Here is a 108,460-nt window from a genome sequence, read left to right as displayed (position 1 = left end):
GGACCGGCCACTGCTGCATTCTGATCAGGGATGGCATTACCAGCATCCCGCCTATCGTGCCCTGTTGGCAGGACAGGCGCTGACCCAGAGCATGTCACGCAAGGGCAACTGCCTGGACAATGCCGCGATGGAGAGTTTCTTCGGCACCCTGAAGGCCGAGTACTTCCATTTGCACCGATTCGACACCATTGGGCAGTTGCAGCAGGGCCTCGACCAGTACATCCATTACTACAACCACGAACGCATCAAGGTGAAGCTAAAAGGCCTGAGCCCCGTACAGTACAGGACTCAGGCCTTGAGCGCCGGCTAAATGAACCGTCCAACTATTGGGGGTCAGTTCATGATGTCGAGGGTTCTTTCGTTATATGCCGCGTAAGCGATCTACCCACTGCATTTCGTGACAACTGGTGTACCGGAATAAGCGGAATCGCCGCATTGAATCTGCTAAGGTAGCGCGCTTTACGGGTTAGGCTTCGAGACAACGTCAAATGCGAGTGAGTGACTGGAAAATGTGGCAACCGGCTACCGCCTGGAATTGCCCGAAGATATTGTGGTGGGCGGGTAGTGGTAGCTTGTTGGTATATGCGGCGTTTCTCGTGCTGTGGCCTGCCGTGGGTAGCCCGGCGGAGACCGTCATGGCGTTGTTGGGGCTCGTGTCGTTGCTGGTCTGGGGCGGTGGCCTGCGCAAAAGCGCCGCGTTGTGGTTGTTATGGGCAATAATTGCCGTGCAGGTTTTGACCTGGACGCTAGGTTACTTTCATCACCCACAGTGGGTCGCGGATAACCCACAGGTCGATCGCCTGGCCAAGCTATTCATCTTCATTGCCGTGGCGTGGTGGTTGGGTGGTAGCACACGCAACACGCTAGTTGTCTGGTCGCTGGGGCTGCTGGCTTTTTTTGTGGCCTTGTTCGTGCAAGGTGGTGGGCTGGCTGAATGGCAGCTTGGGTTCCAAGGCTACCGAGTCGATTTTGGCATCCGCAATGCTCAGCACGCAGCGATGTTTTTCGCGACTGGTTTGCTGGGATTGGTGGCCTTCGTATATCGCTGTGTGTATTCCAGCGCTGATCGACTGGTCGTTTGGCGGTTAGCGATATGGCTGCTGGCCTTGGCGTTTTGTATCGCGGGTTTGCTCGTTACGCAGACCCGCGCAATCTGGCTGGCCTTGGCCATCGCCTTGCCGTTGGTGGCGGTGATTTGGATGCGTTTTGCGCTTCGCAGGCATGGCGTAGCCCGGGTGCGCCGTCGCATGCTGATGGGAGGGGCGCTGCTGGCCGTTATGGTAGTGGCCGTTAGCGGTCTGTTTCACGATACCGTAGGCCGGCGTCTGGAGATGCAACAGCCCATTATCGAGAAGGTCTTGCAGGGGCAATTTACCGAAATGCCCAATACCGGTGCGGGTGTTCGTATTCAAACCTGGTATGCGGCGACACAGTGGATAGCCGAGAGGCCCATCGTGGGCTGGGGGGCCAAGGGACGTAGCCTGGCTATCGACCAGACTGAGTGGTTACCCGCTCAGGTCAAGAGAGACTTCGGCCATTTACATAACTTCTTCCTGGAAATCTGGGTAGCCTACGGCTTACTAGGCCTAGCCGTAATTGGAGCCTTGGCTATTTGGGTTGGCCGTGCCACCTGGCTGGCCTGGCGAGGCGGTGTATTACCGGGTGACATGGCACTGTTCGCGACCGGTTTCTTTGTTTACTGGGCTATCGTTAACCAATTCGAGTCGTACAATTCGTTCTGGACGGGTGTTTATGTGCACAATCTCGTGCTCGGTGGGTTGGTGACGCATTACTGGCGCTGGACGTTGGAGCAAGACAGCCGTGCCTCGGCAGCATAAGATGAATGGGATCGCTTTCAGAGCGAGCCTAATTTTTATCGGTTGGTGATTGACCGGCACTCAATGAGCAAAGGCGGCATAGCCGCGACGGGAAAGCCGATTTGCGCACCTTGGTAGTGGTGAGAAGCCTGAAAATGGGCGGTATGGAGCGGGTCGCGGTCAACCTGGCCGATGCCTTCGCCGAAGCGGGGCACGAGAGCCATCTGATGGTGTATCGCAAGCGCGAGCAAGGGCTGGCTCCAGAGCATCCCGGCGTCAAGGTGCACGTGTTCCCGTTGCGATGGTGGCAGCGGTTGAGCGGCATTGGGTTGGTGTTCGAGCTGTTGTCGCGTTTGCTGCTGAACCCGCTGGTGCGTCGTTCGCATTTCGTCTGGACCGGGTGGCTGGGCGGTTATTTGCTACGAGCCTGGCTGTGGCGTTTTGAACGCCAGTATGGGCGCCTGGATCGTATTGTCTTTCGTGGCGTGGGCACCTTCGAGATGGTCTGGAGTTATCGCGACGACAGGGCGCGCTTCGTCCTCGAGAATACCTTGCCTACCAAGCACCGTTCCTGGGAACACAAGCTGTTTGCGAAATGCCTGTACCCGGGCAAGCACCTTGTCGCCGTTTCCCAGGGCGTGGCCGAGACGGTGCGAGAAGGGCAAGCGCGCTGGGGATTTGAGCCGGCTTCATTGTCGGTGATCGTCAACCCGTGCCCGGTAACACGGATTCGCCAGCGTATGCAGGAAACCGAGCCGGAGCTACCAGGCGAGCCGTATATCGTCAATGTGGCCCGCCTGGTACCACAGAAGGACCATGCCTTGCTATTGCGTGCCTACGCGGCGGCCAGCCCACGAGAGCCGTTGGTGATCGTGGGTGACGGGCCACTTCGTGAGTCACTAGAGCAGCAGGCGGCTGAGTTGGGCGTTGCCGAAAAGGTGCGCTTCGTCGGTCATCGAGACAACCCGTACCCATGGATGCATCATGCCCGGCTTTTCGTGCTGAGTTCGCGTGTCGAGGGAATGGGGATCGTACTCACGGAAGCTCTGGCCTGTGGCACGCCGGTGGTTTCGGTCGACTGCCCGGGAGGCATCCGTGAAGTGCTCAAGGGAGAGCTCGAAAGCGCGATTGCGGTACATTCTGATGAAGGCCTTGCCGAAAAAATCCAGCAAGCACTGACTGGACCCAAACCCAGCGTAAACGATGCCTGGTTGCAGGACTTTTTGCCTAAGAAGGTGGTCGAGCGTTTTCTAGAATAGCCTATCACTTGTGACCTTTCATACGCTTCATGAACTTCGCCCACTGTCGATTGACTTTTAACCGCCCCAGCGGCGGGCAGTGCGCTGCCAGCTTGATAAAATCTCGGTCGCCGATACCGTCGATGATATAAAGATGCGGCGGGCATGGGCCACTGCTATCGCAAACGATATTGCTCTCGCGCAAATCGCTGGTAAAAATCCGATTGCGTAACAGGTAGTCATGCAGGTTGCGCAGCGAAGGGGCCAGCGTCTTTAAATCGAGCGCACCGCTTTCCACATGCTGTTTCAGGCTCTTGAGCGGTTGTTGGTTGTCATCCTGAATCAGATCGAACACCAATCCTTCGCCCTTGTCGGTCGTTACCCAGCCATGGCAGCGGGGAAGGTGCGACCAGTCGATGCGCCTTCTTTCCAGCTTCTTGAAATAGTCATGCTCCCTGGCATTCTGCTGTTTGTTGTTCTCTAGGTTGTGGGTCACCTTTACGCAGAGTTCGGGATTCTGCGGGTGACGGTAGCAATAGCGTTCGGTACCTCGGCCAATCAGCAGGCTGTCGTTCAGGTAAAGCATGTTTTTGTGGTCCGTGACTTAATCGACGTGCAATGAGCGGAACGAGGCCTTGAGCTTTTCGTACTGGTGCCGGTGCGAGTAGCCGGATGCCAGATCCGCGAGTTGGTTGCCCAGTGCTTCGCGGTCTTTCACTAGCAGTGCTTCGATTCGCGCGACCCAGGCGTCGTTGTCGGCGTCCAGTACCAGGTGCGGGAAGGGGTCTCGAATCAGCTCGGAAGCGCCTGTCCAGACTGAAACCACAACGGGGGTTGCGCATGCCATCGCTTCAAGCACAACGCAGCCGAATTCTTCGATATGGGCGGGTAATACAAAGATATCGAGAGCACCGTATAGCCGTTCGACATCGGGCACGGTCGTACGCCAAATAAAACGCTCGCCAATGCCGAGTGTTTCGGCTTGGCGCTGGTAGGGCGAGACGTCATCCTTACCGACGATTAGAAAACGGCAGCGTTTCGGCAAGCGCGCGTCGAGTAGCGCCGCTATCTCGAGAAATGCCGCGACGTTGCGCTTTTTGAAGTTGCCGGAGGTGACCAGGCCTATCAGGTACTCGCCTTCGCCGACGCCCAATGAGTCCCGCATCGCTTGGCGATCATGGCGGGCGTTAGCGGGGTTGAACTGCTCGGGGTCGTAGCCGGGGTAGCTGATTTCCAGCTTGTCTTCGCTGATGCCATAACGGGTCTTGAAGTCATCAGCCATCATTTGCGAGTTCACCGCTACGCGCTTGAATCGGCCTTGGCTCAGCACATGATCGTGTATGGCGGCGACTTCATGCTTTCGTGGCAGTTCTCGGCCATGAATGCGCTGGCTGGCGAGATGCACACAATTATGCATGTAAATGACATCACTGCTTTCTGCATCGCCATGGCTAACTAGCAAATCAGGGTGGTGGCGCTTGCACCAAGCTTGAACGCGGCGGTTGAACCAGAAGCGCCGAAAGGCGCCCTTGAAGGGCCATCTCGGCATTCGAGCTAGCGTTGCGCCCTGGGCTTCGATCAACTGGTTGTTGCCTTTTTCAGCTAGCACGACCACTCGGTATCCTACTTCGGTTAGTAGGGCCATTTGGTGAACGGCAATGCGCGAAGCGCCGGTGTTTTTCTCCACCTGGCGAATGGCAATGGCGGCCAGAGGCGGCTGGTTGTGCTGTGTCGCGTTTTGCATCGTCTCTGTTCGTTGGCTCTTAACGCGCCTGGCTCTGCGCCCGGCTGGGTGCATAGGCTACCTTCTTGGGGTGCTTAAGAATAGACTTGAAGACCATTACCAGCGCGCTGCTCTTCGGCACTGCCGGTCGATATACTGACGCTGTTGTTGCAGCCGTCTCCAGCCCCGTTCGCTCAGTCCGGCGTCGGTGAGTGCCTGTTGTAGGCATCGTGAGTCGATGAGCTCGGCTAGTCTGGCGGCCAGTCGCGCGATTTGGCGTTTGACGAAGGGGTAGCTGAACCCGCATTCATCGGCGAATGCTTGCCAATCGCGAGGCAATAACTGCTGCGAATTGAATTGCCCGCCAATCGAAAAGGCGAGACCCGGATGATAGCCCAGCACGACGGTACCCACGAGATCGTAAGCCGGAGTCATTTGCCAGTTGCCTTTGTCGTCTTGTAGCAAGGACAAGTTCTTGGCATGCCCATCGCTATTGCCGACCAGTACATTGAATATCTGCCATAGCAGCAGTTGCAGGACGGATTTCGCTGCCGGTCGGCAGGCTTGCCTTACCATTTGTACGCACTGTGCGAAGGTCGGGCCATTCGGTATTTGGTACTTGTGGGTACGAGCAAGCCCCATGGCCTGGCATAGATCTTCTTGATGAAGCCGCTGTAGTTTCGCGGTATCAATGCCGCTTCGATCATAGCGCTCGACGAGGAGATAGGCATGGCGACCGGCGTAGCGCATCTCGGTGCGCGCGCAAGGCAGGCCGGCGAGGTTGGCTAGCGTGTTCAAATATAACTCGTTGAGAATGACGGCTTCCCGGCCTTCCACGGCGAACTTCAAGATATGGGATGACGCAGCGGCCCCGTGTGGCAGGTACAGTTCGCCGGACTTGACCAGTACTGGAATCTTGTCTTGCGCCCCCGCCAGCGAAAGGCGTGGGCGTGTCGACGGGTCGTCGCCGGCCATCAGCGCGTATCGCTCGCGAAACGCAGCCCATTGGGTCAGCTTATCTTGTGGCAGCGGCTGGTACTCACCTTCTTGAGCGGGTAACTGCCCCTGCGGAAGAATGACCAGAGCACCGGCACAGTCGCCACCAATCGCTTCGAGCAGGGAAAAGTCGTCGTCCACGATACCCAACCGTTTGATCAGCGCGGCCCGGGCTTGCTCCTCGGGAAGCAGGTTACCGAACCAGCGATGCGCCCGTTGGTCCTCGGGGGGCCAATGTTTCCTGTCGAGTGGAAGGCTGTTGGAAATGGCGGATCCTGTCGCTATCCAGGCGTCGTCATACTCGAAGCCCATCAGTCGTTCATCACCACCTTGCCAGAGAGTGCCCACCAGGCGGGTGCCATGCCATACGTTAAGCGTTTCGAGTCGACTCACCTTGCGTCTCCCTCGGGAGGGAGGGCAACGAGTTCGATACCCAAGGTATCGAGCACCTGCATGATGCGCACGAAACTGCAGGTCTCGCGGCCGTTTTCCAGTTCGCTGAGGAAACGTATGCTGAGGCCACACAGGCCGGCCAGGGTTTCCAGTGTCAGGCCCTGGCTTTTACGTGTTTCACGAATCAACTGGCCGATTACCTTCGCATCGCTGATTCGAGTAGCTCCCGGCTCTTCGTGCTCTTTCACTATAAAATCTCTAAATTTTCCCTGTAGGGAAATATAGCATGCTTCGAGACTACAAATAATGGATTTTTCCCGATTGGGATAATCATGCGGTTACGGCGCTTTACGTCTTAAAAAAGCCCGATAGGGAAAATTCTGAGTGAAGAAGGAAGGCAAAAGAGCGGCGAATATATAGTCCGCCGCTCTTTTTGGTTATTGAATCTAGCAGGCCGGGATAGCTATGCCGCAGCTTGGCTCATAAGACTGTCATACGGAATCTTTAGCCCATCGTGCAGCCGCTTGATCATTCGCAAGCTGAGCTTGCGCTTGCGGCTAAGCACTTCTGAAACGCGCCCGCTCGAACCGATATAGGCTTCGAGGTCACGCTGAGTAAGCCCCTGCTGCTCCATTCGAAATTTGATAGCCTCGATAGGATCAGACGGACCAATTGGGTAATGCTCGTCTTCGTAGCGCTCGATCAGGATTGATAGTACTTCCATTTCGTCGGCCTCGGGAGAGCCGTCCTCTGCAGCCCAGAGTTCTTCCATGCGCGCGAAAGCCCGATCAAGATCAGTGTCGTTATGGATAGGCCGAATATTCATATGGTCTCCGCATCAACTTGGTCATATTGGGCGTGAGTGCCGACGAAGCGTACCCAGGCGATTTGCTGGGTATATCGAATCGACACGATGACTCGATACTTGTTGCCTGCGATGTTGAACACGGCGCGTCCACCCTTGAGGATGCTGGCTGTGCCTATCTCGGCTTTCAGCGCCTGCGGCGTTGCCCATGACGCTTTGCACATCATGCTATGCCACTCAGTGAGAGGGGTGATTGCATCGTCGTAGCCCAGCTCCCAGAACTCTCTCAGTGTACGCTTGGCAATGACCCGCATTCCATTCTCCCATTTTGGGAGGATTTTAGCCATCACTAAGCATGACGTCAAGAGATTAGAATTATTTGAATAACCACGGTTCCTTGGGCACGTCGGCAGCGATTATTCTTGTCAGCCTGTCTGTAGTACGCAACGTCGTAACCCTCTATTACGGAAACTATCGAGCTCATGGCTGACCTGTTCTGGTACGAGTATGTATTGATAGGCTTGATCTTCGCCTGGAGCGGCTTCGTCAGGACCAGCCTCGGCTTTGGCGGCGCGGTGCTCGCGCTGCCTTTCCTCTTGCTGGTCCTGAACGAACCCTTGGTGTTCCTGCCTTTGATCGCCGTTCATCTGTTGATCTTCTCAAGTTGGATTGCCTGGCAGGGCCACCTCAAGGCCAAGGCAGCCGGTGGCGATGAGTACCGGAGCAAGAGCAACATCGATTGGCGCTACCTGCTCAAGGCGCTGAAGATCATGATCGTCCCCAAGCTGATCGGGGTGGTGGGGCTGCTCACCCTGCCGGCAAATATCATGACGACGATCATCTTCGTGATCGTTCTCGTCTACGCGATCGGCTATGCCCTGAACAGGCCGTTTCACAGCAAGAACAAGTACCTGGACGCGGTGCTGCTGGCGCTCGGTGGCTACGTTAGCGGCACCTCGCTGATCGGGGCGCCGTTGATCGTGACGGTGTTTGCTTCTCATGTGGCCAAATATCAACTGCGCGATACGCTGTTTGCGCTGTGGTTCATCCTGGTGTGTATCAAGATGGTGTCGTTTCTCATCGCGGGGGTGGATCTACAGCTGATTCATCATCTGTGGCTGCTACCGTGCGCCTTGGTGGGTCATTTGATCGGCGAGCGCGTTCACCGCTACATGCTCTCGGCGGATAGCCAGGTGTTCTTTCGTGCGTTGGGCATCGTGCTGATCGTGGTTAGCGTATTGGGGCTAGTTGGCCCGTTAGGGTAGGGTGGGCAACGTATAACTCCATATCGATGAAAGAATCAGAGCAGGTCGGTATTCGTCAATTTCCTTTCTTAGTGGGTTCAATTTGTTTTCCATCCTCCGCCAACAAGCGGCCAAGTAGGGCTGGTTGGCGGGGTAGCACGCCGACCCTCAGGCCCAGCGGTCGGAAGACACGATTCATGGTAGCCAAGGAGGCGTTGCCGGTATCGCGTTCGATATCCGAAAGCGTGCGGCGGCTGATACCAACCAGATCGGCATAGTCTCCTTGAGATAGACTCAGCACCTCGCGGCGCAGGGTGCGTAGCAATTGCCCCTCGGTCAGGTTGCCTTGAATCAGTTGACGCAACAGCGCCATTAGCGCGGTCTCGCGTTCGTCGGCGGTGAGTGTTCTCGGCTTCATAGTAGCCCCCAACGCTCGAGTTTGGCGTCCAGGGCTGTCAGGCCGAGGACTGGCTTGGCGAGAAGCCGCGTTGGGGCGCCTCGCTCGATGAGTCTCTCATGCAGGCCGTATAGTTGCTGGCCCAGCATCTTCAGTTCGCTTATGATTTTGTCGGGCGGCGCCAGGTCACCTAATGCTTCGGCGATATCAAGCCAGTCGAATTCACCGCCTTGTTCCAGCGGGATACCCCATTGGGTGGTGCGAGTGATGCCCTCGGGGTCAGCTTTCATCGGGGCAAAGTCATAGATCGGCGCATGCCAAATCCCTTCTGGACGCTTCAACAATGCTGCATTACGGCCGTGATTATCGGAGTTGCCGAAAGCGACATTAAGCAAATCGCGTTTGACCCATTCAATCACGAAACGCTCGAGATCGAATGCCTCGCCCAACTCGACAACGCGATGCTGGTGGCTCAGCAACGAAGCCAGATGACGTATTACTTCAAGGTGTTTCAGGTGCGCCCCTGGCGGGGCATTGAGCAGGGCATAAACCGATTCGAGACCGAACCGGCACAGGCCACCGGCGCGCATCTCGACATCGAATCGTGGCAACCATAAAGAGGGGTAGTGTTCTCCTTCGATCAGCTCAAGGCCGCGAGTGGAGATGGTGTCGATACCGAGATCATTCAGCTCTCGGTAATAATGATACTCAGCGCGCAGAATGTCGCAGTCGTCTAGTCTGCGTTGCCCACGAGGGAATTTAACCAGGAAATGGTCGTCTGGATTAGTGGGGTCGTCCTGCCAGGTGTCGATCCATACATGGTCTTCTGGTGTGCGACGCACAAGCAATTTTGGGGCCTCGCCACCGGCTCCTGTCGCCCCGCCGCTCGCCGCGCCCATTTGCTGGGCGTATTCCAGAAAGTCAGTATTCCGCTCGACGACGTCACTCATAGGGAAGCGCCGCTCGCGGAGTCCTGAACCTACGGATGGTGTTGGCAAAGACTCACGAATGCGCAGGTTGCCGACCGGCGCGATGGTGCCCTGTCGAAGAAGTTCGGCATCTTGTCGAGAGGCTGACAAATTCTGAAGACCAAGCTGATTGACCCAGTAGCGGCGGCTGGCGCCAGCGGGCATGATGTCATCGATAAAGCCGAACCAACGTTCGCCATGGTGTTTCGTCATTAACTCGACGGGTAGCGTCAGGCTGCACGCATGCTCGTCATCCCTGAACATCCATCCAAGAGCATAATCCTGCTGGTAACCCAATCTGGCGGGCCCGTGAGTACCCTTGTCTGGGTTCGGGATTTCTAGCGTCGCGGCATCTTGCCACTGGTGTTGATGATAGACCTGAATGGTAAGCTGCATGCTGGCACTCATTGAGCAGTAAAATGCTCATATCTTAGCAGTCGTTCACAAATATGAGTAGTAAGGTGCTCAAAACAAACATGGAAACTATTTTCTGAGCAACATATAACTCATATTCGGCTTGGCATGTCTCGATAACGGCTGTTCGCGCCTGAACTCGTTCTAAGCGGGGCTGCCTCTTGTAGGCTCAATCAAGTGTCTTATCGCATCCGCCGCTAGCAGGTGTACGGCATAAACCTTGCCGTTTCAGTCACCTTTGGTGCGAAAATTGCGCGTTGCAGCCGTCATTTGCTGCGCCAAGTGCTGTGCTATGGAAGCATGGACGGTAGAATCAGGCTTTGGCGCTGCCAAACGGCAGACGCCCTATAACTAGAAACTATGCAGCAGGGAATGACCAATGAGCCGTCAACGTGTCAACCGTGGCCGACAAACGCGCGGTCTAGAAAACGTAATCTACGAAGATAGCCAGATCGAGCAGTATTTGCTCTTGCTGATTTACTCGAAACGCCATACCACGGCGGAGAGCCTGTTTGCGGAGTTGCGAAGAATGATGCCGGCCGTGGACCCCGTGCAGGTCAATCGTGTTGCGCATCGCTTCGCCAGTGAATTGAAGGCCGCCGGGCTGGCGCTTGCCGATGATTGATTCGGCTCGAAAAGGTTTGCATTCATCCTGGCCGGCCTAGCACTCCCACTCAGTTGCACGATCGTTGCAATGCCTCGTGTCTCGCGCGGCAGAGCTGGCCCGTTGGCTCTCCCTGCAGTGGCTAACCTCCTGAGAGAGAGCCGTCGGGAGTACCCATGAGGACCCCATGGTATAGTCAGTGGCTACGATTATGCCGAGACGAAATGGATCAGAATGAGCGAGCCGAACAAGCAAGATAGCAAGTCGTCGCTGTATAACCAGTCCATCGAAAAGGGTTTTACGGTACTGGGATTGTTCAATGCTTCGCGTAGCGAATTGAGTCTTTCCGAGATTTCGCGTCTGGCGGGCTGGAACATGGGCTCGGCTCAGCGGATCACGTATACGCTTGAAAAACTGGGATACCTTTACAAGAACCCGGTGAACCGCAAGTATCGAATCGCCATCCATTCATTGTCGCTGGGCTATAGCTATCTGGAATCAAACTTGCTGATCGATTGCGCCAACCCGCTGCTGTCGGAGCTTAGCAACCATTGCGAGGAGTCGGTTTCACTCACCGAGCCGTGTGGCTTGGAAATGGTCTACGTGGCTCGCTTTCCCAGCCGCCGTTATATTCCCATCCATATGCCGATAGGTAGCCGAGTACCCATGTACTGCACGGCGGCGGGGCGGGCGTATTTATCGGTGCTGCCGTTGGAGGAGCTCGAACGCTATTTCGAATGCTCGGACCTGAAGGCCCACACGCCACGTACCCTGACCGACTCTGCGGCACTGGTATCGTTGATCGAAGACTTCAAACGCACCGGGCTTTCCTATAACGACGAGGAGTATTACCTCGGCGATATCAATATTGGTGCGCCGGTACTCAATAGCCAGGGACGGGCGGTGGCGGCCATCCATGTGACGGCGCCCAGCAGCCGCTGGACGCTGGACGATGCCATGGCCAAGCTAGGGCCGCCGTTGATCGAGTGCGCGCGCGCAGTGACCAAGGCGGCGCGCACCCTGGCTTAAATGTGCAGCCGATCGCGCAGGCGATAGTAATTCACCACCGTGCCGACGTAGACTTTTTGCAGAAAATGCAGGGGAATCGGCCGAATGGGCGACAGGCTGAAGGGCAGTTGCCAATCGTTATCTTCGCTACCAAGTCGTTCACCCAGCAGCTTGCCCAGATGCGTTGCCATGCCAACGCCGCGACCGTTGTAACCCAGCGCGATGGTTAGCCCCGGTGCCGGTTGATGCACATGCGGCATGGCATCGCGTGTCAATGCCACGCGACCGTGCCAGCGGTACTCGATATCGACGTCGGCTAATGCCGGATAGACTTGAGCGATGGCGCGGCGCAAGTGCGTGAAATCGTTTGGCCCTTGCGGATCGTGGAAGGGGCCGCGTCCTCCCATCAGTAAGCGGCCCTGTGAGTCGCGGCGGTAGTAGAGAAGCAACTTGCGGGCGTCGGAGACGACCTGGTTGCCGGGTATGACACTGGCGCCTTCGGCGTCGCTGAGCGGTCGAGTGGCGATCTGGAAGCTGTTGGCGGCGATGACCGATTGGCGCAGCCTGGGCCATAGATCGCCGGAATAGCCATTGGTACACACAAGCACCTGATCGGCGATGACTTCCCCACCGGTCGCTAGCTTGAGCTTCCAGCCGTCCGGTTGGCGCTGAAGTTGCTCTACCGGGGAATATTCGCACAGGCGCGCGCCGGCATGGTCGGCCGCCTTGGCAAGCCCACGGCAGTAGCTTAGCGGGTTGAGGCCACCGGCACGCGGATCGATCCAACCGCCGATATAGGCGCTGCTGCCCAGCTGTTCGCTGACCTCTTGGCGATCCAACAAGGTGACCGGGACGCCGTGCTCCTGCCATTGGCGGGCACGGCCTTGCGTGACACGCAAGGAAGCGCCATCGAGCGCCGGTTGAATCCAGCCATGGCGAGTGGCGTCGCACTCGATGCCCAGCCGCTCGATCAGCTCGAAAACGACGTCGGCGTTGCGTCCCGTGGTGTCGATGAGTGCCTGGCCACGCTCCCGACCATAACGTTTGATCAACGTGTCAGGGTCGTGCTTCAGGCCGGGGATGACTTGCCCACCGTTACGTCCCGAGGCGCCCCAGCCGATGCTCTGGGCTTCGAGCAGCGTGACCTCGACACCTCGCTCAGCCAGATGCAACGCGGCACTAAGCCCGGTAAAGCCACCACCGACGATGGCGACTCGAGTCCGCTGCGCGCCACGCAGGACGGGATACTCTCGGCCAGCAACGGCGCTGGCGGCCCATAGGGAAGCGGGCATCGGCGTGGGCTCTAGCTTCGCATTCATGAGTGCTTCTCTCGGTAGTTGGAAGACACGGCTAATGGTTGAGGACGCGGCGCAGGAAGTCCTGGGTGCGCTCGTGGTGTGGCTGGCTGAGAACCTGCTTGGCCGGGCCTTCCTCGACGATCGTGCCGCCGTGCAGGAAGCACACGCGATCGGCGACCTCGCGGGCGAAGCTCATCTCGTGGGTGACGACCACCATGGTCATGCCTTCCTCGGCGAGGGTGCGCATCACCGTGAGCACGTCGCCAACCAGCTCGGGGTCCAGCGCCGAGGTGGGCTCGTCGAACAGCATGGCGTCGGGGCGCATGGCCAAGGCTCGAGCGATGGCGACACGCTGTTGCTGGCCGCCGGAAAGCTGATTGGGATAAGCGTCGTACTTGTCGTTGAGGCCGACCTTGTCGAGCAATTCTTCGGCCATCGCCCTGGCTTGTTGGCGGGGCTCGTGTTTGACGTAGACCGGGCCTTCCATGACGTTCTCGATGACGCTGCGATGAGGAAACAGGTTGAAGCGCTGGAATACCATACCGACTCGGGTGCGTAGGGCATGGATATCCGCCTGTTGGGTGTCGACCCGCGCATCGTTGATCAGAATGTCACCGTGGTCATAGGTTTCCAGGCCATTGATACAGCGCAGTACCGTCGACTTTCCCGAGCCCGAGGGGCCGATCAGGCAAACCACCTCGCCGCTGGCGACATCGAGGCTGACACCGCGTAGCACCGCGACATCGCCGAAGCTCTTGTGGATGTTGTTGATGGCGATCATTTGTCGCGCCTCCTGTTGCCTTGGCCAAAGTGTTTTTCCAGGCGGTTGACGCCGAAGATCAACGGCAAGCTGAGTGCCAGGTAGAGCAGTGCCACCAGGGTATAGACCGTCATGTTCTCGAAGGTGGATGCGGCCAGCAGTTGGCCGGCGCGCGTCATCTCCGCGACGGTGATCGTCGATACCAGCGAGGAGTCCTTGAGCATCATCACCGTGGTGTTGCCATAGGGCGGCAGCGTGATGCGTATGGCCTGCGGCAGGATGACCCGGCGCATGATCAGAGGGCCTTTCATGCCGATGGATTTCGCGGCTTCGATCTGGCCGGGGTCGATAGCCTGGATACCGGCGCGGAAGTTCTCTGCCTGATAGGCGCTGTAAGCGATACCCAGTCCAATGATGCCGGCCTGGAAAGCGGTGAGCTGGATCCCCATGCCCGGCAGCACGAAGTAGATATAAAAGAGTTGTACGATAATCGGCAGGCCGCGGATCACATTGATAAAAACACTGGCCGGCACTGACAACAGCTGGGTTGGCGAGACTTTCATGATCGCCAGCACTAAGCCAAGTAGTGTGCTGAGAAGAAGCGAGCCGACGGTCACTTCTATGGTAACGATCGCTGCCTTGAGCAGTATCGGCAGAAACGAGAAGACATCTGCGAGTATCATCAGGGTCTCCTGCACGCATGACTATGCCTGCAAATGGGCAAGGCTTGGGAGTGCCCGCCAGCCATCGGGCATGACCCGGAGGCTGGCGGATACAAGAGGCTTACTTCGTGGGATATTTCAGGAAGTGGCTATTTCAAGCCCCACTCGGTGAAGATGGCATCGACCTTACCCTGCTCCTTGAGGCGTGTGAGCGAGGCGTTCAGATCGGCGAGTAGTTCGCTGTTGCCCTTTTTCACCGCGAATCCGACCTGGCCAACCATTTCCGGCTGGTAATCCTCGGCGAGTTTCAACTCGGGAAAGCGATCCTGGCTGAATTGGTAGGCGATGATGGGTTCGTCGCCGATGCCGGCGGTTATCCGCCCGAGCGAGATGTCATGCATCATGTCGGCCAGCGTGTTGTAGCTGCGTACTTCGGCAAAAATGCCCAGACTATTGAGATGCTCGATGTAGGTCGTGCCTACCTGAGCGCCGATGACCTCGCCGGCGAGATCGTCGAGGGTCGTGTAGTGGGTCCCGTTGTCACCCTGGACGACCAGTCCTTCGGCGTAAGGGAAAATATCGTGACTGAAATCCACCACTTCCGCGCGCTCGGGTGTCTTCAACATGGCCGCGGAAATCACATCGATCTTGCCGGTGCGCAATGATGGGATCAACGAACTGAACTGCGACTGCTGGATGGCGATATCGTAACCGGCATCTTCGCCGACGGCCTTGATGAGATCGACCATGGCGCCGGTTATTTCATTGGTTTCGACATCCAGAAAAGTAAAAGGGATGCCGCTCGGTGTACTTCCCACGGTCAGCGTCTGCTCGGCGGCTCCGGCGGTCGAGGGCGTAAGACTGCTTGCGCAACCGATAGCCAATGAGGCTGCCAGCAACCAGTGCCGAGCGGGGGAAAGGGCGAGAGCCATGCGTTGGACCATGGATGGTGTTGTTTTCATGGAATCCTCGATTGCATCGAAAGTGAGATTGTTATGTTTGGTGGCAAAATCTAGCCTAGACGAATAAAAATTATCGGTAAAGAATAAATATTTATCGATATTCGATAAATAATACGAAAGGTATTGGAGTGAGACGATGATGGAAGGCTGGCTCCGAGTTTTGGGCAGGGAAGCTATAAGGGATTATTTCACCAGTTCAAGAAGGGACTTGAACGCAGGGTGATGGCTATCGCGCATCCATTCGAAGATGACCATTTCCGTGGTTACCAGCCTTGCACCGGTGGCACCGGCGCGGTCGATGGCGGCCTTCAAATCATGTGGATGTCGTGAGCCAATGGCATCGGTGACCAGCCACACGCGGTAGTCGCGCTCGAGCAAGCCGAGCACGGTCTGCATGACGCAGACATGCGCCTCGCAGCCGGCGACGATCAATTCGTCTCGCTGAGGGGCCAGGCTATCGATAAACGCCGCTTCGGTGCTGGCATCGAAATGGCTTTTCGCAATGGTGGTATCGCAAAGCTCCTGGAGTTGACTGACCGTGTGACCGAGGCTGGCGGGGCTCTGCTCGGTTGCGACGATAGGGACATCGAGCAGCTTCGCGGCCCTGGCGAGAATCGCGGCGCGGCTGGCCACGGCCTGTCCATCGTGGATCGCCGGCATGAGCCGGGTTTGTAGATCGACCAGGATCAACGTCGAGGCGGTAACGTCGCAGAGTGCATTCATGTCGGTACCCGTTCCAGTAAGCCCCGTGATGCGTGCCGAATGGCTCGCGTCCGTTCTGTCATGCCAATAGTGTCGGTCACGATACCTCGCAGGGCGCGTTAGTAGGCGAGCCACGATTGTCGATCATTCCGGGCGCAATGGAAAACCGACGACCCATCTGATGCGCTCATTTTTATACCGTTATCTTGATTTTGCCAGCATGGTCACATCTCAAACTCGTTCGACCATCAAAGTCAGCATTCATGTCCTGACGATGTCTTGAGAAGTGTCTTTACTTTTCGGGGGGCGTCTCCTAGCTTTTTTAAGGGTTTACCTGCTCGAACGGCAGGTTTTTCAAGCCGTGCATGATTTATTGCGAGTTAGTCATATGAACATGAAAACAGATGAGCTAGATAAACTCGTCAGATTCAGAAGGGACGTTCATCAAAGTCCCGAGCTCGGCTTTGAAGAGCATGAAACCTCCCGGAAAGTGCGTGAATATCTGGATTCCCTCGGAGTCGAATACGTCAGTGGCCTGGGCAAGACCGGCATCGTCGCCAAGATAGTCGGCACAGGCGCACAAAGTGATGCCAGCGTAGGGTTACGCGCCGATATGGATGCCTTGCCCCTCGAAGAGAAGAGTGGTGTCGAATACGCTTCCACCAATAGCGGCTGTATGCACGCCTGCGGCCACGATGGGCATACCACGATGCTGTTAGGGGCCGTCGAGCACCTGCAGGCCAACAACGATTTCTCCGGAAGCGTCTATTGCGTTTTCCAGCCCGCGGAAGAGGGCGTTGGTGGCGGAAAAGCCATGGTCGACGATGGCCTGTTCGACAGGTTTTCGATTCGGGAGATTTACGGGCTGCATAATTGGCCAGCGTTGCCGGTCGGCAGGTTCGGCTTGATTGCCGGGCCGATCATGGCGGGCGGTGACCGAGTCGACATCACCATTCATGGCAAGGGTGGGCATGGTGGACTCAATCCGCATGGCTGTGTCGACCCGATCCGCATCGCGGCGGAGTTGATCCACAAGGCGCACACCATCGTTTCCCGCGAGGTCGATCCGCTGAGCCCCGCGGTGCTGAGCATTTGTGCGATTCACAGCGGCGACTTGAGCGGCTTCGCGGTCATACCCAACACGGCGCAGCTTTGCGGCACGATCCGTGCGCTGAGCGACGAGGCGCGCGAGACCGTTCGCTCAGGGCTGAAGCGGCTCTGCGAAAGCCTGGAGCACTATTACGGTGCGAAAATCGAGCTGTCGATCGAGGATAAGTTCGATGTCACCTTCAACGAGGCCGGCGCCACGCAAACCGCCAAAGACGTCATTACGCAGTGCTTTGGTGAGCGGGCGCTGGAACGGGACTACAAGCCCAGCATGGGCGGCGAGGATTTCGCCTATATGCTGGCGGTATGCCCCGGGGCCTATATCCATGTGGGCTCCGGTGATGACGATCACCCCTATGGTTTGCACAACCCTCAATACGATTTCAATGACAAGGTCATTCCCTATGGCGTGGAGTTGTTGTCGAAACTGGCCCGGGAGTCGCTCGATAAACAGAACGCAAAGGGATAGCCCAGACGTCTAAATAGTCAGCAATCGGTTTGGTTATAACAAAAGGGAGGCGCCGGCATGTCTAGCAGAGAGAAGAAAATCACCAAGCCTTACATCATCTTTTTGGTACTGCTTTTTCTGTCGATGATTTTTCCGGTATATGGCATTGCCAATCGGGTTTTCCCCCTCGTCCTGGGCTTGCCTTTTGGTCTGTTCTGGATCGTGCTGATGGAGACGATCGCCTTCCTGGTGCTTTGTGGCTTCTATCGTTATGAATATGGCAGCAAAAACAAGGAGGACCGGTCATGAGCGATTGGGTCTTCGCCTTGTTTGCGATGCTGGTGTACCTGGCATTCGCTTTCGTGCTGGGGTTATTGGCCGGTCGCAAACGTTCGTTCTGGTCGGTGTCGGAATACGCGGTAGCCGACCGCGGCCTGGGCCTGATCGTGATCTGGTTCATGATGGGCGGCACGGTATTCAGCGCGTTTTCATTTCTTGGTGGTCCGGGGATGGCGTTTTCCCAAGGTGCGGCAGCGTTCTTCGTACCTGCCTATGTGGCGTTGGGCATACTTCCCTGGTATTTGATGGGCCCTAAGGTCGGTCGCATCGGCGCGCGCAAGAACTTCTTTACCATGGGCGATTTCCTGGGCGACCGGTACCAATCCAAATCGCTGACGGTGATCGTCGGAGTGATCTCGGTGCTCGCCTTCATTCAGTACCTGACGTTGCAAATCAAGGGTATGGCCTTCATTTTCAGCATTCTCACCGATGGGGTGATTCCTTACTGGCTGGGCGCGTTGCTGGCCTACGGTATCGTAATCGCATACGTGGCCACGTCGGGGGTGCGCGGTGCCGCCTGGAGCGACGTGTTGCAGGGCGCGCTGATGCTGATCGTGGCCTGGACGGTAGGTTACTACCTCGTCTATGCGCTTCAGGGCGGTCCGAGCGAGATGTTCCGGTCGATCAACGAGGCCCAGCCCGGCTTTCTGACAATCGGTCACGAAGGCTCGATGATGTCGCCGATGGCCTATTCGACGGTCATCTTGATATCGGGGCTGGGGTTCATGATGTGGCCGCACCTGTTCACCAAGTCCTATACCACCACCGAAAAGCGCATCAAGCTCACCACCTTGGCGTTCCCAATCTTCGGTGTATTCATGGTGCCGGTGTTGTTCATCGGCTTCTCGGCGATCGGCGTGGTCTCGCCGGATGCTATCGACAGCCCGGATCAGATACTGCCGCATTTGATCACCAATGAGTTAGGCGCTAATGGCTGGGTTTATGGCTTGATCGGTGCGGGCGCGCTGGCGGCGGCGATGTCGTCGTCCGATGCTATCACCCATGGTGGCTCGGTTTCGCTGGGCCGGGACGTGGTATTGCCGCTAAAGCCGGATATGACCGAGCGCACCCAGGTATGGATCATGCGCCTGGGAGTCATCGCCATCGGTGCCGCGGCCTATTGGCTGGCGATTTTCGGCGCGGCGGGCATCATCGCGCTACTCGTGGGGGCCTATGGTTCGATCGCGCAGTTCGTGCCTTCGGTATATGGCGCGCTGATCTGGCGACGCGCGACCAAGAGCGGCGCCATCGCGGGGCTGATCGTGGGTATCGCGGTCAATTATTACTACCAGATCATCGCCGATTCCACGCCGCTGGAAATGAATGCGGGCTTCGTCGGCCTGCTGTGCAATATCGTGGTATTCGTGGTGGTCAGTCTGATGACACCCCAAGTTCCTCGTGCCTTAGCCGACGAGTATAAGAATGCCTGAGTGAGGCATGGTCAAAGCGCATCGAGTGCATCGATAAAAGCGCTCAGCGCTTCACCTTGATGGCCGATCACCACGAGTGCCTGGGTCTTTCCGGCGGTGGTGGCAACGCGTGTTGCCCGGCCGCCGGCAAACTGCACGAGATAGCGGGTGCGTGCGGTATCGTTGGCTGTGACCGTGCCCTTGGCGCGGACCAGTTCAGTCGCGGTTGATGCCAAGAGCGCATCGAGCGCGGCGACATCGATAGGTCGGGGCAGCGTCACGCTTCTTGAGGCCAGCGGGCCGCTGGCCGTGCGATTCATGGCGGGCATGGGAGGGGGTGGCTCGCCTGGGCTTTCTTCGAAATTCTCCTCGAAAATCAACGTCGCCTGGGGATTGATGGCGATAATCTCCCGCGTTATCAGGTCTCGCTGCGCGGCACTCAGCCAATTCAGCCGATTGATACGCAGCCGCGTCACCTCGCGAATCTGCGCGATGAAAATATCGTCGATGGCCGGGTCACGATAGTGACGCTCGAAGGCGCTGGCATCGATCAGCGATTCGGCGACATTTAGCGCGTAGCCCTGGGCGGCATCGAAAAGCTGCATCAGCGGACGTGGCCGGGCGATGCCGCTGGCCTCGAAGACCAGCTGCTCGGGGCGTTGCTCCCAGCGCTTGATATCGCGCAACTGCGCGGAGAAATTACCCGCGATACCGCAGCAGGCGCAGCCGTTGTTGAGCCGCAAGATGCTGTCTTCGCGTGACTCGATCAGCTCGGCATCGATATTGATGCTGCCGAAATCGTTGACCAGAAACAGCGCATTTTTCAATGCACCGTCACCGATCATCCGATTGATGCGGGTGGTCTTGCCGCTACCGAGAAATCCGCACAGCAGGGTGGTGGGAATCGCCATCGCTGTATCGTTCATCGCTACGTCAGCCATCGCTCGTTGGGCGCCCGGAAAGCAAGGTGTCGTGCACGCGAATATCCTTGAGTGGCGTATCGCTTGTCAGTGGGTCCTCGCCGAGTACCGTGACGTCCGCCCACTTTCCGGGCTCCAGGCTGCCGACACGATCGTCCAGGCGCAACGTGTAGGCGGCGCCCAGGGTAATCGCTTCAAGGGCGCGAGCGCGGCTGATTTTTTCGGCGTCACCGAGGACGACACCGCTCGCGGTCTGCCGGGTCGTGGCGCACCAGGCGGTGAACAGTGGCGACAACGGTGTGACCGGTGCATCGCAGTGAATGCCGAAGGGAATGCCCAGGCGTGCGGCACTGGCGGCGGGTTCGAGTCGCTGGCAACGATCGAAGCCCAGCGTCTTGGCAAGGTGAATGTCGCCCCAGTAATGGATGTGGTTGGCGAAGATATTCAGGCAGGCGCCGAGCCGTGCCACGCGCTTGAGCTGATCCTGGCGAATCAATTGCACGTGCTGCAGGGTGTGGCGATGATCCGGCCGGGGCCACATCGCCAATGCCTCGTCGAGGGCGTCGAGAATGATCGCCACGGCTTCGTCGCCATTGGTATGTACATGCAATTGCAGCCCGGCTTGATGATAGTGCTGGACCATGTCATGGAAGGTTTGCGGCGGGGCGTTCCAGACACCGTTCTCCGGGCCGCTAAGATACCCCGGCCACTGCAGCCGCGCGGTGAAGTTCTGAATCGCGCCATCGGTAACCAGCTTGACCAGGCCGAAGTGCAGGCGTTCGTGGTTGTAGCGCATGGCATCGATAACGCGTTCGCTGCCGGCCTGCGGGTCCCAGGCCAGCGCATTCAGCGCGGGTACCAGGCGCACCGGGAAATCATCGTGCGCGGTCGCGCCGCGCAGCGCCTCGAGGGCGGCGTCGCTCATCGGGTTGAGCAGGTCGGTGATGGTGGTAATGCCTTCGCGCCGGGCGGCCTGGGCATAGCGCTGCAGTGCTCGCTCGCTGGAAGCACCGTCGAAGATGTCGAAGCCCAGCGCATCGAACACCAGATGCATGGCGGGCAGTTCCTGCAATTCGCCATTGGGCTGGCCATCGCCGTCGCGCACGATGCCGTCGAGCGTCTTGTCATTCAATTGGGCCAGGCGGATCACCGCGCTATTGACGGTCATGCCATGCAGGCTGGCGTGTATGACGACGATGGGGCGGTCTTCGCTGAGCGCATCCAGCAGGCGCCTGTCGATACGTTCGCCCTCGAAATACACCGGATCGAACCCCCAGGCGATGAGCGGGCTATCCTGTGGGCCTTCACCGACGTATTCGCCGATGCGCTGGCTGACCGCTTCGGTGCTCCTGAGTCCTTGCCAGTGCCGGCCATCGGGGTCGCGCTTGTCGAAATAGCCGAGATAAAGGTGATCCCAGATCGAGCCTTCCAGCGCATGGCTATGGCCTTCGACGAAACCGGGCACGAGTATCTTGTCGGCGTAACGAGCGTCGATGCGAACCTCGCCGAAGCGCTGTATTTCCTCCAGCGGCCCCACGCCGAGCACTCGCCCATCGCGCACGGCAACGCACTGCCCGCTGGGCTGCGAGGGGTTCATGGTATGAATGGTTCTGGCGGTGTAGGCGGTAATACCCATAAAAATCCTCCCTGAAACCGACGACCCGGCTAGCGTGCGGGGAAACCTGTAAATTCCGCACGGGTTCATTGGCAAGAATAGGCGACTTGCAGCGCCTTTTCGTGGCTTTGCCAACCTGGTGCAAGGGTAGGATGGTCCTTGTCTTGACGCTGACCGCCCGAAGCCGGGCGAGGACCTTCATGAACGCTTCCACATTGATCGGTATCGTTGCCAGCGTGTTGCTGCTGGCGTGTGTCTTGCTGCTTAGCGCGGATACACCGACGACCTTCATCAACCTGCCGGGCTTGGCAATCGTTGTCGCCGGCACCCTGGCGGCAACCTTCATCAGCTATCCACTACGCGAGGTCGTGCGCGTGGTGCGCCTGGTCGGCGTTGTCTTCCGGCGTGAAGACAGCTATGTCGAGGAGGATGTTCGCGAGCTGGTCGCCATGGCACGGCTGTGGTTCAAGGCGGATATTCGCGCGGTGGAAAAGGCCCTGGCGCAAACGCGCAATTCCTTCCTGCGCACCGGCGTGCAATTGGTCATCGATAACACCCGCGAATCGGAAATCATCGATCTGCTGCGTTGGCGCATTGCCCGGCTCAAGGCATGCGAGCTGGCAGAGGCGCAGATCTTTCGCACCATGGCCGCTTATGCACCGGCCTTCGGTATGCTGGGTACCCTGGTAGGGCTAGTCAATATGCTGGAAAACATGCGGGGCGGTGACCTTGCCACCATCGGCCCGGCCATGGCGATTGCGCTGCTCTCCACGTTTTACGGCATCCTGATTTCCAATCTGGTCTGCAAGCCGATTGCGGTGAAACTCGAACGGCGCACCGAACAGCGACTGATCGCCATGAACATGGTGCTCGAAGGTGTTGCGTTGATCGCCAAACGGCGCTTGCCTTCGTTCGTCGAAGAAACGCTGAATTCATTCATTGCCAACTATCACGACGAGATTCGCGACCCGGTGAGGCGCGGCGCCGAGGAAGAGAGTGCTCCCGTCAATGCTTGAGCCAATTCGCCGTGACACGTCTAGCCACGATCAGTTGCTGACCCTGCATTCACAGGATCGTGGCAGTGACGACTGGATGATCAGTTACATGGATATCATGACCCTGCTGGTGGCGCTGTTCGTGCTGCTGCTGAGTCTGGGCAATCCGATTGGGCTGGTACGCGACGCGCTGGCGACGGCGGGGTCGGTCACGCCATCGCAACCGGTGGCCAGGGTGTCCGCCGAAGCCGTGGCGGTGGCTCGGCGTATCGGCCAGCCGGCGATCATCCTTCCCGAGGCGCTGAGAGCGGCGATGGGCGTGGCGTCATCTCATAAACCCCGTAGCCCCCGGCTGAGCGAGAGTGCTCTGGCGGCGGCGCGCCATGTCGGACAAAGCCTTCGCGTCATGCCGCAAGCCGTGATGGCGGCACGGCAAGTGGCGCCATCGCCGCGCATTCACGAACAGGCCATGGCGGCAGTAGTCAAGATCGCCAGCTTGCCCATGATCAGCGATGCCGCCCAGGCCGCTGCCATCCAGATCGCCGGCGAGTGGCGCGTGCGAGACGACGTCAAGGCATTACCGATGATCGATGGCGTCGAGGTGTCGCGCGTCAAGGGTGGTATCAATCTGCGCATTCAGGATCATCTGCTGTTCGACTCCGGCGAGGCGGCGCTGACCGGGGCGGGGCAGAAAGTGACCCAGCGTCTGGTGAAAATCCTGCGAAGCTATCCAGGCACGATTTCCGTCGAGGGGCATACCGATAGCGTGCCCATCGACACCCCTCGCTTCCCTTCCAACTGGGAGCTTTCCAGCGGTCGCGCCACGGCGATCCTGCGCTATCTTATCGACGCGGGCATCGACGCCTCTCGGCTACGCGCCGTCGGCTATGCCGATACACGACCATTAAAAAGCAATGACAGTGCAAAAGGGCGCTCGGCCAATCGCCGTGTTGAAGTCATCATCCATGATTCGGGGGCGGCGTAGTCGGTTCACAACTCCAGTTCCAGCCCATCGTGCGCCAACGACACATTAGGCGGAAGCGGCAATGGCGCGCTCATGGCTTCGGCATCGACCGCGTGACTCAGGTGGGTTAGCCAGGCCTGCCCGGGGTTGAGACGTTCGATGATCTCCAGTGCCATGCTCAGGTTGTTGTGGTTGCGCGGCTCGAGGTGGCTGGCCGGATGAGTGGCATCGAGCACGATGACATCCGGCCGCCACTGGCGCAGAAAGCGCTCGGTTTCGGTGGGCAAGCCCAGGGTGTCGGTCAGGTAGGCGAGCTTCGCGTTGAATCCGCTAATGCAGTAGCCCAACGTGGGCTTGCTGTGATTGAGCGGTACCGGAATCGCCTCGATGCCTTCGAGTAATAGGGGGCGAAATGGCTTGAGCCCTGGCTGAAAGGCCAGAATGCCGGGATTTTTGTGCAGATCGGCGCAGCCATGGGCGTCCTTGGGGCCATGCACGGGGATCGGCTCGCCGCTTCCCCAGCGAAGATGAAACAACCCCTGAACGTGATCGGCATGGTAGTGGGTGAGCAGCACCGCCGCCGGGCGCTCACGCTCGCAGCTCTCGGCGAGATCCATGCGCCCGGCATCGAGCAGGTAGCGCACGCCGTCAAGTCGAATTTCCGCGCCACATGGGCCGCGCCGGTGGCAGCTCAGCACGCGCGCACGCTGGCAGGCCGGGCAATCGCAGCCGAAGCGGGGCACCTGCGCGCTATCGCCGGTGCCGACGAAGCGAAACTTCATGAGGCGCACTGCATGGCGATCAGCGCTTGCAGGGCTGTCACGGCGTGGTGAAGCTCACCGCTGTTGTCGATGTGTGCGACATCATCGAGCTCAACTTCCATGCGTCGATGACGCGCCAGGCGTTGGTCGATTTCCTGCGGCGTTTCGCGACCGCGCTGGATCAACCGTTCGCGCAATATCGCCGGCTCGGCGGTAACCAGCACCGGCAGCAGGCGCGCGCCGAAACGCTGACGCGCTCGCTCGAGCGCACGCCGGCTGCCGTTGACCACCACTGTTTGCCCGCGATCCAGCCAGGCCTGGGCCTCGATGCCGATCGCGTAATCGAGGCCGTGAGCCTGCCAGTCGAGGCAGAACAGCCCGAGCTGGCGTCGCCGTGCGAACTCTTCTGGCGTAAGGCTCACGCAGTTCTCGCCGTGACCGCTGGGGCGGGTGATATAGCGATGCGCTACCAGCCAATCGGGCCGGCACTGGCGGACGGCGCCGAGCAGGCTGTCCTTGCCCACGCCGCTGGCGCCCATCAGATAGACCAATCGTCCTCTTTCAGCACCCGGTTCCGTGCGCATGATCAATGCACCTGCCGGCCGGCGGACCATACCCGCTGTACGATCGGGTGGGCGTGCAGATGCTCGTCGACCATGCGTACCCGCAGCAGGTCGGCACGCAATCCCGTTGCCAGGCGCCCGCGATCGGCGAGGCCCACGGCCTCGGCGGGGTGGCGCGAAGCCATTGCCACGGCTTGGGGGAGTGAAGAGTGTAACGAGTAGCCGGCGTCCATCCGCGCAACCTTGAACGCCGCGTCGAGCAGCGCGGCGGGGTAGTAATCCGACGAGAGAATATCCAGCACGCCTGCTTCGACTAATTCGGCGGCGGCGATATTGCCGGAGTGAGAGCCACCGCGCACCACGTTGGGCGCGCCCATCATCACTGCCATGCCGGCGCGATGCGAGGCTTCGGCGGCTTCGCGAGTGGTGGGAAACTCGGCGACGCGGGTGCCGTATTCATGGCTCTCGGCGACGTGCGCCAGGGTGGCGTCGTCGTGGCTGGCCAGCGCCAGACCGCGAGTGCTGCATTCCGCGGCAATCGCACGGCGATGTTCGGCGCTATAGCGCGTGCTGTTGGCCAGTTGGCTTTCGATAAAGGCTTCCAGCGCACTATCGTCCAGCCCGTACTTGCCTTGATAGTAGACACGGTAGGCATCGAGGCTGGCGAACTGGCGCTGGCCGGGGGCGTGATCCATCAGCGAAACCAGCCCAAGCAGCGGCGTGTCGGCCAACTCGCGGAAACGCCTCAAGGTATCCGGGTGGCAGACCTCGCAGCGCAGGTGCAGGCGGTGATCGACCCGCGCCAGGCCGTCGTCGACGATCGCCGAGAGCGCTTGGCACATCTCATCGAGCGCGCCATGGCGCATGCTTTGCTCGTCGACATCGCCGATCGCCACGGCGTCGAATACCGTGGTGATGCCACTGGCGGCCATCTGCGCGTCATGGGCCAGAGCCGCCTGGCGGCTGGGCCAGGCGACCTTGGGGCGCGGCTGAAAGTATTTCTCCATGTTGTCGGTATGCAGCTCGACCAACCCCGGCAGCAGGTAATCGTTAGCGCAGTCGATGGCGGCGGGGTGGCGGCTCGGCGCGGTGTCGATGTCACCGATCAAGCCGTCGCGAATCACCAGGCTGCCGGTGATCACCTCATCGTCGAGTACCAGCCGGGCATTGCTGAGAATCTGTTCGTTCATGAGTGCGCCTCCGGGCTGAAGGTGGTCTTGGCTATCAGGTGGTCGTCGAGCGGTAGCAGGCGATCCGCCACGCGTTCACGCACGTCCGCGTCGTGGAAGATACCGAGTAGGGCGGCGCCGCGTGCCTTGGCCTCGCTGATCAGTTCGATCACTACGGCGCGATTGGTGGCATCCAGCGAGGCGGTGGGCTCATCGAGCAGCAAGATCGGATGCTCGGCGATAAAGCCCCGGGCGATATTGACGCGCTGTTGCTCGCCGCCCGAGAAGGTGCCGGGCGGAAGCCGCCACAACCGCTGGGGCAGGTTGAGCCGGGCGAGCAGGGTTTCGGCGCGTGCCCGGGCTTCGGCGGCGTCGGTACCGCGTGCCAGCAGTGGCTCCATCACCACCTCGCAGGCCGAGACTCTCGGCACCACACGCAAGAACTGGCTGACATAGCCGATCACCTCGCGACGCAGCGGGTGCCAGGCATGTACCGGCAAGTCGCTCAGCTCCAACGCGCCATCATGAAAGTTGAGCGTGATGCTGCCGCCGCTAACCCGGTAGTTGCCGTAAAGCATCTTGAGCAGGGTGCTCTTGCCGATACCGCTGCGCCCGGCCAGCACCAGGCACTCGCCGGCATGCAGCTCGAGCGAAAGACTCTGCATGACCTCGAGGGCTACACCGCCCTGACCATGCAGCACAAAGCTCTTGTGCAGGTTTTTGACGTTCACTAATGCGTTCATTGTTTGCCCTCCTGCTTCGCTCATGGCGTCAGCACCGACGACACCAGCAACTGGGTATAGGCGTGTTGCGGATCGTCGAGAATTTGATCGGTCAGGCCGGCTTCCACCACCTGGCCACGGCGCATCACCAGCAGGCGATGCGAGAGCAGGCGAGCGACGGCGAGATCGTGGGTGACCAGCACCACCGACAGGCCCAGTTGGCGCACCAGGGTGCGAATCATGTCGAGCAGGCGCGCCTGCACCGAAACGTCCAGCCCGCCGGTGGGCTCGTCCATGAATACCAGCCGAGGGCGGGTGACCAGGGTGCGGGCGATCTGCAGGCGTTGCTGCATGCCGCCCGAGAAGGTCAGCGGCGCGTCGTCGATGCGCCCGGCGTCGAGTTCGACCTGGGTCATCCAGTCCTGGCCGGCGGCGCGCAGGTTGCCGTAGTGCCGCTCGCCCAGCGCCATTAGCCGCTCGCCGACGTTGGCGCCGGCGGAAACGCCCATGCGCAGGCCGTCGCGCGGGTTCTGGTGAACCAGCCCCCATTCCAGGCGCAGCAACGCGCGGCGCCGTGCTTCGCTGATCGCATAGAGATCGAGCTCACCGTCATTGGTGTGATAAATGACCCGGCCGGCATCCGGTGTTTCCAGCCCGGCGAGCACACGCAGCAGCGTCGATTTGCCGGAGCCGGATTCACCGACGATGCCCAGCACCTCGCCGGCATGCAGGCGAAAGTCAATGCTTTCGCAACCCTTGCCGGGACCGTAGAGGCGGCTGATGTCCTGCACATCGAGCAGTGCGGATCGATCCAATACGGGCTTGGCCAGCGCAGGCCCCGCTAGTTCAGAGCGCTTCATGCCACCTCCCCACGCCGCGTCAGGCAGTAGTCGGTATCCGAGCAGATGAATAGGCGATTGCCGGCATCGTCGGTGATCACTTCATCGAGAAAGCTGTGATCGCTGCCGCACAGTGCGCAGTGTTCGTCCCACTGCTGAATTTCGAAGGGGTGATCCTCGAAATCCAGACTCTCCACCCGGGTGTAGGGCGGGATGGCGTAGAGGCGCTTTTCGCGGCCGGCGCCGAATAGCATCAGCGCGGCACTCATGTCGAGCTTGGGATTGTCGAACTTAGGGATAGGCGAAGGATCCATGACATAGCGCCCGTCGACCTTGACCGGGTAGGCGTAGGTGGTGGCGATATGCCCATAGCGGGCGATGTCTTCGTAGAGCTTTACGTGCATCACGCCGTACTCTTCCAGCGCGTGCATCAGCCGGGTTTCCTGTTCGCTGGGCTCTATAAAACGCAGTGGCTCGGGGATCGGCACCTGGAAGACCAGGATCTGGTCGTGCTCCAGCGGCGTTTCGGGGATCCGGTGGCGAGTCTGAATGACGTCCGCCGCTGCCGTCGCGGTGGTGGTCTCGACCCCGGCGACGCGCTCGAAGAAGGCGCGAATGCTTACCGCGTTGGTGGTGTCGTCGGCGCCCTGATCGATCACCTTGAGCACGTCGTCGCCGCCCAGGATACTGGCGGTAAGCTGCATGCCGCCGGTGCCCCAGCCGTAGGGCATCGGCATCTCACGGCCACCGAAGGGCACCTGATAACCGGGAATCGCCACCGCCTTGAGCAGCGCGCGGCGAATCATGCGTTTGGTCTGTTCGTCGAGATAGGCGAAGTTATAGCCGTTCATACCGCATCCTCCATTGCTGCATCGCCGCTTCCTCGAGCGTTGCCGTGCGCCTTGCGCAGCCGTCGCAGTAGCTCGAGTTCCGACTGAAAGTCGACGTAGTGCGGCAGCTTCAGGTGCGAGACGAAGCCCGAGGCCTCGACGCTGTCGGCGTGAGCGAGCACGAATTCGGCCTGCTGCGCGGGGCCGCTGATCGGCTCGCCCAATTCCTCGGCGCGCAGGGCGCGATCGACCAGCGCCATGGCCAGGGTCTTGCGCTCGTTATGGCCGAACGCTAGCCCATAGCCCCGGGTGAATTGCGGCGCGACTTCGCGTGAGCCGCCGAACTGATTGATCATCTGGCACTCGCTGAGCGCGATCTCGCCGATACAGATCGTCTCGTCCCACTCCTTGACATGAATCTCGACGTCGACATGGCCGAGGCGAATCTCGCCGGCGAAAGGGTGGTTGCGCCCGTAGCCGCGCTGGGTGGAGTAACCCAGGGCTAGTAAATAACCCTCGTCGCCACGCGCGAGCATTTGCAGGCGGGCGGCGCGATCGACCGGGTAATCGGGCGGGTCGCGGGTAATATCGGCTGGCTCGCTGCCGTCGTCGTGCTCGCGCTCGATCAGGCCCTCGGCGTTGAGCAGATCGAGAATCTGCGGACAACGTGCCAGCGCCGCGTCGGCGCGTGCCGGTTCCGGCGTCTCGCCTTCGGCCAGTTGCATGAAATCCAGCAGGCGATGGGTGTAGTCGTAGGTCGGGCCGAGAACCTGCCCGCCGGGTATGTCCTTGTAGGCGGCGCTGATGCGCCGCTCGATACGCATGGTACCGGTGTCGAGTGGCTCGCTCACCGCCAGGCGCGGCAGGGTGGTGCGATAGGCGCGCAGCAGAAACACCGCCTCGACGAGATCACCGCTAGCCTGCTTGAGCGCCAAGGCAGCGAGTTCGGGATCGTAGAGCGAGGCCTCGGACATCACCCGGTCCACCGCCAGGCGCAGTTGGCCGCCGATCTGCTCGACGGATAACTCGGCCTGTTCGCGCTCGCCGCGCCGGCGGTCGGCGAGCAGTCGATGGGCGTTGGCGATGGCCTGCTCGCCGCCTTTTACTGCGACATACATGCGCGGTCCTCCTGCTGTCGATTGACGATACGGGTACTGCGCGGGATGGCGGCGAGCCGCGTGCCGCAGGCCAGAATCGCGTCGAGCCCACACGGAAAGCGGCTGCGGTTGACGCTGAGCCGGCTCATCAATGCGTGTGCGTTGCCGACGCCCAAGCAGCGCTGGGTTTCGATGCCGGGGCCGCTGAACTGCCAGGGGCCGTCGTCGCTCAAATACTCCACGGCGACCAGCAGCGTGGTGCCACGATCCGGGTAGCTGTCGTTGCCGATGGCGAAGTCGATCTCGCGAGCCAGGGTATCGGGCGTGACGAGGGCGAAATCCGCCAGGGTGGCGTCTTGGGTCAGCCGGCAACCGGTATGGAAGTGCAGCGCGTCGCGCAGCTCGGGGGAGTCGAGTGCCGGGTCGATCCACAGCTGGGTGTCGAGATCGCACAGCGTCAGCAGCGCACCCCACAGCGCGGGGCCGATCGAGGCATCGCGTGGTGGGCAAGGCGCGCACAGTTCATGTAGCGTGCCGGGCTCTGACATCGCCTGGAGAATCTGGCGAAACAGCCGTTGGCTGTCGTGAACGGGGTCGGTCAGGGCGGGCCAGAGCATGCTCATTCCCCTCTTACCAGGGTGAAGAAATCAACGCGAGTGGCGGCCACCTCGCGCGAGTTCTGTTGCTCGCGAGCCTGTCGCTCGCTATACAGCGAGGCGATCAGTTCGTCGATGCGCTCTCGAAAGCGTTCGTGCTGGGCGCAGGCATCGATCATTGCAATCAGCTCGGCATGGCGGTGATCGCGGCCACTCACCCAGCCATGCCCCAGCAAACCAGAGCCAACGGTGCCGTCATCCAAGACCACGCTGGCACGAGTCAGGGTCATTTCGCCGAGGTTGAAGGCGTTGCCGGTGCCTCCCATGCGACCGCGCACCATGGCCATGCCGGTTTGCGGGCCGCGCACGCAGCGGTGGTTTTCGCGTATATCGAGCGAGGCCCAGCCGGCTTCGAGCCGCTCGCGGGGGGTTAACGCCAGCACGCGCTGGCGGTGAGGTCGGGTCATGGGGCGTCCTCGTTGGAATGGAAATCGACGTGATAGGCTAGGCGGTCGGTGCGCGCGCGGCCGACCGAGATTTCCACCAGCGAGCCCGCGGCATCGACGTTATCGCTGGTGAGTTGCAGCAGTGGGGCGTTCAGCGGGCATTGCAGCAATCGGGTGTCGTCGCGGTTGGCGCTACCCGCTTCGATGCGCACGCGGCGTCGATACAGGCGCAGGCCGTAATGCTGGTTGAGCAGGGCGCGAGTCGAGCCGCCGCGATAGCGATCCAGCCAGCCAGGCACGCGGTGCTCGTCGAACCAGTGACGCAACAGCAGCACCGGGGCATCGTCGACATGGCGCAGGGTGTCGACGCACAGCAACGGCTCGCCGGGACGACGTCCGAAACGCTGGGCGATAGCCTCGGGCGGCTCACGCAGGCCTTGTTCGAGACAACGCGCCTGCGCGGCGATGCCAAGCTCTGCCAGATTTTGCGTGACTTTGCTGCTGGCGGTGACGGCGTAATCGAGCCGGCGGTCGACGACCAGGGTGCCGCGTCCTTGGTGACGCGTGACCATGCCAGCCGCGACCAATTCGTCCAGCGCGCGCCGTATGGTGTGGCGGTTGACGCCGAAGCGCTTGGCCAGCAGCGCCTCGGCGGGTAGCAATTCGCCGGGCCGGTAATCGGCACGAACCTCGCGGGCCAGGGTGTCGGCCAGGGCCAAGTAGCGTGGTGAGCGAGTGAGTTGTCTAGACATCTTTGCTCCCGAAAAAACCAAGCACTTCAGATGAAGCGCTTGCGCACGAACTGCGAAGCCATGTCGAGCAACGTCACCGCGACGATGATCACCAGCATGATCGTGGCGGTCTCGGCGTACTGGAATCCGCGCATGGTCACCCACAACGAGACGCCGATGCCGCCGGCGCCAACCATGCCGAGCACGGTGGCCGAGCGGATGTTCGACTCGAAGCGGTACAGGCTCACCGAGATCCACAGCGGCAGCACCTGGGGTATCAAGCCGAACACGATTTCCTCGATACGCCCGGCGCCGGTGACACGAATGCCTTCCATTGGCCCGGCCTCGGTGGCTTCCACCGCTTCCGAAAACAGCTTGGCCAACACCCCCGTGGTATGGATAAACAGCGCCATGGTGCCGGCGAAGGGGCCGAGCCCGACGGCGACCACGAACAGCATGGCGAAGACCAGCTCGTTGATGGCGCGGCAGGCGTCCATCAAGCGGCGTATCGGCTGATAGATCCACCAGGGCACCAGGTTCTCGGAACTGAGCAGGCCGCAAGGGATGGCAAAGACGACCGCCAGCAGCGTGCCCCAGATGGCGATCTGGATGGTCACCAGCATCTGGTCGATGTAATGCGCGATGTTGCCGAAATTCGGCGGTACGAAATCGCCGGCCAGAACCAGCATGTTGTCGGCATTTTCGATCAGCAGACCGGGCCGCATGCCGGTGCCTTGCCAGGCCCAGCTCAGCACCCCAAGGGCCACGGCCCAACCGGCCAGCGTGCGCCAATGGCGTTTGCCGTGCTTGTCGATCCCTGCCGTGGTCATCGAAGGCGTCTGCGTATTCATGGCGTCTCCAGACACAGGGCCGGGTGGCCCTGTGCGTTATGCAGGTTGAGAGCGTCAGTGGGATGCATCACTGGGTGACCATCGCCGTGGTGTTATCGGCGTTGTCGGCGGATCGAGCCTGAGCGGCTTCGTAAGCTTCGAGGCGCTTGTCGAGACTGGCGAGCTTGACGTCCAATTCCTCGAGCTTTTGTTGCTTGTCGGCGGTGGCAAGCGTCGCGTCGTTGGCAATCTGGGCACGCTGCTTGAAGAGCTCGAGCTGGCGAATCGGCAGCAACTGATCGTCGGTCGAGGCTTGGAAACCGTCCCATTGCAGCGCGGCGAGAATTTCCTGCTCGTCGGCGTCATCGCCGTAAGCCATGAAGAACTCACGCATCTCGGCCTTGATGCCCTCGGGCAGATTCTCGCGCCATACCAACGGGTCGGAAGGAATCAATGGCGACTTCCAGATCACCCGCAACTGTTCGGCCTTGTCAGGATGGGTCTGCTCCAGGCGCGCCATGCTCTCGGTATTGAAGGTGGCGACATCGACCATCTTGTTGGCGATCGAGAGGGCGTTGGTCTCGTGATTGGAATTCAGCGTACGCGCGAAGGCCTCGGTCGGGTCGATGCCGCGCTTGGCGAAGATGTAATAACCCGGCACCAGGTAGCCGGAGGTGGAGTTCGGGTCGCCGTTGCCGAACGTCAGTTCGCCGGCATCCTTCAGCATTTCGTCGACGCTCTGGTAGGGGCTGTCCTGGTGGACGATCATCAGGCTCCAGTAACCGGGCTGGCCGCCTTCGGCCACGGTCTGGGCGAAGATCTCGCCACCGGCGCGATCGACCGCTTCCATGGCCGATTTGTTGCCGTACCAGGCCAGGTCGATCTTGTCGAAGCGCATCGCCTGGATCACTGCCGCGTAATCGGTAGCGTAGAACGGCTTGACCTCGACACCCAACTGCTCGGACATGTCGGCGAGGAACGGCTCCCACATCGGCGCCTGGTTGGAACTCGATTCGGTGGAAATGATGCCGAAATTGAGCGTATTGATCTGTTCCTCGGCGATGACAGACTGGCTGCCCAGCAGGCTCAGGCCGGTAATCAGCGGCAATGTCAGGCGGCGTAAGTTGCGTGCGTTCATGGGTCTCGCTCCTTGGTACGATGGTGATGGATTAAGGGCGACTAGCCGGCTACGCGCAGTGCCGTTGGGGCGCTGGCCGGGAAGCGACTTTCGTGGGGCTTGTCGAGTTCAGCGTTGGCGTAGAGATAGGCGAGGCGGATGTCGGTCAACTGATCGATGGGGCCATCGAAGTACACCTGGCCATGTTTCAGGGCAATGGCGCGCTGACAATAATCGCGGGCGTAATCGACCTGATGCAGCGAGACGACGATGGTGCGGCCGTCTTCTTCATTGATACGTTGCAGGGTGTCCATGACCTCGCGGGCGCTGCGTGGGTCGAGTGAAGCGATGGGTTCATCGGCGAGGATGATATCGGCGTCCTGCATCAGCACGCGGGCGATGGCGACGCGCTGCATCTGCCCGCCCGACAGGGTATTGGCGCGCTGATGGGCGAGTTCTTCCAACCCCACGCGCTTTAGCGAGCGCAGCGCCATCTCGTGTTCTTCGGGCGTGAAGCGACCGATCAAGGCTCGCCAACGTGGCATGCAGCCCAAGCGGCCGATCAGCACGTTGGTCATCACGCTGAGCCGGCCGACCAGATTGAACTGCTGGAAGATGTAGCCGGTGCGGCACCGTTGCGCACGCGAGCCACGCGCCAACCGGCCGCGCCGTTGAATGCAACGATCCATGACGGTGACGCGGCTATCGCTATGGCGATTGGCCTTGGTGAGACCCACCAGATGACGCAACAGCGTGGATTTACCCGACCCCGATGGGCCGACCAGCGCAACCCGTTCGCCGGCGCGTATTTCGAAGCCGACGTCTTGCAGCACCGGGCTATGGCCGAAGGTCTTGCTGAGATGTTCTACCGCGATGGTGGTGAGCGACATAACGCCTCCTTTATCGATAGGCGCTAGTCTCGCGGTGTCAGGTTAACGTTAGTTGTCTAGACAATGGCAGTTGGATGAAATTTTCGCCGGATTGCGATGCACTGGGCAGTGCATCGTTTGAGAAGAGGCATTAAAATCAATGGGTTAGACTTTCGTGTCATGCCGGTGACATGCGATTGTCATGAGATCAGAACTGCCGCCGGGCTTATTCATGCACGTTCGAGACGTTGAACCTGAGATGAGCAAATAGCCCGGCGAGCAGTGATTTATCGAGCGTTACTGATCGCGGGAATAGACGCGTTCACCGTTAATCCAGGTTTCCAATACCTGGGTTTGCCAGAGGTCGTCCGGGTCTGTGCGAATGATATCGGTATCCACCAGAACGAAGTCGGCCCACTGGCCGGGCATCAGCCCACCCAAGCTGTCTTCCTGGTGCGCCGCGTAGGCCGCATCGAGCGTGAAGGCGCGCAGCGCTTCGGTGGCGGTGAGTTTCTGGCCGGGTCGCCAACCGCCCTCGGGTTGGCCATCGCGATCCTCTCGCGTCACGGCGGCATGTATTCCATAGAAGGGATTGGCCGGCTCGACCGGAAAATCGGAGCCCGCGGCGATGCGACTGCCGGTATCCATGAAGAAGCGCCAGGCATAAGCGCCGGCAAGACGTTCCTGACCGAGGCGGTCGCCGGCCATGTTCTTGTCGCTGGTGGCATGGGTGGGCTGCATCGAGGGAATGATGCCAAGCTCTGAGAAGCGTGGGATGTCATCGACGTTGACGACCTGGGCATGTTCGACACGATGGCGTAGCTTACGACTCTGCGGATTTTTCTCGACGTTCTTTGCGTAAATGTCCAACGCGATGCGATTGGCGCGATCGCCGATCGCATGCATGTTGGCCTGAAAGCCATGCTGGCTGGCCTTGTCGACAAGCGCCTGTAGCGCTTGCTTGTCTTGAAGCACCAGACCGCTGTAGCCGGGGCGATCGTTATAGGGTTCGAGCAGGGCCGCGCCCCGGCTGCCCAGGGCACCATCCACATAGATCTTGACGCTGCGAATGTCGAGCCAGTCTTCGGGGTCGTCCTGGGGACCTTTCTGGAGCAGTTCGTCGAGCTTCGGGTCGTCGACCGAAATCATCGGATAGAGCCTGATGCCCAGTTGATCCGCTTCGGCGCGCGAACGATAAAGCGCGAGTTCGCGTGCGCTCGCGCCGGCATCGTGCACGCTGGTGATGCCGACTTCCTGCAGGTGGGCGATGGCGGTATCGAACGCTTTGGCCATTTCCGCGTCGCTGCGCTCGGGAATATGCTGAGTAATCAGGCGCTCAGCGTTATCGATGAACACACCGGTCGGCTCTCCCGACCCATCGCGAATGATCTTTCCCCCCTCGGGAGCCTGGGTATCGGCGTCGATGCCCGCCAGTTCCATGGCCTTGCTGTTGACCCATATCGCATGGCCATCCACGCGGCTGAGGATGACCGGGCGATCGGCTATCACTGCGTCCAGCGCCTCGGCGGTGGGAAATTTCTGCCCTTCCCATAACACCTGGTTCCAGCCTCTGCCACGAATCCATTCGAGGTCGGGGTTTTGCGCGGCAAACTCGGCAACCTTCTGGGCACTCTGGTCAGCCGACTCGATATTGCGCAGATCCACTTCCAGCAGGCTGTAGCCAAGGCCCATCAAATGGCCGTGTGCATCGATGAGGCCGGGTAGCAGTGTCTTGCCATCGGCATCGATAACGGTTTTGGCATTGGGATAATCCGAGGCCAATGCCTGATCGCCCCGGGCGATGACCTTGCCATCCTCGAATACCAGGGTAGAAAAGGTCACGAGTTGGCGATGGGTATCGAACCCGTAGCCGTTGGCGTCGCGGATTATGGTGGTGTCGGCGTGGGTGCTCATGCTGGCGCTGGCAATGGATATACAAAGCAGGGCTTTCTTGAACATGGGTGTCCTTTCCTTGTCGTTATTTCAAGACGTGCGGGCAACGCTCGCCACCATTGCGGTGGTTAATATTAGCGTTCGCTTTAGCGTAGCAGCCGACCTTGGCGCCAGCTAGAGCAATATTTATGAAATGTGTGGTGAGGTTTGGTGCTCGTTTTGCGGATATCAAAGCCAAATAGGAAGGCGGGATGATAAGGGTGAAATTCAGGGACGGAAGATGGCGATCTCCAAGCCATCGATATGACGATAATGACGATCGTTGGCGGTGATTATTACTAGGACGAGTGTCTTGACTGCCGCAAAAAGCGAACCTGGTCATCGACCGAACTCTGATGGTCTTGCCATAAACCGAAAGCGGAGTTGCGTTTCCCCGCATGGTTGAGAATGACCTTTTCGCCTCGGCCAATGGCCGACATAAGCGATCGCATACGCGAATGGCGGGTTTTGTTCATAATTTTCATGGCGGGGCTCCCACGAGATGTTTCAAAGTTACTCGTGGGAGCGAGCAGTAACAAGTAATCCTAGATCGCCTTCTTGCGCAGCCACGCGGCGATGGCTTCGCCGGCGATCACCAGCACGATGATGGCGATCAGCACGGTGGCGACGGTGCGCCAGTCGAGCGTGTTGATGGCGCCTTGCAGGATGACACCGATACCGCCGGCGCCGACCAGCCCGAGCACCGTGGATTCGCGAAGGTTGATATCCCAGCGCAACACGCTGACGGCGAAGAAGGTCGGAATCACCTGCGGCACGATGGCGTACAGCACCACCTTGGCATGCGAGGCACCGGTGGCCTCCAGCGCCTCGACCGGGCGTTGGTCGATTTCCTCGATGGCTTCGCCGATCAGCTTGCCGAGAAAGCCCAGCGAGCGAAACATGATGGCGATGATGCCCGCCAGCACGCCGGGCCCGAAGATGGCTACGAACAGCAGCGCCCAGATCAGCGTATTCACCGAGCGGCTGGAGACTAGGATGAAGCGACCGAGCCACAGCGTGGCGCGGTTGGGCGTGGTGTTCTGGGCGGCAATGTAGGCGATCGGCAATGACACGACCACCGCGATGAACGTCGCGATGGTGGCAATGTTTAGGGTCTCGATGAGTGCCCAGACGATCTTGTCCAGACTCGAGAAATCGGGCGGTACCATGCGGCTGAACAGATCGCCGATCTGGGCGGGGGCGTCCCAGACCCAAGGCCAGATGATGTCGATGGTGGAAAGCGACCAGCTTACCGCCAGCACGACGGTGGCCGTGATGGCCAGACGAGTCCAGCGTTGGCGGCTGGTATAACGCGACCAGGCGCGATCGGCAACGGTTGGTTTCACCAGATATTCCTCCGAATACGGCCACTGATGGCTTCGACGACCAGAATGACCGCGATGATCACCAGAGTGATGGCCAGCGCGAAGGCGTAATCGTAGCGACCGAAGGCGTTCATCAGCGTCGCGCCGATGCCACCTGCGCCGACGATGCCGACCACCGCCGAGGCGCGTAGATTGCTGTCCAGTTGATACATGGCGAGTCCGATCTGACGTGGCATGATCTGCGGCAATACGGCGAACTGCAGCACCGCGACATAGCGCGTGCCGCTACTGCGCAACGCTTCCACCTGCCCCCAGTCGATCTCCTCGATGCGTTCGGCGAGCATCTTGGCGACGAAGCCGATGGAGTAGATGGTCAGCGTGAGAACACCCGCGATTGGGCCGAAACCGACGGCCTTGACGAACAGGATCGCCACGATCACCGGGTGGAAGCTGCGCGCGGTAATGATCAAACCGCGACCGAGCAGATAAATCGGCTTGGCAGCGATATTGCGCGCCGCCATGAAGGCGATGGGTACACTTAGCGCGAGTCCCAGCAGCGTCGCGAGAATCGCGATCTTGAAGCTCTCCAGCAGCCCCTCGATCAACAGTTCGCTACGTTCGAAACTGGGCGGAAACGCACCGGAGAAGATGCGCTGGGCGCGTGACATGCCTTCCTGAATGCGTGCCCAGTCGAAGGGCAGGGTATATAGCGCCCAGACGGCATAGACGACGCAGCCGATCAGTATTCCCCAACGCAGTAACGGGTTGGTGATAAACGGTGGCTTGCGCCAGTGGCGAGAGGAGGGGGTGGCGGTGCTCATTGGGTCACCGCACGCGTGAAGGCGGCGCCGGTATCCTCGCGCTCGTCTGACGGGGTGCCGCTGTAGACGGCGTCCATGGCGTCGTCGTCCAGATCGCTGGGCTTACCGTCGAAGATCAGCCGGCCAAAGCGCATGCCGACGATGCGGCGCGTGAATTCCTTGGCTTCGGCGACATTGTGGATGTTGATCAGCACCGGCAGCTTGAGCTCGTCTGCCAGGTTCTGCAGCAATTCCATGATCTGCCGCGAGCTGACCGGGTCCAGCGACGCGGTGGGCTCGTCGGCGAGCAGAATTTCGGGATTTTGCATCAAGGCTCGTACCACGCCGACACGCTGGCGCTCGCCGCCCGAGAGTTCGTCGGCGCGCTTGTTGGCATACTTGGCGATGCCCACGCGCTCCATCAAGTGGAAGGCGCGCTCGATATCTTCGGCGGGGTAGCGGCGCAGCGCGGCACGCCAGTAAGGAATGTAGCCCAGCCGACCGCACTGCACGTTCTCCATGACCGTGAGTCGGTCCACCAGGTTGAAGCCCTGGAAAATCATGCCGATACGACGCCGCGATTTACGCAGCTCGTCGCGCTTGAGGGTCGTGAGTTCCTGGCCGTTCAGTTCGATACTGCCCGAGGTTGGCTCGACCAAACGGTTGATGCAGCGTAGCAGGGTACTCTTGCCGGCTCCCGAGGCACCGATGATCGATACCAGCGATTCGTCCGGAACCTCGAGATTGAGATCCTTGAGCACCGGCTCGCCGTTGCCGTATCGCTTGATCAGATGGGTTATGCGCAACATGGAAGATCTATCTCCTCGGGCATTGCCGCCCTTGCCGACGATTTATAGGGTCGCCGGCAGGGCGGGACAGGGCGTCTATTCGATGTTTTCTTTGGTGTAGGTGACGCCGTTGGCCTCTTGTATGTCACGAATGACTTCCCAATCTTCCTTATAGGTGATCGGGACGAACTGCGTGACCCCGGAGAACTCCTCGCCCAACGCGGTGCCTTCCAGCTCGAAGGTCATGAACGCCTCTTCGATTTTCTCTTGTAGCTCGGGCGCCAGATTGTGAGCGTAGGTGTAGGACGTGGTCGGAAAGGACTTCGACTCGTAGACGATCTTGAGCTTGCTGGGATCGATGACATCGCGATCGATCATGCGATCGACGACTTCCGAGGCGACCGGTGCGGCATCGTAATCGCCGGCGGCCACGCCGAGGATCGATTGGTCATGCGAGCCGGAATAGACGACCTCATAATCTTCGCCCGGCACGATTCCCTCCTTCGGGAACAGCGCGCGCGGCGCCTGGTTGCCGGAGTTGGAGGTCGGCGAGGTATGCGCCACGCGCTTGCCCTTCAAGTCCTTGATGCTGTCGATGCCGCTGTCCTTGCGCGTATAGAGCTGGAGCTTGTAGCCGAACTCGCCGTCGCCCGTGCCCATGATGGCGAAGGGCACCGCGCCGGCCAGGTTGACAGCGAACGGCGTGGGGCCAGTCGAGAAGCCGGCGATGTGCAGACGCCCGCTGCGCATGGCTTCGATCTGTGCGGCATTCGACTGTACGGCGAAGAAACGCACGTCCTTACCCGTGACCTCTTCCACGTGTTCGATGAACGGCGCCCAGATATCCGCGTAGATCGAAGGGTCGGTGACGGGGGTATAGGCGAACACCAGGGTGTCCGGATTGACCACCTTGTCCGGATCGGTCGGTGTATCGGCAACGAGATCGCCATTCTTGTCGCAGTAGCCCTTGGCCAGGTCGCCGTTGTCGGTACATTCGGCGGCATTGGCGGTGGCCAGCGGCAATAGCGTGGCGGCGAGTAGGGTGCCCAGCGTGAGTCGCAGAGGGCGATTGAACAGACGCTCGTTAGAAACCTGCATGGTAGTGGCTCCTTCCATTCCCCTGGCTGTGTTTGTTTTCGAATTGGGGTGGATACTTATTGAGATTAAGCATTAAAGTTGGTTTTCACAACAGTTTTGGGTCAAAATGTTGCCAACGGAAAGCAATAATGTTGTTAAAGCAACATTTCACACCCTGATGTCCATCGTGCCGAGGCTGCAATGCCATGACTCGACGACCGCGCAAGGACGAACGACGCGCCCACATCCTGGAGGCGCTGCGCTATACGCCGCATCTGCGCATCGCGTCGCTCGCCGAGCGCTTTGGCGTGACCACCGAAACCGTGCGTCGCGATCTCGATGCCTTGAGCACGATGGGCTTGGTGGATCGAGCGCATGGTGGCGCCGTGGCGCGGCCGATGGGCGTGCAGCCGTCGATATCCGAGCGCGAGCAATCGACGGTCAACGAGCGACGACGTATCGCGGCGGCGGCGGCAGGGCTGGTCTCGCCGGGTCAGGTAATCATGATCGATGCCGGCTCGACGACCACGCAGTTGGCCTGGCAGTTGAGTGCCAATGGCGATGCGCTGACGGCAATTACCAATAGCTACCCGGTTGCCGCGGCACTCGCGCCTTCCATGATGCGTATCATCGTCTGTCCCGGCGAATTCAACGGACACGAAGGTGGCGTGTTCGGTCAGGACACCACGGAATTTCTCAAGCGCTTTCATGCCAATATCGCCTTTATCGGCGCCAGCGGGCTCTCCGCGGGGGGTATTACCGACGTCAATCGCGAAGCGGCGTGGGTCAAGCGGACGATGATCGAACGCTGCGAAACCACCTATTTATTGGTCGATCACACCAAGTTCAGCGTGCATGTCCTCGAAGTCGTGGCATCGCTGGATAGCCTGGATGGACTGATCACCGACAGACCGCCCCCCGCGCCGTTGGAGCACGTCCTGAAGAAGGCGGGCGTCACCGTGCATATCGCACCAGAGACTCAAGCAGCGGATTACGACCTGCTGCTGGGCGCCAATGACAACGCGCCGCTGCGCGAGGAGAAAACATGAGTCGTTTCGCCGATGCCGATCCTCGGCTATTGGGTCATGTCGATATCGTGCTCACCGATGTCGACGATACGCTGACACGCCATGGCAAGCTTTCACCGTCCACGCTGGATGCCATGGCTCGGCTGATGGATGCCGGTATCCGCGTGATTCCGGTGACTGGCGGCTGCGCCGGCTGGTGCGACCATATCGTGCGCGCCTGGCCGGTGACCGCGATCATCGGCGAGAGTGGCGCGTTTCGCTTCAGGATGTCGTCCAAGGGGAGTCTCGAGCAGCGCTTCGTGCGCCCGTTGGCCGAGTTACGAGACGAACAACAAGCGCTTTTGCGAATCGCCGCGCAGGCTCTGCAACGAGTGCCGGCGGCAAGCCTGGCTGCCGATCAACCCTACCGATTGGCGGATGTCGCCGTCGATCACGCCCAGGATGTCGGCCCATTGGCAGGGGAGCAGGTGGCATCGATTATTGAGGTGTTTCGTACTTCCGGCGCCCACGCTCGGGCCAGCTCGATCCACGTCAACGCCTGGTTCGGCGATCACGACAAGGCGACCATGGCCGCGCGGTTGCTCAGCGAGGATCTTGAATTGTCGGCCTCGGCCCAGGCGCAACGCGTGTTGTTCATTGGCGATGCCCCCAACGATGAGTCGCTGTTCCGCGCCTACCCACTGAGTGTCGGCGTCGCCAATATCAAGCCGCATCTGGAAACCTTGGCACACGGCCCGCGCTGGCTGTGCGATGCCAGTCATGGCGAAGGCTTTAGCGAGATGGCGAATCGGCTATTGGCGGTGCGTCAGGAAGTGATGCTGCCGTGAATTATTAATGCATTGAGAAGGCATTCCGAATACGAGCGGGCAAGTTGCAATCGGTAGGAAATGATTTATGATTGCAAATACTAATCAGTATTGTTTGTGATCATATTCCAAAAACTAAACCTACCAGGTTACTTCCATGCCGGTCTCTCGCTTTTCCTTGCGGCCAATCGCCGTCGTTATTGCCGCGTCCGCCGCCGCAACGCTCTCCTTGACTGCCCACAGCGACTCCACCGCCGATCAGACCTCCAAGCAGGCAGTGACGCAGGCCGCAGTCGTGAAAAATTATACCGATCTGGCATTCGCGACTTTCCAGGATGCGTTGACTGCCGCCAAGGCACTTGATGCGGCGACCGATGCGCTGATAAAGGCGCCTTCCGAGGAAACGCTGAAGGCGGCGAAGCAAGCCTGGTTGGCGGCCCGTGTGCCGTACATGCAGACCGAGGTTCTGCGCTTCGGTAATGCCATCGTCGATAACTGGGAAGGGCAGTTGAACGCCTGGCCGCTGGACGAGGGGCTGATCGATTACGTCGATACCGGCGATTATCACTATGCGCTCGGCAATGCCGGCGCAAAGGCCAACATCATCGCTAGCCAGACGATCAATATCGGTGGCGAGAGCATCGATGTCAGCACGCTAACGCCCGAGTTGCTAGCCAGCCTGAACGAAATCGGCGGCTCCGAGGCCAACGTGGCGACGGGCTACCACGCCATCGAGTTTCTGCTCTGGGGCCAGGACCTGCACGGCTTCGAGCCGGGCGCCGGCGAGCGTCCGGTGACCGATTACGCCCAGAACGACAACTGCACTCACGGCAACTGCGAGCGTCGCGCCACCTACCTGGACGCCGCGACCGATCTGCTGGTCAACGATCTGGAATGGATGGTTGCACAATGGTCGCCCGACGACGCCGACAACTATCGCGCCGAGCTGTTGGCCATGCAGCCCTCGGCAGTCATCAAGAAAATGCTGTTCGGCATGGGCTCGCTGTCACTGGGTGAGCTGGCCGGCGAGCGCATGAAGGTCGCACTCGAAGCCAACTCCTTCGAGGACGAGCACGACTGCTTTAGCGACAATACCCACAATTCGCACTTCTATGATGCCAAGGGGATTCAGAATGTTTATCTGGGTACTTATACCCGGATAAATGGCTCCACCGTCGAAGGCCCCTCGCTGGCGGGTCTGGTTGCCGAGGCCAATCCCGAACTGGATGCCACTTTGACGGCTCAGCTCGAGACGACCATGAATGCAGTGGGCGTAATGAAAAAGAAAGCCGAGGCCGAAACCAAGCCGGTGACCTTTGACATGCTGATCGCCCCAGGCAACGCCGAGGGCGCGAAAGTCGTCAGCGATAGCATTGTCGCGCTTGTCCAGCAGACCGGCTCCATCGAGAAGGTCGCGCGTGAGCTGGGTATCGAATCGATGCAGCCTGACGATGCGGGGCATGCGTTCTGATTGATAGTGGGATCCAAGACGAGCCGGCATTTTCAGGAATTCCCTGAAAATGCCGGCTCGTCGCATTTATCGGTACCGAGGTACCCGTGATTTCATGAAAAGCGTATTTTTTACCCATTTTGTACTGCTTGCGCTGGGCTTGGGCGTGGCGAGCTTTTCAAGCGCCACTCTTGCTCAAGCGTCGTCCGAACCTGCTCAAATATCGCCCGAATCTGCTCGAGCGCCTCTTCCCATCCAGACCACTGCCATGACCGGTGGCGAGGGCTCGGTTGCTCAATTCGATCACAACGCCTATTCCGAGCCGTTGGGTAACATGGAGATGATGAAGCGTCTCGACTTCAGTGTCGGCAACAGCTTCTTTCGCAATCCCTGGGTCGAGGCGCCTTCCAGTACCGCCGCGCGCGATGGCCTGGGACCACTATTCAATACCAATTCCTGCCAGGGCTGTCATATCAAGGATGGTCGCGGTCATCCACCGAGCGCCGATGGCAGAGCCATTTCGTTGTTTCTGCGCCTGGCGATACCGGCGGACTCCAAGCAAGACGCCGAGCTTCTGAAGCGCCATGGATTCGTGCCCGCGCCGGTGTATGGCAGCCAGCTCCAGACGGCGGCGATACCCGGCATGCAGCCGGAGGCCGATCTGGATGTGGACTATCGCAAGCGCAGCGTGATGCTTGGCGACGGTAGCCAGGTCGAGCTGCGCGAGCCGATTTACACTATCGGCAACCCGAATTACGGCCCCTTGCCGGACGAACTGATGATCTCGCCACGCGTCGCGCCGCCAATGATCGGCCTCGGCCTGCTCCAGGCGATACCCGAGGCCGTAATTATGGCCGGCGCGGATCCCGCCGATAGTGATACCGACGGCATTTCGGGGCGCCCCAATCGGGTATGGGATCGCGCCGCGGAAAAGACCGTGTTGGGACGCTTCGGCTGGAAAGCCTCGGAGCCTAGTATCCGACAGCAGAGCATGGGCGCATTCGCCGGAGACATGGGCTTGACGTCCAGTCTCACCCCGACCACGGACTGCACGGCGAGCCAGGGCTGCGATGGCTTTGCCAATGGCGGAGCGCCCGAGGTCAGCGACAAGATCGCCGATTTCATTACGTTTTACGCCAGTAGCCTGGCCGTTCCCCAGCGCCGCAATCTCGATGACCCCGCCGTGATGGCTGGTGCCAAGTCGTTCAACGCCATCGGTTGCGCGGCCTGCCACACGCCAAGTCATACCACGGCTGCCGTTCCCGGACGTCCGGCACTCGGTAACCAGGTCATCTGGCCGTATACCGATCTATTGCTGCACGACATGGGGCCGGGTCTCGCCGATGGCCGCCCAGAGTTTCTCGCCGATGGCCGTGAGTGGCGCACCCCGCCATTGTGGGGCATCGGCCTGGCCCAGCGGGTCAACTCGCTGGCGGGGTTCCTGCACGATGGCCGCGCACGCACCCTCGAGGAAGCCATCCTCTGGCATGGTGGCGAGGCACGGGCCACACGCGAGCGCTACAAGGCGCTCGACAAAACCGCCAGGGAGGCGCTGATCCGTTTCCTTAACTCACTTTGAACGGAACCTATCGCATGATCAGGCCGGCTATTTTCAGATCCGTTTCGTTTGCATCGAGAGCGCCCTGTTCTTTTGCCCGACTGCTGCTGACGGGCGCTCTGGGGTTGTTGGCCGCTGGCGCCGCCATGGCCGCCGCTACTGGTAGCGCTACCGATACGGCGCCGCGCGCGATCTGGCATGCGGATATCGCTACGGGTTACGAGCGGCTGCTGGAATCGACCCGGGCGCTGGATCAAGCGACGCAACGTTTCTGCGATGCACCATCGGCATCGGCTCTCGATGAACTCAAGGGAGACTGGCGCGATGCCTTCTTCGATTGGCAGCGGGTGCGCTTCGTCGATTTCGGGCCCATCGATCTCGACAGCCGCGCCTGGCAGTTCCAGTTCTGGCCTGACAGTAAGAATCTTGTCGCGCGCAAGGCCGACTACTGGCTAAGTGACGGGCGCACCGCCACCAGCGAAGCGATTGCCGGCGGCAGTATCGCCGTGCAGGGTTTCCCGGCGCTGGAGTACCTGCTCTTCGACGCGTCCCTGGCCGGTCGCGGCATCAAGCCATCCGACGCACAGGCCTGTGCCTTGCTGACGGCGATAGCGGGGCACCTTGCCCAAGAGGCGACGGAGGTCAACCAGGAATGGCAGGCCTTCGCCACCTTCTACAAGACGACCGACACCCTCACCGATACCACCATCCATGCTGCCATGACGGGCCTGGAAATCTTGGTCGATCGGCGCCTGGCTAGCCCGCTGGGATTGCGTGGCACCCCGCAGGTCAACCCTTACGCCGCCGACGCCTGGCGCAGTGGGGTGTCGCTTGGCACCCTACGTGCCTCCATCGAGGGGATGAAGCGCTACTTTGCGCCGGGTCTGCGTGCGTTGCTGGCCGAGCGCGGCCTCGACGAGCTGATCGCGCCGTTGGACGAGCAACTCGCCAGTACCCTCGCGGAGATCCAAGCCCTCGAGAAGCGCGAGCGGAGTCTGGGAGAGATGCTCGAGACGCAGGAAGGCTATGCCGACCTGCAGTCGCTGTTTATCGAGGCCAGCCAGTTGAAGCAATTGATCAACGGGCGTATCGCCGCGGCGCTGGGCGTCGTGACGGGCTTCAATTCAAGCGATGGAGATTGATCGTGCTCAGTCGTCGAGATTTTTTGCACGGCAGCCTGACGGCGGCAGGCGCCTGCGTCACGCTGGCCGCAGGCGTGACTTTTGGTGCCGGTGCCGCCTGGGCACGTGGCGAGAACGTTGCTGGCATGATGCTAAGCGCGGTCGATGACGACGCGGGTCGGCATTTTATCGCCGGGGCCAACGTCAGTGGCGAGTTGTTGTTCCGCATGCCGGTGCCGGAGCGCTGCCATGGCGGTTGCCCTAGACCGGGCAGCGCCGAGGTGGTGATGTTTCCGCGTCGCCCGGGTTATCACTTCTATGTGGTCGATGTCGCCAAAGGAGAGATACAGCGAACCGTCGGCGCCGGCGAGGATCACCACTTTTACGGCCATGGCGCGTTCAGCCCGGATGGGCGTTTTCTGTACGTGACGACCAATCACTACATCGATGGTGAAGGGCTGATTTCGGTCTTCGACGCCGATCGCCAATACGCCCGAGTTGCCCGCCATCCGTTAGGCGGCATCGGCCCGCATGAGCTGCGCCTGCATCCGGATGGCAATACCCTGGTGATCGGTCTGGGTGGCATCAAGACCCATCCGGACCTGGATCGTATCAAGCTCAATCTGGATACCATGCGACCCGCGCTGTTGCTGATGGATCGGCACAGCGGAGAGATCACCGGACGCTTCGCTCCCTCGCACCACCAGCTCAGTTGCCGTCACCTAGATATCGGTGCCGATGGCGTTGTCGTTGCCGGTTATCAGTTTCAGGGGCCCGCGTGGAAAAGCCCGCCATTGATCGCGGTACTCGATGGCCGGACGCGCGAGTTCCGGGAAATCAGCCTGCCCGAGGCGTTGCAAACAAGCCTGCGCAACTACACGGCCAGTGTTGCGATCAGCCCAACGCTACCGCAGTTCGCGATAACCGCACCGCGCGCCAACCGGGTGATCATCTATGACTACGCAGAGAATCGCCTGGTCAAGGCGCCGGAAGTGAGCGATGGCGCCGGTGTCATCAGCGATGGCGCGGGTGGGTTTATCGTCTCCACCGGTGGGGGTGGCTTGTTTGAGATACCCGGGTCCGGAGATGGCATCCAGCGCCTTGCCAGTTACTCCCTGCATTGGGATAACCATCTCACGCTGGCTTGACGGCGCTGGAGTGGTGGCGAATCGGTTCGAGCCTTTCAGCGTTTCGCCGGCCGGTCGCAGATCGCGGCGATCACCTCGCCGGTGTGCTGGACGTGGGCGAGGAGCAGTTGCTGGGCGCGCTGCCCGTCGCGGGCCTTGAGTGCCTCGAGAATCTCGCGGTGCTCGTGCGCCGACTCCCGCCAGCGTCCGGATTTCCCCAGCGCGGCGTAGCGGGCCCGCTCCAGGCGCCCGATCAGGCGGCGATGGGTCTCCTCGAGCACCGGGTTCCGCGCGCCGGCCACGATCATGGCGTGCACGCGCTGATTCAATTCGAAATAGGTGTCCAGATCGCCGGAGCCGTGCAGCTTCTCCATGCGTACCTGCAGCGCCTCGACACGCTTGAGTTCGGTGTTGGTCATGCGCTGGGCGGCCAGCGCGATGGCGAAGCTCTCGATGCCGGCCTCGACCTCGAACAGGTGCTCGAGTTCGCGGGCGTCGAACAGGGTGACCATGGCGTTGCGGTTGCGTCGCGTGGCGACGAGCCCCTCTGCGGCGAGCAGCTTGAGGGCCTCGCGCAGCGGCGTGCGAGAGATGCCCAACGCCTCGCACAGTTCGGGCTCGATCAGCCGCTCGCCGGGGGCGAGTTGGCCGAACACGATCATATGGTGCAGGGTTCGGTAGGCATCTTCCGCCAGGGAGGGCGTGCGGATGCGTCGCCTTGGGACGCGGGGTTCGTCATCGCTCTCTCGGCGCCGCGCTGTGGGGCCATCCGTTGTCATAGCCTGGGTTCCCTGTCTCTTGATGACCGACGATGAGGCAGTATAAGGCCCAGGCGCGGGGAAGTTGAACGCCTGGGCCCTATGGCGTGGTTTACGGCGTCCTAGAGCCTCGGTTCATCGGTGGGATCGACGAACACACCCGGTTCGCTGCGACTGTTCCGGCTGCGTTCGAGTTCCTCGCGCAACGCGTCGCGCGTGGCGTCGTTCGCCGACGTCTCGGCATCCTCGGCCGTCGCCGGAATGACATAGTCGTTGACGATATTGCGGAAGATGCGCACGTTCTTGGCGTGTCTCAGCCCACCCTCGATCGGCAGCAGGCTGGTCATGACGACGACCGTGTCGCGCTCCGGGAGCGTGGTGACGAACTGCCCCTTGAAGCCCATCATGGTCAGGCTCTTTTCGGTATCGACGATATGGTTGAGCCATAGATAATAGCCGAAGTCGCGAGCGGCCTGTGGCGTCGACATCCGCTCGATCCACTCGCTTGGAACGATCTGCTCGCCCTGCCATTCGCCCTTTTGCATGATCAGCACACCCAGCTTGGCCATGTCGATCGGACGCAGGCGCAGGCCCCAACCGGCGGAGACCAGACCCTTTTCATCCTCCCGCACCCAAGCGTAATTCTTCATGTTCAGGGGCTTGAATAGCTTTTCCTCGGCATATTCCTGGATGGGCATTCCCGCGGCGGCGCTGAGCATGGCCGCCGCGAAGACGGGATTGACATCGGTGTACTCGAACTCGCTGCCCGGGGGAAATCGTCTGCCGGTGTCGGCGATCAGCTTCAAGCGATCGGGGGCGCCGTAGTAGATGGGGTCGCCCTCGGGGTCGAAATCGTAGGCGAGGCCGGATGACATGGACAGGACGTGATGCAGGGTGATGTCGTCCTTGTCGGCCACGCTGGCCGCCAGATCCGGACGATAGTCCGCGATGACCTCGGCGATGCTGTCGTCGAGGCCGATACGTCCCTCCTCGATCAGGATGCCGGCAAGCAGTGCGGTGATGGTCTTGGTGACGGAGTAGAGCTCGTAGTTATGATCCCGGGTCAAATTGCGGGTGTAGCGCTCGAAAACGAGCTTGTTGTCCTTGACGATCAGCAGGCTGCGAACGTCGTAGTCTTCCTCGCGCAACCATTGGGACAGCGCTACCAGCTGGCGCGAGTCGACACCCTGGCTTTCCGGCGTGGCGCTGACGAGGCCGCCATGCCGGGTCTGCTCTTCTTGGGCGTCGGCAGCGAGAACGCCGTTGAAAGGTAGCGTGAGAAGGGCGCCCATGAGTAGGAAGGGCTTGATATGGCGATGAGTGAGGCGGCCCATGATGTGCCGGTAGGGGCTGCCGGCCGATCCGTGGGCATCGAGTCTCTTGTTCATGTTATGTCCTCTTCGGTGATACGACTTTCCGGTTTTTGCGCGATGGGAAGCCGATATCCGGGGTTCCGAGCAGTCACGCCACCGGCTGACGCCCGACCAGTTCCGCCAGTGCCGGGGTCAGGCCATGGCAGCCCTTGGTCGGCGGCGGCGCGTAGCTGCCGGCGCTCGGGGTGGCGGGGCTCATGTCGACCATGGCCTGGGCCTGGGTCACGGCGCAGGTGACGCCATCGAGTACCGGTACCGACAGACGGTGGCCGACGTCGCGGGCCAACCCGGCCAGTGGGGCACCGGCCAGAATCAGCGTATCGGCACCGTCGTGCTCGACTGCCTGGCGGCTCAGCTCGATCAGCCGGTCGCCCTGGTTCTCCTGCACGCGGCCGATATGTTGCAGCGGTTCGTCCAGCGCGCGGATGCTGGCCAGACGACCGGCCAGACCATGCTCGGCGATGCACTCCCGGTACCAGGCCTGGATGCGCTGGGAGATGGCGATGACCGAGAAGCGGCCGCCCTGCATGCAGGCGCTGACCAGGGCGGCCTCGGTCATGCCGACGACGGGAATGGGCAGCACCTCGCGCAGCGCGGCGAGCCCGGGGTCGCCGAAGGCGGCGACGACGATGGCATCGTGCTGCCGGTACTGCTCGGCGGCGACCTGCAGGGTGGCGTAGCCACCGATCAGGGCCTCGGCGCGGGTTTCGATATAGGCCACGCCGAAGGGCGCGGTGGCGAGAGTCAGTTCGGTCCCGGGGCGAATGCTGCGGCTTGCCTCGGTCCCGATCAGGCGGGTCACGTCCTGGGAGATATTGGGGTTGATCACCAGCAGTTTCATGGCGTGCTCTTGTGTCGAATTGGGATAAAAGCCTCCACCACCGTCAAGTGCGGACGGTAGAGGCAAGAGGCGATCGTCGTACGTTCCGCTCAGTAGCCGAGCATTCTCGGCAGCCAGGTCACGATGGAGGGAAACAGGATGCACAGCGCCAGGATCGCGTACTGGAAGACGATGAACGGCCAGGCGCTCTTCATCAGCTCGTTGAGACTGATCTTCGAGATGCCGCACATCACGAACAGCAGCACGCCCACCGGCGGTGTCATCATGCCCACCACCAGGTTCATCACGAACAGGAAGCCGAACAGCAGCGGATCGAGACCGTAGGAAAGGGCGATCGGCGCTAGCAGCGGTACCAACATGATGTAGGCGGCGTTGGATTCGATGAACATCCCGACCAGAATCAGCAGCGCCATGACCAGCAGCAGGAACACCTGCGGGTCGGCGGTCACGCTCTTCAGCCAGTCGGCGAGCAGGATCGGCACCAGGTCGATGGTGAAGGCGAAGGTCATGGTTGAGGCGAAGGCGATCAGCGCGCCGACCATGGCGGCGGTGACAGCGGCGTTGAACATCGCCTTGGGCAGATCCGACAGGCGCAACTGACGGGTGACGAAGAAGCCGACCAGCAGCGAGTAGACCACGGCGATAGCCGCGCCCTCGGTGGGCGTGAAGGCACCGACGACGATACCACCGACCACCACCACCGGCATCAGCAGGATCGGCAGGGCGCGCCAGGTCTGGATCAGCACGTGCTTGAGCCCCAAGGCGCCACCGACCAGCGGATAGCGCCGCCGCAGCGAGATGAAGGTGGCCAGGCCCATGAAGCCGAGGGCGAGCAGGATGCCGGGCACCACGCCGGCCATGAACAGCCCGCCCACGGACACGCTGGAGCCGGCCATCAGCGCATAGACGATCATCGCGTTGCTGGGTGGGATGATCGCACCGAGATTCGCCGCTGAGGCGATGACCGCGCTGGAGTAGCCGGTATCGTACTGCTGGCGCATCGACGGCACCATGGCGCTGCCCAGTGCGCTGGCGCTGGCCACGGCGGCACCGCTGACTGCCGCCAACACCATGCCGGCGACGATTGCGACGTGTGCCAGGCCGCCATGCACACGACCGATCAGCGAGTTGGCGAAATCCACCAGCCGTTGCAGCACCCCACCAGCGACCATCAGCTCACCGGCCAGCATGAACAGCGGAATCGCCATCAGCGGAAAGCTGTCGACCGAGTGCATCATGCGCTGCGGCAACACCGAAAGGCTCATGTCGCCGATGAACAGGCCGACCAGCGATGCCAGGCCCAGGGCGAAGGCCAGTGGCATGCGCAGCAGCGCGAGGACCAGAAACGTGACAATGATGGTCAGGGTCATGAGGTTTCCCCCTCTTCGCTGGCCGCGGGGGCGCTGGGCAGTGGCTCGACCTGTAGGACCTGGGCGATCAGATGCAGGCAACTGTGGCCGGCGCAGACCAGCACGGCGATATAGAACACGGCGGAGGTGACCGGAATGGTCGGCATCAACTGCTGCCAGTTATTGATCACCGCGCCCAGTCCGAGCCAGAACAGCGCGACCATCAATAGCGCGGCGAGCAGCGCCATCAGGCGCGCCAGCTGGCGTTGCGCACCTTCGGGCAGCAGCCCGACGAGCGCGTCGATGCCGACGTGGATGCCGCATTTGATGCCATGCGGGATGGCCAGGAAGATCGACCAGACGAAGAACAGGCGTGAGAGCTCGGTGGCGGAGTCGATCGAGTATGCCAGCACGTAGCGGGCGAATACCTGGACCGAGACCAGTAGCGTCATCATACCCATCGCCACGATGATGGCGTAATACGAGCTGCGATCGAGCAGTGCCAGGCCGTGCAGAAAGTGGCGCTTGAACGGGCTGGAGGCGTATGCCTCCAGCCGGTGCCAGACGGGTGTCATGACTCGAACTCCGCGAGTACCCGATCGACCAGATCAGCGCCGAGCTTCTCGCGCAGGTCGTCGACCACACCCTCGGTCGCCGCGCGCAATTGCGCCCGGGTCTCGTCGCTGATCTCAGTGAACTGCATGCCGCTCTCGATCAATGCCTGGCGCGCGGCTTCATCCTCCTGGGCGGCCTTGTCGCGCTGCCAGGCCACGGCCTCGGCCATGGCGTCACGCACGGCTTGCTGCTGTTCGTCGCTCAGGCTGTCGAATTTGTTCTTGTTGGCGACAACGACGATGAATTCGTAGAAGTGGCCGGTATCCGACAGATATTCCTGCACTTCATTGAAATTGTTGGTTTCGATGATGCTGTAGGGATTCTCCTGGCCGTCCAGTACCCCTTGCTGCAGGGCGCCGTAGACTTCCTTGATGTCCATCGACACCGGATTGGCACCCAGTGCGCGGAAGGTATCGATATGGGTCTGGTTGGGCTGCAGACGGATCTTGAGCCCCTCGAAATCCTCGATCGTCTCGATGGGGCGCACGCTGTTGGTCACGTGGCGGAAGCCCAGTTCCATGTAGCCCAGGGGAACGAAGCCGGCCGCGGCGAGCTTCTCGCCGAGCATGTCGCCGATCTTGCCGTCGATCAGGGCGAAGGCGTCTTCGCGGCTGTCGAAGGCGAACGGTATGCTCAGCACCTCGAGTTCCGGAACGATGCGCGACAGGTAGGAAACGCCGATCCAGGTGCCCATGATGGCACCGGATTTCACCTGGTCGACGTTCTCGCCCGCGCCGCCCAACTGCATGTTGGGGAACAACTGGGCGGTCAGCTCGCCGTCGGTGCGCTCGGCCAGCTCTTCCTTGAAGATTTCCATGGCCTTGCTGGAGGAGTGTGCGCTGGGGAAGTTGCCCCCGAAGCGCAGGGTTTCAGCGTTGGCCAACAGGGGCGTGCCGAGCCCCAGGGCCAGGAGCAGGGCGGTGCAGTGTCGGGTTATATGGCGAGTCGTTGTCATGAGTATCGCTTCCTCGAGTGGCGGTGTTGTTGTTGGCTAGGTCGCCTGGGCGACTCATCAGAAGCGTAGGTCAGAATGTAGTAGCATTCAAAATACAAAATACGATTTTTTTATTTTTATAATTAAATCATAAAGATACTGTTTTGTATTGAGTGTCGAGAGCAAGCAGAACGCCGATGCCGCAGCGCAAAGCGAGGAAGTGGTAACAGAGAGGCGGCAATCGATGGCGCGGAGGGGCGAGTGACAGACTCGAGGCCCGCCGTGGCGGGCGAAGCGGTAACAAAGGATTTGGCGTCAGCGGTCGGGCGGGTGAGGGCGTGAGGGCGTCAGCCCTGGTGCAGGCCCTGGAGCACGGCATCGCCGGTCTTGCGCATGTGAAAGCGCATGGCTTGGGAAAGCGCCTTCGGGTCGCGCTTCTCGAGCGCTTCGATGATGCGCTCATGCTCGCAGGCCGATTCGTCCCAGCGTCCCAGTTGCATGTTGGTGACGTAACGCGCCCGGGTGATCTTCAACGACAACGATGCCTCGAGTTCGAGCAGGACGCTGTTGCCGGCGATCTCGGTGAGCCGTCGGTGAACCTCCTGATTGAGCTGGAAATACTCCGGACGCTCATGGCGCCGATAGTGCTCCATCATGCGCTGGTGCATGGCGCGAAGCTCGGCGATGTCGGCATCGGAGGCGCGCACCGTCAGCAGTTCGCCCGACAACCCCTCAAGCACGACCATGACCTCGAACAGGTCGGTGACCTCGCGCAGCGTGACCTCGGTGACCTTGGCGCCGCGGTTGGGCAGCAACTCCACCAGCCCCTCGTTGGCCAGGACCTTGAGCGCCTCGCGCAGCGGCGTGCGCGAAACGTCGAAAATCTCGCAGAGCCGCTTTTCCGAGATACGGCTGCCCGGCGCGAGTTCGCCTTCGAGCACCATCTCCCTCAGGCGTTCGGTCACCGCCTCGTACAGCGAAAGGCGGCGCAGGGGTGGTCGCTGCGCACGGTCGATGGAAACGCTATCGATAGGAGCACCGTCGAGGGTCTCGTTGGAAATCTCTGGCATGGCGGGTCTTCTCCTGTGGCTGCGAATGCCGACCTATGCCTTTCGGCACGCTGCGGAAAGTGTACTTGCAAAATCTCGTGGATGTGCAAATCTTAGATCAAGCTGAATTGCATTCAAAATACAAAATTCAAAAAAGCGACGCTCAGCCGATGCCTGTCCGGTGCGATTCAAGAAAGTCGTAAATGTGTTACGCACCGGGACATGGCCACCGATAACTAGAACAAGGATCCCGATCCGCTCATGAAACGCACACTCATCGGTATGCTGACACCGTCCTCCAATACGGTGCTCGAGCCCTACACCAGCGCCCTGCTGCACGGCCTGTCGCCGCACGTGACGGCGCATTTCCAGCGCTTCACGGTCAAGGAAATCTCCATGCGCGACGAGGCGTTGGCGCAGTTCGACCCCGCGCCGCTGCTGGAAGCGGCGCAACTGCTCAACGACGCGCAGATGGATGTGATCGCCTGGAACGGCACCTCGGCCAGTTGGCTGGGGTTCGAGGCGGACCAACGCCTGTGCGATGCCATCGTCGACGCCACCGGCGTGCCGGCCACCACCAGCGTGCTGGCCCTGAACGAGGCGCTGGAACGCACCGAGGTGCGCCGCCTGGGGCTGGTGACGCCCTACCTCGACGACATCCAGGCGAATATCATCGCCAACTACGATGCCGCAGGGCACGAGGTGGTCAGCGAACGCCACCTGAACGACCGCGGCAACTTCTCCTTCTCCGAATACGACGAAAACACCCTGGCGGACATGGTGCGCGAGGTCGCCCAGGCGCGGCCGGATGCGATCACCATTCTGTGCACCAATCTGCGCGGGGCGGGTATCGTCGCCGAGCTGGAGAAGGAACTCGACATTCCCATCTACGACTCGGTCAGCGTGACCGTGTGGAAGACATTGCAGATGGGCCATATCGACCCCGCCCGGGTCACCGGCTGGGGCAGTCTGTTCGCCGATCCGCGTTTGCGGTACTGACACCGATTCGGTGCCGAAACCGGGGTGAAAAGTAGCACCGAGCCGATGGCTCACGCAGGAAAGATTCGACAACAACAATGTGGAACCGCTAGAGGAATATCGAGATATGAAAACAACGACATTCAAGCGCGCGGCGCTTGCCACCTCCGTCGCCTGCGGCATGATCCTGAGCACGATGTCTTACGCGCAGGAAGAGGTTCTCATGCGCGTGGTAGGCAACTTCTCGGGCAACAAGATCCACGTCGAGCAGGTCGAGCGACCCTTCTTCGGCAAGCTCAGTGCCCGTGACGACATGCAGGTCACCTACAACACCATGGACGCCATCGGGGTCGAGGCGGCCGATGCCCTGCGCATGCTGCGCACCGGCGCCTTCGACGTGATGTCGGTGCAGATCGGCATGGCCTCTCGCGACGATCCGTTCTTCGAGGGCGTCGACCTGGCCGGTGTGGCGCAGAACCTCGACCAGCAGCGCGAAGTCGTCGAGGCCTATCGCGAGAAGATGGATGCGCGGCTGCAGGAGCGTTTCAACGCCAAGCTGATGACGCTATGGCCGTTCGGCCCGCAGATGCTGTTCTGTAACGGCGACATCGCCGGCGTGGACGATCTGAAGGGCAAGAAGGTGCGCGTCTTCACCCCGTCGATGTCGCATCTGGTCGAGGGCCTGGGGGCAACGCCGGTGACGCTGCAGTTCAGCGAGGTCTATCTGGCGCTGCAACGCGGCGTGGCCGACTGCGGCGTGACCGCGCCCACCGCCGCCAATAGCGGCAAATGGCCCGAGGTCACCACGCATCTGGTGCCGCTGCCGCTGTCGTACTCCGTCCAGGGACACATGATGAACCTGGATGCCTGGAACCGCCTCAACGAACAGCAGCAGCAGGAGCTGACGGCGGCATTCAAGGAGATGGAGCAGCAGATGTGGGATATCGCCTATAACGTCAACGACGATGCGATCGCCTGCAGCACCGGTCAGCCGAACTGCCAGCGTCACACGGAATATGACATGACCCTGGTCGAGATCGATGACTCTTCCTCCCAGTTGGTGAGAGACATCACCGAAACTGCCGTGCTGCCGGCGTGGGGCGAGAGCTGCAATCAGGTCTACCCCGAGTGCACCCAGGTGTGGAACGAAACGGTCGGCGAAGCGACAGGCTACACCATCCAGTAACCGATGGGGGCGGGGAGCCATGCTTCCCGCCCCGTTACGGAGACGCATACGATGAAAGCCAATGACGCTTACCGCGCCGCCAATGGGCTGGCTCACGGCACCGCGCTGATGGCCGGTTATGCCGCGCTATTTCTAGCAGGGTTGATCACTTTCGAGGTCATCGCGCGCAAGTTCTTCAATTTCTCGATACAGGGCGCCAACGAGATCGGCGGTTATGTCCTGGCCATCGGTGTCGCCTTCAGTTTCGCCTACGCGCTGCTACAGCGCGCCCATACGCGCGTGGATGTCTTGCTGGCCAAGCTGCCCGCGGCGCTACGCGCTCCCCTGAACGTCATCGCTTCCGTGCTGCTGGCGGGCTTCGCGGGCTTCATGCTATGGCGTGGCGCCGATACGTTGTTGGTGACCCTGGAATTCCAGAGCCATGCCAGCACACCGCTGCAGACGCCGTTGTGGATTCCCCAGTCGCTGTGGGTCGCGGGACTTGCGGTATTTGCCTTGCTGGCCACGCTGCTGGCGCTGCGTGCCATCTATCTGCTGCTGGGCGGCAATGTCGCCCAGCTCAATACCGAGTTCGATCCACGCTCTGCCGATGAAGAGCTCGACGAGGCGCGTCACGACTACGTCGATGCCGCAACGGACGTTCCGCAGAGGAGTCACCACGCATGATCGGCGCATTCGAGGTCTTCATCGGCTTTGTCATCCTGCTCGGCATGATGGCGATCGGCGTGCACGTGGCGGTAGCGATCTTCAGCGTCGCGGCCATCGGTACCCTGATGTACCTGGGCCTGCCGCTGCTGTATTCCTTCGGCGATACGCTGTGGGGCACGCTCAACGATTTCCTGCTGACGGCGATTCCGCTGTTCATTCTGCTCGGCGAGCTGTTGCTGCGCAGCGGCGTCACCGAGCGCATGTACAGTGCGCTGTCGGTGTGGCTGAGCCGCATGCCCGGCGGCCTGCTGCATACCAACATCGGCGCCTCGACCGTGTTCGCGGCGATGTCCGGTTCGTCGGTCGCCACCGCCGCGACCATCGGCACCGTGGCGCTGCCGGCGCTCTCGGGGCGTGGCTACAGCGAGCGCCTGGCGGTGGGTACGTTGGCCGCCGGCGCCACGCTGGGCATCCTGATTCCGCCAAGCATCAACATGATCATCTACGGCGCGATCACCAACACCTCGATCGGCAAGCTGTTCATCGCCGGCATTCTGCCCGGACTGATCCTGGCTGGCGCCTTCATGCTCACGATCATGCTCTTCAGCCTGCTGCATCCGGGCGTGGCCGGCGACGAGGAGCCGCGCGTGCCGCTCGCCCAGCGCCTGCGTTCGCTGGTCGACCTGCTGCCGCCGGCGTTCGTCTTCGCCATCGTCATCGGCAGCATCTACAGCGGCTGGGCCACGCCCACCGAAGCCGCCGCCCTGGGCGTGGTCGCGGCGCTGGTGCTGGCCGCGATCAATCGCAAGCTGACGCTGACCATGCTCCACGAGTGCTTCCTGTCGATGGCGCGGACCACGGCGATGATCCTGCTGATCATCGTCGCTGCCTTCTTCATGAACTACATCGTCGGCATCCTCGGTATTCCCTTCACGCTGACCAACTGGGTCGCCGATCTCGGCCTCACGCCGCTCGGCCTGATCCTGGCGCTGGTGGTGTTCTACCTTGTGCTGGGCTGCTTTCTCGAGACGCTGTCGATGATGATCGCCACCGTGCCGATCGTGGTGCCGATGGTGGTGCAGTTCGGTTTCGATCCGGTGTGGTTCGGCATCTTCCTGGTGATCATGATGGAGATCTCGTTGATCACCCCGCCGATCGGCATGAATCTCTACGTGGTGCAGGGTGTGCGCGGCAAGGGCTCGATCACCGACGTGATGCTAGGCAGTCTGCCGTTCCTGGCGATCATGCTGGCATTCGTGATGCTGATCATCATCTGGCCGGAACTGGTGCTATGGCTGCCCAACGCCATGGGCGGCAACTGAATCGCCTTCACAACGACAACCGGGACTTTGCTATGAAAGCGTTCGATCTGATCATCAAGAACGGCCTGGTCATCACCGCGGCCGACCGCTACCACGCCGACATCGGCATCAAGGACGGCACCGTCGTGGCGCTGGGCCAGGGGCTGGCGGATGCCGATGCCGAGCAAATCGTCGACGCCGACGGCCTGTGGGTGATGCCCGGCGGCATCGATGCGCATTGCCATCTCGATCAACCCATGGGCGACGGCGCGGTGATGGCCGATGACTTCTATACCGGCACGCGCTCGGCGGCCTGCGGCGGCACCACCAGCGTGATCCCCTTCGCCGCGCAGCAGAAGGGCCAATCGCTGCGCGCCGCGGTCGACGACTACCACCGGCGCAGCGACGGCAAGGCGTTCATCGACTACGCCTTCCACATGATCGTCACCGATCCCACCGAAACGGTGCTCAAGGAGGAACTGCCGGCACTGATCGACGAGGGCTACAGCTCGTTCAAGATCTACATGACCTATGACGACCTGAAGCTCAACGATCGCGAGATCCTCAACGTGCTGGCGCTGGCCCGGCGCGAGGGGGCGATGGTCATGATCCACGCCGAGAACGCCGACTGCATCGCCTACCTGACCGAGCTGCTCGAGTCCTGCGGCAAGACCGATCCCTACTACCATGCCGAGTCGCACTCGGCGATCGGCGAGCGCGAGGCCACCCATCGGGCGATTTCGCTGGCCGAGCTGATCGATGTGCCGATGCTGATCGTGCACGTCTCGGGGCGCGAGGCGATCGAGCAGATCCGCTGGGCCCAGAGCCGCGGCCTGCGTGTCTACGGCGAGACCTGTCCGCAGTACCTGATGCTGACCGCCGAAGACCTGAAACTGGATGGCTTCGAGGGTGCCAAGTGCGTGTGCAGCCCGCCGCCACGCGACGAGGCCTCACAGGAAGCGGTCTGGCAGGCGCTGGAGAGCGGCGTGTTCCAGGTTTTCTCCTCCGACCATGCGCCGTTCCGCTTCGACGACCCGCGCGGCAAGAAACTGCACGGCGACAAGGCGGCGTTCCACCATATTCCCAACGGCATTCCCGGGCTCGAGACGCGCCTGCCGATCCTGTTCTCCGAAGGGGTGGTGAAGGAGCGCATCGACGTCACCCGCTTCGTCGCGCTGACGGCGACCAACGCGGCCAAGATCTACGGGCTCTACCCGCGCAAGGGCACCATCGCCATCGGCTCCGATGCCGACCTGGTGCTGTGGGACGCCGCGCGCAAGAGCACCGTCCGCAACGTCGACCTGCATCACGATGTCGACTACACCCCCTACGAGGGCCTCGAGTTGACCGGCAGCCCGGTAATGACGCTATGCCGGGGCAGTGTGGTTTCGGCACAGGGCGAACCCACGGGGCAGGCGGGCTACGGTCAGTTCCTCAAGTGCGAGCGGCCGCAGCCGGCGCGCCCGCGCGGTTTCGCCAAGGGCTTCTGAGCGTTCGTTTCCTCCCTCTCATCATGAAGAAGGGCGGCTTGCGTGTTTCGACGCAAGCCGCCCTTTGCCATCGGGTTGGTCGGGCCTAGCTTGGCTGGACCGACCAGCCACCGCCGAGCGCCTTGTAGATGGCGACGATGCCGCGATACAGAGCGATCTCGGCTTGGGCCTGCGCGTCCTCGGCGGCCAGGCGCTCGCGTTCGGCGTCGAGCAGCACCAGATAATCCACGGTGCCTTCGCGGTAACGAATCTCGGCTTGCTCGGCGGCCGCGCGGCTGGCCTCGGCCTGACGGATCAGCGCCAACAGGCGTTGCTGTACCTTGGCGTAATCGCTGAAGGCATTGGCGGTTTCTTCCAGCGCCAGCAAGACCTGCTGCTCATAGTTGGCGAGTGCGGCGTCTGCGTTGGCCTCGGCGCCGCGCAGTCGCGCGCGCACGCTACCCAGATCGAATGCGGCCCAGTTGATACTCGGTGCCACACTCCAGGCGCGCGCCGCTGAGGAGCCGATCTGCGAGCCACGCCCGGCGATGAAGCCGAGGAACCCCGAAACACTCACCCGTGGAAACAGGTCGGCGGTGACGACACCGACATTCGCCGTGGCGGCGGCCAGCCGGCGCTCCGCGGCACGGATGTCCGGGCGGCGCCTGAGCAGCTCGGCGGGATCGCCGATCGGCAGGGCCTTGGCGATCGCCGGTAACTCGCGCGGGGCAAGATCGATCGCGAACGTATCGGCACGTTGGCCGAGCAGGGTGGCGATGCGGTTGCGCGTGCGCACCTCCTCGGCCTGCAATTGCGGCAAGGTTGCCTCGGTCGCGGCCAGGCGTGCGTCGGCGCGCAGTACATCGAGCTGACTGCCGATGCCGGCCTCGCGCAGCACGACCGTGAGTTCGCGAGACGCTTGCTGATTGGCCAGGTTGTCGCGGGCGATGCGCTGGCGCAGTTGCGTGCCGCGTAGGGCGCCATAGGCATCGACCAGTTCGGCGATCAGACTGACTTGCAGATGCTGCAGCTCGGCCCGCGCAGCGCCGATCTCGGCATCGCTCGCTTCGATCCGGCGTTGTATGCGCCCGAACAGGTCGAGCTCCCAAGCCATGTCGAGACCCAGGTCGTAGCGCTCGCTATCGACACGTTGCTCGCCGAAGCCGGGCTGCTGGCCCTTGCCGAACTCACCGCTGGCGCGGCTGGTGACCGTCGGCAGCCTATCGTTGGCGGCATCGTCGCGAATCGCCCGCGCCGCACGCAGACGGGCGTAGGCGACGCGCAATTCGCGGTTCTCCTCGAGCGCCGTTTGCACCAGGCGATTCAGCACCGGGTCCTCGAACTGGCGCCACCAGGCGGCCTCGAAATGACCGAGGTCGTAGTCGTTCTGGGTTTCCCGTGTCGATAGCGCGGCCTCGAAGTCGGCGGGCTGGGACGCCGGAGCCCGATAGTCGGGGCCGACGACGCAGGCCGAGAGCAGCAAAGAGAGCAGGGCGATGACAAGCAGCTTCATGCGTTGGCCTCCGGCAACTGCTCGAGTCGACGCTCGCGCCTGGCCTGGCGCTTCTCGACGAAGGCCCGGATCAGCACGTAGAACACCGGGGTCAGCAGCAGCCCGAAGAAGGTCACGCCGAGCATGCCCGAGAACACCGCCACACCCATGGCCTGGCGCATCTCGGCGCCGGCGCCGGTCGAGAGCACCAGTGGCACCACGCCCATGATGAAAGCGAACGACGTCATCAGGATCGGTCGCAGACGCAACCGGCAGGCCTCGAGCACCGCAGCGATGCGATCCATGCCTTCCTGCTGTTTATCCTTGGCGAACTCGACGATCAGGATCGCGTTCTTGCACGCCAACCCGACCAGCACGATGAGCCCGATCTGGGTGAAGATGTTGTTGTCGCCACCCGAGATGATCACCCCGGTGATCGCCGAGAGCAGCGTCATCGGCACGATCAGGATCACCGCCAGCGGCAGGCTCCAGCTCTCGTATTGCGCGGCTAGCACCAGAAAGGCCAGTAACACGCACAGCGGGAACACGAACAGCGCGGTGTTGCCGGCGAGGATCTGCTGATAGGTCAGGTCGGTCCATTCGTAGGTCATGCCGTTGGGCAGTTCTTCCTCGAGCAGCTTGGCCATCGCCGCCTCGGCCTGGCCCGAGCTGTAACCGGGTGCCGGGCCGCCGTTGATCTCGGCGGTCAGAAAGCCGTTATAGTGCATCACGCGGTCGGGGCCGGAGGCGCGTTGTACGTCGACGAACGAGGCCAGTGGCACCATCTCGCCGCTGGCGTTTCGCACCTTGAGCTGGCCGATCTGCTCGGGCTCGAGGCGGAACTGCTGGTCGGCCTGGGCGATCACCTGGTAGGTGCGACCGAAGCGATTGAAATCGTTGACATACAGCGAGCCGAGGTAGATCTGCATGGTTTGGAAGATGTCGTCGATGGCTACGCCGTGCATCTTGGCCTTCTCGCGATCGATGTCGGCGTCGATCTGCGGCACGTTGACCGTGAAGCTCGAGAACAGACCGGCCAGCTCCGGCACCTGCCGGCTCTTGGCGATGATGTTCTGGGTCTGGCGATAGAGTTCCTCGTAGCCCAGGTTGGCGCGGTCCTCGATCTGCAGGCGGAAGCCGCCGATGGTGCCCAGCCCCATCACCGGTGGTGGCGGGAAAATCGCCACGAAGGCTTCCTTGATGCTGGCGAATTCCTGGTTCAGCGCGCCGGCGATGGCATTGGCCGACAGGCTCGGATCCTGACGTTCATCGAACGGATCGAGGGTGACGAAGATGATCCCGCTGTTGGGGCTATTGGTGAAGCCGTTGATCGACAGCCCGGGAAACGCCACCGTGCTCTCGACGCCGGGGTATTCCAGCGCCTTCTCCGACATCTCGCGAATCACCGCCTCGGTGCGATCGAGCGTCGCCGCGTCGGGCAGTTGCGCGAACGACACCAGGTACTGCTTGTCCTGTTGCGGCACGAAACCGCTCGGCGTATTCGCGAAGCCCATCCAGGTCAGGCCGATCAGGCCGATATACACCAGCACGGCGATGCTGCTGCCGCGCAGTATGCGCCTTACCGTACCTACATAGCCGTGGCTGGCACGCTGGAAGAAGCGATTAAACGGACGGAACAGCCAGCCGCCGAACAGCCGGTCGAGCAACCGCGAAAAGCCATCCTTGGGCGCGTCATGGCTTTTCAGCAAGGTGGCCGCCAGGGCCGGCGACAGGGTCAGCGAGTTGAATGCCGAGATCACCGTGGAGATGGCGATGGTCAGCGCGAACTGGCGATAGAACTGCCCGGTCAGCCCCGAGATGAACGCGGTGGGAATGAACACCGCGCACAGCACCAGCGCCGTTGCGACGATCGGCCCGGTCACTTCGCGCATGGCGCGCTTGGTGGCTTCCACCGGCGTCAGGCCAAGGGCGATATTGCGCTCGACGTTTTCCACCACCACGATGGCATCGTCGACCACGATGCCGATGGCCAGCACCAGCCCGAACAGCGACAAGGCATTGAGCGAGAAGCCGAGCATATGCATCACCGCGAAGGTGCCGATCAGCGATACCGGTACCGCGGCGAGCGGAATGATCGAGGCGCGCCAGGTCTGCAAGAACAGCACCACCACCAATACCACCAGAAGGATGGCTTCGAGCAGGGTATGCACCACCGCCTCGATGGAGCCGCGCACGAAAATCGTCGGGTCGTAGACGATGGTGTAGTCGATGCCCTCGGGGAAGACCTGTTTCAGCTCGGCCATGCGCTCGCGCACGGCATCGGAGAGTTCGAGGGCGTTCGAACCGGGGCGCTGGAAGATCGGAATGGCCACCGCCGGCTTATTGTCGAGCAGCGAACGCAGGGCGTACTGGCTGGCACCGAGTTCGATGCGCGCGATGTCCTTCAGGCGCACGATCTCGCCACCGGGGCCGGCGCGCACGATGATGTTCTCGAACTCCTCCTCGCTGACCAGCCGGCCCTGGGTATTGATCGACAGTTGAAAGCTGGTGGCGTTGGGGGCGGGCGGTGCACCCAGCGCGCCGGCGGCTACCTGGCGATTTTGCTCGCGAATGGCATTGACCACGTCGGTGGCGGTCAGGTTGCGCGAGGCGACCTGATTGGGGTTCAACCACACGCGCAGGGCGTAATCGCCGGCGCCGAACAGTTGCACGTCGCCGACGCCTTCCAACCGCGCCAACTCATCCTTGATGTTGAGCGTCGCGTAGTTGGACAGATAAAGCATGTCGTAGCGGTTGTCCGGCGAGGTCAGGTGCACGACCATGGTCAGATTGGGCGACGCCTTGATCGCGGTGACACCCAGGCGCTGCACTTCCTCGGGGAGTTTCGGCAGCGCGCGGGCGACGCGGTTCTGTACCTGCACCTGGGCAGTATCCAGATCGGTGCCGAGTGCGAAGGTAACGGTCAGCGTCAGCTTGCCGTCGGCGGTGGCCTGGGAGGACATGTAAAGCATGTTCTCCACGCCGTTGATCGCCTGCTCCAGCGGCGTGGCCACGGTTGCGCCGATCACTTTCGGGTTGGCGCCGGGATAGGTTGCATTCACCACCACGGTCGGCGGTACCACCTCGGGATATTCGCTGATCGGCAGCTTGAACAGCGAAATGGCGCCACCAATCAAAATCAGCAACGACAGTACGGCGGCGAAGATCGGTCGCTGAATGAAGAATTGCGAGAAATTCATTTTTTATTCCCTTGAAAGACTCACCCGGGACGACGGCTAGCGAGGCGTCGCGCTGGCGGTAAGGCGGTCGTTGTCATTCAGCACCCGGGAGGCCGCCAGGGCGGCTTCGACTCGCTGCTGCTGGCGTTCCAGTCGGGCGAGGGTTGCTGCGTTGGCCATGGGCACGATCTCGGGGCTGACCGTCATGCCGGAACGCACGCGTTGCAGACCATTGACGACGATGCGATCACCCGGGGCCAGGCCGTCACGCACGATGCGCAAGCCGGCGACTTTCGGTCCCAATTCGACCTGGCGATAAGACACCTTTTGCTGATCGTCGAGCACCAGTACGAACTTGTGATCCAGGTCGGTACCCACGGCGGTTTCCTGAATCAGCACGGCGTCGTAACGCGCGCTGCCGACCAGCTTGAGGCGCGCGAACAGGCCGGGGGTAAAGAGTCCCGCGTCGTTGTCGAACACTGCGCGCCCGCGAATGGTGCCGGTCATCGGATCGACCTGGTTGTCGATGAAGTCGATGTGTCCCAGGTGCGGATACCCTGGTTCGCCGGCCAGGCCGAGATAGACCGGGCTGGCCTGGCCGCGCTCGCCTTGCTGGATCAGCGCCTGGTATTCGAGATAGGTACGCTCGTCGAGGTTGAAATAGGCGTAGACACGATCCGTCGAGACCAGCGTGGTGAGCAGGGTCTGCCCGGCGCCGACCAGGTTGCCGGCGGTCACCTCGGCGCGCCCGATATGGCCGTCAATCGGCGCCCTGACCTGGGTAAAGCTGAGTTCGAGTCGTGCGGCGTCGAGTTCGGCGCCAATGGCGGCGACCTGCGCGCGCGCCTGTTGCGCCTCGCTGATGCGCGCCTCGGCGCGCTCCGTGGAAATGGCATTGCTGGCCTTGAGCCGCTCGCCGCGACGGGCCTCGTTGGCCGCGCGCTCGAGATTGGCTTGTGCCTGCTCGAACTCGGCTTCCAGTCGGCGCACCTCCACTTCAAAGGGCCTAGGGTCGATCTCGAACAACACGTCACCCTTTTGCACCGTCGATCCGGCGTCGAAGTTCACCGTGTCGATGAAACCGGAAACGCGTGGACGAATTTCCACGCTTTCCGGTGCTTCGAGGCGCCCGGTGAATTCATCCCATTCGGTTATCTTGTGCTGCACTACCTGGGCCACACCGACCTCGACGGCGGGCGACGATGCCTGTTGTGCCTGGGCAAGGGGTATTGAAAATGCCAGCAGGAAGGAGAAAGTCAATAGCGTGCTTCGTAACGTGGGCAGTGGCTTTTTCATGAGTATTCTCGCCGGTAACGGTAGACTTCGCGCAGTTTGCGGCATGGCATTAGCGTCGACGAATCGAACGCAGCGAAGATGGTTATCACCGTCAATGATGTTTGCCATGCACCGAAAAACGCCGCCTCGAAAAGGCGGCGTTGGTCATGGGTATTGCCGGTGTTAAGCGGTAATTACCAATCGAGCGGCTTGGATGCTACCGGTGCCTTTTCGTCGCTGACGGGCAGGTCGGTGACATGCTGCGTTTCGAGTGCGATGTTGTAGAAGGTTTGTGCCACGCCATCGCTTTGGCCCAGGCTGCTGAGTATTTGCGGCTGTTCGATGGCGTGATCCTTGGTGGATGCCTCGGCTGCCAGCGGCTCGTGAATGTCCTTGAAGGCTTGATCGGTCGCCAAGCTGGCGAGAGCGGTGACTGGCAACATGGCAGCGAATATAACAGCGGGGAAGAGTGACATTTTCATGATGATTGCCTCGTCGGTTTTGGGGTGAACCCTTTCGGTAAGCAAAGTCTGTCGCATGACATTGCCGCGAACGAATCGAACGAGACGAAACTGATTATTATGCTAATTGATAGTGGACGAATGCCGTATCGATGGCGATTGGGTGGCGGTTGATTTCAGGGCATTGATCGTCCCGCGACGCACGAAATCCCGGGCGTGTTGCGAGCGCGATCTAGTTCAGGCTATCAGGATCGCCGATGAACATCTGGATGCGTGAACGCAACCAGCGCTCGGCGGGGTCATTGTCCTGGGCGCCGCGCCAGGCCATCGACAATTCGAAAGCGGGGCCCTCGAAGGGAAGGTCGTCCTCGCGCAGGCCACCTCCCGCCGTCAGCGCCGCGGCAGCATAGTCAGGAACCGTGGCGATGATATCCGTGCCCGCCAGCAGGGTACTCAAGCCATTGAACTGGGGCACCGCCAGCACCACACGGCGCGAACGCCCCAGCTCGGCGAGCTGTGTGTCGATATAACCGCCCAGGTCGCCGGCGAACGACACCAGCGCATGCGGTCGTGCGCAGTAGTCGTCGAGTGACAGCGAGCCCGGCACGGCGTCGGCCCTCAGCACGCGCGGCTTGCTACGGCGAAGGCCCTTGCGCTTGGCATTGGCCGGCAATTCGTCGGTGTAGCTGACCCCTACGGAAATCTCGCCGGAACTCAGCAGGTTCGGCATCAGCAGATAATTGGCGCGGCGCACCACCAGCACCACGTTGGGCGCCTCTGCCCGAATGCGTCGCAGCAGCGGGGGCAGCAGGCCGAACTCGACATCGTCCGACAGGCCGATACGGAATACCGCGTCGCTGGTGGCGGGGTCGAAGTCGCTGGTGCTGCTCAGCGCATTGGAGATGGAATCCAACGCGGGTTGCAGATGCCTGAAGATTTCCTCGGCACGCGATGTCGGCTCCATGTTGCGCCCGGTGCGCACGAATAGCGGATCGTCGAACAGGCTGCGCAGGCGAGCAAGGGCGGCGCTGATGGCAGGTTGACCGAGAAACAGCCTTTCCGCGGCGCGCGTCACGCTGCGCTCGTGCATCAGCGTCTCGAACACGATCAGCAGGTTGAAGTCGACACGACGCAGGTCGTTACGATTCATTGTGGTCTTCCTTGAGGCGGGTGGTATCGAGAAACCGGCTGTTCACGGGTGAATCGCTGCGAGCTTAAAACCTTAACATTGCTTGAGGTCAAGTGGTTGGGCGACGAAAAGTTCCATCACCACAATCTATAACGATTATCGACGAGCGTGAATGGCGTTCGCGTGAAAGCCCGGATAGAGTCTATGGCTATGAGAAACCATTCTGGTCAGTTTTCGCGAGGTGGACGATGCCCCGTGTAATGCGTTTTCACCGCTTCGGTCCCGCCGACGTGCTCGAATTCGAGGAGCAGCCCAAGGCCGTGCCGGCAAAGGGCGAGGTACTGGTCGCCGCGCAGGCGATAGGGGTCAACTGGTACGACATTCTCTGGCGGCAGAATCTGGCGCCATCGCAAGCCACCTTGCCATCGGGGATCGGCCATGAAATGGCCGGCGTGGTCGAGGCGATCGGCGAGAGCGTCAGCGACCTGGCCGTGGGCGACCGGGTCGCCTGTCTGCCGGCGCACGATCCCAGCCAATATGCGACTTACGGCGATAGCGTATTATTACCGCGCTGTTCGCTGACGCGCTACCCCGAGTTGCTAACTCCGCTGGAAGCCAGCGTGCATTATACGCCGCTGCTGAATGCCTACTTCGGGCTCGTCGACCTGGCCGACGTTCGCCCCGGTCAACGTGTATTGGTGACCGCCGCCAGTCAGGGCGGGGGGCCTTACACCGTGCAGTTGATCAAGGCGCTAGGGGCCGAGGCGATCGCCGCGACGCCGTTCGCGCAAGATAGCGATTACCTGCGCTCGCTGGGCGCCGAACATGTCATCGTCACCGAAGAGCAGGACCTGGTAACCCGCGTCGCCAAGCTGACCGATGGCCGTGGGGTCGACGTGGTGATGGACGCGCTGGGCGGCCCACAGATGAACCTGCTGGGCGAAGTGCTCGCACCGCGCGGACGCTTGGTCCTGTATGGGCTGCAAGGCGGCAACGAGACCGCGCTTCCTGCCTGCGCCGCGTTTCAGAAGAACATTCAGTTCTTCGTCCATTGCCTGACCAGCTTCACCGGCAAGCCTCAGTTGGGCATTCCGCAGAACTGCGAAGCGCTGCATCGCGCCCTGGATGTGATCGACCGAATGACGAGCGATCGCTTATTGCTGCCACAGATCGATAGCGTATTCCCCTTCGAAGACGCCATCGAAGCGCATCGCTACCTGGAAAAGCAGTGCCCACGGCGTGGACGGGTGGTGCTTGAGGTCTAGGCTTTAGCAAGTCAACTCCACTTCGATACCGAAAGCAACAGGCTATGGACCAACCACCTGCAAGCGAATCCGCCATGACCCGAATCGCCGCCGGGCTACTGGTGATCGCCGGTTTGTACCTGGCGCAAAGCGTGCTGATCCCGATCGCCATCGCGATCTTGCTCAGTTTTCTGCTGGCGCCGGTCGCCGATGGTCTCGAGCGGTTCTACCTGCCGCGCATCGCCAGCGTGATCCTGGTCGGGGTGCTGTCGCTCACGCTGATAACCGGGGTCGCCTCGCTGCTCGTGACCCAGGCCTACGAGGTGGCCGACTCACTGCCGAAGTATCGCCAGAATATCGAAGAGCGCATGCGCTTTTTCACAGGCGATGAACCGGGGGGCGTGATCGACAAGGCCACCAAGACCATAAAGAAGGCCCGCAAGGAGGTCGCCGACGAAAACAAGCGAAAGCAACAGCAACAGGCGGCTGCCGAGTCGGATGCGGAGCCTGCCGACGATGGCCCGCTGTCGGTTGTCATTCACGATCCCCCGCCCACTGGCCTCGACCTTCTGAGAACCTATGCGGGCACGATTCTCGGGCCGGTGGGGCAGGCCGCACTGGTGTTCTTGTTCGTCATTTTCATGCTGTTTCAGCGTGAAGACCTGCGTGACCGCCTGATTCGCCTGATGGGGCCGGACCGTCTCGATGTGGCGACCGGCGCCATCGATGATGCCGGCTCGCGAATCAGTCGTTATTTGTTGATGCAATTGATCATCAACGTGACCTATGGGCTGCCGGTCGCGATAGGCCTTTGGCTCTTCGGATTGCCTGGGGCCCTGCTCTGGGGCCTGCTCGCGGCGTTGCTGCGGTTCATCCCTTTCCTCGGGCCCTGGCTGGCTGCCTCCATGCCGATTGTGCTGTCGCTCGCCGTGTTCGAGGGCTGGTATTGGCCGCTGGGGGTAATCGGTCTGTTCGTGGCGCTGGAGTTATTTTCGAACAACGTCGTCGAGCCCTGGCTCTACGGTTCGAGCACGGGCCTGTCGCCCATGGGTGTGATTCTGGCGGTGGTGTTCTGGAGTGCGTTGTGGGGGCTAGTGGGACTGGCCGTCGCCATCCCGCTGACGGTATGCCTGGTCGTCGCCGGTCGCTATCTGCCACAGTTCGAGTTCTTCACCATCTTGCTGAGTAGAGACCCTGCCCTGACATCCGCCGAGCGCTTTTATCAACGCCTGCTGGCCGGCGACCAGGAGGAGGCCGAGGATCTGGCGCACGACCACCTCGAACGACACGGCTTGATGAGTCTGTATGACCGGGTCATGGTTCCCGCGCTGCATCTGGCCGAGCGCAATCGTCACGCCGGACAACTGAGTGCCGACAAGGTGCAAAGCATACTCGAGGTCATGACCGCCATCGTCGAGGACATGGGCGAACGACAAGAGCGTACGCTGGACTCGCATAAGCCGGGTGATTCACCGCCTTCAACCAATAACGATTACGTCGTGCTCTGCTTGCCGGCCCGGGACGCCGCCGATGAACTGACCGCAATCATGTTTGCCCAGGTATTGCGCGCCACCGGCGTGACGGTCGAAACCGGGTCGATGCGTGCCCTATCGGGCGAAGTGGTCGCGCGGGTCGATGCCACTGCCACGGCGCTGGTGTGTGTCTCGGCGCTGCCACCCGGCGCGGTCAGCCACGCGCGTTACCTATGCCTGCGTCTCGCCAGCCACGACGCGAGCTTGCCGATCCTCGTGGGACTATGGGATGTCACCGGCAACCTGGAGCGAATGAGCGCGCGTCTCACCGAGGCCGGGGCGAATCAAGTGGTCACTACCTTCGAGGACGGCGTGGACCGCGTCCGGCGCAGGCTTTCCAGTTTAGCTCGCATTTCGGACTGACTATCAGCCCCGCTCCATGCCATTCATGCCTGCCACGCCTTCGGCGATGGCCATGATGTGCCGGGCGCGTTGTTGCCATGGCATCATCACTCGCCGACCCACTCCTTTGTTAGCGTGCGCGCGCCAGGATCGTAGCGGTAAACCGTGATGCCGCCATCGTTGCGATGGCCGGTGACCAGCACATTGGCCTGGGGCGAGGTGGCGATACTCAGGCTGCGCAGATACGATGAGGTCGACGGCCAGGGATCGTCGCCGAGATCAAAGTATTTCTGCGGCCAGGGATTGCCGGCCTCGAACAGCGCCACCCAGTGGCTGTAGGTGCCGAAGCGCAGGAATTCCTCGCTGTCGTTGATAAAGGCCAGGGCGACGGTGGTGTTTGTGACCACGCTGCGATCTCCCCAACGATCTGGCTCATCCGCTAAGGGCACGGGGATGAGACCACTCATGTCGTACCGTCTCGGATCATCGATTCCGTATGGTGCATCTTCTAGAAGAAGCCCCCCCGAATAGCGCGCCATCCGGTGGCGCCTTTCGGGGTTATCGGTATTCCAGAATAAGCCTATACCCGCTTCGTCGCCGCTGACGACCCATTGTCCATCGGGGCTGATTACTGCATCGACTTTCGAGCTGTTGCCTGTTAACTGAGCGATGGGCTCAAGCGTGTCGAGATTCCACAGAACAGGCAACGCGTAATTGCTCCAGCGCTGCTCTGGAGCGACAGGGGGGTGCTCTTCGATGTCATAGCCGTCATGTGTCGTGGAGCCCGCAGAAACGAATAGCCCTTTTTCTTCCGAGATGCTGAGATGGAGTAGCTTTCCGGTGCCAAGAAAGCTTGGGGAAATTCCATCCTGTTTGACCGGCATTATCTCATCGCCGTGTCCCGCGAAGAGGCTCCAGTGGTCATCCGAGGCGATGTAGTGGGTTAACGATGTATCCATCACATGACCATAGGTCGGGAAGTGCGCGAATTGCTTGAGCACCTCGCCGTCGACCGTCTGTACCCTGACTATATCGTCGAGGTCTTGCCACAGGAAAGCATCGCGATCATGAATAAAATACGCGCTATAGATATTGGCGTGGGTCGAGAGAATATCCCGACTGTGCTGCTGCAAGTCCCATAACACCAGGTGCTGGGATTTATGCGTGCTGATGGCATAACGTCCGTCGCTGGAGACACCGATGACCATCGCTGGACCAAGTTCGCCACCAGGCTGTGAGCGTCCCGTCGCACAGGCCGTTAGTATGACGGCAGCGATCAGGATAATCGCCGCTCTCATAAGAAACCGGGCTTGAAGTTTATTAATAGCGGCCAAAGTTCGAGTTCCTTTTGATTCGTTCCACAATGCCATCCTGATAGCTCTTGATGAAGATTTCCTCGGTGGGGTATTTCATCGCCGAGTGAGCGAACAGCCACTTCGATTGGTCGATGGGCTCGAATATATCCAGATCTATTCTACGTTTGAAAAACTCTACATCTTCCATCTTTTCAAACCCCACCAGCCCCAGCGCCGGGCGCACACGGCGATCGCGCGGCTGCCAGTTGTCGCGCTGGCCCAATAACCGCAGGCGCTCGGCGAAGCGTTCCGCCATGAGTTCGCCGATCCGGCCATGATGCGCCAGTGGCTTGAGCAGGTCGTATTCCGGCAGCGGGATGGCCGGGTCGAGCGGGCCGGCGGGGGTGGCCGTTGCCACGCGGCGCGCTTCGTCGCATATTGCCTGGGTGAGGGTCTCCCAGGCGTGATCGATAAGGCGCTGGATGTGGGGTTCGTGCTGGGCACGCTGCTGCAGGTGCACCAACATTGCCGCTTCCCAGTCGCCGCCCAGCGCCCGCGCGCGTTCGAAATAATAGTCGCGAAAATAGCCCAGGCCGCCGGCGAGTAGCGGCGGGAAGGTCCACCACTTCTTGGGGTAGGCGCCGCCCAGTGTGCCCAGGCGGTCGTCCTGGGGCGCGTCGACGAAGGCCGCGACGTCGTCCAGCCAATCGCGGGGATCGTACCATGCACTGGCGTCCGCTTCGCCGCTGGGGCCGAGGATGCCGTCCTCGCGCGAGTGCAGCACCACGACGTTCTTTATTGAGCGATGCGCCAGCGGGAAGGTGCCCATGCCCAGCGGGTGCGTCTCGCGGCCCGGCGAATCCTGGCCGAAGGCCTCGTCGTAGCCGCCCTTCAGCGCGGCCGTGGTAAAGGGGCTGTCCGGCGACAGGGCATTGTCGGCCACCGCCGGTTCCCACAGAAACAGATTGTCGATGCACGGGCCCGTTATACGCTCGCCGAGGATGTTCAGCGCGCTGAGCACCACCCGCGCGCCCAGCGAATGACTGACGATGTTGATCGACAGTTTGGCGTCGACCAGTTGCCCGAGCACCGTGACCAACCGCCGGCCGCTTTGCAGGGCGCTGAACTCGGCCTCGACGAAGGCGGTTGACCCGGTGTCGCCGGGCCAGGCGATACCCACCACCCGGCTGTAGGGTCGCCAATCATCGTCCGTCATCCCGGCGGCGCGATTCAATTGCAGCTCCATGCTGGCCAGCCAGCTACAGGCGCCGCTGCCGTTCAGGCCGCGCGCATCGGCCTCCAAAGCCTGGCTCTGGCACAGCGTGGACACCGTGGCCGCGCCGCTGGGACGCAGCAGCGGGGCGCCTAAGCGAAACGGCCCACCGGCGTCGGCAGCCTCGGCCTCGACACTGAAGCGGCTCCAGTCGCCGCGGGCGACGTTGTAGCCGTGCACGAACAGCGTGGCGCTCCCGCCGTCCAGGCGTAATTGCTCGAGTTGGTCGTCGCTCAAGCGATCCGCGCCGCTGCCCGGCGGCGTATGCAGGTCGATGAGGATCGGTGGTGGCAGATAGGTCGCGGTCACGGTGGTCTCGTGCATCACCGCATACGCTTCCGGCGCACCCAACCCCGCCGCGACGGGATGCACCGGCCGGTCGTCGACGGCCACCAGATGGCGCCCCGGCGCGGCCAGCAATTGCCAGGAAAACAGCCCGGCGATCACGCCGGGATGCTGGCTGAGGCCCTCGGCATCGGTGACGCCCAGGTAACGTTTCCGGCGGCTATCGCGCACCTCGACCCGAATGCCCTCGGGCAGCGGCCGCCCCAGGGTGTCCCGGTGTTCGAGAACCACCAATACCTTGGCAGCGCAATCGGCCGGCATCGTCACGCCGCTGCCGGCATGGCAGGCAGGCTGGAAGGGCAGCGAGTCGTAGATCATTGCGGCTCTCCGGTACGGGATACGCTGCCGCTGGCGATGTGGGCTTCCAGCACGACTTCGTGCATCTCACGCCGCCCGTCGCGATGCATGGCCAGTTCGACCAAAAAACGCGATTTCAAGAGCCGTTGGGGAGCTATGGGAGGAGAGTGGGTCGAGCGGGTCAATGGGCGTTCCTTGACGGAATAAGCGAACAAGGAACGCTACGTGAAGCGAGTCGGGCTGGGAATGGCCAATAGATTAAAGTTGCGTAGGAAATATCTTACATAAGGAGGCGCATCGGCACACGATGTCTGCCATCAGTCCCGCTCCACGCTATTCATGCCTGCCACGCTTTCGGAGATGGCCATGATGCGCCGGGCGCGTTCGATGACCGGGGCGTCGACCATCTGTCCGTCGACGCTGAAGGCCCCATGCGATCGTTCAGCGGCTTCCAGCACGCGTTGCGCCCAGGCGAGTTCGGTGAGACTCGGCGAGAAAGCGCGATGGATCGGCTCCAACTGGCGCGGGTGAATGCACAGCATGCCGGCGAAACCCATGTCGCGAGCCCGAATCGCGGCGAGTCGTATACTCTGGCTGTCGTCGATAGACGGGTGCACGCTCTCCAGCGGCGCCGCCAATCCCGCCGCGGTGGAGTGAACCCGCAATTGGTATCGCGCCTGATCGAGCAAGCGTTCGGCGCCTTCACTGCCGGGCGTCAGACCCAGCTCCAGGCCGAGATCCAGCGCGCCGAAACTCAGCCGCTCGACACCCGCGACGTCGACCAGACTGGCCAGCGCCAATAGACCGCGCGCGGTTTCAATCAGCGGCCATAGCGGTTTATTGCAGGTCGCGACGCGCTCCAGTGTCGCAACGCTCTCTGCCTTGGGCACGACGATGCCCCTGATCCCGTCGTGCCGTCGGCATAACGCCAGGTCGTCCTCGAAATGCCGGCTGGTGGACGCATTGATGCGTACATGGAAGGTGGCATCAGGCGTGTCCTTCAGGAAAACCTCCAGGGCTTGGCGCGCCGATCTTTTGTCGGCCTCGCCGACGGCATCCTCGAGATCGACGATCACCGCGTCGGCGCCGCTGGCCAGTGCCTTGGGAATGCGCTCGGCGCGCGTGGCGGGCACGAATAAGGCGGAGCGGCACACGGCATGGGCCATCAATGTCTCCTGCTGTCTGCTGTGGTTCATAGGCTGCCGGCCTCGCGTAGGCGCATGATATCGGCCTCGGCATAGCCTAGTTCGGCGAGAATCGTCGCGCTGTGTTCGCCGAGTGCCGGCACGGCGTCCATGCGTGGCGCGAAGGCGTTGCTGCGGCCCGGCGGCAGCAACGCGGGCAGCGTGCCGCTGGGACTTTCGATGTTCGTCCAGCGCTGGCGGGCGCTAAGTTGCGGGTGCTTCCACACGCCGTGCATGTCGTTGACATGGGCATTGGCGATCTGCGCCGCATCGAGACGCGCGATTACGTCCTCGGCGCTGAGTTCGGCAAAGGCTTCGTGGATGATCTCGCGCAGTGCCTGGCGATTGGCCGAACGCTTGAAGTTGGCCGCGAAGCGCTCGTCGTCGGCGAGTGTCGGACGCTCGAGCACGCGCTCGCAGAATACCTGCCACTCGCGCTCGTTCTGCAGCCCCAGCATCACTGTCTGACCGTCGCCGGTGGCGAAGGGCCCATAGGGATAGATGGTGGCGTGCGAGGCGCCGGCGCGGGGTGGTGGTTCGGCATCTTCGAAGGCGTAGTACATCGGATAGCCCATCCATTCCACCAGGCTTTCCAGCATCGACACGTCGATATGGCTACCTTCGCCAGTCTGCCCGCGTAGCAACAGTGCGGAAAGAATGCTGCTCTGGGCGTACATGCCGGCGGCGATATCGGCGATCGAGCAACCCGCCTTGGCCATCTCGTCGTCGCCCGGCCCACCGGTCACCGAGAGGAAGCCACCTTCGCTCTGGATCAGCAGATCGTAGGCCTTCTTGTCCTGATAGGGGCCGCCTTCGCCATAGCCAGAGATATCGCAGACGATCAGCCGGGGGTGGCGTTCATGCAAGCGCTCGAACGACAGGCCGAGGCGCGCGGCGGCGCCGGGGGCGAGGTTCTGCACCAATACGTCGGCTTCGGTCAGCAAGCGATCGAGTATCTCAACGCTCTCATCATGCTTGAGGTTCAGCGTCAGGCTCTCCTTGGAGCGGTTGGTCCACACGAAATGCGAGGCCAGGCCGCGTACGCGCTCATCGTAGCCGCGCGCGAAGTCACCGACGCCGGGGCGTTCGACCTTGATCACCCGCGCGCCCAGGTCGGCGAGTTGACGAGTACAGAAGGGCGCGGCAATCGCATGTTCCAGGCTGACGACGGTAATTCCCGCCAATGGGCGCTGGCCGTTTGCGGTGTTCATCATGCGGGACTCCTCGTTGCAGCCTCGGCATTGCTCGTTGGTAACAGTTGCGCGTCGAGGCGCGCGAGATGGCGCAAATCCCAGCTCGAAGCGATGAGCGAATCCGCCTCGGCCACGCTGGCGGCGCCGGAAAACGCCACCAGGCGATGGAATTTGTTAGCGAGTTCAGCGCGGCTGAGGGTATTGCCGGGGTCGCCCTTGGGCTCGTCGATGGCCGATACCCAATGCTGCCCGCTACGATCGATCGCCTCGATGCGACCCAACCAGCGACGCGGATAGGCGTCATCGACCTCGCTGTCGAGTTGCATCGACACCTTGGCGCGAAACGCGGCGACGTTGGTATCGCTCAGCGCATGGCGCTGGAATTCCTCGAGGCCGGCCTTGCCATGTACGGCGATCAGGCCGAGTACGGTGCCCATCGAGAACTTGGCCTGATGCACTGTATGCGGAACGTCCACCGCGCCGAGCACATCGATGGCGGCCTGGTGGACGCGCGCCGTGACGCTGACGATATCGTCGTGGGCGAGCCCTTCGCGCTGCATCAGGTCGAGTAGCGCGTCGGCGGCGGGGTGGGTATGGCGGCACGACGCATGGTATTTGAACGAGGTTTCGACCAGCGCCCAGCGGCTGCCCAGCCGGTCGGTCAGATGCGCGGCATCGGCGTCCTGGGACATGCCGGCGGCCAGGCCCTGGGCGCCGTCGAGAATGCGCCGAGCACCGGTCAGGCCGTCGGCGGTCAGATAGGCGGCGAGCAAGCCATCGGCCGCCGCCTTGGCGGTATGCAACTGCTTGGAGTCGGCGCCGTCACGCAAGAACTCCCACAACCCGGCCGCCTGGGTGCCGGCGCTGCCGATCGCATGCACGAAGGCGTCGCTATCGAAGTCCAGCAACTTGCCGACCGCCACGGCTGCGGCGAGAGTGCCCACGGTGCCGGTGGTGTGGAAGGTGCGATAATGCGAGCGGCCGAGAAATTCGCCGATGCGAATGCCAGCTTCATAACCGGCGACAGCGGCGGTGATCAGCTCCTCGCCGCTCTTGCCGAGATCCTGCGCGGCGGCCAGCACGGCGGGAAACACCACGGTACCGGGGTGCAGCACGGAGCTGTTGTGCAGGTCGTCCTGTTCAACGACGTGCGAGGCGGCGGCGTTGACCAGGGCGGCGAAGTAGGGCGAGGACAACTCGCGGGTGGTCAGAATCTGGCTGCCGGCGTTACCCGAGCCGACACCAGGCCCCATACGCCTCGCATAGCGCTCGAATAACGGAATCGGATGATAGTCCTTGCCGGCCAGCGCCGAGCCGAGCCAATCGAGAAACAGCTCCTCGGTGCGATCGACGACCGGGACCGGTAGATCGGCGTAGCGCAGCCCGGCCAGAAAGTCGGCGAGGGTACGAGTCGGATTACTCATCAGTATCTCCCAGGAGCCTTTAAAAGGAGCGGGGCAGCTCGAGCAAATGCTCGGACACATAGGACAGGATCAGGTTGGTCGAGATCGGCGCGACCTGATACAGGCGGGTCTCGCGGAACTTGCGCTCGACGTCGTATTCGCTGGCGAAGCCGAAGCCGCCGTGGGTTTGCAGGCATACGTTGGCGGCTTCCCACGAGGCCTTGGCGGCCAGGTACTTGGCCATGTTGGCGCTGGCGCCGGCGGGCTGGCCGGCGTCGTATTCGTGACAGGCGCGCCAGCGCATCAGATCGGCGGCCTCGACCTCGATATGCGCCTCGGCGATGGGAAACTGCACGCCCTGGTTCTGGCCGATGGGGCGGCCGAACACTTCACGCTCACGGGCGTACTGGCTGGCCTTGTCGATGAACCAGCGGCCATCGCCGATGCATTCGGCGGCGATCAACGTGCGCTCGGCGTTGAGGCCGTCGAGGATATAGCGAAAACCCTTGCCTTCCTCACCGATCAGACTGTCGGCGGGAAGCTCCAGATTGTCGAAGAACAGCTCGTTGGTCTCATGGTTGACCATATTGGCGATCGGCTGGACGCTCATGCCGTTACCGATCGCCGCGGCCAGGTCGACCAGGAAGATCGACATGCCGTCGACCTTCTTTTTCACCTCGGCAAGCGGTGTGGTGCGGGCCAGCAGGATCATCAGGTCGGAGTGCTGAATCCGAGAGATCCACACCTTCTGGCCATTGACGACGTACTTGTCGCCGCGCTTCACCGCCGTGGTCTTGATCTTGGTGGTATCGGTACCGGTAGTGGGCTCGGTCACGGCCATCGATTGCAGGCGCAGCTCACCGGCGGCGATGCGCGGCAGGAATTTACGCTTTTGCTCCTCGGAGCCGTGACGCAGCAAGGTGAACATGTTGTACATCTGGCCATGCACGGTGCCGGAGTTGCCGCCGCAACGATTGACTTCCTCGAGGATCACCGAGGCTTCGGTCAGCCCCAGGCCGGAGCCGCCATATTCCTCGGGAATCATCGCTGCCAGCCAGCCAGCCTCGGTCAGCTCCGTGACGAAGGCTTCGGGAAATTCCTTGCGCTCGTCGACACCGCGCCAATAGGCGGCATCGAAATTGGCGCAAAGGCTGCGCACGCCCTCGCGAATGGCGTTCAAGGCTTCAACGTCATGACTGAACATTCAACGGCTCTCCTGGTATTCGAGTTCGGCACGGTGGGCGGGACCCATGCTATTGACGGCCCAGAGTTCGGCCTTGCCCGGCGCTAAGCTCCGTCCGGCGACCCGAAAGGGCTCGGGTGCAATCAGTGGTCGCAGGCCACGGTAAGCAAGGTGCGTCAGCAGGGCGTCGGGATTGGCGTTCTTGAAGGCACGTACCATCAGCGTGGCGATCATCGGGCCATGCACGACCAGGCCCGGGTAGCCTTCCTGTTCGGTGGCGTAGGGCCAGTCGTAGTGGATGCGGTGGCCATTGAAGGTCGCCGCGGAATAGCGAAACAGCAGCGTCGAGGTGGGTTCGATGGTCTCGCTCCACTCCGGGCTAGGCAGGTCGTCGTCGAGCGACAGGCGCGGCGGACTCGGTTCGCGATAGACGATATCCTGCTCTTCCTGAAGCGTCAGCAGTCCATCCTGGCGGTACTCATGACGCACGGTGACGAACAGCAACTTGCCGGTGCGGCCGTGTTTCTCGTCGATCTTGGCGATGGTCGACTCACGTTGCGCCTCGACGCCCACCTTCAATGGCGCGAGAAAGTCGATGCGCCCACCGGCCCACATGCGATTGCGGTTTTCAGCGGGCGGCAGAAAACCGCCGCGTGCGGGGTGGCCATCGAGTCCCAACCCTTCGGCGCTCAATGGCTCCTGGAAGAACGCCCAGTGCCATAACGGCGGCAGGGCGGCGCCCTGTTCGGGCGCAGGTTGCCCGAAGGTGGCGGCAAGACGCTTGACCAGCGCCGGAGCCAAGGTATCGTTACTGTATTCTTTCCTGCCAAGCCAATCGTCTGTTGGGTCGCCGGCCATAGGGTTTTCTCCCACGTTTTGTTTTTAGCAGCTTGCGCGCAATGCGGCTTTTCGGGAATTTGCATTTCCATGGGGTGGCGTTTGGCATTACTGAATTCGCTATCCTCACCGCTCGTCTTCAGTTTCTTGAGTGAGTCGCCATGCACTTCGATTTGCCGGACCTACGCCTGTTCATCCATGTCGCCGAGGCAACCAGCCTGACCGGTGGGGCGCGGCGGGCTTCCCTATCAGCGGCGGCGGCGAGCATGCGTATCAAGGCGTTGGAAGGGCAGTTGGGCAGCCGCCTGTTGTACCGGGGCAGCCAAGGCGTGGAGCTGACCCCGGCCGGGCAGCGCCTGTTGAGCCAGGCGCGAGTGATCATGCGCCAGGTGGATCATCTGAAGAGCGAGTTCACCGAATACGGCGACGGTGCCGCCGGCCACTTGCGCATTTTCGCCAACACCACGGCGGTGACCGAGTTCATGCCCGAGGTGCTGGCGGTATTCCTGGCCGAGCGCCCTGGCGTCACGGTGGATCTGCAAGAGCGCTTGACCCGCGATATCGTGCGCGGCGTGCTCGATGGCTCGACGGATCTGGGCATCGTTGCCGGCGCGGTGACCGCCACCGGGTTGGAGGTGCTGCCGTTCAGTCAGGATCGTCTGGTGGTCGGCGTGCCGCTCGGCCATCCCCTGGCTGAGCGCGACAAGCTCAGCTTCAAGGAGACGCTGGATTACCCGCATATCGGCATGCACGACGGCAGTACCTTGCTGAGTTTCCTGCGCGATCAGGTCGAGGCCCTGGGCAGCGATTTACCGCTGCGTATTCAGGTATTCGGTTTCGAGGCGGCTTGCCGAATGATCGAGGCCGGAGTGGGAATCGGCATCATTCCCGAGTCGGCGGCACTGCGCCACCAGCGCACCATGCAGCTTCGCGTCGTCGAGCTGGATGAGTCATGGGCCGAGCGCGAACGTAGCGTGGTGGTTCGCGAGCGCGAGGCGCTGCCCGGTTGCGGTCAGGCGCTGGTTGATGCACTCATGGCCTATGGAATCACTGTATAAATGCCTGCACGGACGAATGGCTGCGTTGCGCGGTACTGGTACGCCAGCCCGGTCGAGACTCACCTAACCACATGTTATGTCTCGTCTTCTGTGTTCCGTGCGCCTTGCCACGCAGCGGCGCCCGCTTCATTCCGTTCGGCGATTTATTCAACGATTCCTCATGGGCGGGGCAGCGACACTGATTCGGACAGCCTCACACCCCCAGGTAGCGCTGTTGCAACGCCTGATCGGCCATAAAGGCTGATGATTCGCCGTTCCAGGCGACCTGGCCCTTCTCGAGAACCAGGCAACGCTCGGCGAGGGGCAGCAAATCGTTGACGTTCTTGTCGACGATCAGAAAAGACAGCCCTTCCTCCTGCTTGAGCAGTCGCAGTGCCTGCCAGATCTCCTCGCGAATCAATGGTGCCAGGCCTTCCGTCGCCTCATCGAGAATCAATAATTTTGGGCCGGTAGCCAGCGCGCGGGCGATGGCCAGCATCTGCTGCTCGCCGCCGGAAAGCGTGCGCGCCGATTGCTGGGCACGCTCCTCGAGGCGGGGGAAAAGCTGGTAGATGCGTGCAAGCGGCCAGCCGTTTCGGGTCTGCACGGCGAGCAGGTTCTCTTCCACACTCAGCCTTGCAAAGATGCGTCGTCCCTCGGGTACCAACCCCATGCCGAGCCGGGCGATGCGAAACGGCGCGGTGCGCGAGATATCCTTGTCCATGAAGCGAATCTCACCGCGCCGGGGTGGCGTCAGGCGCATCAGTGAGCGAATCGTGGTGGTCTTGCCCATGCCATTACGACCTAGCAGTGCTAGCACTTCGCCGGCGGCAATCTCCAGATCGACCCCGAATAGCGCCTGGCTGTGTCCATAGAAGGTTTCGAGTCCGCGTGCCTGTAGCATGTCAGTTCCCCAGATAGGCTTCTTGGACCTCGCGCGAGGCACGGATTTCCTGCGGGGTGCCGCTGGCGATCACGCGGCCGTAGACTAGCACCGAGATACGATCGGCCAGCGCGAACACCGCGTCCATGTCATGCTCGACCAGCAAGATTGCACATTCACCGCGCAAGCGCTTGAGCACCGCCGTCATGTTGATGCAGTCCTGGCCGCCGAGGCCAGCCATGGGTTCGTCGAGCAGCATCAGGCGCGGCTGCAAGGCTAGCGCCACGGCCAACTCGACCTGGCGGCGTTCGCCGTGCGATAGCTCATCAACGGGAATGTCGCAGCGCGTAGCCGCCATGCCGACGCGCGATAGCGCCTCTTGTGCCGGCTCGCGCAGGCGCGAGTCCCTGCTGGCCGAGCGCCACAAGCGAAAACTGCTGCCCTGATGGGACTGCACGGCCAGCGAGACGTTGGCCAATGCGGAAAAATTCGCGATCAGCGACGATACCTGGAAAGTGCGCGCCAGGCCGCGCCTCGCGCGCGCGGGCACGCCCAGGCGGGTGACATCCTCGTCACTCAACAGCACGCTGCCCGAATCGGGTTTCAGCGCACCGGCGACCTGCGCGATCAACGTGGATTTTCCCGCACCGTTGGGACCGATGATCACGTGGATTTCGTCGCTGGCGACATCCAGCGACACGTCGTCGGTGGCTTTCAGGGCACCGAAAGTCTTGTTCAGGCCACGCAGTGACAGCAAGGCATCAGACATGGCGTGCCCTTCCGGTCAGTGCGCCCATTACGCCACCGCGAGCGAACAGCACCACGCCGAGCAGTACGAGGCCGAGCACGAATTGCCAGCGGTCGGTAATGCCGCCGATCAGCGTTTCCAGCAGAATGAAGATGGCCGCGCCGATGATCGGCGCATAAAGGCGTCCGACGCCGCCGAGGATCACGAAGATCAGGATTTCGCCGGACATTTTCCAGGCCATCAAGGTGGGGCTGACGAAACCGACCAACTCGGCGAACAGTGCGCCGGCCACGGCGGTGATCATCGCCGAAATGCAAAAGGCCACCAGCTTGATCGGGTAGGGCGAGATGCCCACCGCGGCCAGGCGTTCCTCGTTGCGACTGGCGCCACGCAAGGCCATGCCGAAGCGCGAACCGGCGATGCGCCAAGTAATGAATATCGCCAGCATCAGCAGTGCGTAACAGAGCGCGAAGAAGGTCAGATCGTCGCTCGAATCGAGTCCCGGAAAGCCGCTGCGCAGGTAGAGAATGAGACCGTCGGCGCCACCGTAGGTGGGAATCGACACCGCCAGGTAATAGAGCATCTGGGCGAAGGCCAAGGTGATCATGATGAAGTAGACGCCGCTGGTGCGCAGGCTGATGGCGCCGATCGCCAGCGCCGCCAGGCCGGCCACCACGATCGCTGCCAGCCAGCCGACCGGCATGCTGGCGGCGCCCATGATCTGGATCGGCCAACTGATCACCGGCGTGCCGTCGAAGGCATGAAAGGCGAAGATGCCCGCGGCGTAGGCACCCAGGCCGAAGAAGGCGGCGTGGCCGAAGCTGACCATGCCGCCATAACCCAGCGCCAGGTTGAGGCCGACGCCGGCCAGCGCGAGAATCGCCACCCGCGACACCAGTGAAACGTAGAAGGATTCGCCCAGCGCCCAGGCTGTCAGCGCGGCGGCCGGTAGCGCGAGGGCGATGACCAGGTTGACGAGAAGTTCTGCTCGGTGCTTAGCCATGCGTGGGGAACAGTCCTTGGGGGCGGAAGGCGAGCACGACCGCCATCAACAGATAGATCAGGATGGAGGCCACCGAGGCGCCGACGCTGGCGGCGGCCTGGACCGGCAATGCCAGCGCCAGCAGCGACGGGGCGAAGGCGCGGCCCAGGGTATCGACCAGGCCGACCAGCACCGAGGCCACCAGCGCGCCCTTGATCGAGCCGATGCCGCCGATCACGATGACCACGAAGGCCAGGATCAGCACCGGCTCGCCCATGCCTACCTGCACCGACTGCGAAGCACCGACCAGCACGCCGGCGAGCCCCGCCAGCATCGCCCCAAGGGCGAATACCAGCGTGTACAGCGTGCGGATGTTGACGCCCAGTGCACCGATCATCTCGCGATCCGACTCACCGGCGCGAATGCGCATGCCCAACCGCGTCCGCGTAATCAGTAGAAACAGCCCGATGGCGACGACCAACCCGACACCGATCACCGCCAGCCGGTAGACGGGATAGCCGCCACCGCCCGGCAGCGCGATAGCGCCATCCAGCAGGTCGGGAATGTTCAGATACAACGGACGCGAGCCGAACAGCCAGTGCGCGCCCTCGGCGAAGATCAGGATCAGGCTGAACGTCGCCAACACCTGGTCGAGATGGTCGCGGTCGTAGAGCCGGCGCATCACCAGTATCTCGATGATCGCCCCGGCGGCAGCGGAGGCCAGCAGGCCGAGCGCAAGCCCAGTCCAGAACGAGCCCGTGGCGTTGGCCACCCAGGCGCAGACGAAGGCACCGGTCATGTACAGCGAGCCGTGGGCCAGATTGATCAGCCCCATCACGCCGAATGCCAGCGTCAACCCGGCCGCCATCAGAAACAGCATGACGCCGAGCTGAAACCCGTTGAGCACCTGCTCGATTATCAGGGCAGCCGACATACGAAGCTTCCTAGTCGCGAGTGACCCGCGCGCTGCGCGGGCATCGGTTCATGCCACGTAGAGGGGTGGCGTTTGGATGTCACCGCGAACTCACATCGAGCATTCGTCGACGTAAGCATCCTGATGATCGTCGAAGACCTTGCGATCGATGCGGTTGGTGTAGACGCCATCGACCTCGACCACTTCACGCAGGTAGAAATCCTGAATGGGATGGTGATTGGAACCGAACTCGAAGTCGCCGCGTACCGAGTCGAAATCGGCCTCTTCGAGCGCCGCGCGGAAGGCGTCCGCGTCGTCGGGGGAGGCCTGCTCGAGCGCAGAGCCGATCAAGTGCGCCGCGTCATAGGCCTGCGAGGCGTAGACGGAAGGTAGGCGGCCATAGGCTTGTTCGAACGCGGCGACGAATTCCTGGTTGGCCGGGTTGTCCAAGTCCGGTGACCACTGCGCGGCATTGCGCGCACCGAGCGCGGCTTCACCCATTGCCGGCAACACATCCTGGGAGAACGAAAAGCCGGGACCGCGCAGCGGCAGGCCCAGTTGTGCCTGGTCGTACTGCTTGACGAAGGCGATGCCCATGCCGCCGGGAAGAAAGATGAACACCGAGTCGGCATCGGAAGCGCGAATCGCGGCAATTTCAGCGGCGTAATCCTGCTGACCGAGCTGAGTGAAGATCTCGCCGGCGATTTCGCCCTCGTAGAAGCGCTTGAAGCCGGCAATGGCGTCGCGCCCGGCGGGATAGTTGGGCGCCAGTAGGAAGGCGCTTTCGAAGCCTTCGGCATTGAAACCTTCGCCCATCGCCTCGTGCTGGTTGTCGTTCTGGTAGGCGACGTTGAAGTAATTCTCGTGGCACATGCGCCCGGCCAGTTCCGAGGGGCCGGCGTTGGGGCTTACGTAGAATACGCCGTCACGCACTGCCTTGGGCACTACCGCCAGCGCCAGGTTGGACCAGACGATGCCGGTGAGAATATCCACCTCGTCGCGTTGAATGAACTTGTCGGCGATCTGGTTGGCCTTGTCGGGGCGGCGCGAATCGTCCTCGATCAACACATCGACATCCTTGCCGCCGAGTTTGCCATCATTGGCGTTCACGGCGAGCATGAAGCCATCGCGTATGTCGATACCCAGGCTCGAGCCGCCGCCGGAGAGCGTGGTGATCATGCCGATCTTGACGGGATCGTCCTGGGCCTGGGCGGCGCTCGCCGCCATGCCGGCCAGCAGTACCGAACCGGTCATCAGGCCGATGAGACGCTTGGTGAAATGCATGCTTTGTCTCCACGCCGCCCGTGGCGGCCATTGTTGTTATGTAACGGTAACCGACGTCGATGTTACCAAGTCGAACGCGCGTACGGCAGCACGGCGGTCGCTTCTATTTCAACCTTCGCTGCGTCCTCGACCAACGCCACTACCTGGACCATGGTCATGGCCGGGAAATGCTTGCCCAGTACGCTACGGTAGGCCTCGCCCAACCCCTTTAGGTTGGCAAGATACTCGCGTTTATCGGTGATATACCAGGTCAGTCGGGTGAGATGCTCGGGACCGGCGTCGGCCTCGCTGAGAATCGCCACGATGTTCTTCAGGGCCTGGCGCACCTGATCGACGAACGCCTCGCTTTCGAAGACCTGGTCCGCGTTCCAGCCGATCTGTCCGCCGACGAAGATCGCGCGCCCTTCGGCCATCACGCCATTGGCGTAGCCTTTGGCAGTCTTCCAGTGCGCCGGGTGCAGGCGTTGATGAATATCATCCTTTTCCATGCGAGGGTTCCTTGTTGAATGAAGAGCTGAGTGAAGAGCCGAGTGGAGAAGCGGGTAGGGATTCGATCACGTCGACGATGGCGTCCGGCCACGGCTTAGGGCGGCCGTCGGCGCGGGCGATGCGCACCAGGGTCAGCTCGGCGTTGAGTCGCGCTTCGCCACCGCACGTGGCGGCGATGCGCAGATCGAGACTGCTGCGGCCGAGCCGGGCGACATCTAGGGTGAACGTCAGCGTCTCGCCCAACCGGCTGGGGCGCGGGAAATCGGTGTCGATGCGGCGCGTCGGCACGCCGTCGCCGGCCACGATGATCGCCGCGAACGATTCATTCAGCGACTCCTCGAACCACTGCTCGACCACTGCGTTGATCATCTCGAAATAGCGCGGGTAAAAAACGATGCCAGCAGGATCGCAATGCTGGAACAGCACCTTCTGTTGCATGGCGAAGTGACTCATGGCGCCTCCCGACGCAGGCGAAAGCGTTGAATCTTGCCGGTCGCGGTCTTGGGCAGGGCGTCGACGAAAACGATTCTGCGCGGATACTTATAAGGCGCGATGGTCTGTTTGACGAAGTCCTGGAGGCGCTGGATCTCGTCGTCATCCGCCTCGACGCCATCGCTGAGCACGACATGGGCGACGACGATCTCGCCGCGTTCATGATTGGCCTGGCCGACCACCGCGCACTCGCTGACGTCGGGGTGGCCGAGCAGCGCGGCCTCGACCTCGGGACCGGCGATGTTGTAGCCGGCGGAGACGATCATGTCGTCGGAGCGGGCGGCGAAGTGGAAATAGCCGTCGTCGTCCTGGTAGAAGGCGTCGCCGGTAATGTTCCAGCCCTGGTTCACGTAGTTGGCCTGGCGCTGGTCGGCGAGGTAGCGACAGCCGGTCGGTCCGCGCACCGCCAAGGCGCCGACCTCGCCGCACGGCAGCTCGTGCATGTCGATATCGACGATCTTCGCTTCATAACCGCCGACCGGTCGGCCGGTGCGCGCCGGCGCGGCGTCCTCGATGCGGTTGGTGATGAAGATGTGCAGCATTTCGGTGGAGCCGATGCCGTCGAGAATCGGCTTGCCGGTCTTGCGCGTCCACTCCTCGAAGATCGGTGCCGGTAACGTCTCGCCGGCCGACACAGCCAGGCGTAGCGACGACAGGTCGGCACCTTCGTCCATTGCCTGGAGCATGGCGCGGTAAGCGGTGGGAGCAGTGAACGAGATCGTCGCCTTGTAGGTCTCGATGATCTCGATCATGTTCTGCGGCGAGGCCTTCTCAAGCAGCGTGGCCGCCGCGCCGAAACGCAGCGGAAAGATCGCCAGGCCACCCAGGCCGAAGGTGAAGGCCAGCGGCGGAGAGCCGACGAAGATGTCGTCCGGCGTGACCTTGAGCACCTCGCGGGCGTAGCCGTCGGCGATGATCAGCAGGTCGCGGTGAAAGTGCATGGTGGCCTTGGGCGTGCCGGTGGTGCCCGAGGTAAAACCCAGCAGGGCGACGTCGTCGCGGCCGGTCTTCACCGCGTCGAAGGTGGCCGGCTTGTCCAGCGCCAGGCGATCGAGCTCGCCATCGAAGCCGGCACTGCCGTCGAAGCCGACCACGCGCTTGAGATATTGACTGGTACTGGCGCAGACCTCTAGTTCGTCGAGCAGGGCGTTGTCGCACAGCGCCAGTCCGATCTCAGCCTTGTCGACGATCTTCTCGAGTTCGCCGGCGCGCAGCATGGCCATGGTGTTGACCACCACCGCGCCGGCCTTGGTCGCCGCCAGCCAGCAGGCGACCATGGCCGGGTTGTTGGCCGAGCGGATCAGCACGCGGTTGCCGGGCTCGATGCCGAGATTCTCGACCAGCACATGGGCCAGGCGATTGGTCCACTCGGCGAGTTCGCGGTAGGAGCGCCGCCGGCCGTTGCCGATCAGCGCGGTGCGCTCGCCGAAGTCACGCTCGACCAGGCGGTCGGTGAGTTCCACCCCAGCGTTGAGCCACTCGGGATAGTCGAAGCCGGCGAGCGGGATTTCCGGCCACTGCGCCGCGGGCGGCAGGTTGTCGCGGGCGAAGGTATCGGTGTGTGCGGTGGGTCCTAGCATTGTTATTCCCCCACTGAGCCTATGTTGGACACTGGCGTATGAGCCTAGATTGGCGCTTGGGTTTGCCGGGCGATGATCACCTTCTGCACGTCGGAGGCACCCTCGTAGATGCGCAGCGCGCGAATCTCGCGGTACAGGCTCTCGACGATATGGCCGTGACGCACGCCGTCGCCGCCGTGCAGCTGCACGGCCTGGTCGATGATGCGCTGGGCCCGCTCGGTGGCGAACAGCTTGGCCATCGCCGCCTCGCGGCTGATGCGCGCCGCACCGTTGTCCTTGGTCCAGGCGGCGCGATAGATCAGCAGCGCCGCGGCGTCGATGTCCAGCGCCATGTCGGCGATGTGGCCCTGGACCATCTGCAGCTCGAACAGCGGCGCGCCGAACAGCTCGCGCTCGCTGGCACGTGTCAGGCTTTCGTCCAGCGCACGACGGGCGAAGCCCAGCGCGGCGGCGCCCACCGTCGAGCGGAAGATGTCGAGCACCGACATGGCGATCTTGAAGCCCTCGCCGGGCTTGCCGATCATGGCGCTCACCGGCAGCCGGGCACCATCGAAGCGCAGCCGGGCCAGCGGATGCGGCGCGATGGTCTCGAGGCGCTCGGCGATCTCCAGCCCCGGCGTGTCGGCGGGCACCAGAAACGCCGATAACCCCTTGGCGCCAGGGCCTCCGGCAGAACTTCCATCAGAGCCTTCGCCGGTGCGCGCGAAGACCGTATAGACATCGGCGATGCCGCCGTTGGAGATCCAGGTCTTCTCGCCGTCGAGCACGTAGCCATCGCCCTCACGAGTGGCGGTCATGTCGAGGTTGGCCACGTCCGAGCCCGAACGCGGCTCGGAGAGCGCGAAGGCGGCAATCGCCTCGCCGGCGCGGGTCTTGCTCAGCCATCGGCGCTGCTCTGGGTTGCCGTAAAGGCTGATGGCACCGGTACCGAGGCCCTGCATGGCGAAGGCGAAATCGGCCAGGCCGTCGTGGCGGGCGAGGGTTTCGCGCATCAGGCACAGGCGGCGCACGTCGAGCGTGTCGGCAGCGGGGTCCTCGATGGCGGTCTGCTTGAGCCAGCCGTCGCGGCCCAGGCGCGTTACCAATTCGCGGCAGGCGCTGTCGACGTCGCCATGGTCGACGGGCAGGTGCGTGGCGCACCAGGTGTCGATCTGCTCGGCGAGTCGGCGATGGCCATCGTCGAAGAACGGCCAGTCGAGAAACGTCGTGTCGGCCATCGCTCAATCCCCCTCGAAGGTGGGTTTCTGCTTGTTGACGAAGGCGCGGTAGGCGCGCTCGAAGTCGCGGGTCTGCATGCAGATGGCCTGGGCCTGGGCCTCGGCTTCGATGGCCTGCTCAAGCCCCATCGACCACTCCTGGTTGAGCTGGGTCTTGGTGATGCCGTGAGCGAAGGTTGGGCCGGCGGCGATGCGTCGGGCCAGTTCCAGGGTCTGGGATTCCAGCTCGTCGGCGGGCACCAGGCGGTTGTAGAAACCCCAGCGCTCGCCTTCGTCGGCGCTCATGGTGCGCCCGGTATAGAGCAACTCGGCGGCGCGGCCCTGGCCGATCAGGCGCGGCAGCATGGCGCAGGCGCCCATGTCGCAGCCGGCCAGACCGACCTTGGTGAACAGGAAAGCGGTCTTGGCCTCGGGGGTGGCCAGGCGAATATCCGAGGCCATGGCGATGATCGCCCCGGCGCCCACGGCGACACCGTCCACCGCAGCGATGATCGGCTTGGTGCAGTTGAGCATCGCCTTGACCAGGTCGCCGGTCATGCGCGTGAAGGCGAGCAGCTCCTTCATGTCGCGGCCGACCAGCGGGCCGATGATGTCGTGCACGTCGCCGCCGGAGCAGAAGTTGCCACCGTTGCTGGCGATGACCACGACATCCACGTCGTCGGCATAGGCCAACTCGCGGAAGGTGTCGCGCAGCTCGGTGTAGGAGTCGAAGGTCAGCGGGTTCTTGCGCTCGGGGCGGTCGAACTGGATCACCGCCACGCGGTCCTCCACGCGCCAGAGAAAATGCTCGGGTTCGAGATCGGCCATCGGGCTCATGGAGATTCCTCGCGGTGGGCGGTTTCGGGGTTGGTGTCGGCGGTGCGATGCCCGGGCTTGAGTGACGCGCTGAGCGCGTCGACCGCCTCGGCATCGAGATGGCCGAGCAACTCGTCGATCCAGCGTTCGTGGGCTGCGGCCATGGCGGCGAAGGCGTGGCGTCCGGCGTCGCTGAGACGGATGATCGAGGTGCGCCGGTCGCCGGGGCGTTGGGTGCGTGTCGCCAGCCCATCGGCGACCAGGCGGTCGACGATGCCGGTGACGTTGCCGTTGGAGACCAGCAGCGCCCGCGATATCTCGCTCATCAAGAGGCCGTCCGTCTCGTGATCGCCCTGACGATAGAGTGCGGCCATCACGTCGAAGCGCGGCAGCGTGGTGTCGAACTCGTTGCGCAGGCGCTGGCGCAACTCGTTCTCGACGTGACGGGTGGTGCGCAGCATGCGCAGCCACAGGCGCAGGCGCGCCTTGCTGCCATCGAGGGCGTGATCGCCGGCGGGGAAGGGGTTCAGCATGTCTCGCCTCCCGAGACCGACAGCGCCTGGCCGGTCACCGCGCCCGAGTTCGTCCCGCACAGCCATAGCACCGCCTGGGCGACCTCTTCTGGCTGGACGAAACGCCCCATGGGATTGGTCGAGACCAGCGCGGCGCGGGCCTGCTCGGCGCTCTTGCCGGTCTTGTCGACGATGGTCTCGAGGCTGGCGTCGAGCATCTCGGTCTCGGTGAAGCCGGGGCAGATCGCATTGACGGTCACGCCGGTCTTCGCCGTCTCGATGGCCAGCGCGCGGCACAGGCCGATGACGCCATGCTTGGCGGCGACGTAGGGCGCCACGTAGGCGTAGCCCTTGAGTCCGGCGGTCGAGGCGACGAAGATCACCCGGCCCCAGCCGCGCTCGCTCATGCCGGAAAGCGCCGGCTTGACGGTGAGGAAGGCGCCGGTGAGGTTGACGTCGAGCGTCTGCGTCCAGGATTCGAGGGAGGTCCGGCCGAACGGGGCACTGTGTGCCAGGCCGGCGTTGGCGACGATGATATCCACCGGCCCGTGGTCCCGCTCGGCGTCGTCATACAGGCGCTGCATGGCGACTTCGTCGGTGACGTCGGCGATTCGCGAATGAATGTTGGTGTGGGTCGCGGCCAGCGCCTCGAGCGGCTCGGCGCGCCGCCCGCAGATGGTGACCCGCGCGCCGGCCTCGGCCAGCATGCGGGCGATGGTGGCACCGATGCCCGAGCCACCGCCGGTGACCAGGGCGTGCTTGCTGGAAAGATCGTTCATGCGTGTCACACCTTCATGCTCAGGGTTTCGCCGCGCTCGGCGAGGCGGTGCAACTGGTCGCGCCCGGCGAGGTAGGGCGCCGGCCAGGCCTCGGTCTTGTCGCCCAGCGCCGCCGCGGCGTGCAGCGTCCAGTAGGGGTTGGCGAGGTGTGGTCGGGCCAGGCAGACCAGGTCGGCGCGCCCCGCCATCAGGATCGAGTTGACGTGATCCGGTTCGTAGATGTTGCCCACCGCCATCGTCGCCAAGCCGATCTCGTTGCGGATGCGGTCGGAGAACGGCGTCTGGAACATGCGTCCGTAGACCGGTCGCGCGCGGGTCGAGGTCTGCCCGGCGGAGACGTCGCAGATGTCCACGCCGGCGTCCTTCAGCATCCGCGCGATCGCCACCGATTCCTCGGGCGTGACGCCGTCGTCGCCGACCCAGTCGCAGGCCGAGATGCGCACCGAGATCGGCTTGTCGTCGGGCCACACGGCACGCACCGCGTGAAAGACCTCCAGCGGGTAGCGCATGCGGTTGGCCAGGCTGCCACCGTAGTCATCCTCGCGCCGGTTGGTCAGCGGGGTGATGAACGAGGAGAGCAGATAGCCGTGGGCGAAGTGCAACTCGAGCATGTCGAAGCCGGCGCGCTCGGCCATTTGCGCCGCGGCGACGAATTCATCGCGTACGGCATCCATGTCATCGCGATCCATGGCCCGGGGCGTCTGGTTGCGTGGCGACCACGCCACCTCGGAGGCGGCGAGCAGCGGCCAGTTGCCTTCGGGCAAGGGCGCATCCATCTCCTCCCAGCCAACCTGGGTCGAGCCCTTGGGGCCGGAGTGGCCCAACTGACAGCAGATCCGGGCGTCGGTCTCGCGGTGCACGAAGTCGACGATGCGCTTCCAGGTCGCCTCGTGCTCGGGTGTGTACATGCCGGGACAGCCCGGGGTGATGCGGCCCTCGGGGCTGACGCAGGTCATCTCGATGTAGACCAGCCCGGCGCCGCCCTTGGCGCGCTCGGCGTAGTGCACCAGATGCCAGTCGGTGGGGCAGCCGTCGACCGCCTTGTACTGCGCCATGGGCGATACCACCACCCGGTTCTTGAGCGTCATGCCGCGCAGTTGGAACGGCGCGAACATCGGCGCGCGGTCACTGTCGCTGCCGGCCTGGCGTTGGAACCAGCGCTCGGCGCCGGCCAGCCAGCGGTTGTCGCGCAGGCGCAGGTTCTCGTGGCTGATGCGCTGCGAGCGGGTCAGCAGCGAGTAGTTGAACTGTACCGGATCGAGGTGTAGGTAACGGGCGATGTCCTCGAACCACTCCAGCGAGTTGCGCGCCGCCGATTGTAGGCGCAGCACCTCGAGCCTGCGGGCGTCTTCGTATTTGGCGAAGGCCGCATTAAGGCCGGACTCGCTGTGCAGGTAACCGGCCAGGGCGATGGCGCTCTCCAGTGCCAGCTTGGTGCCCGAGCCGATCGAGAAATGGGCGCTGGCGGCGGCGTCGCCGATCAACACCAGGTTCTCGTGCGACCAGCGCTCGCAGAGCACGCGGGGAAAGTTGATCCACGCCGAGCCGCGAATGTGGTGGGCGTTGCTCATCAACGCATGGCCGCCCAAATGCTCGGCGAAGATGCGCTCGCACACGGCGATCGATTCCTGCTGGCTCATTTCGCCGAAGCCGAACTTCTCCCAGGTTTCCTCGGCGCATTCGACGATGAAGGTCGCCGTGTCGTTATCGAACTGGTAGGCATGAGCCCACACCCAGCCGTGTTCGGTCTGCTCGAAGATGAACGAGAAGGCATCGTCGAACTTCTGATGGGTGCCGAGCCACACGAACTTGCACTTGCGTGATTCGATATTGGGCTGGAAAACCTCGGCGAAGGCGCCGCGTGCCTTGGAGTTCAGGCCGTCGGCGGCGAGCACCAGGTCATGGTCTTGCATGAAGGGGCGAGGGTCGCCGATCTCGGTCTCGAAGGCCAGTTCGACGCCGAGCTCGCGGGCGCGTCGCTGCAACAGCAACAGCAGTTGCTTGCGACCGATGCCGCAGAAGCCATGGCCGGTGGAGACGGTGCGCGTGCCCTTGAAGTACACGGCGATGTCGTCCCAGTAGGCGAAGTGATCGCCGATCCATTCGGCGCTGACCGGGTCGTTGGCCGCTAGATTGCCCAGGGTCTCGTCGGAGAGCACCACACCCCAGCCGAAGGTGGAGTCAGCCTGGTTGCGCTCGTAGATCGTGATGTCGTGGGCGGGGTCGCGCAGCTTCATGCTGATAGCGAAGTAGAGGCCCGCCGGGCCGCCGCCGAGAACTGCAATTTTCATAGGGCCGGAAGCTGCTTTTGATTGACGATGTGTTAGCAATAGCAGGCCCGAATAGATACTTCAAGGTTAAAATTTCATGCTTGAAGTAGTTGGCTGAAGTGGTTTTGCGTCGAGGGCTATCGCTACACTGTTGCTACCCCCAGGGGCAAATCATGGACGCGAGGGAGGGAACGATGGGTGCAAGTTACCGGGGAATGACGGGCAGGGTATTGGATGACGCCTATGCCACGCGACGCCTAGCGCCTGATTGCGAGGCTATCCTTGCGCGACAGGCCCGGGAGGGCGAGGCGGTGGTACGCGAGCATCGCCCGTTGCACCTTGATTACGGTAACGAAACAGACAATACGCCAGATACCTGCCTTGACCTGTTCGTTCCCGAGGGCGAGGGGCCCTGGCCGCTGGTCGCGTTCATCCATGGCGGCTACTGGCAGCGCCTCGATCACACGGCGGTCAATTTCATGGCGCCACGCTTTCTTGAGCGGGGCATGCTCGAGCGGGGCATGGCTTTTGCCTCGCTGGGTTACAGCGTGGCGCCGCATGCCTCGATCGACGAGATGATCGTGCATTGCATGCGCGGGTTGCATGCGATTCTCGAGCAGGCGCCGTCGCTCAATCTGAGCGGCGAGATTCATCTCGGCGGTCACAGCGCGGGAGCGCAACTCGCGGCGATGGTGCCGCTGGCCGGCGCGCGACTGTCAGGGTTGCCGGCGGTGCCGCTGCGCTCGCTACTGCTGGTCAGCGGGGTGTTCGATCTCGAGCCCATCGCCAAATGTTTCGTCAACGACGCGCTGGGGCTGGACGTCGCCGAGGCACGCGCGTTGAGTCCCATGTTCCAACTTAACCCCGAACTGCCCGCGACCCAGATTCTCTATGCCGAGCGCGATACCTTCGAGTTCCATCGCCAGAGCCTGGCGTTCGCCGCCGAACTGGCCGGGTTGGGCGTGGCCGTACGCGCCGCCTGCGTGGAGGATTGCGATCACTTCGACATTCTCGATGAACTGGGCCGAGCCGACAGCGTGGCGCTACGCTGGGTGAGGTAACGGTTCAGGGTTGAGTTACCGGGCAGGGCGTCGCGAAAGCCGTTCCATCTGGACTATGTTGCAGAGTAGATGCCGTGGCATGTTGAGAAGTCGCCTGGGCAGTGAAGCCGCTGGACGGTCATGGAGGTATCGCTAGTGATCGGCGATCGCGATGTCATCGTCATTCACGATGATCGGATGCTGGATCATCGGCCCAATGCCGAAGAGCCTTTCCTGCCCGGGCGATTGGCGAGTCGCGTGCAGGCAATTCTCGGTGGGCTTTTCGACGGCGTGGTTCTCAAGTGGAGCTACCCGGAGCATCCAGGGCGTCTCTCGGCGATAACCGATCTGCTGACACGCGAGCCGGTACCGGGTGTGCGCTACGAGACGGCGCGTGGCGCTTCGCAGGAACAGCTCGCGAGGGTACATACCACGTCCTATCTGGAGGATATCTACGCGCTGCGGGGTAAGCAGGCCTGGCTGGATGTCGATACCACGGCGGTTTCGTCGGGCAGCGTCGATGCCGCCGAAGTGGCGGCGGGGGCGGCGATTGCCGCGGTCGAGGCCGTTGTCGGCGGTCGCGCGCGCAGCGCTTTCGCGCTTTGTCGGCCTCCCGGCCATCACGCGGGTTCGGTGCGCGCTCGCGGTTTTTGCCTATTCAACAATGTCGCGGTGGCAGCGGCGCATGCCCAGGCCGCGCTGGGCTGCGAGCGCGTATTGATCGTCGATTGGGACGTTCACCATGGCAATGGCACCCAGGATATCTTCTGGGCCTCGCCGGATGTGATGTTCTTCGATACCCATCGTGGCGCGCCTTTTTATCCGGGCTCCGGCAACAAGGAGGATATCGGGGCGGGTCTCGGGGAGGGGCTGACCGTCAACGTGCCCCTGCCAGCCGGTTGCGGCGATCTCGCCCTGGTCAAGGTCTTTCGTGAGCTTCTCGTTCCGGCGGCGGATTGGTTCAAGCCGAATTTGATACTGGTCTCGGCGGGCTTCGACATGCACCGGCTGGATCTATGCCTGAATCTGAGCTACAGCGGCTTCGGCGCGCTGACCGCTATCGTTCAGGAGTTGGCCGACAAGCACTGCGATGGGCGCTTGGCCATGGTGCTGGAGGGTGGCTACCATCTGGAGTCTCTGGCGCGTGGCGTGCGAACCGTGCTTGAGGTCCTGGCCGGCGGCACCCCATCGATGACCGAGGAACCCGGCGTGCGGGAAGTTGCCGAGTTGATCGCCTTTCATAAACCAGCCTTCCTCTAAACGGTTTCGACGTACCCCTTGGCGGCGGATGTGTAATACTTCAGTCATGTTTGCGCGGTACGCTGTGGACGGGATCCTCTTGTCCCACGGCGACCGTCGACGAGGCTGTCACCATGGGGGCAATGCCCAATAAGCCCCGGCGCGGATTTCCCTGGTCGCTGGCGTTTTCCTATATCGCGGTTTTCATGGCAGGCGCGGTGTTCTATCGGCTACGGTTATGGCCGTTTGGCGAAGGCTATTACGCAGCGCTCAAGGCGTTCGAGTTGGAGGCGTTGCTGAGCTTCCTCGATAGTTACCATGTGCTCGAAGGCTTCGTCGTCGTGTGCCTGTTTTATTTGATGGCACGAACCCGTTCGCGACTGGCGATCGTCCTGGGTGTTCTCGGCTTCGTTTATATCTTCTTATGGGGCCTGTGGGTCGTTTCCGACATGATGACCGGTGTCGGCATCAATCAAGCGGTGATATTCCATCTTTTCAGCGGTACCGAGGGAGCGGACTACAGCCAGTTTCTGGGTGAGATAGCGGTGGCCGTGATCTTTCTCCTGCTGGCTGTTTCCGTGGTGGTTTTCTCGCTCGGGGTTGGCTGGCGTTCGAGGCGAACTCCCAAGCGTAGAACGCGGATGCTGCCTTTGGGAATGGGCTTTGTCATGCTCGTGGCGGCCTGGCTGGTATCACCCTGGCATCAGGACATCATGGTTCTGGCCGATTCCTACTCCCGGATCAACAGCGATCAGGCGCGGCGACTCGACGCCATGTACGTAGTCGAGCCCAGGGTCATCGAAAACAAGCAAAACCTCGTCGTGCTTTATCTGGAAGGCGTCGAGCGGACCTATTTCAACGACAAGCTCTTTCCCGGCCTGCTGCCCAACTTGAGCCGCCTGCGCGAAACCTCGCTGAGTTTTTCCGGTATCGAGCAATCGCCGGGCGCGGGATGGACGATTGCCGGCATGGTGAATACCCAGTGCGGCATACCGCTGGTCACCCCCGGCGCGGGCATCAACGACATGGGGCATGTGGAACGCTTCCTGCCCGAGGCCAAGTGCATCGCCGAGATTCTTGCCGAGAATGACTATCAGACGGTGTATATCGGCGGCGCCTCCGGCAAGTTCGCCGGGAAGGGCAGCTTTCTGCGCCAGCATGGGTTCATGGAGGTCAAGGACAGAGCCTACTTTCAAACCGAGCAGCCTCTTCCCGAAAGCGCCTTCTCGGGCTGGGGGCTGTACGACGACACGCTGCTGCAAATCGTGTATGACGAATTCGTGGCTCTCTCCGAGGAAGATGGCCCATTCGCGCTATTCGCGCTGACCATGGACACGCATCCGCCCAATCACCATGTGCCGCCGAGCTGCGAGGGCGTGCATTATGGCGATGGTTCGTCGAAGGCCCTGAATTCACTGCGTTGTACCGATCGCCTGGTAAGCGAGTTCATCGACAGGATAAGACGCTCGCCGTACTACGAAAACACCACGCTGGTGGTTTTGTCGGATCACCTGTCAATGGTCAACGATGCCAAGGTAGCGCTCGATAAGGCGCCGCAGCGCGAGAATCTGTTGATGATTTTCGATGCTTCGATGCCATCCGGCGAGCGGCATGTCCAGGGCACCATGGTGGATATCGGCGCCACGCTGCTCGATGTGCTCGATGCCAGCGAAACACGGCTGGGGTTCGGTCGCTCGTTGCTTGGCTCGAATGGACAGGAGGCTTCCTATTCCTCGGCTTTCTTCGCTGAACAGAGTCTCGCCGGATACCTGAGCTTCTCACGCCAGCTATGGGATATGCCGAGTGTTGTGGGCAGAATTTACAGCGATGGCAACGGTGGCGTCATACTGGGTGAGAGCCTTGTCGATGCCCCTTTCTTTTCGGTGCTGAACAGCCAGAACAAGGTCGTCGAAATCTACTTCGACGACTTCGCCGAGAAGCTCGACGAATTGCAGCGTGGCGCCCGCTATCTATATGCCCTGAGTTGCGAGAGTACGCGTAGCGCCGAGAGTGGTGTGTGCCTGGTGTCGGGTTTGAAAGGGGTCAGCGAAAAGATATTTTCATCCGTGGAGCTCGGCAACGGCATTCGGGCCGCCGAGCTGCTCTGATGGTGCATTCCATCAATCAGGATGATGTATAAAGGTCGCGATAACGCTGGCGTAGCTGGTTTTTCTGCACCTTGCCCATGGTGTTGCGAGGCAGGCTGTCGGCGAAGAACACCCGTTTGGGCTGCTTGTAGCGAGCCAGGCGGCCTTCCAGCGATTGGAGCACGCTGGCTTCGTCCACAGCCTCGCCGGGCCGCGCGACGACCACGGCGATGACGCCTTCGCCGAAATCCGGATGTGGCACGCCGACTACCGCCGACTCCACCACCTCCTCCATTTCATCGATGACCTGTTCCACTTCTTTGGGGTAGACGTTGTAGCCACCCGAGATCACCAGGTCCTTGTCGCGGCCGACAATATGCACGTAGCCGTGTTCGTCGATCATCGCCAGGTCGCCGGTAATGAAGAAACCGTCGTCGCCGAGTTCTTCGCGGGTCTTTTCAGGCATGCGCCAGTAGCCGATGAAGACGTTGGGGCCGCGCACTTCGAGAATGCCGATATCGCCCTGGGCCAGCGTCTCGCGGGTCTCCCGGTCGGTGACACGCACCTCGACACCGGGTAGCGGCAGGCCGACGGTGCCGGCGATGCGTGCGCCCTCGTAAGGGTTCGAGGTGTTCATGTTGGTTTCGGTCATGCCGTAACGCTCGAGGATGGCATGGCCGGTGCGTTGCTCGAAGCTCTGGTGGGTTTCGGCGGTCAGCGGGGCGGAGCCGGAGGTAAAAAGGCGCATGTTACGGGTCAGTTCGGGCGTCAGCCGCTCGTCCTGCAATAGCCGGGTGTAGAACGTCGGCACGCCCATGAAGGTCGTGGCGTGGGGCAGTTCATCGATGATCGCATCGACGTCGAAACGCGGCAGGAACAGCAGGCTGGCACCGGACAGCAGCACCACGTTACAGGCGACGAACAGGCCATGTGTATGAAAGATCGGCAGGGCGTGAATCAGCCGGTCGCTTGCGCTGAAACGCCAGCTTTCCACCAGGGCGTTGGCATTGGAGTAGAGGTTGCCATGGGTCAGCATCGCGCCTTTCGAGCGGCCGGTGGTGCCCGAGGTATAGAGAATCGCGGCCAGGTCGTCGCTGGAGCGCGGTTCGATAGCCGGCTGCGGCTCTACGATTGATGCCAACTCCATCAGGCTGCCGTTTGCCTGGGTGCCGAGGGTCGCCACGTTGGGACAGTCGGACTGCATGGCAATGCGTCGTGCCGCCTCGATATCCTCGGGACGACAGATGAACAGTGCCGGCTCGGCATCGCCGAGAAAATAACCGATCTCCTCGGCGGTATAGCCGGTATTGAGCGGCAAATAGACGCCACCCATTTGCAAGCAAGCCAGATACAGCAGAATCGTCTCGGGGCTCTTGTCGACCTGCACGGCGATGCGATCGCCGGGTGTCACGCCCAGCGCGATCAAGGCTCCCGCCAGTCGACCGCTGGATGCCAGCGCCTCGGCATAGCTGTAGCGTTGGCCTTGTCGCGTGACGATAAAATCGGCTTCTCCCCGGTCTCGCATGCGCTCGGCGAACATCTCGAAGAGGTTATGGTTCATTTTGCGGTGTCTCCCTTGAGTTGTTTGCGGGCGCGGCGGCCGAGATCGCGCACCTCGGATGAGCAGGCGATGGTGCCGTTAGTGGTGTATCGCTCGTGATTGCGTTCGATGTCATCGAGCACGTAAAGGTAATTGACCATCAGCCCCGTCGACTGGTGGATGCCCTTGTCCGAGGTGTCGCCGAGCCAATTGATGCGATGTAGCCGGGCGCCATTGCCGAGATGAAAACGCGCAACGGGATTGAGTGGCTGGTCATGTGCGTTCTTGATCGTCAGCAGGTAGTGCGCGGCGAGCGGTTTGACGACGTTCTTGAGCCGCTCGGCGCGAATCTCGTCGTTGCGCCAGTCGGGGTCATTGAGGTGGGCGAGCGTCTCCCGGGCGTCGGCGTCGAGTTGCTCGACGGTGTCTTCGTCGGCGAGGTAGGTCGTTTCGAGCCATTTGCGAAAGCCGGGCACCGGTGAGAGCGTGACGAAATTGCGCAGATCGGGTAGCTCCTGCTTGAGTTCCTGGACCACCTGCTTGATCAAAAAGTTGCCGAACGAGATGCCGCGCAGCCCGGTCTGGCAGTTGCTGATGCCGAAGAAGGCGGCGGTATCGGCCGCTTCGGGGTCGTCGATATCGTACTTGTCGCTGCTGAGAATGCTCTGGATCTGATCGGGCAGGCCCTTGTACAGCGCCACTTCGACGAAAATCAACGGCTCGTCGCCGATTGCCGGATGGAAGAAGGCGAAGCAGCGCCGGTCGCGGGCGTCCAGCCTGCGGCGCAGGTCGTTCCAGTCGTGAATCTCGTGTACTGCTTCGTAGCGAATGATCTTTTCCAGGATCACCGCCGGGGTGTTCCAGTCGATACGCTTGAGAATCAGGAAGCCACGGTTGAACCAGGAGCCGAACAGATGCGCGAAGTCGGCATTGATGGCCTGAAACTCGGGATGCTCGTGCATCTGGCCGAGCAGGTCTTCGCGCATGCGCACTAGTTCGAAGGTGCCGCCGCTGGTCAGGTTGAGACGGCGCAACAGCTCTTGCCGACGCGGCTCGCAGGCGTCGAAGAGAACCTGTAATTCCTGCTCGTGGCGCGATTCATGGTAGGCGGCATAAGCTTGATCGATCGACTGCGGATCGGCGGAGAAATCCGTGACCAGCGAGGCGAAAAAGCGCGACTTTTCTTCTGCGGTCAGACGCGCATAGAGCGCCAGCGCGCGGCTGGCCAGCGCAATGCTCGAGGCTTCGCCGTCGCTTTCCAGCAGCGCCAGGCAGGCCGCGATCAATTGCTGGTGATCGGGGTGAACGGGCTCGCCGACGCGCCGCCTGAGCAGCGCGTCTCGCTGGGTGATGTTACTGAAGAGTTCCTGCAGAAAACTCATGTTCATCGTGTCTTCCTTACTTGTCGGCCCTTCAGCCCATGATCAGGTCAGGCAGCCAGGTCACAATCCCCGGGAAGAAGCACAGCAGCACGATGCCCAATACCATGCACAGTGCGTAGGGCAGGCTACCCAATAGCACATCGCGTAAATCGATATCCGGTGCGATGCCCTTGATGATGAACAGGTTGAGACCCACGGGTGGTGTGATCAGGCCGATTTCCAGGTTGATCGTCAGCACCACCGCAAACCAGTACGGGTCGAAGTTGGCCTCCAGGATGATCGGCATGAGGATTGGCGCCGCCATCACGATCACCGCCACCGGTGGCAGGAAGAAACCGGCCACCAGCAGGAACACGTTGATGACCGCCATCAATACCCAGCGATTGACTTCGAGATCGGCGATTGCGCCGGCCACCGTCTGGGTGATGAACATCGACGACAGGGCGAAGGCGAAGATCTCCGCGGCGGCAATGATCAGCATGATCATCACGCTCTCGCGCAGGGCATCGCGCATGATGGTCTTGATGGGCCCGACTTGCCACATGCGGTAAACGACGATCGCCAATCCCAGGCACAGGAAGGCTCCGGCGCCTGCCGCCTCGGAGGGCGTGGCGACGCCGCCGTAGAGTGCGAACAGGATCCCCGACACCACGATCAGAAACGGCAGCACGCGCACCAGTGCGCGCATGTTGCCTTCGACGTTCTGCTTGATATTGGCGGCTGCCTCGGCCACCGGGTTGGGCGTGTTATATCCGCCGGCCATCTTGCAGGCGATAAGCGTCCAGAGCATGAACAGGCCAGCCAGCATCAGCCCCGGCATGGCTCCGGCGATGAATAGCCGGCCAATCGAGGTTTCGGTGGCGATACCATAGACGATCATGGTGACCGAGGGCGGAATCAGAATGCCCAGCGTACCGCCCGCCGCAATACAACCGGCGGCGACGCCATCCGGATAGCCGCGCTTGCGCATCTCGGGGATGCCCATCTTGCCGATCGCCGCGGCGGTCGCCGGCGATGAGCCCGAGAGCGCGGCAAAGATCGAGCAGGCGCCGATGTTGGAGATGGCCAGCCCGCCCGGCATCTTGCCCATCCATAGATCGAGAGAGCGATACAGGTCGCGCCCGGTCGGTGACGAAGCGACCGCGGCACCCATCAGAATGAACATGGGAATCGCCACGAAAGCGAATGAGGCAATGCTGTGAAAGAAAGTCTCACCAAAATAAGTCAGCTCGACCATGCCCTGATCGAGCACCAGGGCGACCAGGGAAACACTGCCGAGTGCAAAGGCAATGGGCGTGCCGATAGCCATCAATACGAATAGCGCGCTGACGACGAGTATGCCGCTGGTGACTGGATCCATGCTCAGGATTCCCCCCGAAGAATTTCCGCGATGTATTGCAGCGCAAGCAGGCTGGTGCCGATAGCCACCGGCAGCAGTGCCGGCCACAGCAACGGATTCCATACCGTGCCGGTGGTCCACCCCAGGTTGTAGGCTTCGATAAGGTAGTGCCAAGAGCCATAACTCAGTGCGATGCAGAAGCCGAGCCCGACCAGTGAGGCGATCAGCAGCATGATCTTGCGAATGACTCCGCCGATGACATCGGGGAGCGCGGTGACAGCCACGTGTCCGCCGGTCATCAGTACATAGGGCGTGCCGAGCAGCATCGCGTCGGTGATCGAGAAGATGGTGAACTCCGTCTGCCAGACGGTGCTTTCGCCCAGAATGTAACGCATGAAGATCATATGGCAGATCGCCAGAACGCCTATCGCGAGCAGGGTACCCGCGACAACGGCGGCGATACGGGACAAGTTGTCCATGCAACGGATATAGGCACCGATAACGCCGTGACTGGACGCTACCGGGTGGCTCGAGGACTCGGCCATGTCATCCCCCGACGTCGTTGGTCGATGGCCGCCTCGCCAGAGACGGCCGGTGTTGTGGTTGTGTCGGAAGCCGTTATTCCACGGCGAGTGCCGCGTCGATCAACTCCTGCCCCATGGGAACGTTTTCGGCGAAGGTCTTGTAGGAACTCTGCTTGGCGATATCCAGCCAGGCCTGGTAATCCTCCTTGGACATGGTGACGACCTTGACGCCGTTCTCCTTGAAGACTTCGACCATTTCCTGATCGAGTGCCGCCGCTTCACTGGCGAAGAACTCCTCGGCTTTCTGGCCGGCTTCGGTCAGCGCCTGTTGTTGTTCCTCGTTGAGACCATCCCAGCTCTGCTCGGAAATCAGAATCGGCTCGTACATGAACCACAGGGCGTTCTCACCAGGAGCGGTCAGGCAGTCGACCTGCTCGTAGATGCGATAGGATACGAACGAGCCCGAAGAGGTGTTGGCGCCATCGAGAACCCCGGTCTGCATGGCGGTATAGATTTCCGAGGACGGCATCGAGGCGATCGAGGCACCGGCCGTGGCCAGCATTTCATCGAAGGCTGGTCCGGCGGCGCGCATGGTCTGGCCTTCGACCGTGTCGGGGGAGGTGATGCAACGCATGCTCGAGGCGAAGCCGCCCGCCAGCCAGGCATCGGCGAGCACTCGCGCGCCGGCCTCGTTGATGATGTCCTTGATCATGGTCATGAATTCGGAGTCGTTCAGCCGCTGGGCACGGTCATGATTACGCACCAGGCCCGGCATGAGCGTGGCCGAAAATTCAGGATGACGGCCGCTGGCGTAGTCGAGCGGTAGCGATGTCATGTCGAGCCGGCCACGTACCAGCGCACTCCATTGCTCCTTGGCCTTGAATAGCGACTGGCCGGGATAGACCTGAATTTCGAGATCGACGTCGGCGGCGGCGACTTCGTCGGCCATTAGCTGTGCCATCTCGTCACGCACGTCTCCTTGTCCGCCGGGAAACTGGTGGGATAGGCGCAGCACGGTTTGCGCGGAAGCGGCGGAGCTGAAGGCAAGAATCAGGGCCGCCGCGGCGATCGCGGAGCTGAGTTGGCGTTTCATAGCGTCTCCTGGGAACATTATTCTTGTGTGATGTATATCAGCGATGCTGATGTATACTTCAATAGTCGTTGCGTATACTGATGTCAATTTTATGTCGCTAGACCAAGGTGGCGGTTCGCTGGATGATGAGTCGGTAATGTAGAGCAGGAGGAAGCCCGTGAATGGTGCGAAACGATCGAATGCCCAGCGACTGCGCGATTCGCTGGAAGACGACATCATCAATGGCCGCCGCGCGCCCGGTGAACGTCTCGACCCCGAAGCCCTGGCCAGGCAGTTCAATGTGTCGCGCACGCCGATTCGCGAGGCCATCGTTCAATTGACCGCCAGCGGTCTGGTGACGGTATCGCCGAAGAAGGGCACCTTCGTGGCCAGGGTGGGCGTGGCGCAACTGATCGAAATGTTCGAGGTCATGGCGGAACTCGAAGGCATGTGTGGCCGTTTGGCCGCCAGACGGATCACGGCCGAAGAGCTGGCGGCACTGCATGAGGCGCTGACGCGTTGCGAGGCGTCCGCCAGGCAGGGCGACCCCGACGACTATTACTATGAAAACGAGCGCTTTCATCACTGCATTTACAAGGCGAGCCATAATGGTTTTCTCGCCGACGAAGCGCACCAACTCAAGCAGCGCCTGAAACCCTATCGACGCTTGCAACTTCAGGTACGCCATCGAATGGGCAGCTCGCTCAGCGAGCATGGCGAGATCGTCGAGGCGATCGAAACGGGGGATTCGCTGCGAGCAGAACAGGCGTTACGCAGTCATGTGCTGATCCAGGGCGAGCGTTTCAGCGATTTCGTGGCCAGCGTGCAAAAGCTCAATGGCAGGGAAGCGATGCCGGGCTGACACGGTGGTCGCGGCAACGGGTGACCAGGCTGATGACCAATGGCATGATAATGCCATTCCTATGGCACGGCGCAGGGACGCTGCCCCGGCCTGACCAATCAGACGCACAACAGGATCGCTATTCCATGAAAATCGCCATCTTCGGCACCGGCTACGTTGGCCTGGTCACCGGCACCTGTCTCGCCGATGTCGGCCACGACGTGATATGCATGGATGTGGATGCCGACAAGGTTTCACGCTTGAAGCGCGGCGAGATTCCCATCTACGAGCCCGGCCTCGAGTCGATGGTTCGTGACAATATGCATGCCGGCCGGCTGCGCTTCACCACCGATCCCGCCGAGGCCGTGACGTTTGGCCTGTTGCAGTTCATCGCCGTGGGTACTCCTGCCGATGAAGATGGCAGTGCCGATTTGCAGTACGTGCTGGCGGTGGCGAAAACCATCGGCGAGCACATGGACGATTACAAGGTGGTGATCGACAAGTCCACCGTGCCGGTGGGCACCGCCGACAAGGTTGGTGCCGCGCTGAGCCAGGCGCTCGCCAAACGCGGTAGCCAGCTCGAGTTCGATGTCTGCTCCAACCCGGAGTTTCTCAAGGAAGGCGCGGCCATCGATGACTTCACCAGGGGCGCGCGGATCGTGGTGGGTACCGATTCCGAGCGCGTCGAAGCGCTGATGCGCGAGTGTTACGCGCCGTATAACCGCAACCATGAAAAACTGATGTTCATGGACGTGCGCAGCGCCGAGCTGACCAAGTACGCCGCCAACGCCATGCTGGCGACCAAGATCAGTTTCATGAACGAGATCGCCAACCTCGCCGAGCGCCTCGGCGCGGATATCGAGGAAGTACGCCGCGGTATCGGCTCCGACCCACGCATCGGCTATCACTTCATCTACCCTGGCTGCGGCTATGGCGGCTCGTGTTTCCCCAAGGATGTCCAGGCCCTGGCGCGCACCGCTGGGCAGGTCGGTTACCCGGCCGAGTTGCTGGGCGCCGTGGAGGCGGTCAACCGGCGTCAGAAGACCACGCTGTTTACCAAGCTCCAGCGGGCCTTCGATGGCGAACTCAAAGGCAAGACCATCGCGCTGTGGGGCCTGGCCTTCAAACCCGATACCGACGACATGCGTGAAGCGCCCAGCCGGGCGCTGATGGAGGCGCTATGGGCGGTAGGCGCCAAGGTGCAGGCGCACGACCCCGAAGCCATGGACGAGTGCCGACGCCTCTATGGCCAACGCAACGACCTGACCCTGGCCGATAGCCGCGAGGCGGCGGTCGAGGGTGCCGATGCGCTGGTCATCTGTACCGAATGGAAGAGCTATCGCACGGTCGATTTCGCCTGGCTCAAGCGCGAACTCGCCACGCCGGTGATCGTCGATGGGCGCAACCTGTTCGAGCCCGATGCGGTGAAGCAGGCCGGGATTCTGTATTTCGCCGTGGGGCGGGGCGAATCATCGATGCAAGCATGAGTTTTCGGCCATCAGCGATGGTTGCAAGCCGACAAATTGAGGCCAAGAACGGCGGCTAATCGGCGCAATGGTCGCGCCTAAGACCGTTCAAACTGAAACGATTCGAGAACTCTTTCAGTGAGACGGCCATGCTCGCTCGGCAGCCCGTGGCATATACACCTAAGTACCATGAGAAAGCGCTGGTGACCGCCAATCGCTTTCTCGGCTTGCCGAACGAGCTATGGAGCGTCTGGGCCGCGCTGATGATCGGCATGACCGGCTGGTTCGCCAGCGGCGTGGCGCTGATCGTCTTCATTGTGGATTACGGTCTGTGGCTGTTGCTGGCTGCCTTGTCGATCTGGCTGGTGCTCAGGTGCCTGACGCCGTCGCGCAGCCTTCTGAAGCGTGTGGCGCTCGAAGAGCATCGCATCGAGGTGGAGCACGTCGCGACGCTACATGGGGTGAGTACCCACGACGTGCTGCTGGTTGATAGTGAGGCCGAGCGCCAGTTGTTGGAGTTGGGGCAGGTCGCCCCCTCGAACGAGGATAGTTGTCCGATAGGTTGAGCGAAGTGCTCGTTTCTGCCATCACAAGCCCGGCCTGGCGCCGGGCTTGTGTCTTTGTCGTTTTTCTCTCACCGGCCTAGCCCGGAACTTGCCCTCTTTTGTGCTATTCCCCGTTCACGCTGAGCTTGTCGAAGCGCGAGGGCGCCGCCGCGCAACAACCTAATAGAAAAATCCGTTTCGAGGCGTACACTAACGAGGATAGTCCTTCCATGAGGAGGATTGCCGAGCGATGCCAGGGGAAAACACGGGAACGGATATAGGCCTTCTGGGCCGGTTCGAAGTGCGCCGAGGCGGTGTGCTGGTGCCGCTGCCGCCGTCGCGTAAGAGCCGCGCGCTGCTTGCATTTCTTGTGCTCGCGGGCGAGCCCGTGCGACGCGAACGGTTATGCGAACTGTTCTTTGAAACCCCGGCTGACCCGCGTGCGGCCCTGCGCTGGTGCCTGAGCAAGCTGCGTCCGCTCGTGGACGATACGGATACGGCGCGACTGATCGCCCAGTGTGACCACATCGCGTTCGCGGCCGACGACGTCGATGTGGATGTTTTCGTCTACCGGCAACTCGTGGGCGGTGAGCCGGAGCAGGCCGAAACGGACACCCTGGAAGAGGCGGCGCGCCGCTATCGTGGTGTATTGCTGGAAGATATCGACCTGCCGGAGTGCCACCGCTTTGCCGCCTGGCTGACCGGCGAACGCGAACGCCTGGATGTACTGCACGACCGGGTGCTCGCCACGTTGGTCCGGCGCCTGCACGACCGGCCCGAGCGGGCGTTGGAATGGGCCGGGACACGGCTGCGGCTGAATCCCTATGCTGAAGAGGCACATGCGGACGTCATGGATAGCCTGGTACGCCTCGGGCGTCGCGACGAAGCATTGAAACAGTTCCGTCGCTGCTCACGCATGCTTGCCGAGGAGCTGGGCCTGAAGCCCTCACAGACGCTGCGAGAGGCCTACGCGCGACTGTCAGCCGGACAATCCGGTGCGCCGGTCGTGCGCCAAACCGGCGACGATCTGCCAGCCCTGGTCGGCCGGCATAAGGAAACAGCCGCGTTGCGGACATGGCTCGCCGAGGCTTCCGCTGCCGCAGAACCGGAAGTGCTGTGGTTGCACGGCGAACCCGGCATCGGCAAGTCCCGTCTGCTGGCGGAACTGGCGGCGATGACGGGCGACACGGGCGGGCAGACGCTCGCGGGCCGCGGTTTCGAAGTCGAAACGACCCGGCCGCAAGGCGCATGGATCGATCTGTTGAGCGCCATTCCGCGCCCACGTATTCCCGAGTATCTGCGCGCCGTGCTGGCACCCCTGCGACCGGAGCTGGACACGGCCGGGTCTGCGCCCATCGACCGAAATTTACTGTTCGCGACGGTCGCCGAGTTGCTCGCCACCCTGGCGACAACGGCGGCGCCGCTGGTCATCCTGTTCGACGACGTGCAATGGTTGGATAAGGCATCCATCAGCCTGTTGCACTACGTGATCCGCACCACCGCCGGCCGGGGCGTGCTGTTCGCCTGTGCCGCGCGTCCGTCCGAACTCGAAACCAATGCCGCTGCGCAGAAGCTGACGCAGGCGCTGCGCCACGACGGCCGCCTGCGCGATCTCGACATCCCGGCCATGAGCGCCGAGGATACGCGCGCGCTGGTCTGCCGGCTGGATCCCGAGCTGGACACCGAGCTCGTATACCGCCACAGCCAGGGCAACCCCCTGTTCGCGCTGGAAGTGGCGCGCGCCATGCAGCGCGGCGCGCTGGAACTGTCGCGTACGCTGGATACGCTGATCGGCGACCGGCTCGCCGGCTTGGACGCGCAAACGAGTACGTTGCTGCCTTGGGCCGCAGCGCTGGGTCACGACTTCGA

The 108,460-nt window shown here is 61.9% G+C and carries 102 protein-coding genes (1 of these 102 running past the window's edge); 32 read left to right on the top strand and 70 right to left on the bottom strand.

Annotated features, from left to right (window positions below; all coding sequences use genetic code 11):
* The 3 genes from BLR92_RS04570 to BLR92_RS04560 form a co-directional block, all read left to right on the top strand.
* Positions 1-310 (top strand): IS3 family transposase (locus BLR92_RS04570; RefSeq protein ID WP_139171568.1); only part of this gene is annotated, 310 nt, incomplete at its 5' end.
* Positions 311-635: 325 nt separating this feature from the next.
* Positions 636-1,838: an O-antigen ligase family protein gene (locus tag BLR92_RS04565; RefSeq protein ID WP_245704011.1), complete on the top strand. Its 1,203-nt coding sequence runs from the start codon at positions 636-638 to the stop codon at positions 1,836-1,838.
* A 101-nt stretch (positions 1,839-1,939) separates the two neighbouring features.
* Entirely contained in the window at positions 1,940-3,076 is a 1,137-nt protein-coding gene (locus BLR92_RS04560; RefSeq protein ID WP_245704008.1) for a glycosyltransferase, read from the top strand.
* Between the two features lie 4 nt (positions 3,077-3,080).
* Here the strand turns inward: BLR92_RS04560 and BLR92_RS04555 are convergent, their stop codons facing one another.
* The 6 genes from BLR92_RS04555 to BLR92_RS04530 all read right to left on the bottom strand — a co-directional run bounded on the left by BLR92_RS04555 (position 3,081) and on the right by BLR92_RS04530 (position 7,286).
* Positions 3,081-3,641 carry a YrbL family protein gene (locus BLR92_RS04555; protein WP_089725892.1) on the bottom strand — a complete coding sequence of 187 codons (561 nt, stop codon included), beginning with the start codon at positions 3,639-3,641 and terminating at the stop codon, positions 3,081-3,083.
* A gap of 18 nt (positions 3,642-3,659) precedes the next feature.
* Entirely contained in the window at positions 3,660-4,853 is a 1,194-nt protein-coding gene (locus BLR92_RS04550; RefSeq protein WP_245704006.1) for a glycosyltransferase family 4 protein, read from the bottom strand.
* Between the two features lie 42 nt (positions 4,854-4,895).
* Complete coding sequence (locus BLR92_RS04545) at positions 4,896-6,167, bottom strand: type II toxin-antitoxin system HipA family toxin (RefSeq protein ID WP_175488711.1); 1,272 nt, start codon at positions 6,165-6,167, stop codon at positions 4,896-4,898.
* Positions 6,164-6,415 carry a helix-turn-helix domain-containing protein gene (locus BLR92_RS04540; protein WP_089725887.1) on the bottom strand — a complete coding sequence of 84 codons (252 nt, stop codon included), beginning with the start codon at positions 6,413-6,415 and terminating at the stop codon, positions 6,164-6,166. Before BLR92_RS04540 ends, BLR92_RS04545 begins: the two co-directional genes overlap by 4 nt.
* 215 nt (positions 6,416-6,630) lie before the next feature.
* Entirely contained in the window at positions 6,631-6,993 is a 363-nt protein-coding gene (locus BLR92_RS04535; protein ID WP_089725885.1) for a helix-turn-helix domain-containing protein, read from the bottom strand.
* On the bottom strand, positions 6,990-7,286 hold the full coding sequence (locus tag BLR92_RS04530) for a type II toxin-antitoxin system HigB family toxin (protein WP_089725883.1): 297 nt from the start codon (positions 7,284-7,286) through the stop codon (positions 6,990-6,992). The genes BLR92_RS04535 and BLR92_RS04530 overlap by 4 nt, the downstream gene beginning before the upstream one ends.
* A gap of 168 nt (positions 7,287-7,454) precedes the next feature.
* Between BLR92_RS04530 and BLR92_RS04525 the strand changes: the two genes are divergently transcribed.
* Positions 7,455-8,237 carry a TSUP family transporter gene (locus BLR92_RS04525; protein WP_089725881.1) on the top strand — a complete coding sequence of 261 codons (783 nt, stop codon included), beginning with the start codon at positions 7,455-7,457 and terminating at the stop codon, positions 8,235-8,237.
* A 55-nt stretch (positions 8,238-8,292) separates the two neighbouring features.
* Here BLR92_RS04525 and BLR92_RS04520 read toward each other — a convergent pair whose 3' ends face one another.
* Positions 8,293-8,634 (bottom strand): helix-turn-helix transcriptional regulator, encoded by a 342-nt coding sequence (locus BLR92_RS04520; protein ID WP_089725879.1) that lies wholly within the window; start codon positions 8,632-8,634, stop codon positions 8,293-8,295.
* Positions 8,631-9,977, bottom strand: coding sequence for a type II toxin-antitoxin system HipA family toxin (locus tag BLR92_RS04515; protein ID WP_089725877.1), 1,347 nt, complete (start codon positions 9,975-9,977; stop codon positions 8,631-8,633). The genes BLR92_RS04520 and BLR92_RS04515 overlap by 4 nt, the downstream gene beginning before the upstream one ends.
* Before the next feature lie 397 nt (positions 9,978-10,374).
* Here BLR92_RS04515 and BLR92_RS04510 point away from each other — a divergent pair, with 397 nt between their 5' ends.
* Together BLR92_RS04510 and BLR92_RS04505 are read left to right on the top strand one after the other, a co-directional pair.
* Entirely contained in the window at positions 10,375-10,620 is a 246-nt protein-coding gene (locus BLR92_RS04510) for a hypothetical protein (RefSeq protein ID WP_089725875.1), read from the top strand.
* Positions 10,621-10,833: 213 nt separating this feature from the next.
* Positions 10,834-11,628: an IclR family transcriptional regulator gene (locus BLR92_RS04505; RefSeq protein ID WP_089725873.1), complete on the top strand. Its 795-nt coding sequence runs from the start codon at positions 10,834-10,836 to the stop codon at positions 11,626-11,628.
* On the opposite strand, the gene BLR92_RS04500 is transcribed toward BLR92_RS04505, so the two are convergent.
* From BLR92_RS04500 to BLR92_RS04480, 5 genes are all read right to left on the bottom strand, one after another.
* Entirely contained in the window at positions 11,625-12,926 is a 1,302-nt protein-coding gene (locus BLR92_RS04500) for an NAD(P)/FAD-dependent oxidoreductase (protein WP_089725871.1), read from the bottom strand. The two genes, BLR92_RS04505 and BLR92_RS04500, sit on opposite strands and share 4 nt — an antisense overlap.
* Positions 12,927-12,957: 31 nt before the next feature.
* On the bottom strand, positions 12,958-13,686 hold the full coding sequence (locus BLR92_RS04495; RefSeq protein ID WP_089725869.1) for an amino acid ABC transporter ATP-binding protein: 729 nt from the start codon (positions 13,684-13,686) through the stop codon (positions 12,958-12,960).
* Positions 13,683-14,348, bottom strand: a complete 666-nt coding sequence (locus BLR92_RS04490; RefSeq protein WP_089725867.1) for an amino acid ABC transporter permease — start codon at positions 14,346-14,348, stop codon at positions 13,683-13,685. Before BLR92_RS04490 ends, BLR92_RS04495 begins: the two co-directional genes overlap by 4 nt.
* Positions 14,349-14,476: 128 nt before the next feature.
* On the bottom strand, positions 14,477-15,289 hold the full coding sequence (locus BLR92_RS04485) for an ABC transporter substrate-binding protein (RefSeq protein ID WP_217636523.1): 813 nt from the start codon (positions 15,287-15,289) through the stop codon (positions 14,477-14,479).
* A 183-nt stretch (positions 15,290-15,472) separates the two neighbouring features.
* Positions 15,473-16,012 carry an isochorismatase family protein gene (locus tag BLR92_RS04480; protein ID WP_089725865.1) on the bottom strand — a complete coding sequence of 180 codons (540 nt, stop codon included), beginning with the start codon at positions 16,010-16,012 and terminating at the stop codon, positions 15,473-15,475.
* A 367-nt stretch (positions 16,013-16,379) separates the two neighbouring features.
* Between BLR92_RS04480 and BLR92_RS04475 the strand changes: the two genes are divergently transcribed.
* From BLR92_RS04475 to BLR92_RS04465, 3 genes are read left to right on the top strand one after another with little or no spacing between them, the layout of a single operon-like run.
* Positions 16,380-17,567, top strand: a complete 1,188-nt coding sequence (locus tag BLR92_RS04475) for an amidohydrolase (protein ID WP_089725862.1) — start codon at positions 16,380-16,382, stop codon at positions 17,565-17,567.
* A gap of 57 nt (positions 17,568-17,624) precedes the next feature.
* On the top strand, positions 17,625-17,855 hold the full coding sequence (locus BLR92_RS04470) for a hypothetical protein (protein WP_089725860.1): 231 nt from the start codon (positions 17,625-17,627) through the stop codon (positions 17,853-17,855).
* On the top strand, positions 17,852-19,315 hold the full coding sequence (locus BLR92_RS04465; protein ID WP_089725858.1) for a sodium:solute symporter family protein: 1,464 nt from the start codon (positions 17,852-17,854) through the stop codon (positions 19,313-19,315). Before BLR92_RS04470 ends, BLR92_RS04465 begins: the two co-directional genes overlap by 4 nt.
* Positions 19,316-19,326: 11 nt before the next feature.
* Here the strand turns inward: BLR92_RS04465 and BLR92_RS04460 are convergent, their stop codons facing one another.
* Positions 19,327-20,205, bottom strand: coding sequence for a CobW family GTP-binding protein (locus BLR92_RS04460; protein ID WP_175488710.1), 879 nt, complete (start codon positions 20,203-20,205; stop codon positions 19,327-19,329).
* A gap of 22 nt (positions 20,206-20,227) precedes the next feature.
* Positions 20,228-21,850, bottom strand: coding sequence for an amidohydrolase (locus tag BLR92_RS04455; RefSeq protein WP_089725854.1), 1,623 nt, complete (start codon positions 21,848-21,850; stop codon positions 20,228-20,230).
* 179 nt (positions 21,851-22,029) lie between these two features.
* Between BLR92_RS04455 and BLR92_RS04450 the strand changes: the two genes are divergently transcribed.
* Positions 22,030-22,845: a motility protein A gene (locus BLR92_RS04450; protein ID WP_089725852.1), complete on the top strand. Its 816-nt coding sequence runs from the start codon at positions 22,030-22,032 to the stop codon at positions 22,843-22,845.
* Positions 22,838-23,809, top strand: coding sequence for an OmpA/MotB family protein (locus tag BLR92_RS04445; RefSeq protein WP_089725850.1), 972 nt, complete (start codon positions 22,838-22,840; stop codon positions 23,807-23,809). The genes BLR92_RS04450 and BLR92_RS04445 overlap by 8 nt, the downstream gene beginning before the upstream one ends.
* Before the next feature lie 5 nt (positions 23,810-23,814).
* Here BLR92_RS04445 and phnP read toward each other — a convergent pair whose 3' ends face one another.
* The 18 genes from phnP to phnD (BLR92_RS04355) all read right to left on the bottom strand — a co-directional run bounded on the left by phnP (position 23,815) and on the right by phnD (BLR92_RS04355) (position 40,301).
* Entirely contained in the window at positions 23,815-24,570 is a 756-nt protein-coding gene (gene phnP, locus BLR92_RS04440) for a phosphonate metabolism protein PhnP (RefSeq protein WP_089725848.1), read from the bottom strand.
* Positions 24,567-25,133 carry a ribose 1,5-bisphosphokinase gene (gene phnN, locus BLR92_RS04435; RefSeq protein ID WP_089725846.1) on the bottom strand — a complete coding sequence of 189 codons (567 nt, stop codon included), beginning with the start codon at positions 25,131-25,133 and terminating at the stop codon, positions 24,567-24,569. The genes phnP and phnN overlap by 4 nt, the downstream gene beginning before the upstream one ends.
* A gap of 2 nt (positions 25,134-25,135) precedes the next feature.
* Positions 25,136-26,302: an alpha-D-ribose 1-methylphosphonate 5-triphosphate diphosphatase gene (locus tag BLR92_RS04430; protein ID WP_089725844.1), complete on the bottom strand. Its 1,167-nt coding sequence runs from the start codon at positions 26,300-26,302 to the stop codon at positions 25,136-25,138.
* Positions 26,299-27,024 carry a phosphonate C-P lyase system protein PhnL gene (gene phnL, locus BLR92_RS04425; protein WP_089725842.1) on the bottom strand — a complete coding sequence of 242 codons (726 nt, stop codon included), beginning with the start codon at positions 27,022-27,024 and terminating at the stop codon, positions 26,299-26,301. Before phnL ends, BLR92_RS04430 begins: the two co-directional genes overlap by 4 nt.
* 20 nt (positions 27,025-27,044) lie before the next feature.
* Positions 27,045-27,863, bottom strand: coding sequence for a phosphonate C-P lyase system protein PhnK (gene phnK, locus BLR92_RS04420; protein ID WP_089725840.1), 819 nt, complete (start codon positions 27,861-27,863; stop codon positions 27,045-27,047).
* Positions 27,860-28,693: an alpha-D-ribose 1-methylphosphonate 5-phosphate C-P-lyase PhnJ gene (locus BLR92_RS04415; protein ID WP_089725838.1), complete on the bottom strand. Its 834-nt coding sequence runs from the start codon at positions 28,691-28,693 to the stop codon at positions 27,860-27,862. Before BLR92_RS04415 ends, phnK begins: the two co-directional genes overlap by 4 nt.
* Positions 28,690-29,790 carry a carbon-phosphorus lyase complex subunit gene (locus BLR92_RS04410; RefSeq protein WP_089725836.1) on the bottom strand — a complete coding sequence of 367 codons (1,101 nt, stop codon included), beginning with the start codon at positions 29,788-29,790 and terminating at the stop codon, positions 28,690-28,692. Before BLR92_RS04410 ends, BLR92_RS04415 begins: the two co-directional genes overlap by 4 nt.
* On the bottom strand, positions 29,775-30,386 hold the full coding sequence (phnH, locus tag BLR92_RS04405) for a phosphonate C-P lyase system protein PhnH (RefSeq protein WP_245704000.1): 612 nt from the start codon (positions 30,384-30,386) through the stop codon (positions 29,775-29,777). Before phnH ends, BLR92_RS04410 begins: the two co-directional genes overlap by 16 nt.
* A 2-nt stretch (positions 30,387-30,388) precedes the next feature.
* Positions 30,389-30,832: a phosphonate C-P lyase system protein PhnG gene (phnG, locus tag BLR92_RS04400; RefSeq protein ID WP_089725832.1), complete on the bottom strand. Its 444-nt coding sequence runs from the start codon at positions 30,830-30,832 to the stop codon at positions 30,389-30,391.
* Entirely contained in the window at positions 30,829-31,563 is a 735-nt protein-coding gene (gene phnF / locus BLR92_RS04395; protein WP_089725830.1) for a phosphonate metabolism transcriptional regulator PhnF, read from the bottom strand. The genes phnG and phnF overlap by 4 nt, the downstream gene beginning before the upstream one ends.
* Positions 31,564-31,589: 26 nt before the next feature.
* Positions 31,590-32,393: a phosphonate ABC transporter, permease protein PhnE gene (gene phnE / locus BLR92_RS04390; RefSeq protein WP_089725828.1), complete on the bottom strand. Its 804-nt coding sequence runs from the start codon at positions 32,391-32,393 to the stop codon at positions 31,590-31,592.
* Positions 32,394-32,460: 67 nt separating this feature from the next.
* The gene (gene phnD, locus BLR92_RS04385) at positions 32,461-33,510 is read right to left on the bottom strand and encodes a phosphonate ABC transporter substrate-binding protein (protein ID WP_089725826.1); all 1,050 of its coding nucleotides are present in this window, start codon (positions 33,508-33,510) and stop codon (positions 32,461-32,463) included.
* 41 nt (positions 33,511-33,551) lie between these two features.
* On the bottom strand, positions 33,552-34,379 hold the full coding sequence (phnC, locus tag BLR92_RS04380) for a phosphonate ABC transporter ATP-binding protein (protein ID WP_089725824.1): 828 nt from the start codon (positions 34,377-34,379) through the stop codon (positions 33,552-33,554).
* A 276-nt stretch (positions 34,380-34,655) separates the two neighbouring features.
* A complete protein-coding gene (locus BLR92_RS04375; RefSeq protein WP_089725822.1) occupies positions 34,656-36,317 on the bottom strand; it encodes an amidohydrolase in 1,662 nt (553 codons plus the stop codon).
* Between the two features lie 518 nt (positions 36,318-36,835).
* The gene (gene phnE, locus BLR92_RS04370) at positions 36,836-37,636 is read right to left on the bottom strand and encodes a phosphonate ABC transporter, permease protein PhnE (protein ID WP_089725820.1); all 801 of its coding nucleotides are present in this window, start codon (positions 37,634-37,636) and stop codon (positions 36,836-36,838) included.
* The gene (phnE, locus tag BLR92_RS04365; RefSeq protein ID WP_089725815.1) at positions 37,633-38,436 is read right to left on the bottom strand and encodes a phosphonate ABC transporter, permease protein PhnE; all 804 of its coding nucleotides are present in this window, start codon (positions 38,434-38,436) and stop codon (positions 37,633-37,635) included. The genes phnE (BLR92_RS04370) and phnE (BLR92_RS04365) overlap by 4 nt, the downstream gene beginning before the upstream one ends.
* Positions 38,433-39,224, bottom strand: coding sequence for a phosphonate ABC transporter ATP-binding protein (phnC, locus tag BLR92_RS04360; protein ID WP_089725813.1), 792 nt, complete (start codon positions 39,222-39,224; stop codon positions 38,433-38,435). The genes phnE (BLR92_RS04365) and phnC (BLR92_RS04360) overlap by 4 nt, the downstream gene beginning before the upstream one ends.
* Before the next feature lie 75 nt (positions 39,225-39,299).
* A complete protein-coding gene (phnD, locus tag BLR92_RS04355; protein ID WP_089725811.1) occupies positions 39,300-40,301 on the bottom strand; it encodes a phosphate/phosphite/phosphonate ABC transporter substrate-binding protein in 1,002 nt (333 codons plus the stop codon).
* 185 nt (positions 40,302-40,486) lie between these two features.
* Here phnD (BLR92_RS04355) and BLR92_RS04350 point away from each other — a divergent pair, with 185 nt between their 5' ends.
* The 6 genes from BLR92_RS04350 to BLR92_RS04325 all read left to right on the top strand — a co-directional run bounded on the left by BLR92_RS04350 (position 40,487) and on the right by BLR92_RS04325 (position 47,391).
* A complete protein-coding gene (locus BLR92_RS04350; protein ID WP_089725809.1) occupies positions 40,487-41,329 on the top strand; it encodes a DeoR/GlpR family DNA-binding transcription regulator in 843 nt (280 codons plus the stop codon).
* A complete protein-coding gene (locus BLR92_RS04345) occupies positions 41,326-42,135 on the top strand; it encodes an HAD family hydrolase (protein WP_089725807.1) in 810 nt (269 codons plus the stop codon). The genes BLR92_RS04350 and BLR92_RS04345 overlap by 4 nt, the downstream gene beginning before the upstream one ends.
* A 136-nt stretch (positions 42,136-42,271) precedes the next feature.
* Positions 42,272-43,585: an imelysin family protein gene (locus tag BLR92_RS04340; RefSeq protein ID WP_089725805.1), complete on the top strand. Its 1,314-nt coding sequence runs from the start codon at positions 42,272-42,274 to the stop codon at positions 43,583-43,585.
* A 247-nt stretch (positions 43,586-43,832) separates the two neighbouring features.
* On the top strand, positions 43,833-45,143 hold the full coding sequence (locus tag BLR92_RS04335) for a di-heme oxidoreductase family protein (protein ID WP_245703998.1): 1,311 nt from the start codon (positions 43,833-43,835) through the stop codon (positions 45,141-45,143).
* Positions 45,144-45,268: 125 nt separating this feature from the next.
* Positions 45,269-46,264 carry an imelysin family protein gene (locus BLR92_RS04330; RefSeq protein WP_175488709.1) on the top strand — a complete coding sequence of 332 codons (996 nt, stop codon included), beginning with the start codon at positions 45,269-45,271 and terminating at the stop codon, positions 46,262-46,264.
* A 2-nt stretch (positions 46,265-46,266) separates the two neighbouring features.
* Positions 46,267-47,391, top strand: coding sequence for a DUF1513 domain-containing protein (locus BLR92_RS04325; protein ID WP_089725801.1), 1,125 nt, complete (start codon positions 46,267-46,269; stop codon positions 47,389-47,391).
* A gap of 35 nt (positions 47,392-47,426) precedes the next feature.
* Here BLR92_RS04325 and BLR92_RS04320 read toward each other — a convergent pair whose 3' ends face one another.
* From BLR92_RS04320 to BLR92_RS04290, 7 genes are all read right to left on the bottom strand, one after another.
* Positions 47,427-48,149: a GntR family transcriptional regulator gene (locus BLR92_RS04320; RefSeq protein WP_089725799.1), complete on the bottom strand. Its 723-nt coding sequence runs from the start codon at positions 48,147-48,149 to the stop codon at positions 47,427-47,429.
* Between the two features lie 101 nt (positions 48,150-48,250).
* The gene (locus BLR92_RS04315; protein WP_217636522.1) at positions 48,251-49,516 is read right to left on the bottom strand and encodes a serine hydrolase domain-containing protein; all 1,266 of its coding nucleotides are present in this window, start codon (positions 49,514-49,516) and stop codon (positions 48,251-48,253) included.
* Between the two features lie 73 nt (positions 49,517-49,589).
* A complete protein-coding gene (locus BLR92_RS04310) occupies positions 49,590-50,342 on the bottom strand; it encodes an aspartate/glutamate racemase family protein (protein ID WP_089725797.1) in 753 nt (250 codons plus the stop codon).
* A gap of 89 nt (positions 50,343-50,431) precedes the next feature.
* The gene (locus tag BLR92_RS04305) at positions 50,432-51,712 is read right to left on the bottom strand and encodes a TRAP transporter large permease (RefSeq protein WP_089725795.1); all 1,281 of its coding nucleotides are present in this window, start codon (positions 51,710-51,712) and stop codon (positions 50,432-50,434) included.
* Complete coding sequence (locus BLR92_RS04300; protein WP_089725793.1) at positions 51,709-52,266, bottom strand: TRAP transporter small permease; 558 nt, start codon at positions 52,264-52,266, stop codon at positions 51,709-51,711. Before BLR92_RS04300 ends, BLR92_RS04305 begins: the two co-directional genes overlap by 4 nt.
* On the bottom strand, positions 52,263-53,261 hold the full coding sequence (locus tag BLR92_RS04295; protein ID WP_089725791.1) for a TRAP transporter substrate-binding protein: 999 nt from the start codon (positions 53,259-53,261) through the stop codon (positions 52,263-52,265). Before BLR92_RS04295 ends, BLR92_RS04300 begins: the two co-directional genes overlap by 4 nt.
* Before the next feature lie 326 nt (positions 53,262-53,587).
* A complete protein-coding gene (locus BLR92_RS04290; protein ID WP_089725789.1) occupies positions 53,588-54,310 on the bottom strand; it encodes a GntR family transcriptional regulator in 723 nt (240 codons plus the stop codon).
* A 240-nt stretch (positions 54,311-54,550) separates the two neighbouring features.
* Between BLR92_RS04290 and BLR92_RS04285 the strand changes: the two genes are divergently transcribed.
* The 5 genes from BLR92_RS04285 (at position 54,551) to hydA (ending at position 59,892) form a co-directional block, all read left to right on the top strand.
* Positions 54,551-55,288, top strand: coding sequence for a maleate cis-trans isomerase family protein (locus BLR92_RS04285; RefSeq protein WP_089725787.1), 738 nt, complete (start codon positions 54,551-54,553; stop codon positions 55,286-55,288).
* Between the two features lie 106 nt (positions 55,289-55,394).
* Positions 55,395-56,453: a TRAP transporter substrate-binding protein gene (locus BLR92_RS04280; RefSeq protein WP_217636521.1), complete on the top strand. Its 1,059-nt coding sequence runs from the start codon at positions 55,395-55,397 to the stop codon at positions 56,451-56,453.
* Between the two features lie 51 nt (positions 56,454-56,504).
* On the top strand, positions 56,505-57,119 hold the full coding sequence (locus BLR92_RS04275) for a TRAP transporter small permease subunit (RefSeq protein ID WP_175488708.1): 615 nt from the start codon (positions 56,505-56,507) through the stop codon (positions 57,117-57,119).
* Positions 57,116-58,423: a TRAP transporter large permease gene (locus BLR92_RS04270; protein WP_089725783.1), complete on the top strand. Its 1,308-nt coding sequence runs from the start codon at positions 57,116-57,118 to the stop codon at positions 58,421-58,423. Before BLR92_RS04275 ends, BLR92_RS04270 begins: the two co-directional genes overlap by 4 nt.
* Before the next feature lie 32 nt (positions 58,424-58,455).
* Positions 58,456-59,892, top strand: coding sequence for a dihydropyrimidinase (gene hydA / locus BLR92_RS04265; RefSeq protein WP_089726015.1), 1,437 nt, complete (start codon positions 58,456-58,458; stop codon positions 59,890-59,892).
* An 85-nt stretch (positions 59,893-59,977) separates the two neighbouring features.
* On the opposite strand, the gene BLR92_RS04260 is transcribed toward hydA, so the two are convergent.
* From BLR92_RS04260 to BLR92_RS04240, 5 genes are all read right to left on the bottom strand, one after another.
* On the bottom strand, positions 59,978-61,384 hold the full coding sequence (locus BLR92_RS04260) for an efflux transporter outer membrane subunit (protein ID WP_089725781.1): 1,407 nt from the start codon (positions 61,382-61,384) through the stop codon (positions 59,978-59,980).
* Positions 61,381-64,563 (bottom strand): efflux RND transporter permease subunit, encoded by a 3,183-nt coding sequence (locus tag BLR92_RS04255; RefSeq protein ID WP_089725779.1) that lies wholly within the window; start codon positions 64,561-64,563, stop codon positions 61,381-61,383. Before BLR92_RS04255 ends, BLR92_RS04260 begins: the two co-directional genes overlap by 4 nt.
* A 36-nt stretch (positions 64,564-64,599) precedes the next feature.
* The gene (locus tag BLR92_RS04250; RefSeq protein ID WP_089725776.1) at positions 64,600-65,838 is read right to left on the bottom strand and encodes an efflux RND transporter periplasmic adaptor subunit; all 1,239 of its coding nucleotides are present in this window, start codon (positions 65,836-65,838) and stop codon (positions 64,600-64,602) included.
* A 173-nt stretch (positions 65,839-66,011) separates the two neighbouring features.
* On the bottom strand, positions 66,012-66,299 hold the full coding sequence (locus BLR92_RS04245) for a hypothetical protein (RefSeq protein WP_139171566.1): 288 nt from the start codon (positions 66,297-66,299) through the stop codon (positions 66,012-66,014).
* A gap of 211 nt (positions 66,300-66,510) precedes the next feature.
* The gene (locus BLR92_RS04240; protein WP_089725772.1) at positions 66,511-67,428 is read right to left on the bottom strand and encodes a LysR family transcriptional regulator; all 918 of its coding nucleotides are present in this window, start codon (positions 67,426-67,428) and stop codon (positions 66,511-66,513) included.
* A 227-nt stretch (positions 67,429-67,655) separates the two neighbouring features.
* Between BLR92_RS04240 and BLR92_RS04235 the strand changes: the two genes are divergently transcribed.
* Both BLR92_RS04235 and BLR92_RS04230 read left to right on the top strand, forming a co-directional pair.
* Complete coding sequence (locus BLR92_RS04235) at positions 67,656-68,672, top strand: zinc-dependent alcohol dehydrogenase family protein (protein WP_089725770.1); 1,017 nt, start codon at positions 67,656-67,658, stop codon at positions 68,670-68,672.
* Between the two features lie 74 nt (positions 68,673-68,746).
* Complete coding sequence (locus BLR92_RS04230) at positions 68,747-70,546, top strand: AI-2E family transporter (RefSeq protein WP_175488707.1); 1,800 nt, start codon at positions 68,747-68,749, stop codon at positions 70,544-70,546.
* A gap of 86 nt (positions 70,547-70,632) precedes the next feature.
* Here the strand turns inward: BLR92_RS04230 and BLR92_RS04225 are convergent, their stop codons facing one another.
* From BLR92_RS04225 to BLR92_RS04195, 7 genes are all read right to left on the bottom strand, one after another.
* The gene (locus BLR92_RS04225; protein ID WP_245703995.1) at positions 70,633-71,895 is read right to left on the bottom strand and encodes a WD40 repeat domain-containing protein; all 1,263 of its coding nucleotides are present in this window, start codon (positions 71,893-71,895) and stop codon (positions 70,633-70,635) included.
* The gene (locus BLR92_RS04220) at positions 71,846-73,756 is read right to left on the bottom strand and encodes an alpha/beta hydrolase (RefSeq protein WP_089725767.1); all 1,911 of its coding nucleotides are present in this window, start codon (positions 73,754-73,756) and stop codon (positions 71,846-71,848) included. The genes BLR92_RS04225 and BLR92_RS04220 overlap by 50 nt, the downstream gene beginning before the upstream one ends.
* A gap of 296 nt (positions 73,757-74,052) precedes the next feature.
* Positions 74,053-74,901 carry an HpcH/HpaI aldolase/citrate lyase family protein gene (locus BLR92_RS04215; RefSeq protein WP_089725765.1) on the bottom strand — a complete coding sequence of 283 codons (849 nt, stop codon included), beginning with the start codon at positions 74,899-74,901 and terminating at the stop codon, positions 74,053-74,055.
* Positions 74,902-74,927: 26 nt separating this feature from the next.
* The gene (locus BLR92_RS04210; RefSeq protein WP_245703993.1) at positions 74,928-76,133 is read right to left on the bottom strand and encodes a CaiB/BaiF CoA transferase family protein; all 1,206 of its coding nucleotides are present in this window, start codon (positions 76,131-76,133) and stop codon (positions 74,928-74,930) included.
* The gene (locus BLR92_RS04205) at positions 76,130-77,536 is read right to left on the bottom strand and encodes an MmgE/PrpD family protein (RefSeq protein WP_089725763.1); all 1,407 of its coding nucleotides are present in this window, start codon (positions 77,534-77,536) and stop codon (positions 76,130-76,132) included. The genes BLR92_RS04210 and BLR92_RS04205 overlap by 4 nt, the downstream gene beginning before the upstream one ends.
* Positions 77,537-77,555: 19 nt before the next feature.
* The gene (locus BLR92_RS04200; protein ID WP_089725761.1) at positions 77,556-78,719 is read right to left on the bottom strand and encodes an acyl-CoA dehydrogenase family protein; all 1,164 of its coding nucleotides are present in this window, start codon (positions 78,717-78,719) and stop codon (positions 77,556-77,558) included.
* Positions 78,720-79,556 (bottom strand): HTD2 family dehydratase, encoded by an 837-nt coding sequence (locus tag BLR92_RS04195; protein ID WP_089725758.1) that lies wholly within the window; start codon positions 79,554-79,556, stop codon positions 78,720-78,722.
* 140 nt (positions 79,557-79,696) lie between these two features.
* Here BLR92_RS04195 and BLR92_RS04190 point away from each other — a divergent pair, with 140 nt between their 5' ends.
* Positions 79,697-80,593 carry a LysR family transcriptional regulator gene (locus BLR92_RS04190; RefSeq protein ID WP_089725757.1) on the top strand — a complete coding sequence of 299 codons (897 nt, stop codon included), beginning with the start codon at positions 79,697-79,699 and terminating at the stop codon, positions 80,591-80,593.
* 193 nt (positions 80,594-80,786) lie between these two features.
* On the opposite strand, the gene BLR92_RS04185 is transcribed toward BLR92_RS04190, so the two are convergent.
* The 13 genes from BLR92_RS04185 to BLR92_RS04125 form a co-directional block, all read right to left on the bottom strand.
* Complete coding sequence (locus BLR92_RS04185; protein WP_089725755.1) at positions 80,787-81,476, bottom strand: ABC transporter ATP-binding protein; 690 nt, start codon at positions 81,474-81,476, stop codon at positions 80,787-80,789.
* A gap of 1 nt (position 81,477) precedes the next feature.
* A complete protein-coding gene (locus tag BLR92_RS04180) occupies positions 81,478-82,224 on the bottom strand; it encodes an ABC transporter ATP-binding protein (RefSeq protein WP_089725753.1) in 747 nt (248 codons plus the stop codon).
* A complete protein-coding gene (locus tag BLR92_RS04175) occupies positions 82,217-83,206 on the bottom strand; it encodes a branched-chain amino acid ABC transporter permease (protein WP_089725751.1) in 990 nt (329 codons plus the stop codon). The genes BLR92_RS04180 and BLR92_RS04175 overlap by 8 nt, the downstream gene beginning before the upstream one ends.
* Positions 83,199-84,119 carry a branched-chain amino acid ABC transporter permease gene (locus BLR92_RS04170; RefSeq protein WP_089725749.1) on the bottom strand — a complete coding sequence of 307 codons (921 nt, stop codon included), beginning with the start codon at positions 84,117-84,119 and terminating at the stop codon, positions 83,199-83,201. The genes BLR92_RS04175 and BLR92_RS04170 overlap by 8 nt, the downstream gene beginning before the upstream one ends.
* Positions 84,120-84,209: 90 nt before the next feature.
* Positions 84,210-85,382, bottom strand: a complete 1,173-nt coding sequence (locus tag BLR92_RS04165) for an ABC transporter substrate-binding protein (RefSeq protein WP_245703991.1) — start codon at positions 85,380-85,382, stop codon at positions 84,210-84,212.
* A gap of 62 nt (positions 85,383-85,444) precedes the next feature.
* A complete protein-coding gene (locus BLR92_RS04160) occupies positions 85,445-85,870 on the bottom strand; it encodes a RidA family protein (RefSeq protein WP_089725747.1) in 426 nt (141 codons plus the stop codon).
* Complete coding sequence (locus tag BLR92_RS04155) at positions 85,857-86,324, bottom strand: acyl-CoA thioesterase (protein WP_089725745.1); 468 nt, start codon at positions 86,322-86,324, stop codon at positions 85,857-85,859. The genes BLR92_RS04160 and BLR92_RS04155 overlap by 14 nt, the downstream gene beginning before the upstream one ends.
* Complete coding sequence (locus BLR92_RS04150; protein WP_089725743.1) at positions 86,321-87,943, bottom strand: AMP-binding protein; 1,623 nt, start codon at positions 87,941-87,943, stop codon at positions 86,321-86,323. Before BLR92_RS04150 ends, BLR92_RS04155 begins: the two co-directional genes overlap by 4 nt.
* A 44-nt stretch (positions 87,944-87,987) precedes the next feature.
* Entirely contained in the window at positions 87,988-89,160 is a 1,173-nt protein-coding gene (locus BLR92_RS04145) for an acyl-CoA dehydrogenase family protein (RefSeq protein ID WP_089725741.1), read from the bottom strand.
* A 3-nt stretch (positions 89,161-89,163) separates the two neighbouring features.
* The gene (locus BLR92_RS04140; RefSeq protein ID WP_089725740.1) at positions 89,164-89,976 is read right to left on the bottom strand and encodes an enoyl-CoA hydratase family protein; all 813 of its coding nucleotides are present in this window, start codon (positions 89,974-89,976) and stop codon (positions 89,164-89,166) included.
* Positions 89,973-90,488 carry a MarR family winged helix-turn-helix transcriptional regulator gene (locus BLR92_RS04135; RefSeq protein WP_089725738.1) on the bottom strand — a complete coding sequence of 172 codons (516 nt, stop codon included), beginning with the start codon at positions 90,486-90,488 and terminating at the stop codon, positions 89,973-89,975. The genes BLR92_RS04140 and BLR92_RS04135 overlap by 4 nt, the downstream gene beginning before the upstream one ends.
* Positions 90,482-91,246 (bottom strand): SDR family NAD(P)-dependent oxidoreductase, encoded by a 765-nt coding sequence (locus BLR92_RS04130; protein WP_089725736.1) that lies wholly within the window; start codon positions 91,244-91,246, stop codon positions 90,482-90,484. Before BLR92_RS04130 ends, BLR92_RS04135 begins: the two co-directional genes overlap by 7 nt.
* A gap of 5 nt (positions 91,247-91,251) precedes the next feature.
* Positions 91,252-93,537, bottom strand: coding sequence for a bifunctional salicylyl-CoA 5-hydroxylase/oxidoreductase (locus BLR92_RS04125; protein WP_089725734.1), 2,286 nt, complete (start codon positions 93,535-93,537; stop codon positions 91,252-91,254).
* Positions 93,538-93,710: 173 nt separating this feature from the next.
* On the opposite strand from BLR92_RS04125, the gene BLR92_RS04120 reads away from it, so the two are divergent.
* From BLR92_RS04120 to BLR92_RS04110, 3 genes are all read left to right on the top strand, one after another.
* Positions 93,711-94,577 (top strand): alpha/beta hydrolase, encoded by an 867-nt coding sequence (locus BLR92_RS04120; RefSeq protein WP_175488706.1) that lies wholly within the window; start codon positions 93,711-93,713, stop codon positions 94,575-94,577.
* Positions 94,578-94,697: 120 nt separating this feature from the next.
* Entirely contained in the window at positions 94,698-95,816 is a 1,119-nt protein-coding gene (locus BLR92_RS04115; RefSeq protein ID WP_089725731.1) for a histone deacetylase family protein, read from the top strand.
* A 113-nt stretch (positions 95,817-95,929) separates the two neighbouring features.
* Positions 95,930-97,903 carry a sulfatase-like hydrolase/transferase gene (locus BLR92_RS04110; RefSeq protein ID WP_089725728.1) on the top strand — a complete coding sequence of 658 codons (1,974 nt, stop codon included), beginning with the start codon at positions 95,930-95,932 and terminating at the stop codon, positions 97,901-97,903.
* A gap of 16 nt (positions 97,904-97,919) precedes the next feature.
* On the opposite strand, the gene BLR92_RS04105 is transcribed toward BLR92_RS04110, so the two are convergent.
* From BLR92_RS04105 to BLR92_RS04085, 5 genes are all read right to left on the bottom strand, one after another.
* Positions 97,920-99,443 (bottom strand): malonate--CoA ligase, encoded by a 1,524-nt coding sequence (locus BLR92_RS04105; RefSeq protein ID WP_089725726.1) that lies wholly within the window; start codon positions 99,441-99,443, stop codon positions 97,920-97,922.
* Entirely contained in the window at positions 99,440-100,810 is a 1,371-nt protein-coding gene (locus tag BLR92_RS04100) for a malonyl-CoA decarboxylase (RefSeq protein ID WP_089725724.1), read from the bottom strand. The genes BLR92_RS04105 and BLR92_RS04100 overlap by 4 nt, the downstream gene beginning before the upstream one ends.
* Before the next feature lie 25 nt (positions 100,811-100,835).
* On the bottom strand, positions 100,836-102,164 hold the full coding sequence (locus tag BLR92_RS04095) for a TRAP transporter large permease (protein ID WP_089725722.1): 1,329 nt from the start codon (positions 102,162-102,164) through the stop codon (positions 100,836-100,838).
* A gap of 2 nt (positions 102,165-102,166) precedes the next feature.
* Positions 102,167-102,688: a TRAP transporter small permease gene (locus BLR92_RS04090; RefSeq protein ID WP_089725720.1), complete on the bottom strand. Its 522-nt coding sequence runs from the start codon at positions 102,686-102,688 to the stop codon at positions 102,167-102,169.
* Positions 102,689-102,761: 73 nt separating this feature from the next.
* A complete protein-coding gene (locus BLR92_RS04085) occupies positions 102,762-103,760 on the bottom strand; it encodes a TRAP transporter substrate-binding protein (RefSeq protein ID WP_089725717.1) in 999 nt (332 codons plus the stop codon).
* A 157-nt stretch (positions 103,761-103,917) separates the two neighbouring features.
* On the opposite strand from BLR92_RS04085, the gene BLR92_RS04080 reads away from it, so the two are divergent.
* The 4 genes from BLR92_RS04080 to BLR92_RS04065 all read left to right on the top strand — a co-directional run.
* Positions 103,918-104,601, top strand: coding sequence for a GntR family transcriptional regulator (locus BLR92_RS04080; protein ID WP_089725716.1), 684 nt, complete (start codon positions 103,918-103,920; stop codon positions 104,599-104,601).
* Between the two features lie 125 nt (positions 104,602-104,726).
* Positions 104,727-106,067 carry a UDP-glucose dehydrogenase family protein gene (locus BLR92_RS04075; RefSeq protein WP_089725714.1) on the top strand — a complete coding sequence of 447 codons (1,341 nt, stop codon included), beginning with the start codon at positions 104,727-104,729 and terminating at the stop codon, positions 106,065-106,067.
* 128 nt (positions 106,068-106,195) lie between these two features.
* Entirely contained in the window at positions 106,196-106,612 is a 417-nt protein-coding gene (locus BLR92_RS04070; protein WP_089725712.1) for a hypothetical protein, read from the top strand.
* A 229-nt stretch (positions 106,613-106,841) separates the two neighbouring features.
* Positions 106,842-108,460 carry the 5' portion of an ATP-binding protein gene (locus BLR92_RS04065; RefSeq protein WP_089725710.1) on the top strand. The gene runs 1,420 nt beyond the window's last position, so 1,619 of the gene's 3,039 nt are visible here — the first part of the coding sequence; it begins with the start codon at positions 106,842-106,844; its stop codon lies off the right edge, out of view.

This window comes from Modicisalibacter muralis (assembly GCF_900102945.1).
Classification (GTDB): domain Bacteria; phylum Pseudomonadota; class Gammaproteobacteria; order Pseudomonadales; family Halomonadaceae; genus Modicisalibacter; species Modicisalibacter muralis.
This window is presented reverse-complemented; position numbering and strand designations above follow the sequence as displayed.

Coding starts and splice junctions, on each gene's coding strand:
- BLR92_RS04150 (WP_089725743.1), bottom strand. CDS start 87,943: ATGCTAGGACCCACCGCACACACCGATACCTTCGCCCGCGACAACCTG.
- BLR92_RS04335 (WP_245703998.1), top strand. CDS start 43,833: ATGACCGGTGGCGAGGGCTCGGTTGCTCAATTCGATCACAACGCCTAT.
- BLR92_RS04190 (WP_089725757.1), top strand. CDS start 79,697: ATGCACTTCGATTTGCCGGACCTACGCCTGTTCATCCATGTCGCCGAG.
- phnN (WP_089725846.1), bottom strand. CDS start 25,133: ATGCGCACGGAACCGGGTGCTGAAAGAGGACGATTGGTCTATCTGATG.
- BLR92_RS04180 (WP_089725753.1), bottom strand. CDS start 82,224: ATGTCTGATGCCTTGCTGTCACTGCGTGGCCTGAACAAGACTTTCGGT.
- phnC (WP_089725813.1), bottom strand. CDS start 39,224: ATGTTGCGCATAACCCATCTGATCAAGCGATACGGCAACGGCGAGCCG.
- BLR92_RS04495 (WP_089725869.1), bottom strand. CDS start 13,686: ATGATCGCCATCAACAACATCCACAAGAGCTTCGGCGATGTCGCGGTG.
- BLR92_RS04250 (WP_089725776.1), bottom strand. CDS start 65,838: ATGAAAAAGCCACTGCCCACGTTACGAAGCACGCTATTGACTTTCTCC.
- BLR92_RS04155 (WP_089725745.1), bottom strand. CDS start 86,324: ATGAGTCACTTCGCCATGCAACAGAAGGTGCTGTTCCAGCATTGCGAT.
- BLR92_RS04070 (WP_089725712.1), top strand. CDS start 106,196: ATGCTCGCTCGGCAGCCCGTGGCATATACACCTAAGTACCATGAGAAA.
- BLR92_RS04285 (WP_089725787.1), top strand. CDS start 54,551: ATGAAACGCACACTCATCGGTATGCTGACACCGTCCTCCAATACGGTG.
- BLR92_RS04310 (WP_089725797.1), bottom strand. CDS start 50,342: ATGAAACTGCTGGTGATCAACCCCAATATCTCCCAGGACGTGACCCGC.
- BLR92_RS04305 (WP_089725795.1), bottom strand. CDS start 51,712: ATGACCCTGACCATCATTGTCACGTTTCTGGTCCTCGCGCTGCTGCGC.
- phnE (WP_089725828.1), bottom strand. CDS start 32,393: ATGAATACGCAGACGCCTTCGATGACCACGGCAGGGATCGACAAGCAC.
- BLR92_RS04445 (WP_089725850.1), top strand. CDS start 22,838: ATGCTTGAGCCAATTCGCCGTGACACGTCTAGCCACGATCAGTTGCTG.
- BLR92_RS04485 (WP_217636523.1), bottom strand. CDS start 15,289: ATGAAAACAACACCATCCATGGTCCAACGCATGGCTCTCGCCCTTTCC.
- BLR92_RS04350 (WP_089725809.1), top strand. CDS start 40,487: ATGACTCGACGACCGCGCAAGGACGAACGACGCGCCCACATCCTGGAG.
- BLR92_RS04120 (WP_175488706.1), top strand. CDS start 93,711: ATGGGTGCAAGTTACCGGGGAATGACGGGCAGGGTATTGGATGACGCC.
- BLR92_RS04465 (WP_089725858.1), top strand. CDS start 17,852: ATGAGCGATTGGGTCTTCGCCTTGTTTGCGATGCTGGTGTACCTGGCA.
- BLR92_RS04075 (WP_089725714.1), top strand. CDS start 104,727: ATGAAAATCGCCATCTTCGGCACCGGCTACGTTGGCCTGGTCACCGGC.
- BLR92_RS04345 (WP_089725807.1), top strand. CDS start 41,326: ATGAGTCGTTTCGCCGATGCCGATCCTCGGCTATTGGGTCATGTCGAT.
- BLR92_RS04105 (WP_089725726.1), bottom strand. CDS start 99,443: ATGAACCATAACCTCTTCGAGATGTTCGCCGAGCGCATGCGAGACCGG.
- BLR92_RS04300 (WP_089725793.1), bottom strand. CDS start 52,266: ATGACACCCGTCTGGCACCGGCTGGAGGCATACGCCTCCAGCCCGTTC.
- BLR92_RS04510 (WP_089725875.1), top strand. CDS start 10,375: ATGAGCCGTCAACGTGTCAACCGTGGCCGACAAACGCGCGGTCTAGAA.
- BLR92_RS04515 (WP_089725877.1), bottom strand. CDS start 9,977: ATGCAGCTTACCATTCAGGTCTATCATCAACACCAGTGGCAAGATGCC.
- BLR92_RS04140 (WP_089725740.1), bottom strand. CDS start 89,976: ATGAGCCCGATGGCCGATCTCGAACCCGAGCATTTTCTCTGGCGCGTG.
- BLR92_RS04525 (WP_089725881.1), top strand. CDS start 7,455: ATGGCTGACCTGTTCTGGTACGAGTATGTATTGATAGGCTTGATCTTC.
- BLR92_RS04565 (WP_245704011.1), top strand. CDS start 636: ATGGCGTTGTTGGGGCTCGTGTCGTTGCTGGTCTGGGGCGGTGGCCTG.
- BLR92_RS04470 (WP_089725860.1), top strand. CDS start 17,625: ATGTCTAGCAGAGAGAAGAAAATCACCAAGCCTTACATCATCTTTTTG.
- BLR92_RS04255 (WP_089725779.1), bottom strand. CDS start 64,563: ATGAATTTCTCGCAATTCTTCATTCAGCGACCGATCTTCGCCGCCGTA.
- BLR92_RS04165 (WP_245703991.1), bottom strand. CDS start 85,382: ATGCATTTCACCAAGCGTCTCATCGGCCTGATGACCGGTTCGGTACTG.
- BLR92_RS04130 (WP_089725736.1), bottom strand. CDS start 91,246: ATGAACGATCTTTCCAGCAAGCACGCCCTGGTCACCGGCGGTGGCTCG.
- phnE (WP_089725815.1), bottom strand. CDS start 38,436: ATGAGCACCGCCACCCCCTCCTCTCGCCACTGGCGCAAGCCACCGTTT.
- BLR92_RS04215 (WP_089725765.1), bottom strand. CDS start 74,901: ATGGCCCATGCCGTGTGCCGCTCCGCCTTATTCGTGCCCGCCACGCGC.
- BLR92_RS04375 (WP_089725822.1), bottom strand. CDS start 36,317: ATGTTCAAGAAAGCCCTGCTTTGTATATCCATTGCCAGCGCCAGCATG.
- BLR92_RS04125 (WP_089725734.1), bottom strand. CDS start 93,537: ATGAAAATTGCAGTTCTCGGCGGCGGCCCGGCGGGCCTCTACTTCGCT.
- BLR92_RS04230 (WP_175488707.1), top strand. CDS start 68,747: ATGACCCGAATCGCCGCCGGGCTACTGGTGATCGCCGGTTTGTACCTG.
- BLR92_RS04410 (WP_089725836.1), bottom strand. CDS start 29,790: ATGTATGTCGCAGTAAAAGGCGGCGAGCAGGCCATCGCCAACGCCCAT.
- BLR92_RS04520 (WP_089725879.1), bottom strand. CDS start 8,634: ATGAAGCCGAGAACACTCACCGCCGACGAACGCGAGACCGCGCTAATG.
- BLR92_RS04205 (WP_089725763.1), bottom strand. CDS start 77,536: ATGAGTAATCCGACTCGTACCCTCGCCGACTTTCTGGCCGGGCTGCGC.
- BLR92_RS04115 (WP_089725731.1), top strand. CDS start 94,698: ATGGAGGTATCGCTAGTGATCGGCGATCGCGATGTCATCGTCATTCAC.
- BLR92_RS04170 (WP_089725749.1), bottom strand. CDS start 84,119: ATGTCGGCTGCCCTGATAATCGAGCAGGTGCTCAACGGGTTTCAGCTC.
- BLR92_RS04145 (WP_089725741.1), bottom strand. CDS start 89,160: ATGGCCGACACGACGTTTCTCGACTGGCCGTTCTTCGACGATGGCCAT.
- BLR92_RS04530 (WP_089725883.1), bottom strand. CDS start 7,286: ATGCGGGTCATTGCCAAGCGTACACTGAGAGAGTTCTGGGAGCTGGGC.
- BLR92_RS04095 (WP_089725722.1), bottom strand. CDS start 102,164: ATGGATCCAGTCACCAGCGGCATACTCGTCGTCAGCGCGCTATTCGTA.
- BLR92_RS04220 (WP_089725767.1), bottom strand. CDS start 73,756: ATGATCTACGACTCGCTGCCCTTCCAGCCTGCCTGCCATGCCGGCAGC.
- BLR92_RS04110 (WP_089725728.1), top strand. CDS start 95,930: ATGGGGGCAATGCCCAATAAGCCCCGGCGCGGATTTCCCTGGTCGCTG.
- BLR92_RS04450 (WP_089725852.1), top strand. CDS start 22,030: ATGAACGCTTCCACATTGATCGGTATCGTTGCCAGCGTGTTGCTGCTG.
- BLR92_RS04550 (WP_245704006.1), bottom strand. CDS start 4,853: ATGCACCCAGCCGGGCGCAGAGCCAGGCGCGTTAAGAGCCAACGAACA.
- BLR92_RS04225 (WP_245703995.1), bottom strand. CDS start 71,895: ATGGCATTGTGGAACGAATCAAAAGGAACTCGAACTTTGGCCGCTATT.
- phnP (WP_089725848.1), bottom strand. CDS start 24,570: ATGAAGTTTCGCTTCGTCGGCACCGGCGATAGCGCGCAGGTGCCCCGC.
- BLR92_RS04535 (WP_089725885.1), bottom strand. CDS start 6,993: ATGAATATTCGGCCTATCCATAACGACACTGATCTTGATCGGGCTTTC.
- BLR92_RS04135 (WP_089725738.1), bottom strand. CDS start 90,488: ATGCTGAACCCCTTCCCCGCCGGCGATCACGCCCTCGATGGCAGCAAG.
- BLR92_RS04175 (WP_089725751.1), bottom strand. CDS start 83,206: ATGGCTAAGCACCGAGCAGAACTTCTCGTCAACCTGGTCATCGCCCTC.
- BLR92_RS04295 (WP_089725791.1), bottom strand. CDS start 53,261: ATGACAACGACTCGCCATATAACCCGACACTGCACCGCCCTGCTCCTG.
- BLR92_RS04085 (WP_089725717.1), bottom strand. CDS start 103,760: ATGAAACGCCAACTCAGCTCCGCGATCGCCGCGGCGGCCCTGATTCTT.
- BLR92_RS04480 (WP_089725865.1), bottom strand. CDS start 16,012: ATGAATGCACTCTGCGACGTTACCGCCTCGACGTTGATCCTGGTCGAT.
- BLR92_RS04275 (WP_175488708.1), top strand. CDS start 56,505: ATGAAAGCCAATGACGCTTACCGCGCCGCCAATGGGCTGGCTCACGGC.
- BLR92_RS04210 (WP_245703993.1), bottom strand. CDS start 76,133: ATGATGAACACCGCAAACGGCCAGCGCCCATTGGCGGGAATTACCGTC.
- BLR92_RS04340 (WP_089725805.1), top strand. CDS start 42,272: ATGCCGGTCTCTCGCTTTTCCTTGCGGCCAATCGCCGTCGTTATTGCC.
- BLR92_RS04500 (WP_089725871.1), bottom strand. CDS start 12,926: ATGAATGCGAAGCTAGAGCCCACGCCGATGCCCGCTTCCCTATGGGCC.
- phnD (WP_089725826.1), bottom strand. CDS start 33,510: ATGAACGCACGCAACTTACGCCGCCTGACATTGCCGCTGATTACCGGC.
- BLR92_RS04490 (WP_089725867.1), bottom strand. CDS start 14,348: ATGATACTCGCAGATGTCTTCTCGTTTCTGCCGATACTGCTCAAGGCA.
- BLR92_RS04280 (WP_217636521.1), top strand. CDS start 55,395: ATGAAAACAACGACATTCAAGCGCGCGGCGCTTGCCACCTCCGTCGCC.
- BLR92_RS04555 (WP_089725892.1), bottom strand. CDS start 3,641: ATGCTTTACCTGAACGACAGCCTGCTGATTGGCCGAGGTACCGAACGC.
- BLR92_RS04245 (WP_139171566.1), bottom strand. CDS start 66,299: ATGAAAATGTCACTCTTCCCCGCTGTTATATTCGCTGCCATGTTGCCA.
- phnL (WP_089725842.1), bottom strand. CDS start 27,024: ATGAACGCATTAGTGAACGTCAAAAACCTGCACAAGAGCTTTGTGCTG.
- BLR92_RS04505 (WP_089725873.1), top strand. CDS start 10,834: ATGAGCGAGCCGAACAAGCAAGATAGCAAGTCGTCGCTGTATAACCAG.
- BLR92_RS04430 (WP_089725844.1), bottom strand. CDS start 26,302: ATGAACGAACAGATTCTCAGCAATGCCCGGCTGGTACTCGACGATGAG.
- BLR92_RS04475 (WP_089725862.1), top strand. CDS start 16,380: ATGAACATGAAAACAGATGAGCTAGATAAACTCGTCAGATTCAGAAGG.
- hydA (WP_089726015.1), top strand. CDS start 58,456: ATGAAAGCGTTCGATCTGATCATCAAGAACGGCCTGGTCATCACCGCG.
- BLR92_RS04260 (WP_089725781.1), bottom strand. CDS start 61,384: ATGAAGCTGCTTGTCATCGCCCTGCTCTCTTTGCTGCTCTCGGCCTGC.
- phnC (WP_089725824.1), bottom strand. CDS start 34,379: ATGTCGCTCACCACCATCGCGGTAGAACATCTCAGCAAGACCTTCGGC.
- BLR92_RS04455 (WP_089725854.1), bottom strand. CDS start 21,850: ATGGGTATTACCGCCTACACCGCCAGAACCATTCATACCATGAACCCC.
- phnD (WP_089725811.1), bottom strand. CDS start 40,301: ATGCAGGTTTCTAACGAGCGTCTGTTCAATCGCCCTCTGCGACTCACG.
- BLR92_RS04240 (WP_089725772.1), bottom strand. CDS start 67,428: ATGAATCGTAACGACCTGCGTCGTGTCGACTTCAACCTGCTGATCGTG.
- BLR92_RS04160 (WP_089725747.1), bottom strand. CDS start 85,870: ATGGAAAAGGATGATATTCATCAACGCCTGCACCCGGCGCACTGGAAG.
- phnF (WP_089725830.1), bottom strand. CDS start 31,563: ATGTCTAGACAACTCACTCGCTCACCACGCTACTTGGCCCTGGCCGAC.
- BLR92_RS04330 (WP_175488709.1), top strand. CDS start 45,269: ATGGCCGCCGCTACTGGTAGCGCTACCGATACGGCGCCGCGCGCGATC.
- BLR92_RS04185 (WP_089725755.1), bottom strand. CDS start 81,476: ATGCTACAGGCACGCGGACTCGAAACCTTCTATGGACACAGCCAGGCG.
- phnH (WP_245704000.1), bottom strand. CDS start 30,386: ATGCTCTGGCCCGCCCTGACCGACCCCGTTCACGACAGCCAACGGCTG.
- BLR92_RS04195 (WP_089725758.1), bottom strand. CDS start 79,556: ATGGCCGGCGACCCAACAGACGATTGGCTTGGCAGGAAAGAATACAGT.
- BLR92_RS04235 (WP_089725770.1), top strand. CDS start 67,656: ATGCCCCGTGTAATGCGTTTTCACCGCTTCGGTCCCGCCGACGTGCTC.
- BLR92_RS04320 (WP_089725799.1), bottom strand. CDS start 48,149: ATGACAACGGATGGCCCCACAGCGCGGCGCCGAGAGAGCGATGACGAA.
- BLR92_RS04315 (WP_217636522.1), bottom strand. CDS start 49,516: ATGAACAAGAGACTCGATGCCCACGGATCGGCCGGCAGCCCCTACCGG.
- BLR92_RS04200 (WP_089725761.1), bottom strand. CDS start 78,719: ATGTTCAGTCATGACGTTGAAGCCTTGAACGCCATTCGCGAGGGCGTG.
- phnK (WP_089725840.1), bottom strand. CDS start 27,863: ATGAAGCGCTCTGAACTAGCGGGGCCTGCGCTGGCCAAGCCCGTATTG.
- BLR92_RS04090 (WP_089725720.1), bottom strand. CDS start 102,688: ATGGCCGAGTCCTCGAGCCACCCGGTAGCGTCCAGTCACGGCGTTATC.
- BLR92_RS04460 (WP_175488710.1), bottom strand. CDS start 20,205: ATGGCGATTCCCACCACCCTGCTGTGCGGATTTCTCGGTAGCGGCAAG.
- phnG (WP_089725832.1), bottom strand. CDS start 30,832: ATGACCCGACCTCACCGCCAGCGCGTGCTGGCGTTAACCCCCCGCGAG.
- BLR92_RS04270 (WP_089725783.1), top strand. CDS start 57,116: ATGATCGGCGCATTCGAGGTCTTCATCGGCTTTGTCATCCTGCTCGGC.
- BLR92_RS04100 (WP_089725724.1), bottom strand. CDS start 100,810: ATGAACATGAGTTTTCTGCAGGAACTCTTCAGTAACATCACCCAGCGA.
- BLR92_RS04290 (WP_089725789.1), bottom strand. CDS start 54,310: ATGCCAGAGATTTCCAACGAGACCCTCGACGGTGCTCCTATCGATAGC.
- BLR92_RS04415 (WP_089725838.1), bottom strand. CDS start 28,693: ATGAACGGCTATAACTTCGCCTATCTCGACGAACAGACCAAACGCATG.